80 protein-coding genes and 3 pseudogenes (1 of these 83 running past the window's edge) are annotated in these 115,343 nt (G+C 46.5%); 16 read left to right on the top strand and 67 right to left on the bottom strand.

Annotated elements, in window-relative coordinates; genetic code table 11:
- The 3 genes from JCM15548_RS07135 to JCM15548_RS07125 all read right to left on the bottom strand — a co-directional run.
- A protein-coding gene (locus JCM15548_RS07135) for a DUF2764 family protein (RefSeq protein ID WP_062123845.1) crosses the window boundary here: on the bottom strand, positions 1-579 show its 5' portion. Its footprint begins 282 nt before the window's first position; 579 of the gene's 861 nt are visible here — the first part of the coding sequence; it begins with the start codon at positions 577-579; the stop codon falls past the left edge of the window.
- On the bottom strand, positions 579-1,016 hold the full coding sequence (locus JCM15548_RS07130) for a V-type ATP synthase subunit E (protein WP_227625556.1): 438 nt from the start codon (positions 1,014-1,016) through the stop codon (positions 579-581). Before JCM15548_RS07130 ends, JCM15548_RS07135 begins: the two co-directional genes overlap by 1 nt.
- 573 nt (positions 1,017-1,589) lie before the next feature.
- Positions 1,590-2,177: a hypothetical protein gene (locus JCM15548_RS07125; protein ID WP_062123844.1), complete on the bottom strand. Its 588-nt coding sequence runs from the start codon at positions 2,175-2,177 to the stop codon at positions 1,590-1,592.
- A 192-nt stretch (positions 2,178-2,369) separates the two neighbouring features.
- On the opposite strand from JCM15548_RS07125, the gene JCM15548_RS07120 reads away from it, so the two are divergent.
- Both JCM15548_RS07120 and JCM15548_RS07115 read left to right on the top strand, forming a co-directional pair.
- The gene (locus JCM15548_RS07120; protein ID WP_062123843.1) at positions 2,370-3,011 is read left to right on the top strand and encodes a SagB/ThcOx family dehydrogenase; all 642 of its coding nucleotides are present in this window, start codon (positions 2,370-2,372) and stop codon (positions 3,009-3,011) included.
- Positions 3,012-3,119: 108 nt separating this feature from the next.
- On the top strand, positions 3,120-3,977 hold the full coding sequence (locus JCM15548_RS07115; RefSeq protein WP_157482501.1) for a hypothetical protein: 858 nt from the start codon (positions 3,120-3,122) through the stop codon (positions 3,975-3,977).
- A gap of 92 nt (positions 3,978-4,069) precedes the next feature.
- Here JCM15548_RS07115 and JCM15548_RS23285 read toward each other — a convergent pair whose 3' ends face one another.
- The 3 genes from JCM15548_RS23285 to JCM15548_RS07105 are packed head-to-tail and all read right to left on the bottom strand — an operon-like array spanning position 4,070 to position 5,824.
- Positions 4,070-4,195 carry an SOS response-associated peptidase gene (locus JCM15548_RS23285; protein ID WP_227625555.1) on the bottom strand — a complete coding sequence of 42 codons (126 nt, stop codon included), beginning with the start codon at positions 4,193-4,195 and terminating at the stop codon, positions 4,070-4,072.
- Positions 4,195-4,608: a TraB/GumN family protein gene (locus tag JCM15548_RS07110; protein ID WP_083985015.1), complete on the bottom strand. Its 414-nt coding sequence runs from the start codon at positions 4,606-4,608 to the stop codon at positions 4,195-4,197. The genes JCM15548_RS23285 and JCM15548_RS07110 overlap by 1 nt, the downstream gene beginning before the upstream one ends.
- Entirely contained in the window at positions 4,577-5,824 is a 1,248-nt protein-coding gene (locus tag JCM15548_RS07105; protein ID WP_062123836.1) for a cystathionine gamma-synthase family protein, read from the bottom strand. The genes JCM15548_RS07110 and JCM15548_RS07105 overlap by 32 nt, the downstream gene beginning before the upstream one ends.
- Before the next feature lie 165 nt (positions 5,825-5,989).
- Between JCM15548_RS07105 and JCM15548_RS07100 the strand changes: the two genes are divergently transcribed.
- Together JCM15548_RS07100 and JCM15548_RS07095 are read left to right on the top strand one after the other, a co-directional pair.
- The gene (locus tag JCM15548_RS07100) at positions 5,990-6,301 is read left to right on the top strand and encodes a DUF2752 domain-containing protein (RefSeq protein ID WP_062123834.1); all 312 of its coding nucleotides are present in this window, start codon (positions 5,990-5,992) and stop codon (positions 6,299-6,301) included.
- A gap of 8 nt (positions 6,302-6,309) precedes the next feature.
- Positions 6,310-6,654 (top strand): TM2 domain-containing protein, encoded by a 345-nt coding sequence (locus JCM15548_RS07095; RefSeq protein ID WP_173427654.1) that lies wholly within the window; start codon positions 6,310-6,312, stop codon positions 6,652-6,654.
- A 167-nt stretch (positions 6,655-6,821) separates the two neighbouring features.
- Here JCM15548_RS07095 and gcvPB read toward each other — a convergent pair whose 3' ends face one another.
- The 6 genes and pseudogenes from gcvPB to JCM15548_RS07075 form a co-directional block, all read right to left on the bottom strand.
- Positions 6,822-8,558 (bottom strand): aminomethyl-transferring glycine dehydrogenase subunit GcvPB, encoded by a 1,737-nt coding sequence (gcvPB, locus tag JCM15548_RS23280; RefSeq protein WP_262486923.1) that lies wholly within the window; start codon positions 8,556-8,558, stop codon positions 6,822-6,824.
- Positions 8,555-9,624: pseudogene (locus JCM15548_RS23275) on the bottom strand (glycine dehydrogenase). The gene gcvPB and the pseudogene JCM15548_RS23275 overlap by 4 nt, the downstream one beginning before the upstream one ends.
- Before the next feature lie 283 nt (positions 9,625-9,907).
- Positions 9,908-10,543, bottom strand: coding sequence for an MBL fold metallo-hydrolase (locus JCM15548_RS07085; protein WP_227625554.1), 636 nt, complete (start codon positions 10,541-10,543; stop codon positions 9,908-9,910).
- A gap of 76 nt (positions 10,544-10,619) precedes the next feature.
- Positions 10,620-11,267: a protein-L-isoaspartate(D-aspartate) O-methyltransferase gene (locus JCM15548_RS07080; protein WP_062123869.1), complete on the bottom strand. Its 648-nt coding sequence runs from the start codon at positions 11,265-11,267 to the stop codon at positions 10,620-10,622.
- 94 nt (positions 11,268-11,361) lie between these two features.
- Positions 11,362-11,526, bottom strand: coding sequence for a hypothetical protein (locus JCM15548_RS22245; RefSeq protein ID WP_173427653.1), 165 nt, complete (start codon positions 11,524-11,526; stop codon positions 11,362-11,364).
- A gap of 7 nt (positions 11,527-11,533) precedes the next feature.
- Complete coding sequence (locus tag JCM15548_RS07075) at positions 11,534-12,103, bottom strand: ATPase (RefSeq protein WP_062123830.1); 570 nt, start codon at positions 12,101-12,103, stop codon at positions 11,534-11,536.
- Positions 12,104-12,331: 228 nt separating this feature from the next.
- Between JCM15548_RS07075 and JCM15548_RS07070 the strand changes: the two genes are divergently transcribed.
- Positions 12,332-13,837, top strand: a complete 1,506-nt coding sequence (locus JCM15548_RS07070; protein ID WP_062123828.1) for an exopolysaccharide biosynthesis polyprenyl glycosylphosphotransferase — start codon at positions 12,332-12,334, stop codon at positions 13,835-13,837.
- A gap of 174 nt (positions 13,838-14,011) precedes the next feature.
- Here the strand turns inward: JCM15548_RS07070 and JCM15548_RS23270 are convergent, their stop codons facing one another.
- The 5 genes from JCM15548_RS23270 to JCM15548_RS07050 all read right to left on the bottom strand — a co-directional run bounded on the left by JCM15548_RS23270 (position 14,012) and on the right by JCM15548_RS07050 (position 23,196).
- Entirely contained in the window at positions 14,012-14,344 is a 333-nt protein-coding gene (locus JCM15548_RS23270; RefSeq protein ID WP_227625553.1) for a T9SS type A sorting domain-containing protein, read from the bottom strand.
- Between the two features lie 17 nt (positions 14,345-14,361).
- Positions 14,362-16,788: an alpha-amylase family glycosyl hydrolase gene (locus tag JCM15548_RS07065; RefSeq protein ID WP_227625552.1), complete on the bottom strand. Its 2,427-nt coding sequence runs from the start codon at positions 16,786-16,788 to the stop codon at positions 14,362-14,364.
- Between the two features lie 233 nt (positions 16,789-17,021).
- Entirely contained in the window at positions 17,022-18,518 is a 1,497-nt protein-coding gene (locus JCM15548_RS07060; protein WP_062123826.1) for a SusE domain-containing protein, read from the bottom strand.
- A gap of 23 nt (positions 18,519-18,541) precedes the next feature.
- Positions 18,542-20,182: a RagB/SusD family nutrient uptake outer membrane protein gene (locus JCM15548_RS07055; protein WP_062123824.1), complete on the bottom strand. Its 1,641-nt coding sequence runs from the start codon at positions 20,180-20,182 to the stop codon at positions 18,542-18,544.
- A gap of 11 nt (positions 20,183-20,193) precedes the next feature.
- Positions 20,194-23,196 (bottom strand): SusC/RagA family TonB-linked outer membrane protein, encoded by a 3,003-nt coding sequence (locus tag JCM15548_RS07050; protein WP_062123822.1) that lies wholly within the window; start codon positions 23,194-23,196, stop codon positions 20,194-20,196.
- 529 nt (positions 23,197-23,725) lie between these two features.
- Here JCM15548_RS07050 and JCM15548_RS23265 point away from each other — a divergent pair.
- The 10 genes and pseudogenes from JCM15548_RS23265 (at position 23,726) to JCM15548_RS07010 (ending at position 35,387) form a co-directional block, all read left to right on the top strand.
- Positions 23,726-24,013 carry a LacI family DNA-binding transcriptional regulator gene (locus JCM15548_RS23265; RefSeq protein ID WP_227625551.1) on the top strand — a complete coding sequence of 96 codons (288 nt, stop codon included), beginning with the start codon at positions 23,726-23,728 and terminating at the stop codon, positions 24,011-24,013.
- Positions 24,013-24,744 carry a substrate-binding domain-containing protein gene (locus JCM15548_RS07045; protein WP_227625550.1) on the top strand — a complete coding sequence of 244 codons (732 nt, stop codon included), beginning with the start codon at positions 24,013-24,015 and terminating at the stop codon, positions 24,742-24,744. The genes JCM15548_RS23265 and JCM15548_RS07045 overlap by 1 nt, the downstream gene beginning before the upstream one ends.
- Before the next feature lie 447 nt (positions 24,745-25,191).
- Positions 25,192-26,565, top strand: a complete 1,374-nt coding sequence (locus tag JCM15548_RS07040) for an MFS transporter (protein ID WP_062123867.1) — start codon at positions 25,192-25,194, stop codon at positions 26,563-26,565.
- Between the two features lie 13 nt (positions 26,566-26,578).
- Entirely contained in the window at positions 26,579-27,226 is a 648-nt protein-coding gene (gene pgmB, locus JCM15548_RS07035) for a beta-phosphoglucomutase (RefSeq protein WP_062123820.1), read from the top strand.
- A 10-nt stretch (positions 27,227-27,236) separates the two neighbouring features.
- The gene (locus JCM15548_RS26680; protein WP_262486922.1) at positions 27,237-27,884 is read left to right on the top strand and encodes a hypothetical protein; all 648 of its coding nucleotides are present in this window, start codon (positions 27,237-27,239) and stop codon (positions 27,882-27,884) included.
- Entirely contained in the window at positions 27,800-29,551 is a 1,752-nt protein-coding gene (locus tag JCM15548_RS07030) for a family 65 glycosyl hydrolase domain-containing protein (RefSeq protein WP_262486926.1), read from the top strand. The genes JCM15548_RS26680 and JCM15548_RS07030 overlap by 85 nt, the downstream gene beginning before the upstream one ends.
- Entirely contained in the window at positions 29,544-31,403 is a 1,860-nt protein-coding gene (locus JCM15548_RS07025) for a glycoside hydrolase family 13 protein (RefSeq protein WP_062123818.1), read from the top strand. Before JCM15548_RS07030 ends, JCM15548_RS07025 begins: the two co-directional genes overlap by 8 nt.
- Positions 31,404-31,572: 169 nt before the next feature.
- Positions 31,573-33,248 (top strand): annotated as a pseudogene (locus JCM15548_RS07020) (TIM-barrel domain-containing protein); the annotation flags it as partial.
- A 39-nt stretch (positions 33,249-33,287) separates the two neighbouring features.
- Positions 33,288-33,983, top strand: coding sequence for a glycoside hydrolase family 31 family protein (locus tag JCM15548_RS25150; protein ID WP_062123814.1), 696 nt, complete (start codon positions 33,288-33,290; stop codon positions 33,981-33,983).
- Between the two features lie 24 nt (positions 33,984-34,007).
- On the top strand, positions 34,008-35,387 hold the full coding sequence (locus JCM15548_RS07010; RefSeq protein WP_062123812.1) for an alpha-amylase family glycosyl hydrolase: 1,380 nt from the start codon (positions 34,008-34,010) through the stop codon (positions 35,385-35,387).
- Between the two features lie 139 nt (positions 35,388-35,526).
- On the opposite strand, the gene JCM15548_RS07005 is transcribed toward JCM15548_RS07010, so the two are convergent.
- Positions 35,527-37,698 carry a glycoside hydrolase family 2 TIM barrel-domain containing protein gene (locus JCM15548_RS07005; RefSeq protein ID WP_227625549.1) on the bottom strand — a complete coding sequence of 724 codons (2,172 nt, stop codon included), beginning with the start codon at positions 37,696-37,698 and terminating at the stop codon, positions 35,527-35,529.
- On the bottom strand, positions 37,674-37,961 hold the full coding sequence (locus JCM15548_RS23260) for a hypothetical protein (protein WP_227625548.1): 288 nt from the start codon (positions 37,959-37,961) through the stop codon (positions 37,674-37,676). The genes JCM15548_RS07005 and JCM15548_RS23260 overlap by 25 nt, the downstream gene beginning before the upstream one ends.
- Before the next feature lie 269 nt (positions 37,962-38,230).
- Between JCM15548_RS23260 and JCM15548_RS06995 the strand changes: the two genes are divergently transcribed.
- Positions 38,231-39,118, top strand: a complete 888-nt coding sequence (locus JCM15548_RS06995; RefSeq protein ID WP_062123808.1) for an AraC family transcriptional regulator — start codon at positions 38,231-38,233, stop codon at positions 39,116-39,118.
- A gap of 17 nt (positions 39,119-39,135) precedes the next feature.
- Here the strand turns inward: JCM15548_RS06995 and JCM15548_RS23255 are convergent, their stop codons facing one another.
- The 48 genes and pseudogenes from JCM15548_RS23255 to JCM15548_RS06770 form a co-directional block, all read right to left on the bottom strand.
- Positions 39,136-40,062 (bottom strand): DUF8487 domain-containing protein, encoded by a 927-nt coding sequence (locus JCM15548_RS23255; protein ID WP_227625547.1) that lies wholly within the window; start codon positions 40,060-40,062, stop codon positions 39,136-39,138.
- A complete protein-coding gene (locus JCM15548_RS06990) occupies positions 40,005-42,002 on the bottom strand; it encodes a glycoside hydrolase family 2 protein (RefSeq protein ID WP_227625546.1) in 1,998 nt (665 codons plus the stop codon). The genes JCM15548_RS23255 and JCM15548_RS06990 overlap by 58 nt, the downstream gene beginning before the upstream one ends.
- Before the next feature lie 53 nt (positions 42,003-42,055).
- Positions 42,056-45,343 (bottom strand): tetratricopeptide repeat protein, encoded by a 3,288-nt coding sequence (locus JCM15548_RS06985; protein WP_062123806.1) that lies wholly within the window; start codon positions 45,341-45,343, stop codon positions 42,056-42,058.
- Between the two features lie 51 nt (positions 45,344-45,394).
- On the bottom strand, positions 45,395-46,666 hold the full coding sequence (locus JCM15548_RS06980) for a sugar porter family MFS transporter (RefSeq protein ID WP_369403680.1): 1,272 nt from the start codon (positions 46,664-46,666) through the stop codon (positions 45,395-45,397).
- Positions 46,630-46,791, bottom strand: coding sequence for a hypothetical protein (locus JCM15548_RS26210; protein WP_369403679.1), 162 nt, complete (start codon positions 46,789-46,791; stop codon positions 46,630-46,632). The genes JCM15548_RS06980 and JCM15548_RS26210 overlap by 37 nt, the downstream gene beginning before the upstream one ends.
- 93 nt (positions 46,792-46,884) lie before the next feature.
- A complete protein-coding gene (locus tag JCM15548_RS06975; protein ID WP_062123804.1) occupies positions 46,885-47,439 on the bottom strand; it encodes a hypothetical protein in 555 nt (184 codons plus the stop codon).
- Positions 47,414-49,303, bottom strand: a complete 1,890-nt coding sequence (locus JCM15548_RS06970; RefSeq protein WP_062123802.1) for a beta-galactosidase — start codon at positions 49,301-49,303, stop codon at positions 47,414-47,416. Before JCM15548_RS06970 ends, JCM15548_RS06975 begins: the two co-directional genes overlap by 26 nt.
- Before the next feature lie 163 nt (positions 49,304-49,466).
- Complete coding sequence (locus JCM15548_RS06965) at positions 49,467-50,366, bottom strand: AraC family transcriptional regulator (protein ID WP_062123800.1); 900 nt, start codon at positions 50,364-50,366, stop codon at positions 49,467-49,469.
- Between the two features lie 122 nt (positions 50,367-50,488).
- On the bottom strand, positions 50,489-52,057 hold the full coding sequence (locus JCM15548_RS06960) for a RagB/SusD family nutrient uptake outer membrane protein (protein ID WP_227625558.1): 1,569 nt from the start codon (positions 52,055-52,057) through the stop codon (positions 50,489-50,491).
- 2 nt (positions 52,058-52,059) lie between these two features.
- Positions 52,060-52,440, bottom strand: a complete 381-nt coding sequence (locus tag JCM15548_RS23250) for a hypothetical protein (RefSeq protein ID WP_227625545.1) — start codon at positions 52,438-52,440, stop codon at positions 52,060-52,062.
- Positions 52,441-52,477: 37 nt separating this feature from the next.
- A complete protein-coding gene (locus JCM15548_RS06950) occupies positions 52,478-54,793 on the bottom strand; it encodes a SusC/RagA family TonB-linked outer membrane protein (protein WP_227625544.1) in 2,316 nt (771 codons plus the stop codon).
- On the bottom strand, positions 54,736-55,674 hold the full coding sequence (locus JCM15548_RS23245) for a TonB-dependent receptor plug domain-containing protein (protein ID WP_227625543.1): 939 nt from the start codon (positions 55,672-55,674) through the stop codon (positions 54,736-54,738). The genes JCM15548_RS06950 and JCM15548_RS23245 overlap by 58 nt, the downstream gene beginning before the upstream one ends.
- A gap of 563 nt (positions 55,675-56,237) precedes the next feature.
- Entirely contained in the window at positions 56,238-57,491 is a 1,254-nt protein-coding gene (locus JCM15548_RS06940; RefSeq protein ID WP_062123794.1) for a glycoside hydrolase family 88/105 protein, read from the bottom strand.
- 45 nt (positions 57,492-57,536) lie between these two features.
- Positions 57,537-61,607: a glycosyl hydrolase gene (locus tag JCM15548_RS06935; RefSeq protein ID WP_162198189.1), complete on the bottom strand. Its 4,071-nt coding sequence runs from the start codon at positions 61,605-61,607 to the stop codon at positions 57,537-57,539.
- Positions 61,608-61,705: 98 nt separating this feature from the next.
- A complete protein-coding gene (rhaM, locus tag JCM15548_RS06930; protein WP_227625542.1) occupies positions 61,706-62,023 on the bottom strand; it encodes an L-rhamnose mutarotase in 318 nt (105 codons plus the stop codon).
- 694 nt (positions 62,024-62,717) lie between these two features.
- On the bottom strand, positions 62,718-63,215 hold the full coding sequence (locus tag JCM15548_RS23240; protein WP_062123788.1) for an SGNH/GDSL hydrolase family protein: 498 nt from the start codon (positions 63,213-63,215) through the stop codon (positions 62,718-62,720).
- Between the two features lie 64 nt (positions 63,216-63,279).
- A complete protein-coding gene (locus JCM15548_RS06915; RefSeq protein WP_062123786.1) occupies positions 63,280-65,619 on the bottom strand; it encodes a glycoside hydrolase family 2 TIM barrel-domain containing protein in 2,340 nt (779 codons plus the stop codon).
- A 77-nt stretch (positions 65,620-65,696) separates the two neighbouring features.
- Positions 65,697-67,556 carry a rhamnogalacturonan lyase gene (locus JCM15548_RS06910; protein ID WP_083985013.1) on the bottom strand — a complete coding sequence of 620 codons (1,860 nt, stop codon included), beginning with the start codon at positions 67,554-67,556 and terminating at the stop codon, positions 65,697-65,699.
- Positions 67,557-67,873: 317 nt separating this feature from the next.
- Positions 67,874-69,235 (bottom strand): rhamnogalacturonidase, encoded by a 1,362-nt coding sequence (locus tag JCM15548_RS06905; protein WP_062123782.1) that lies wholly within the window; start codon positions 69,233-69,235, stop codon positions 67,874-67,876.
- Positions 69,236-69,413: 178 nt separating this feature from the next.
- Positions 69,414-69,644 (bottom strand): T9SS type A sorting domain-containing protein, encoded by a 231-nt coding sequence (locus JCM15548_RS06900; protein ID WP_062123780.1) that lies wholly within the window; start codon positions 69,642-69,644, stop codon positions 69,414-69,416.
- Positions 69,644-71,524, bottom strand: coding sequence for a rhamnogalacturonan lyase family protein (locus tag JCM15548_RS06895; protein WP_062123778.1), 1,881 nt, complete (start codon positions 71,522-71,524; stop codon positions 69,644-69,646). The genes JCM15548_RS06900 and JCM15548_RS06895 overlap by 1 nt, the downstream gene beginning before the upstream one ends.
- A gap of 315 nt (positions 71,525-71,839) precedes the next feature.
- Entirely contained in the window at positions 71,840-74,446 is a 2,607-nt protein-coding gene (locus JCM15548_RS06890) for a rhamnogalacturonan lyase family protein (RefSeq protein WP_162198188.1), read from the bottom strand.
- 45 nt (positions 74,447-74,491) lie between these two features.
- Entirely contained in the window at positions 74,492-75,091 is a 600-nt protein-coding gene (locus tag JCM15548_RS06885) for a T9SS type A sorting domain-containing protein (protein ID WP_062123776.1), read from the bottom strand.
- A 126-nt stretch (positions 75,092-75,217) separates the two neighbouring features.
- Positions 75,218-75,310, bottom strand: a pseudogene (locus JCM15548_RS26205) (autotransporter-associated beta strand repeat-containing protein); the annotation flags it as partial.
- Positions 75,311-75,369: 59 nt separating this feature from the next.
- On the bottom strand, positions 75,370-78,747 hold the full coding sequence (locus tag JCM15548_RS06880) for a rhamnogalacturonan lyase family protein (protein WP_157482494.1): 3,378 nt from the start codon (positions 78,745-78,747) through the stop codon (positions 75,370-75,372).
- On the bottom strand, positions 78,741-78,968 hold the full coding sequence (locus tag JCM15548_RS06875) for a rhamnogalacturonan endolyase family protein (protein WP_062123772.1): 228 nt from the start codon (positions 78,966-78,968) through the stop codon (positions 78,741-78,743). The genes JCM15548_RS06880 and JCM15548_RS06875 overlap by 7 nt, the downstream gene beginning before the upstream one ends.
- A 99-nt stretch (positions 78,969-79,067) precedes the next feature.
- Positions 79,068-82,070, bottom strand: coding sequence for a T9SS type A sorting domain-containing protein (locus JCM15548_RS06870; RefSeq protein ID WP_062123770.1), 3,003 nt, complete (start codon positions 82,068-82,070; stop codon positions 79,068-79,070).
- A 190-nt stretch (positions 82,071-82,260) separates the two neighbouring features.
- Entirely contained in the window at positions 82,261-84,123 is a 1,863-nt protein-coding gene (locus tag JCM15548_RS06865; RefSeq protein WP_062123769.1) for a RagB/SusD family nutrient uptake outer membrane protein, read from the bottom strand.
- Positions 84,124-84,163: 40 nt separating this feature from the next.
- Positions 84,164-87,319: a SusC/RagA family TonB-linked outer membrane protein gene (locus JCM15548_RS06860; protein ID WP_162198187.1), complete on the bottom strand. Its 3,156-nt coding sequence runs from the start codon at positions 87,317-87,319 to the stop codon at positions 84,164-84,166.
- 19 nt (positions 87,320-87,338) lie between these two features.
- Positions 87,339-88,883 (bottom strand): fasciclin domain-containing protein, encoded by a 1,545-nt coding sequence (locus JCM15548_RS06855; protein ID WP_062123767.1) that lies wholly within the window; start codon positions 88,881-88,883, stop codon positions 87,339-87,341.
- Between the two features lie 85 nt (positions 88,884-88,968).
- Positions 88,969-90,492 carry a fasciclin domain-containing protein gene (locus JCM15548_RS06850; RefSeq protein ID WP_062123763.1) on the bottom strand — a complete coding sequence of 508 codons (1,524 nt, stop codon included), beginning with the start codon at positions 90,490-90,492 and terminating at the stop codon, positions 88,969-88,971.
- Positions 90,480-90,761 (bottom strand): fasciclin domain-containing protein, encoded by a 282-nt coding sequence (locus JCM15548_RS06845; RefSeq protein WP_157482492.1) that lies wholly within the window; start codon positions 90,759-90,761, stop codon positions 90,480-90,482. Before JCM15548_RS06845 ends, JCM15548_RS06850 begins: the two co-directional genes overlap by 13 nt.
- Before the next feature lie 31 nt (positions 90,762-90,792).
- A complete protein-coding gene (locus JCM15548_RS06840) occupies positions 90,793-92,292 on the bottom strand; it encodes a RagB/SusD family nutrient uptake outer membrane protein (protein ID WP_083985011.1) in 1,500 nt (499 codons plus the stop codon).
- 21 nt (positions 92,293-92,313) lie between these two features.
- Entirely contained in the window at positions 92,314-93,708 is a 1,395-nt protein-coding gene (locus JCM15548_RS06835) for a SusC/RagA family TonB-linked outer membrane protein (RefSeq protein ID WP_062123759.1), read from the bottom strand.
- A 23-nt stretch (positions 93,709-93,731) separates the two neighbouring features.
- A complete protein-coding gene (locus JCM15548_RS06830) occupies positions 93,732-94,118 on the bottom strand; it encodes a hypothetical protein (protein WP_162198186.1) in 387 nt (128 codons plus the stop codon).
- Between the two features lie 26 nt (positions 94,119-94,144).
- A complete protein-coding gene (locus JCM15548_RS06825) occupies positions 94,145-95,581 on the bottom strand; it encodes a TonB-dependent receptor plug domain-containing protein (RefSeq protein WP_062123755.1) in 1,437 nt (478 codons plus the stop codon).
- Between the two features lie 73 nt (positions 95,582-95,654).
- Positions 95,655-97,943 (bottom strand): fasciclin domain-containing protein, encoded by a 2,289-nt coding sequence (locus JCM15548_RS06820; RefSeq protein ID WP_062123753.1) that lies wholly within the window; start codon positions 97,941-97,943, stop codon positions 95,655-95,657.
- A 360-nt stretch (positions 97,944-98,303) separates the two neighbouring features.
- On the bottom strand, positions 98,304-101,276 hold the full coding sequence (locus tag JCM15548_RS06815) for a glycoside hydrolase family 2 protein (protein ID WP_062123751.1): 2,973 nt from the start codon (positions 101,274-101,276) through the stop codon (positions 98,304-98,306).
- Positions 101,277-101,506: 230 nt separating this feature from the next.
- Positions 101,507-103,774 (bottom strand): hybrid sensor histidine kinase/response regulator transcription factor, encoded by a 2,268-nt coding sequence (locus tag JCM15548_RS06810; protein WP_157482488.1) that lies wholly within the window; start codon positions 103,772-103,774, stop codon positions 101,507-101,509.
- Positions 103,775-103,797: 23 nt separating this feature from the next.
- Positions 103,798-105,219, bottom strand: coding sequence for a ligand-binding sensor domain-containing protein (locus JCM15548_RS06805; RefSeq protein ID WP_062123747.1), 1,422 nt, complete (start codon positions 105,217-105,219; stop codon positions 103,798-103,800).
- A 7-nt stretch (positions 105,220-105,226) separates the two neighbouring features.
- Entirely contained in the window at positions 105,227-105,604 is a 378-nt protein-coding gene (locus JCM15548_RS23230) for a glycoside hydrolase family protein (protein ID WP_227625541.1), read from the bottom strand.
- Positions 105,601-106,305, bottom strand: a complete 705-nt coding sequence (locus JCM15548_RS06800; RefSeq protein WP_227625540.1) for a family 43 glycosylhydrolase — start codon at positions 106,303-106,305, stop codon at positions 105,601-105,603. Before JCM15548_RS06800 ends, JCM15548_RS23230 begins: the two co-directional genes overlap by 4 nt.
- 152 nt (positions 106,306-106,457) lie before the next feature.
- The gene (locus tag JCM15548_RS06795; protein ID WP_083985016.1) at positions 106,458-107,828 is read right to left on the bottom strand and encodes a glycoside hydrolase family 28 protein; all 1,371 of its coding nucleotides are present in this window, start codon (positions 107,826-107,828) and stop codon (positions 106,458-106,460) included.
- 42 nt (positions 107,829-107,870) lie between these two features.
- Positions 107,871-109,253: an FGGY-family carbohydrate kinase gene (locus tag JCM15548_RS06790; RefSeq protein WP_062123743.1), complete on the bottom strand. Its 1,383-nt coding sequence runs from the start codon at positions 109,251-109,253 to the stop codon at positions 107,871-107,873.
- A gap of 72 nt (positions 109,254-109,325) precedes the next feature.
- The gene (locus tag JCM15548_RS06785) at positions 109,326-110,594 is read right to left on the bottom strand and encodes an L-rhamnose isomerase (protein ID WP_062123741.1); all 1,269 of its coding nucleotides are present in this window, start codon (positions 110,592-110,594) and stop codon (positions 109,326-109,328) included.
- A 25-nt stretch (positions 110,595-110,619) separates the two neighbouring features.
- The gene (rhaT, locus tag JCM15548_RS06780) at positions 110,620-111,708 is read right to left on the bottom strand and encodes an L-rhamnose/proton symporter RhaT (protein WP_062123739.1); all 1,089 of its coding nucleotides are present in this window, start codon (positions 111,706-111,708) and stop codon (positions 110,620-110,622) included.
- Between the two features lie 280 nt (positions 111,709-111,988).
- Positions 111,989-113,239 carry a zinc-binding dehydrogenase gene (locus JCM15548_RS06775; protein WP_227625539.1) on the bottom strand — a complete coding sequence of 417 codons (1,251 nt, stop codon included), beginning with the start codon at positions 113,237-113,239 and terminating at the stop codon, positions 111,989-111,991.
- 7 nt (positions 113,240-113,246) lie between these two features.
- A complete protein-coding gene (locus JCM15548_RS06770; protein WP_062123737.1) occupies positions 113,247-115,202 on the bottom strand; it encodes an SDR family NAD(P)-dependent oxidoreductase in 1,956 nt (651 codons plus the stop codon).
- Positions 115,203-115,343: the final 141 nt, after the last annotated feature.

Genomic DNA, 115,343 nt, shown 5'->3' with positions numbered 1-115,343 from the left:
CACTTCATTGGATAATCCAAAATCTCTGGTCCGGCTCTTCTTCAAAGCAGCGGTAATCTCATCATCCCCTACCAGATTATTGTCATAAGGAACTTCGTGCTTCCGGCCATTGAGGGCCACCATAACATTACCAAGAACACTTTGGTAGCGTGCCACCTCCTGAATAAATGCGTTGGGCCTCTCGGCCAGAAACCTGTAATAGGCATGGGTCAACTCCTGCTCGGCCGCGTAGTAGTTTTCAAAAGATTCTTCTCCATGGAACGCTTCCAGAAAATCAGCAAAATAAACCGGCAAATTCTCCGTGTCTGCCACTTCATAGTTTTTACGGTCCTGAAACTGCTCCATGTGATCTCTGGAAAAATTCCCCCGCGGTTCCCACTCCTCCTCTTTTTTAAACAGAAGGTTCAACAGGTTTTGATGGTCAAAGGGCATATACAAGAGTTCAACCAACTTAAAATCTGCCGGCTGAACTTCCTCACGCAAACTTTCCCTCAATTCGGCCGAAGAATGTACGATCTTTTTATCTTCCAGAAGAATATCGGGTAAACCTGCCACTAATGCATAGTAGTTATTTCCCATTATTTATCTTGTTCAAAAAGCAGTTCGCTGGTCCTGGGGCGCAAATAAGTTTTGAAGAAAGAAATAAAATCCTGATCGGTAAAGCTGATCAGGTATCCGCCGGCAGCGGGACCAACTTTAAAACCAGACTTTACACCATCCGAAAAGGACAGTTCAAGCCCTTTGTTCAACTCATCGGCCAACTGATTTTTAAAGAAAGTTTCCAGTTCTTTGCGGTCTTTCTCTGCCATCACCACCTTCATGTCCAAGGTGTCTTTTTCGGCCCAGGCACTGACGACCTTTTGGACCACTGTTTTCAAAAACTCCACATTGGAGAAAACTTCTTTCACTCCCGGCTGAACGGCTTTCATGGTTACCTGATTGGCCAGCTCCTGTTTCAGGGCTGAAATGGACTGGCTAATCGACATTTTTAGCTCAGAGTCCACATGCTGCTTCAAAGTTTCTGCCTTTTCCTCAGCATCCTTTACAATGCTTTCAGCAGTCTTTTGTGCCTCCTTTTCAATGGCGGCTGCTTTTTCCCTGGCTTCATTCAGGATGGCGTCCGCTCCTGGCGTGCTTTTTCAACGCCTTCATTATAAATCTTTTCAGTTAACTCCTGAAGTTTTGTTTGCATAACCATTTTATTTTGTATCTATTGCTATTATCTATATTTTAAGCTCCGTATTTTTTTGCCACGCTAAAATAATTTATTCATCCGAACCTACAAAAAAGAATCTAACATACACTAACACAATTTAATCGATTTTTAAATAAAAGAACAGCGGTCTCACCTAATTTTAGAGGTGCTGCCTGCGAAACTATTAAAGTTTTGAAAAATTCGTATTAAAAAAATCCTTCAAACGTTTGCATTGTGCACTGAAAGGTCAATTTCAACAACCATTTAATCGGTATTAAGTTCAATCATTTGTTACAAGGATAGCATAAAAAACGGTTGCTGCAGCAAACAACCGCAACAACCGTTAAAACATCCCCCAAATATGGGTGAAAATTCACACTTTTAGGAAAGAGCTTTATCTCATTGTTACATCCGGACCTTCCTCATGGCTGCTATCCAAAGAGTTCTTGATTTCAGCCATCCGCCGTTCTACTTCCCGAAGCCCTCTTTCAGCTTCTTTTCTGAATTCCAAGCCCTTGTCATAGCTCGACAAACCTTTTTCTGATTCACGAATGACCTGGCGCATAAAATCGTCATATGCTTTAAGCGCGTCTCTGTAATCCATGTCCATTTGACGAATGGTTGCCCTTAAATCATTGGCCTCCTGTCGCGGAAGCTCTAACATGGTTTTCTCCAGGTCGCGCTTTTGGTCACTATAGGTCTTGGCTTTGTGTTTCATTTCAATGGTGGCCTGATAAATCTCTTCGGTCGTCCTGCTCAGAAGCGTATCACCAACCACAATCAAAGAATCAGCTTCTTGCAACTTGCACTTGTAATCGGCCTGCAATTTTTCAATTTGCTCCAATTGGCGTATGACCCGGTTATCACTATCCTTATTAAGTTCAGCAAAAACAGGGTTCAAAAGAAAAGTAAAAAAAAGAAAAAGCAGGCTGCTGCGGCCAATAAGACTACAATCGGCCTTGAATGAAGAATTGTTTTTCATGGTTAAAGGTTTTATGAGTTTGGATGGCTAAAATATAAAATAGTCGCCTAACAACTACTACGACAACACTTTAAATGACCAAATTCCGGGAATCCCTGATGAAGACCTGCTTTTTTATGATGAAATAACCCGACAATATATACATTTGTAATCATCTGAAACAACCATTAAAAACCATATAAAATTTTAGCTATGAAACAACTCACAACCACGATGTTCTTAACCCTTTTTCTTTTGGCCCACAGTGCCTACAGTCAAAACATTGAACTACCGGCACCTGACAACTCAGGGGGTATACCTTTAATGGAAGCACTTAACAAACGCCAGTCGAACCGGGCGTTCTCCAGCCAGGCGCTGTCATTACAGGATGTCTCAGATCTTTGCTGGGCCGCCTGGGGATTCAACCGGGATGACAAAAGGACAGCCCCCTCCTCTCAAAACAAGCAGGAAATGGAACTCTATGTCTTTCTCGAAAAGGGCATTTACAAGTACAATGCCGAACAACATATGTTAGAACTGCTTAAAAAAGGGGACTTCAGGAAGCATGCGGGCCTACAGGATTTTGTAGCCACGGCGCCACTCAACTTTGTATACGTCAGTGATCTGTCCAAGGCGGGTGTGGAAAGGCCGGAGGACATAACAACGGAATCATTGATTCCCTCCCATGCCAATTCAGGCTTTATGGCACAAAATGTCTACCTGACAGCTGCCAGCAAAAATTTAGGTTGCGTTATCCGTGCCTGGGTGGATGCGGACGACCTCCACAAAACACTCAACTTAAACCCCATGCAAAAAGCCCTCTATGGGCAGACGGTTGGATACCGGGAGCAATAAGTGATTGTACTCCTTTTTTGGAACAAAATTTGATTAGTCTCGTTAGAACGTTTAGAGAAAACTTAAAACTAAGAACCATTATTAAACAATTAAAATAAAATGAGAATTATGAAGAAAATGAGACTATTTGGCCTGCTAATGGCTATGATTATGGGATTAGGATTCACATCCTGTGAAGAAGATGAGGTCAGCATTTCAATTCTAATTGACGGCACCGTTCCGGAAGAAGTGGCTGTCGGCGAAACATTGGCCTTCAATTATTCAGTAACCATTGATAATAACAAACTGGAGTCGGTCGAAATTCTGCAGAACTATGAGTTGTATGATTTTATCAACGAGTTCTCAAGTGATCTGACGTATAACGGCACATTCAGCTTCACGGCCTATGAAGACAATATAGGCACTCAGAATTTTGCCTTCGAGGTAACTGACAACAAAGGCAATACAGAAACAAGAGCCTTTACTTTTGAAGTGGTATCTGCCGCTGGTGAGATCAATAGCTATGAGGCTAAGTTATTGGGAAGCTATACCGCCTCTGCCGGAAGTTTTTACTCCAGCACCAACAATACCGTTTATTCTCAGGCAGATGCCAAAGCCAATTACGAATTAATTGACTTTGTTTATTTCTATGGTAACACTGGTTTTGCAACCATTGCAGCACCTAATCATGACGGAGCCATTTCAGTGTACAACAATGCGACTAATGGTCTGGCTACCTGGACCGCAAGAAATGCGACCAAGTTTAAAATTACTTTACTGGGACAGACGGAATTTGATGGCATCGAAGATGATGCGCTTATTGTAGCTGAAGAAAACATCAGCAACTCCTCAGCCAGCCAACTGGCAGAAGGCGATGTGGTCGCCTTCACAACTGTAGATGACAAACAAGGACTGTTTCTGGTTAAAGAAGTGACAGGAACCGGAGGCGCCAGCACCATCACCATTCAAGTAAAAGTACAGCAGTAGTTTTTTAGAACAATAGAGAACCAAAATGGGGTTGTCCGCATGGGCAACCCCTTTTTTGATTGCGGGGAAAGACCATGGGGCTACCTTCCCGGTCACACCACCACCGCCTGCAGACGGTCATTTTGCATCAGCAGGTCGCCTCCTTGCAGCCAGTCCTTTTCGGAAAGGGAGCTCAAAATAACGGGCATCCGCTTTTTAGTATTGTGAATTTCGCTCATCAGGGCATTCGCTGCTTCGGCATTGCCAAAACTGGCCTTAAAGCGGGCTGAGAGCTGCGCCTTACTCTTCCCAATTTGCGTGCTGTAACACATAAAAACTTAAATGAGACTGTTAAAAAAACCGGCTCTCCAGTATATCCCGCCTCTGTGAGCAGATTAAGCAGTCCGTCCTTACCGGGTAGGTGACGGGCTCCAACGGCTACCAGACTGGTTTGCTTTTGGAAGATTTCGGGCAGGACTTCTAACCATGCCTTGTTCCGTTTTCCCAGCAAAATGTACCCATACTCACTCATCAATTCATTTTCGTCCATTAAAGCCTGCATGGCAAAAATATCCTCTGCCAGATAAGCCTTTTTTAAAGCTTCGAACTCCGACTTACCATCATGCCGCCAGGGCCTGATCAATGTCCTCAATCAGATCTTCAGGTTCCTCTACGCCGATACTTAAGCGGACCAGACCATCGGTAATCCCAAACAATTGACGGTCACTGGCCATTACATCGACATGCGTCATGGTTGCCGGATGTTCAGCCAGGCTCTCTGTCGACCCCAGACTTACGGCCAACTTAAAGTGATGGAGGTGATTCAGGAAGGCAAAGGCAGCCTGTTCACCCCCGTTCACTTCAAAGGCAATCATGGATCCGGCCGACAGACATTGTTTGTCGAAAATCACTTTTTGCGGATCGTCATCCGCCAAAAAGCCCAAATAATGCACCTTCTCAACCAATGGATGGTCTTTCAGATGCCCGGCGACTTTTTGGGCAGATGCAGCCTGACGCTCCATCCTTATTTTCAGGGTTTCCAGACTTCTTAATATGAGCCAGCAGGAATGCGGATCCAGCATGGACCCCAAAAAAGTTCGCATGCCTTTGATCTTCGTGATTAAGTCGCCCCGGCCAACACAGGCCCCGGCCAATAAATCACTGTGCCCACCAATAAACTTGGTAGCTGAATAAACCGAAATATCTGCCCCCCACTTCAAGGGATGCTGAAACAAGGGGCCCAAAAAGGTATTGTCCACCGCCAGCAAAGGCCTTTTCCCATCCCTGCTAAGATCAGTAGCCAGACGGTTGCACATTTCAATATCAATCAAAGCGTTGGTCGGGTTGCCCGGAATCTCCGTAAAAATAAAGGCCGGATATCGATGGGGATAATCTTTCTCGAGTCGATTTTTAATCCCATTAAAGTCATCTTTAGCTGTAAACTGAAACACATCCACGCCGAAATCCGGTAGCACATGATTGATAAAATGATCGGTTCCGCCGTAAACCGGAGCGCCATAGATCAACAAGTCGCCCGGCTTTAAAAAAGTCAACAACATCGTAGAAATGGCCGCCATCCCGCTTGAAAAAAAGGCAGCATCCTCACCCCCATCCCACACAGCCAAACGTTGCTCAGCCAAGTGCAAATTCGGATTATCCACCCGGCTATAAATCATCCCCATTTCTTCACCCTTCGCTTTTTCCCGCAACCCATACGCCAGTTCAAAAAAAGCCTTTCCCTCCTCTGCGGTTTTAAAAGCGAAAGTAGAAGTCAAAAAAAGCGGGCATTTTACAGCTCCCAGATGTTTGTCGGCTTGATAACCCAGGGAAAGCATCTGACTCTCGGGATGTTTTTCATTTCTTCGCATATCCGGTGTTTTGACTAAAGTTAAAAATCCCGGAAGGCGTATACTATGAAATAACTCATATTCTCATGACAAATATTCCCATTGCCAAAAGAAAACTCTATATTTGAATGACTTTCAATTGAAAGTTGAAAAACGGACAGCTCACATTTTTTTTATTCCAGAAGGATGCAAGTTTCTCTTCCCAAATATCAATTTAAAACAGCTCATTTGGAAGGCTTTTTCTGGATGGCCGCTTTACTCGCATTGGCACTTCATTCACCTTTGGATGAGGGACATGCCTCTTTGTGTCTGGCTAAAAATCTGAACATCGGTTTTTGTCCCGGATGTGGATTGGGCACCTCTGTTTCGTGGCTGTTCAGAGGCCATTTGTCACAGTCTTTCCTAAGCCACCCCTTGGGAATTCCGGCTGTAGTCATTTTAATCCATCGCATATGGACCATTTTTAAATCACCCAAAGCAACACACACTAAAAACTAACACCCACTATGGAAAACATTTTGCAACAAATGCCCGAGGCTGAATTGGAAGAAGCCCAATTTCTTCATTCGCTATTAAAGGACAAGTCAGAATCTGACGTCAGAAACTTTCTCAACATCTACCGTACCAGAAGGCGGGATCCCCAACTTATTTTGCTGACGGCGCTTCTGGGATTCATCGGACTTGCAGGCATTCACAGATTCCTCATCAACCACATAGGCATGGGAATTCTCTATTTTTTCACGGCCGGACTTTGTTTCATCGGAACCATTGTCGATTTGGTCAACCACAAAAGCCTGGCTTTTGAGTACAATCAGCGCGTGGCTATGCAGGTGGCAGGCCTTTTCAGGTAGTCTTTATAAAAAAGCGCCAAAGACTGTCCCGAAAAATCAGGATAGACTGTTACTCTCGTTTTTGAAACAGTCATTTACGAAATGTAAATTCCGAAACAAATAAGTTTTAGGCATCGGAACTACGCTACGCTTCGACTCCTTGGTTTCAAAAACTTCGAAAGCCTTAATCATTGATAGGATTCTATTGGATCACAGGTACATACCAGGTTACGGTCACCATAGGCATCGTCTACACGACCAACGGTGAGCCAAAACTTATTTTCACGCACCCAGGGTAAGGGAAAAGCAGCCTTTTCGCGACCATATAAATGGTTCCAGATATCGGCCGACACCACCTGCTCGGGGTGCGGTGCATTTTTTAGTACATTATCAGTTTTATCGGCCGCTCCGCTTTCCACCTCTGCAATTTCCCGGCGAATACTGCGCATGGCTTCCACAAAGCGGTCCAATTCTGACAGCGACTCACTCTCGGTGGGCTCCACCATTAAAGTACCATGAACCGGAAAGGAGAGTGTTGGTGCATGAAAGCCGTAATCCATTAATCGCTTGGCAATATCCAGCTCCGAAATGCCGGATGACGTTTTCAAATGGCGACAATCCAGAATAAGCTCATGGGCAACACGACCGCGTTCGCCGTCATAGAGCACACCATAATCTGCCTTCAGTTCTGAAGCCAGATAGTTGGCATTTAATATCGCCATTTTTGTGGCATAGGTAAGTCCTTCACCGCCCATCATCTTTATATAGCCATACGTGATGGGCAATACCCCGGCACTGCCCCATGGAGCAGCCGAGACTGTGAACATGGCTGGTCGCTTATTATCGATCACCGGATGGCCCGGTAAAAAATCGACCAAATGGGCTGCCACTGCTATGGGTCCTACGCCGGGACCGCCACCCCCATGTGGAATGGCGAATGTTTTATGCAGGTTCAGATGGCAAACATCTGCACCAATAATACCCGGACTGGTCAGGCCGACCTGGGCGTTCATATTGGCGCCGTCCATATAAACCTGACCGCCATTGTCGTGAATCACCTGACAAAGCTCCTGAATGGAAGCTTCAAATACGCCATGGGTGGATGGATAGGTTACCATGATACAGGCCAGATGATCCTTGTGGGCCTCCGCCTTTTCACGCATATCCACCAGGTCGATATTGCCCCGGGCATCGCACTTGACCACCACCACTTTTAATCCCGCCATAACGGCACTCGCCGGGTTGGTCCCATGTGCCGAGGCCGGAATCAGGGCAATATCCCGATGGCCTTCTCCCCGGCTTTCGTGCCAGGCCCTGATGACCATCAATCCGGAATACTCGCCCGACGCGCCGGAATTGGGCTGAAGGCTGACATCGGCCAGACCGGTAATTTCTGCCAGATCAGCCCGCAGCTCAACCATCATTTCATGGTAGCCACGCGCCTGATCCAAGGGTGCAAAAGGATGCAAGCCGGCAAACTCGGGCCAGCTAATGGCAAACATTTCAGAGGCCGCATTCAGTTTCATGGTGCACGAACCTAAGGAAATCATCGAATGAGCCAAAGACATATCCTTGCGCTCCAGTCGCTTAACATAGCGCATCATTTCCGTTTCCGACCGGTATTTATGAAACACCTCCTGCTTCATAAAGCCCGAAGTACGCTTCAGTTGCTCAGGCAACTGACAAGGCGCCTGAAGATTCAATTCAGGGACATCAGCACCAATACATTCCGCTACCAATAACAGCAAGTCGGTCAAATCCGCCTCGCTGGTGGTTTCATCCAGACTAATTCCAAATTCACTCACACCTGAATAAAGCAGGTTAATGTCGCGGGCCAGAGCCATACTTCTGAGTTTCTCGGTAGAAGGTCCCTTGGGCAGGCGGTAATGCAGGGTATCAAAAAAGGTAGAATTGAGGCGCTTCAAGCCAGTTGTTCAAGTCCCACAGACAAAACGCAAGTATAGTTATGGACGCGGGTAGCTATGTCGGATAAGCCCCCGGGACCATGATATACGGCATAAAAACCGGCCATTGTGGCCAGCAGTGCCTGAGCCGTACAGATATTGGAAGTGGCTTTTTCCCGTTTGATGTGCTGTTCGCGTGTCTGCAAAGCCATGCGCAATGCCCGGTTCCCATTCACGTCCTTGGTAATACCAATAATTCTGCCCGGAATAAAGCGCTTCAGTTCCTCCCGGGTAGCAAAAACGCCGCATGCGGTCCGCCATAAGCCATGGGCACTCCCATTCGCTGTGAACTACCCACTACGATATCCGCCCCCCATTCTCCGGGAGGCGTCAGAATGGTCAAAGCCAGCAAGTCGGTGGCTACAGCGACCTTTCCTTCAGCTTCATGTACTTGTTTAACCAGAACGGCATAATCAGACACCCTACCGGCACCATCGGGGTACTGCAAAATCAACCCGAAGTGCCTGTCCCTATCAAAAACCATTTGATCCGAAGCCACAAATTCCAAATCAATGCCCAGTCCCAATGCACGCGTCTCAATAACAGCACGGGTCTGCGGCCAAATGGCTTCGTCTGCCAGACAGGTATTAATATTGGCTTTAACCTGAGACCGACTGCGGGTATTGTACATCATAATCATGGCCTCAGCCATTGCAGTGGCCTCGTCGAGCAGACTGGCGTTGGCGATATCCATGGCCGTCAACTCGGTGATCATGGTCTGGAAATTGAGTAAGGCCTCCAGACGCCCTTGCGAAATCTCTGCCTGATACGGTGTATAGGAAGTGTACCAAACCGGATTTTCCAACACATTACGAATAATGACCGAAGGCGTTAAGGTACCATAATAGCCCATTCCAATATAGGTCTTGAGCACCTTGTTTTTGGAGGCCAGTTTCCAAATATGTTTAAGAAAAACATCCTCTGTCATGCCATCCGTCAAATTCAAAGGTCTGTCCATGCGAATTGAATCAGGCACCGCCTGAACAATTAACTCATCCAGCGAAGAAACACCTAACTTTTTCAACATGGTGTCGGCCTCCTCTTTTCGGGGACCAACGTGGCGATTAACGAACTGAAATTGGGACATAATAAACGATCTAAGATGAAACGAACGGCCTGCTCAAAACAACTCTCCACAAAAACACCAATTTAAAACCTAATAATCAGCATTTTATACGCTTCAAGCTGACTAAACAATGACGGCAAAAATATTGTTTGAATATAGCAGAATAAAATGAAATAAAGCGCGATTTCCCCATGGCAAATAGGTGATTTTTGGCAGCACCCCATCTGCCTGATCGAACCCTTGGCTATAAATAAGGATTGCTGGTCCGTTCTTGTCCGATAGACGTTTTTGGTCCGTGCCCGGGATATACCACCACCTCATCGGGCAGGGACATCAATTTAGCATGGATCGAAGAGATCAAATCCTCATGATTACCACCGGGCAAGTCACTTCGTCCCACACTTCCACTGAACAAAGCATCTCCCGCAATAACAATTCCTGCCTTTTCATTATAGAAAACAATTCCACCGGGCGAATGACCGGGGATGTGTCTCACCTGAAGAGTTGTATCACCAAACTTCACCTCATCCCCCTCCTTCAAAAAAATCCTGGGTTTAGGCGGATTGGAAGCCACCTCAACGCCAAAAGTGCGGGCATACTCTTTGTGCTGGTCAATAAAAGGAAGGTCCGCTTCGTGCGCCTCTGGTTCCAGTCCATAATGGTCGGTCACAAAAGCAGTCCCAAACACATGGTCGAGGTGCAAATGGGTCTGTAAAAGCTTAACCGGTTTCAATCCCAACTCCTGAATGGTGGTGGTCAACAAGCCCTCTTCTTCAGAAGTTAACATACCGGGGTCCACAATGGCACACTCTTTCGTTCCATCGTACAATATCAAGGTGTTTTCCTGAAATGGATTAAAAATCAATGATTTAACCTGCATAATATTTCAATTAGTTGTTTATTTAAAGATATAACCAATAGCAGTGGTATTAAGTTTACCCAAAAAAAGAACAATGCTATTGATTGATGCCATTCAACATGGGCACAAAAGCACATTCTCCGAATTCCTCCTGCTCAAACTCCTCCTCGTTTAGTCGTCTGATGCGGGTCATGATCTGGATTTTACTTCCGACCGGCACCACCATAACACCACCGACTTTTAATTGCAGTAACAGCTTAGCAGGAATTTCCTCAGCACCGGCAGTCACTAAAATCGCATCGAAGGGAGCGATATCGGGCAGACCTTCATAGCCATCCCCCAGGAAAAGATGAATTTTTGAATAACCCAAATAGGGCAGCATTTGACAACATTTCTTGTACAGTTCCGATTGGCGCTCAATGCTGTATAATTCAATCCCCATTTCACCCAAAACAGCCGCCTGATAACCTGAACCAGTACCAACTTCCAACACTTTTTGTCCCGGTAAAACCTCTAAAAGTTGCGTTTGGCGGGCCACCGTAGATGGCTGTGAGATGGTTTGGCCGGCCCCAATAGGAAAGGCAATGTCCTTATAGGCCATTTTAACAAAAGAACTGTCGAGAAACAAATGACGCGGAACCGCATGGATGGCCCTTAAAACGGCCTCACTGCCAACCCCCTTTCCGCGCAATTCATCCACCAGACGCGATCTTAAACCCTTATGTCTGAAAGTATCATTAATCATGAAGGCAAAGATAAAAAAAAAGAGGAGGTGGGTGGGGTTGGTGGAGCGGAAAGGGTAGAATGGGTGAGTGGGGTGAGTAGGGTGGGACAACTACCTATCTTTTATATACATTGTCTTGACTATTAATCTTATTCGGATTAATCTCAACAACCCTTCCATCCTTAGAAACAATAATGGGCGTTTTCTTATATTTTTTAAACTCTACTAGTTTCTTATAAGCTTTTTCTAAACCTATAATTATTTTTTCACTATTATCCATGCCAAGACTATTTATAACTATTCAACAATTGATTCCACTTACCACTATTCTTAATGACCTCTCCAACACTATTTTTATGAGCGATTATCTCATATGGTTCTCCTGAGTTGTCAATAAACATCCACTCGTCAACCATATTATGATATTTGCCAAAGAAATTTTTTAGTCCGCTCACATAACGCCTCCGAATAACATCCTCAGGAATATTGTGCCCTCCCTCCTTTACACGAGTTTCTACTCTTTTTACCGCCAAATCAGTCGAACGCAACCAAAAAAACAACAAAGTAACATGATATCCGTTTTCTTTTGCCTTTAGAATTAAGTTACTATAACTTTTGGTTGCTAAAGTGGTTTCAAAAGCAAAATCTGATCCTTTAAAAATCAACTTATTAATCCTATCAAGCATTAATCTTCCCGCTTGAATGGCTGCTGATTCAGGATGAAATGGTGAAAGTCCTTTAGCAATTTCGTCGGCATTAACAAACTCGTCACAATTCAAAATATCAGGCAAAACCGTATAAGAGGCAGTTGTTTTCCCTGCTCCATTACAACCTGAAATAACAAATAATCTTTTCAATTTATTTCAATTTTACACAAAATTACGCCTTTCAGATGTCTGTTACTAATTTTATGTAATTTTTCGAACAAAGGGATGAGAAAAGCGACGTAGTTAAAAACTACGCAGAGCTGGGCAAGTGGGTGGGAAATATTATAAAAAAAATACTATATTCAACTTTGTGGCGTTACTATAGAGAGTTGAAACCACAAAAACAGACCATTTGATAATATTTACCCCTTACTATTAATGTTATCGACCCAGTTTTTTAAACGAAGGCTACCGGCCATTCTTGCTGCAGGCATTGACTTCATGAGTTCTGTAATATTACTTTACAGTTTTGCTTCGGTGCTTTCTATTTTACAACTGCGCGAACCACTCCAATTCTCCCCCCTCCTGCCTGCCGAGGTTGTGATGTCGGTCATTTTAGTGGTTGGTTTAATTTCTATTGGCAGTTACAAAACCGATGCCGCTTCCATCGGGAAACTTTCCATGAAAAGGCCCTCTTCCCTATTGGCCATTCTCTATATGGCATCCTTTGTATTTCTGTCATTGGAAGAGGCGTGGATAACCATGTATCCCCAGTTTTTATTAAAGCTTTTAATCATCGTCAGCTTGTACGCCCTGATGATGACCTTTGGCAGGTTTCTTATTCATTTAACACTCACCTACATCCTGCGTCTGGGCTGGATCCATCACAAAGTATTACTGGTCTTTCACAAACTGCCTGACACGCCCTATTTTAAAGAAATACTACGTTACATTGAGGTCAACAACCTCATACTAGCCGGCTATTGCAGCAGTCACAAAGCAGAAAACACAACCTATACCGAAATGCCTTATCTGGGAGAGTTTATTCAAACACCCGAGATTGTAAAAAGGGAGAACATTGATGAAGTGATTATTCTCAATCATTCTCAAAAAACAAAAAAAATTGAGCAGATTCTTTCAGAAATCAATACCGAAGAAGTGCTGGTTCGATTGGCACCCGGAACTTTAGAAAGCATTGGCGGAGGGTTCAACACATTAGACCTTACCCAAATACCTGTTTTAGCCATCCGGCCAAGAACCCCTTCCTGGTGGTTCAAGACCATCAAGAGACTGTTCGACATCTTCACCTCGCTATTGGGTTTGCTGATAGCCACCCTGCTGTTTCCGATCATTGCCTGGCGAATAAAAAGAACTTCGCCAGGTCCCGTTTTTTACCGACAAGAACGTTTGGGTAAAAACAAAAAACCTTTCATCCTCTATAAATTCAGAACCATGTTCACCAATTCTGAAGACGAGGGACCACAATTGGTGGCAAAAGGCCAGGATGACAGAATTACACCCGTTGGCCATTTTCTTCGGAAAAGCCACTTAGATGAAATCCCCCAATTCTGGAATGTTTTGAAAGGAAACATGGCCATTGTCGGGCCCCGACCGGAAAGAGCTTACTTTGCCAGGCAATTGGAAAAAACCACCCCTTATTACAGCCTGATAACGAAAACCAAACCCGGCTTAACTTCTTTAGGCATGGTTAAGTATGGTTATGCCCATGACCTGAAAGAAATGTCCGAACGAATTCTCTACGACCTGATTTACGTCAATCAACAATCGCTCATTGCTGATTTCAAAATAATTGTCGACACGGCCATCTACATCATCAAAAAGATCTTGTTCAAGACTTGTCCCATCGAAAATAAAAAGCTGGCCAACCCGCCGGCCGGCAGCACCTCCTACTCCAACAACGAAATCTTCAAAATCACCCATTAAAAAAGTGCCGAATTCCGCTGAACGGATTCCGGCACTTTTGAAAATATTCTGAAGCATGCTCGACGTAATTTTCAAACCTTGCTTGGCGTAGTTTTCAACCACGCCTCTGATCTTCATAGCATTCAACATCACACTGGGGGCTTGGCGTAGTTTTCAACTACGCCCCTACCACAACTACTTTTGCAATTTATGATATTCCACCCCTCCATCTGCCAGTTCAATCTGCATCAAATAAAAACCAGACTGCAAAGCTGACAAATTCAAAACAGAGTTAACACTTTGTTCCTCACTGCGGAGGATCAAGCGGCCGTTGATATCATAAATCTGAACCGCATTGATTTGCTGAGAGGCCTTTATATGTAATTCATCACCTACCGGATTGGGAAAGACCATCGTTTGTGTCGATTCCTCCATCTGACCTTCATCGATGGATGACACCAACCATACTTCCTCCAGTTTTTGGTCGGTAAACAGGGCAAATTCGCCCGCCGCCAGCGTAATTTCCATGTTAAGATCGGTGACATTTATACTGTCCCTTTCAAAATGATTGTACCACCAGCCGGTAGATGAAAACTGAGGGGCAACACTATGGCTACCACATCAAAGTTACCCACCAGACGTACCTGGTTATTCGTGCCATTTAAGGCCGCTTTTTTAACAGCACCATAAACATCAATCGTGTAATCGGAGGTTGAAAAAACCGGTTCCAGGGTCTTCATTTGAATAAGCTCGGCATAGACCTGCCATAACTCCCTGCGGGCAGGCACATCCATGTAGTCCCATTTGGGTGGTTTTTTCCCCAGCCGACCACCATTGTCAATGCTGATATCGTAGCCCAGTTCACCAAATTGCCAGATCATTTTTGGCCCGGGAACAACCATCAAAAAGGCGGCTGCCGCCTGATGTCGCTCCAGGGCCGTATCCAGATCCTTAACGGAATAATCGCCGGCCACTTTTCCATACGTCAGGGCTTTATAAGTCACCCGTTCTTCATCGTGGCTTTCCATGTAGGCAATCAGGTTGGGTTCATTCCAGGTACGCTGCTTATAGGACGACCAATCCAGATTGGATTTTCCGCTTTCGTTGTACCCCATCACAGCCTCTGAAAAGTTGTGGTTGATGTTACCCCACAACAGAATGCCATGCTCGGCCAGCTCTTTCTCCTCAGAGTTATCTGAGAGATGTTCAAAAATAATGATGGCATCATTTTTAACGGTCCACACCTGATCGGCCATCCGCTTAAGGATGGCAATGCGGCTCGCATCATACGCACTGGCCCAGGAGGTGGGACCGTAAACGGTATTGGTAAATCCTTTGGTGAAATCCAGACGGAAACCATCTATCTTAAATTCTTCCATCCAAAAGCTTAGAATGCTGTCGACCAGGGCCTGCGTATACAAACTTTCATGGTTAAAATCATACCCCCATTGGGCACCGGTGTTCTGCATATTGTGCGCCTGGTTGTACCAGGGATTGTCGGCCGATGGCTTACCTTCATCAAAATACATTTGAAGCAGGGGCGACTGGCTGTAGGAATGATTCAGAACCATGTCCATAATCACCGCAATACCCCTTTCGTGGCAGGCATCAATGAAGGTCTTATAATCGTTCATAGTGCCATAAGCCTTATCGGGCGCAAAGAAAAACGAGGGATTGTACCCCCAACTGTCGTTGCCCTCAAACTCATTGAAAGGCATCAGCTCAATGGCATTCACTCCCAGGCGCTGGAAATAATCCAGGGTATCGGTAATGGTTTTGATATCACCATTGGCCGTAAAATCCCGGATAAGCACTTCATAAACCACCATACGCTCTTTGGCAGGCGCCTGAAAATCATTCACCTGCCACTGGTACTGCTCGGGTGCGGTATTCAGCACCGAGACCAATCCGGTAGTAAATTCGTGCGGAAAAGGTTTTAAATCTGGATACACCCGATCCTCAATATACTTGTCATTCCATCCATCCAAAACCTTATTGGTATAGGGATCGGCCAAACGCAATTCACCATCAATATAATATTGATAGGCATACTCCTGGCCTGCTTCCAGCTGGTCGATGGTCAGCCAAAAATATTCCCCATCCTTCTTCATTTGGGATTCAGGCGTTGGTGCCCAACCATTAAAATCTCCCAGCACATACACAAATTCTTTATGCGGAGCCTGCAAAACCAGTGTCACCTTGTTGGCATCAACAACATTGGCACCAAGTCGCAGATTCGCTGGCCTGGGAGCCGTTTCAACGGCTTCCCGAATGTAAAAAGAGATGGCTTGAGTTTCTACCGCTGTACCTTTATAGGCCTCCAGGCGAAGTTCGTGACTGCCGGAGGCAGGGGCCGTGAGCGTGTGGCTCAGCGACAAATCAGTGCTTTCCTTCACGAGCGCATCGTTCAGGTAGAGTCTTAAGCCGTCGGCATTCAAACCACTGCCGGTCACCACAATTTCCTCCCCCGGAAGAAAAAGGGCATCTGCAGCAGGAGCGGATAATAAGGCCGTCAGGCCTTCTTTGTATACATCTACCAAAATATCTGTTCCACCAGTCGCCTTCCCTTCCAGCCAACTGCCATTTACCTGAGTGGCGCTTCGAAAGACAAAGGCCATTTTCAGTATGTCCTCACCTTCGGGCACCCCGTAGTAGCTCCGAATATCCGACGAAATTTCCAATTCATACAAGTCGGTAGCAATTCGGGTCAGTTTAGCCTTTGGCACATTGACCCCCCAGGCAGCTACCACATATTTCCAATCAGAATTGCCGGTACTCTCAGATGTAATAACACCGGTATGCGCATACACATCACCGGTAAAGCCCATTAAGCCTTTGGTGCCCTCATCGGCTCTGAAGGTAATGGTAACAGCCTGCCCCTCCACCGCAATAGAGGGCGTACTGGATACCACCTGGGCCTGTGACCAGGTGCTTACCAAAATCACGAGAAATAGTAATAAATATTTTTGCATAGAGAATGTTTAAATAGACGATTTCATGAAAGCCGAAGAAGACCAATGGTAGAAGGTCATTTTTAATATCAAAAACGCATCAACCCATCAAAATAAATAGCATCAGCCTCCTTGACAGAGACCGGCTTAAGGAAGAACGAACGGTAAAAATCCGGACAAAGAAATAAATTGCAAGCACAAAAAGATTAGGAAAGGGATCCCCTATGACAGGAATCCCTTTCAAAAAAATCAAATTAATACATGGTGATCCATTTTCCTTCAAGGTCAACAGTTATGGTATAAGACCCTGGAGTACCATTAAACCAAATATTCCCGTCGCCATCCTCACGATCAGGCTGCAAGGCACTTTCGAGCATACTACTTACCTCTCCGGTAAAATAAGGCCAATTGTACGACACCGGATTCCAATCTTTTTGTCCCAAAAATCTGAAACGATCATTCGCAAAAGTAGCGGTGGCACGATATACATTCGGCGCTATATTATTCATCTCTATGGCAGCCGTAGGATCCCATCCGGCATCAGGAACACCAGCTCCAACAATGTAAAGCTTAGTGCCATCATCCGAAAAAGGTGCATCCATTACAATGGTTTTCTTGTCCAAATCCACGGTGATCACATACTCGCCTGGCTCCCCTTTAAACCAAATATTTCCGTCACCATCCTCACGATCTGGTTGGAGTGCACTTTCCAGCATACCACTCACATAACCGGTAAAGAAAGGCCAGTTATAGGCTACCGGATTCCAGTCCATTTGCCCTAGGAATCGGAAGCGATCATTGGCAAAAGTGGCTGTTGTTCTGTAAACATTAGGGGCAATATTAATCATTTCAATTGCAGCGCCAGGATCCCATCCGGCATCAGGAACACCAGCTCCAACAATATAAATCCGACTGCCATCATCTACAGTTCCATCAGAAGTGGCTGGCTCCATTGTAATGGTTTTTGTGGCCAGGTCCACCGTGATCACATATTCGCCTGGTTCTCCTTTAAACCAAAGGTTCTCATCGCCATCCTCACGGTCATCCTGACGGGCATTTTCCAACAATTCCTCAGGAACAGTCTCAAAATAGGGGAAATTATAGCCATCGCCCCAGTCCAATTGTGACAAAAAGCGGAAACGCTCTACCGTGAAAGTCGTGGTGGCCCGATAAGTATCGGGAGCAATATTTACCATTTCTACTGCATCACCGGGATTCCATCCGGCAGGAACGGCTGCTCCAACAATGTATATTCTGGAACCATCATCGGTTGATCCATCCGAGGCAATTTTGTAGGGCGTTACATTAACATCCAACACATTGGAATAGCTGTACACCTCTGAATCAAGAATTCTGGTAACCAGTCTAAAATAAACAGGCGCTTCAACCATTGGCTCATATTCCTCAGCCAATAAAGCTTTATTCCAATTTACCACACTAAAAGAAGCCATTCCGTCCGTCACATCCATGGTCCCCTCTAAAACAATAGGCTCAGTGAATTCAGAGCTGGCAGCCATCTCCAAAACATATTCTGTGGCCACATCCACTTCAAAGAGGGCCGGATCAAATTCCAGCACGACCAACTCATCGGCATTTTCAGCCAGCAATTCAAAGGCTGCACCAGAAGCCGGACTGGTAATGGTTGCCGGTGTGGATTGATTCAAATCCAACACGGCCTTATTCTCATCCTCACAGCCCGCAAGAAATGGGAGCAAGAACAACAACATCCAATATATATGATTTTTTTTCATGGTGTAATTTTTAAAATGTTTGCTTATTCCTCTTCAATATTTACAAAGTATCCGTCGTTTTGAACCAATCCCGGATTGGCTCCAATGTCATCAGAAGGAATCGGATAAATATTTAAATAGGTCTCAACGGCTTTTCCTTCTTCAACGCCACCTTTCCAGGGCCAGTTATAGGCAGATCCGGCAAACCTTCCAAAACGAACCATGTCGGTACGACGCTGCGCCTCAAAAAAGAACTCACGACCTCTTTCATCGAATAAGAAATCAAGCGTTAATTCACTCTGAGCAATAGCAGAAGTGGTTTCATTTCCATAAGCACGGGCGCGCAATTCATTAATCAGATCCAAGGCTTCCTGGGTAGTACCACCAGCACCACCCCGTAAAACGGCCTCAGCAAAATTCAGATAAATCTCACCTAAACGAAACAAAGGAAAATCATTGTAAACAATGTTGCTTGGGGGATTTGTTCCGTCGTTGTAAACATTGTAGTACTTAACAATTGGAATACCATTGTTTCTGTATAATGTGCGACTTTCAATCTCCACACTCTCGGTTTTATCAACACGAACCATGGCAAATCGACTGTCCTGCTCAAAATCGTCCTGAGCCTGGAAATAATCCAGCAAGGAAGATCTGGCCCGGTTACCTTGCCATGCACCAACTGAATTCACCTCAGACTGCAAATCAGAAGGCACGGTACTTGCAATAAGAAATGTCATGCCACCCCATGTTTGGGTTTCCGTTCCCTCGTAACGAATGGGAAAAATCATTTCTGTTGAAAGATGGTTGTCAGCCGTGAAATTGTGCTTATAATTTCCTTCCAGCTCATAAGCCACCTCCATCACTTTTTTACTGTAGGTAATGCTTTCAGTGTACTTGTCCACACCAATGTATGCTTCGGCATTCAAATACAAGCGGGACAACAAGGCCCAGGCAGCCGCTTTGTGCGCCCGTCCGTAATCCTGATTGTCGTATCCGACAAATGGCTCCAGCATATCAGCTTCACAGCTTAAAAGTTCGGATTCAATGTACTCAAAAATGACACTGGCCTCCATTTGTGGGGGTGCATCCTTTCCAAGTGGACTGTCCTCAGTAACAAAAGGAACATTTCGGAACATGTCTAACAGATAATAATAAGCCAAAGCTCTCTGAAAGCGTGCTTCCGCACGATACTCATTGATGACGCTTCTATTGGCATCACTAACGCCGCGTTCTGACAATTTACCTTCTGTTGTTTCTCTCAAAAAGGCATTCGCCAGATTAATCTGATAATACAGGCGGTAATAAAAACCTTTAATAAAAACGTTATCAGGGCTCCATGTCATTTCGTTGAGGTCAGGAATCCCCACATCGCCCCATGCACAGTGAGCTTCATCCGTTGGTAGTTGTTGTAGATTCCATAACCCTCTTAAAAAAGAGGCCTGACTTCCACCATCCACACCAGCCACATCCGGGTCACCGTCTCCACCGCTGTTACCACTGATAGCAAGTCCCGCGTATATTTTAGCAAGACTTTGTTGGTAAGCATCTATCGTGTTGTCATAAACAACTTCAGAAACCAACTCATCCTCATCCAGCGGTATGGTATTCAGGTCATCAGTACAGGCGCCTAATCCAAGAACCATGCCTGCTGCCCATAATAATGTTAAATATTTATATGCCTTCATAATCTATCGAATTAAAAATTTAAACTTAAGCCCAGAATGAATACACGGGGATGGGGATAGATATTGTTATCAATCCCATCGTTGCTAAATTCAGGATCAATTCCCTTATAATCGGTAATGACCAAAGGATTCTGAACGGTAAATGAAATTCTGCCTCTCTGGCCTTCACGCCAGATACCCAGATCGTCAAAGGTGTATCCCAAAGAAACGTTATCCATTCTCAGGAAAGAAGCCTCCTGTATGTAATAGCTGGATAAATACTGAGGATCAGAAAAATTGGTATAAGGCGCACTGTTTACAACATTCTTCAGGAAACCGGATGGATCAAACATCGCATTCTGCGCTTCCCGGTTCGACTGGATATTATTGTAAGCATAATTCCCTAAGTTAGCGCGCAAGGAGAAATTGAAATCCCAGCTCCTGTAGTTGAGCTGTGAAGAAAAGCCCATGGTAATATCGGGAGAGGATTTCTTATAAATGATCAAATCCTCCTCATTAATGGCGCCATCCTGATTTTGATCCACATAGGCCCCTTCAATGGGCTTACCGGTTTCGTCATAAATTTGCTCATAAACATAAAATGAACCAGCAGGATTATTCAGACTGTGAATCTTAATGTTGGCGCCTGTTCCTCCATCAATTCCACCATGGATAACACCTGAATAATTGGGATCATCATTGATGGTTAATTTGGTGATTTCATTTTCGTTATAGGCGATGTTATAATTCAGGGTCCAGTTGAAATTTTCCCCAACAACAGGTCGTCCTGTCAAAGAAAACTCAAATCCCTTGTTGGTCAACTCACCCACGTTGGTCAGTAACTGGTTACTAAAATTGGTTCCGGCGGCTATGGCTACGGTGTTTAACAAATCAACCGTTTCACGCTGATAAACATCCAATGCCCCTGTAACCCGATTGTTCAAGATTCCAAAATCCATTCCAACGTTATAGGTGGTCGTTTCTTCCCACTTCAGATTTTCATCATAAGCGACCGGACGAATTAAAGGAATTTTTGAATCTCCAAAGAAATAGTTGGCACCTGCCTGACTGTAGCTGTATCTGGCCATCCAGGGGTAATCTCCCTGCCCAAGACTTTGCTGACCGGTCACACCGTATCCTAAACGAAGTTTTAAGTCCGAAAACAATTCTTGTCCCATCATAAAGGATTCATTGTTCAATCGCCAGGCCAAAGCCACGGAAGGGAAAAGTCCCCACTGGTTATCGGGACTAAATCGTGAAGAACCGTCGTTTCGTAGAGTAAACGTCAATAAATATTTATCCATCAGACTGTAATTCAACCGTCCAAAGAAAGAAACAATGTATGACTCGGTAGAATACTCATCCATATCCCGGTAGAATTCTTCGCCAAAACTTTCAGCCGACTCAGGAGAATATGGATATATATTATCCTCTTCTGAATAGAACCTTTGCCAGGAATATCCGCCCATAACATCAAAACGATGGGCAGCCACTTCCTTGTTGTAGTTTAAGAAGAAATCCAAAAGTGTGTTTCTTTTCAACTGACTGTAGCTTCTGTTATCGCCCCAACCAGCTTTATAGTTACCCCAGACCCAACTCATGGGGGAGTTATCGTTAACAATTACATCGCCTTCACTTTCAGAAATATCATATCCCAAGTTAAGGTTGGCCTTTAATCCAGCCAAAAAGTCAAAAGCGTAATCCAACTGAAGATTACCAATGCTTCTGTAAACATCTGCCTTGTCAGAACGCTCTTCCAATACAGCCAAAGGATTGGCCAGACCAATATCAATAGGGGTACCATCTTCTTTTAATGACATATAGTAACCATTGCCATAATTACTATCAGCGTACACCGGCTGTGTAGGGTCAAACTGGGTAGCGGATCCAATAGAGCCATGATCGGCAAAACTGCTTTTATTGTAGGATCCCTTTAGACTTAACTGAACGTTGAGCCGGTCTTCAAACAATTTCGGATTTAAATTCAATGCAGCAGTGGTCCGTTCCATGGCCGATGTTTTAAGAATACCTTCCTGATTGGTGTAACCCACTGAGAATCGGAAAGGAACTTCCTTAATGGCACCTGACAAACCCACATTGTGGTCGGAGCTGACCGATGTCCGGAATATTTCCTCCTGCCAATCAGTGGAAGCAGTCCCTAAAACGGAAGCCTGATCACTACCCTCGCCAAACACCTCTGTCACATAGGTTCTATAGGTATCCGCTTCCATCACATCAACGGTACCGGTCTTTGTGCTCACAGAAACAGTTCCATCATAGGATACTTTTATAGCACCCTTAGCACCCTTTTTGGTGGTTATAATAATGACACCATTGGAGGCACGTGAACCATAAATGGCGGTTGCAGACGCATCTTTCAATACAGTAAAAGTCTCAATGTCATTTGAATGAATAGAGGCTAAAGGGTTAGACATTCCACTAATACCTGAGGAATTGTCAACCGGCACACCATCGATCACAATTAAGGGATCATTACTGGCCGACATGGAAGAACCACCTCTGATTCTAATGGTAGCACCTGCACCTGGCGCTCCGCCATCACTGGTAACACTAACACCAGCCACTTTACCAGCTAGCATGTCAGAGGGCGACGTAGCAAGTCCTTTATTTAATTTGGTAGCATCAATAGCAGTAACTGATCCGGTTAAATCTTCTTTCTTAACCGATCCATAACCAATCACTACCACTTCGTCCATGCCGAATACACTGGGGGTCATGGCTACATTTATAGTAGATACGCCTGCTTCAACAACTCTTGCTTCGGCCTCAAAACCAATAAATGAGAATTGCAAAACATCACCCACATTGGCGTTTAAGTTATAGTCGCCGGTAGGTGTGGTAATAGTACCTGTTTGGGTTCCTTCTATAACAACCGTAACACCTGGCAGGCCAATGCCGTCACCGGCGTCGGTTACTCTACCCGATATCGTTACTTCCTGGGCATAAACTCCTAGCGGAATCAGGCATCCCAAAAGGAGCAACAGAAACTTCTGTTTGAACAACATCTTCTTCATAAAACCAAGATTTAGTTAATAGTTTTTAATAAGCTCTTTTTTATGATTCGGCCACACGTTTGTACCTAAATCACTGTAACTGGGGAATTTTTCGGTTTTCTTAACCTATGATACCAATCTGAAACCATAAATTATGGCAACAAATATACGGCATTTAGCGCCACAAATAAAACATTCTTTAACACTGACAGCCAATTTTTTACAGGATTTTTCCGCAATCGACACCAAACGTTTGCGGTGTCGATTGCATAAATTTTATATGTTGTATAACATGTTTTTTGACCAGAATTTCTGTAAAATTCGAAAAATTGAAAGCGATCTCAGATATTCCATACTATTCAAGCCTGCAAATACTTGAAAGCTATATAACAAACACTTACAAAAATTCCATTCCTTACTAATAACCACTCATATTTTATATATTTGTAGGCACAACCAATGAATTTAACGAATATTAGCATTGTTGTAACACATGAGATTGCGCAACACCAATCATCAACACCCTAAATAGAACTAAAATTGTTTTCCAATGAAGCCAACACACATCACCATAAAAGACATCGCCAAAATTTTGGGCGTATCACCCTCAACGGTATCTCGGGCGCTTAAAGACCATCCCGATATCAGTGAAGAAACGCGCAATCTGGTCAAGACCTTTGCCGAAAAGGTCAAGTACCGCCCCAATGCGCTGGCTTTGAGTCTTCGCAAACAAAAGACCAACACGCTGGGACTGGTCATTCCTGAAATTGTGCACCATTTTTTCTCATCGGTGATTAGTGGTATGGAAGACCTGGCCTATGGCGAAGGTTATACCTGATGATATGCCAGTCGAACGAAAATTTCTACCGGGAGGTCATCAATGTGCAGGCCTTAATCGATCACAGGGTAGACGGACTGCTGGTATCCATCAGCAAAACCACCCGCGAGTTTAACCATTTGCATAATGCCCTGGACAATGGCATCCCCATGGTCTTTTTCGACCGGATATGTGATGAGATTGAAACAGACCGGGTAATAACCGATGATTTTGAGGGGGCACGCGTGGCCACCACCCATTTAATTGAATGCGGCTGTAAAAAAATCATGCACCTGGCTGCTCCGCGCCATCTGCTCATTGGCAAACACCGTTACGATGGCTATTTACAAGCCCTGAAAAATCACAGCATCATGCCCGATGAAGGTCTGGTTCTCAAATGCGACACCCGCGAAGAAGTCTTTAGCATGCGCCAACATATATTGTCCATGGCACCAAAAATTGATGGCATATTCGCCGTTAACGACAGCACTGCCATAGCTACCATGCAAGTTCTTCAGGAAAACGGCTTTAAAATCCCTGAAGACATTTGCATTGTAGGGTTTGGCGACGGCCCGATAGCCACCATCGCCTCGCCACCGTTATCTACGGTGGAGCAAAAGGGATATGAAATGGGAAGAGAGGCGGTCCGACTATTGATTCAACGCCTGGAAAACCCGACAGCGCAGATTAATTACCAAACAAAAATCATTACCCCGTCATTGGTTAAGCGTAAAACCACCCAACAGCGATAATTCCGAAATCGTTTGCATAAAAAAAACTAACTTGTTTACAGGCAGACGGAAAAACTTTTTTTCATGCACCGCAAACGTTTGCAATAAGGCCTTTTAAACAACCAGCACTGGAAGTGTAAGAATAAATTCTTTTTCACGCTTTACCATCATCAATTTTTGCTCTATATTTGCCTTCGTAACTGAGAATTAAAAATTGTGTTTTCTTTCCATCGCACCTGGTCACAGGTGCAATAACTGTGTGTCAATCTCCCATCATACATTATTTACCATTCAGATCCATTTTTTCTGTTGGGTGTCATCCGACTTGAGAAAATGACCACCTTATCGTAAACCTTATCGTTTGCAATAAGTTATAGGGTAATTCTATTACACTAAATGCCGGAGCCCTGAAAATTTTCAGGAAGCATGGCCAATAAAGGAAGTGGCTTAATTCACAAACTAAACAAAATGAGAAAACTACCGCACTTGTCAGTTGGACAGATTTGGAACATGAGCATCGGATTTTTAGGTATCCAGTTCGGGTTTGCACTCCAAAATGCCAACGCCAGCCGAATTCTTCAGAATTTTGGTGCCGATGTTGAACATTTATCCTGGTTTTGGCTGGCAGCGCCCATCACCGGAATGCTCATTCAACCCATTGTAGGACATTACAGCGACCGGACCTGGACAGGTCTCGGACGCCGTCGCCCCTACTTTCTGTTTGGAGCTATCTTCGCGGCTCTGGCGCTTATTTTCATGCCCAATTCCGGCTCATTGGCGGCCTTTATTCCACCCATGTTTATTGGGGCCGGCATGTTGATGATTATGGATGCCTCCTTTAACATCTCCATGGAGCCCTTCAGAGCTTTGGTGGCGGATAAGCTTCCGGATGAACAGCGAACCAAAGGCTTTTCCGTGCAAACAACCCTTATAGGCATAGGTGCAGTGGCAGGCTCCTGGATTACCTACGTTCTGGCCGAGTGGTTGGGCGTATCCAAGGTAGCGGAAGATGGAAGTGTACCATTCAATGTGATCCTGTCATTTTATATTGGTGCAGCTGTTTTGGTCGGCGCCATTATATGGACGGTTGTCACCACCAAAGAATACTCTCCCAAACAGCTGAAGGAATTTGGGGTATCCCCGGAAAGCGATGACCTTCTGGAAAAAGATGCCGGTTTTATGCAAATCTTTAAGGATTTTGCCGCCATGCCCAAAACCATGAAACAACTGGGATTGGTGCAATTCTTCTCGTGGCTCGCTCTTTTTGGCATGTGGGTTTTTACCACGCCGGCGATTGCGCAGCACATTTATGGTCTGGCACCCAACGACACCTCCTCGGCCCTGTACAATGATGCGGCCAACTGGGTGGGCGTTCTGTTTGGCGTGTACAATGGCGTTGCCGCCATATTTGCCATTTCCCTGCCCTGGATTGCCGCTAAAATAGGCAGAAAAAACACCCATGCTTTTTCCTTAACGGTGGGGGCTGTAGGCTTAATCTCGATCTATTTCATCAGCGATCCCATGATGCTGATCCTTCCCATGCTGGCCATCGGAATTGCCTGGGCCAGCATTCTTTCCATGCCTTACGCCATATTGGCCGGAGCCCTGCCAGCAGCCAAATATGGTATTTATATGGGCCTTTTTAACTTTTTCATTACCATGCCACAGATTGTCAATGGGGTGTTCGGTGGCCCCATTATTAAACGTCTGTTTGAGTCACAAGCCGTTTTCGCCCTGATCATTGCAGGGGTCAGTCTGCTCATCGCAGCCATCTCCGTGGTTTTTGTGGAAGACAAACTGGATGTTAGAAATAAAAAGGCACCATTAGAAACGATTAACTAAACTCAACATTGAAATGATTAAAGCTTGCCTATTTGATTTAGATGGAGTGATTGTGGATACAGCCAAATATCATTTTATTGCCTGGAAGCAACTGGCGAGGGAAATGGGATTTGACTTTACAGAACAAGACAATGAGCGCTTAAAGGGTGTCAGCCGAATGGCCTCACTGGACATACTTCTGGAAATTGGTGGTGTCACCAAAACAGAACAGGAAAAGGAAGAGTTGGCACATCGCAAAAACGAACATTACGTTTCATTCATCACCCAAATGAAACCAGACGAAATACTACCGGGTGCAAGGGAATTCCTTCTGGCCTGCAAGGACGCTGGTTTAGCAACCGCTCTTGGATCTGCAAGTAAAAATGCCATGACCATTCTCAACCGACTGGAACTGAACGATTTGTTTGACGCCATTATAGATGGCACGCACACTTCCAAAGCCAAGCCGGATCCGGAAGTCTTTCTAAAAGGGGCAGAAGCTCTGGCGGCCGATCCTGAAAATTGCGTGGTATTTGAAGATGCTGAAGCAGGCGTAGAAGCCGCCTTAGCGGCTGGCATGTACTGCGTCGGAATCGGATCTTCGGAAGTGCTTAACAAAGCCCATTTAATCATTGAGGGGTTACATCAAATGACCCTCGACCAACTCGAAAATCTCCAATAAGACGACAACTATGAGACAATATTTAAAGCACGATGAGTGGCGTATCGTTGAAGAGGGCTTTAATCCCGAATTCCATCAGGCTTCTGAAAGCATTTTCAGTCTGGGAAACGGAAAAATGGGCCAACGGGCCAACTTCGAAGAGATTTACGGTGGGAAGTCCCTGCAAGGCAGCTATATTGCCGGGGTTTATTACCCCGACAAGACGCGGGTAGGCTGGTGGAAAAATGGTTATCCCGAATACTTTGCCAAGGTACTCAACTCGCCCAACTGGATAGGTATCAACATTGAGATAGAAGGGGAGCAACTGGATCTATTTTCGTGTCAAACCGAGCATTTTGAGCGGGCGCTGGACATGAAAAAAGGGATCCTTACAAGAACTTTCACAGCCACCTTTGCCAACGGAAAAAAGGTGAAGGTGGAGACCGCCCGCTTTTTAAGCATGACCGACCCCGAATGTGGACTTATACGCTATGGCATTACGCCATTGAACTTTACCGGGAAAATAGCCTTTGAACCTACCTCGACGGGGATGTGGAAAATGAGGATGCCAATTACGACGAAAAATTCTGGAACATTCTGGCAACAGACAGCAGCAATAAGGAGGCTTTTTTGTTGGCTCAGACCAAAAAACTGGATTTTCGTGTGGCTTTTGCCATGAATTGGGAGATCAACACCCAAAACACGCACATTACCTCTTCACACAACCAAACCTGGGCAGGCATCCGAATTGAAGCACAGGTATCAGAAAACGAAACCATTCAGTTCGACAAGTTTGTAGGGGTTACCAGCTCACTCAACCATCAACCCGACCAGCTTATTAAAAAGGCAGAAGAAAAGGCGCTGATGGCACGTACGGCAGGGTTCGAAAAGATGCTTGCCGCCCATACAGATCGTTGGAGCAACATTTGGCTGCACAGCGACATTAAAATTGAGGGCGACATAGCCGCCCAACAGGCCATCCGCTTCAATATTTTTCAACTGAACCAAACCTACACGGGGGATGATGAGCGCTTAAATGTTGGTCCCAAAGGCTTTACCGGCGAAAAATACGGTGGCACCACCTATTGGGACACGGAAGCTTACTGCATTCCGTTTTTCCTGGCCACCGCCCCTCCGCATGTAACCAGAAACCTGCTGATTTACCGATACAAGCATTTGGAAAAGGCCATTGAAAACGCACAAAAACTGGGCTTTACCAAGGGTGCAGCCCTCTACCCCATGGTCACCATCAACGGAGAAGAGTGCCACAACGAATGGGAGATTACCTTTGAAGAAATTCACCGAAACGGCGCCATTGCTTTTGCCATTTTCAATTACATCCGCCACACCGGTGACGAAAAATACCTGGAAGAGTATGGTCTGGAAGTGTTGATAGCCATTTCCCGATTTTGGGCGCAAAGAGCCACCTGGTCGACCGAAAAACAAAAATATGTCATTCTGGGCGTAACCGGACCCAACGAATACGAAAACAACATCAACAACAACTGGTACACCAACAAAATGGCCCAATGGTGCCTCCGGTACACCTCGGAGTCTCTTGAAAAAATCAAGACATCCAACCCCACCCGCTTCAGTGCCATCCTCGATAAAACGAACTTCGATTTTGAGGCAGAGGTGGCCCAATGGCAAGAGATCAGCGCCCAAATGCATTTCCCCTTCCATGCAGAACTGAATGTTTTTATGCAGCAGGATGGCTTTATGGATAAGGAGCAAAAAATGGCTGCCGATCTGCCCGCGCAAGAGCGTCCCATCAATCAAAACTGGTCGTGGGACCGCATTTTGCGCTCCTGTTTTATTAAACAGGCCGATACACTTCAGGGTATCTATGTTTTTGAGGAGGAATACGACACAGCAACCATACGTCGCAACTTCGAATTTTACGAACCGCGGACGGTGCACGAGTCCTCCCTGTCGCCCTGCGTCCATGCCATTCTGGCCGCGCGCATCGGCAACCTGAACAAGGCCTACGAGATGTATCTGCGGACCAGTCGACTCGACCTGGACGACTATAACAACGAGGTGCACGAAGGTCTGCACATCACCAGTATGGCCGGCACCTGGATGTCGATTGTGGAAGGTTTTGGCGGAAAACGGGTGACCAACGGGGCACTCAGAATCAACCCCATCATCCCCAATCAATGGGAAGCCTATGCCTTTCGCATCACCTTCAAGGGCAGCGACCTCGAAATAAAAGTCTCCCAAAAAGAGGTGCAGATTATCTCGCATGCTAAAAAAACGGCCACACTCTTCGTATATGATGAAAAAATTTCGGTAGAGCCGGGTGCCGCAACCAGTGTCCAACTTAAATCAGAATACAATGCTTAAGAAAACCCATACCAGTCTGGTACTTATTCTTTTCCTGATGACTTTTGGGGCCCAAACCGGGGCCCAAAAGGTAGAACGTCTGGAGCCCGCTTCCTGGTGGATCGGTTTTAACAACCCCTCCGTTCAGGTCTTGGTCTATGGTGAGAACATTGCTGCTTTGCGGCCCTCTGTCGACTACCCGGGCGTTCAGCTAGAGCGCATCATTGCCGTAGAAAATCCCAATTACCTTTTTCTGGATTTAAAAATTGCCCCTGAGGCCCGGGCGGGAAAAGTCAACGTGTCGTTTTTCCAGGGTAAGAAAGAACGAACGTCTGCCACCCTTGAACTTCTGGAACGCGAAGAAGATTCTGCCAGTCGCGAGGGATTCAACCAAAGCGATGCCATTTATCTGATAATGCCCGACCGCTTTGCCAATGGCAATCCCGACAACGACGAAATAAAGGGCATGCAGGAGAAGCCCGACCGATCAGAACCCTATGGCCGGCACGGCGGTGATCTGGAAGGCATTCAAAATCGTCTGGACTTCATTGCCGACATGGGGTTTACTTCCATCTGGCTGAACCCGGTGCTTGAAAACGACCAGCCGCAATCTTCCTACCATGGTTATGCCATAACGGATTTTTATCAGGTGGACCGCCGTCTGGGGAGCAATCAGGAATACAAAGAGCTGGTAGATGCCGGTCGACAAAAGGGCATAAAAATGATCATGGATATGGTTTTCAACCATTGCGGCAGTCAGCACTGGTGGATGAAGGATTTACCCACACACGACTGGGTGCACCAATATCCTGAATTCATCCGAAGCAACTACCGCCTGAGTACGGTATCGGATCCCTACGCCGCCAAGGCCGATTTAAGTCTGACCACCCGGGGCTGGTTCGACACCACCATGCCGGATATGAATCTGGGCAATGAGCTGGTTAAGAATTACCTCATTCAAAACAGTATTTGGTGGATTGAATTTGTGGGATTGCAGGGCATTCGTATGGATACCTATCCCTATCCCGATAAGGAGGCCATGGCCGAATGGGTTCTGCGGGTAAAGGCGGAGTATCCCGACTTTACCATTGTGGGTGAATCCTGGATTTCTGAGCCTTCTAAACTGGTATACTGGCAAAAGGATTTCCCCAACCAGGATGGCTACAACTCTCAAATGAAAAGCTTGATGGACTTCCCCATGGCCGAAGCGCTGGGAAGTGCCCTCAATGAGGAAGAAGGCTGGGGCAGTGGACTGCAAAGGCTTTACGATGTATTGGCAGACGATCATTTGTACCGCTATCCGAAAGATTTGGTGGTTTTTGCCGAGAACCACGACATGGGCAGAATGGCCCATTTCTACAACAGCGACACCCAAAAAATGAAAATGGCCATCGCCTTTTTGGGAACCGTCAGAGGTATTCCGCAATGGTATTATGGCAGCGAGCTGGTAATGACCGGAGACGGAGCCGCCTCTCATGGCGCTATTCGACAGAACTACCCGGGCGGATGGCCCGGAGATGAGACAGATGCTTTTACAGCCGAAGGAAGAACCCAGGTGCAAAACGAGGTGTTCGACTACCTGACCAAGGTGATGAATTACCGCAAAACCAGTGAGGTACTGCACCATGGCAACACCCTGCATTTTCTACCGGAAGATGAAGTGTATGTCTATTTCAGATATTTAAACGACCAGGCGGTCATGGTGATGCTGAACAACCATGCAGACAATGATACGGCAGTGGATCTGTCCAGATTCTCAGAAATACTCCGGAAATACTCGGCTGGTACCGAAGTCACTTCTGGCCGGGAATACCCATCACTGACCCACATCACAGTCCCTGCCAAATCAGCTTTAATCATTGAACTTGAATAACATACAAGCGAAAACCAGTCCCCTTTAAACAGGGTTAAGGTCACATGATCACAAGTTCGCATCCTATTAATGTGGATACCATGTGGGAAATAGCTAATTTCGGGGTTACAATAATTTCTAACGCGCAGGCCTTAGATAATTATCAAAAACCCTTTTAAATTATAGAAATATGAGCCCTTTTACCACGTGGAAATCCAGGTTTTTAATTCCCCTCCATTTGTTTTTAATTTCTCTGGTGACCCAGGCCGGGTCACCAGCAGAAATTGAAAACCCTATCTATCTCGAAAAATATTTTCAAAGTTCAGATCACCTCACGCTTAAGACCAGCGATGGCTATATCCGGCTTCAAACCATTAATGCCCAGACCATCTATGTATCCTATGCCAAAGACTCCCTGTTCCTTTCACCCAGTGACGCCGTCATTGCCCAACCACAGGTAAGCACCATCATCATACGTAATTCGGCAGAATCACTGGATGTAAGAATGGGTGAATCCTACCTCTCCATCAAAAAAAATCCGCTGGAGATAAAAATACTTACCGGCGTCAACAACCAGGAAGAGGCGGTTTTATCGGGACCCTTCAACGCCAACCAGCGCACGGGTATTAATTTCAAACTGGACAGTCGCGAAAAAATCATTGGCGGCGGTGCCAGAGCCATTGAAATGAACCGAAGCGGCAAGCGTCTTCAACTGAGCAACCAAGCCAATTGGGGTTATGAATGGGGCGCGGACCAACTCAATTATTCCCTGCCCGTTTTCTATTCCTCTAAAAAGTTCATGGTGTTTTTTGATGCGCCACAAAGGGCCATTGCAGACATCGGCCACACCGTCCGTAATCAATTCAGAATAGACTCCAAAGAGAAGGCCTTTAATGTATATGTCATGACCGGCACCGATTACCGGTCGCTTCTCTCGGCCTACATACAACTTACCGGAACACAGCCACTTCCTCCACTTTGGGCCCTGGGAAATCTCCAAAGTCGCTTCGGCTACCAGTCTCAACAGCAGGCCACCCATATCGTCGACTCCATGCTAGAGGCCAAATATCCTTTAGATGCTTTGTTTCTGGATGTATATTGGTTTGGCAAAGGGGTGGGCGACTTCAGAATGGGCAACCTGACCTGGGAAGAGGAGAACTGGCCCACCCCCAAGGCCATGGTCCAGAATCTCAAAAGCAAGGGTGTGAAAACAGTGCTCATCACAGAACCCTATTTTCTGACCACCTCGAACAATTACGCAGAGGCCGCTCAAAAGGGCTTCTTCGGGACCGACAGTCTGGGCCAACCCTATGTCATCAAGGATTTTTGGTTTGGACCAGCCTCTCTGTTGGATGTTTTCAATCCCCGGGCCGGGGAATGGTTTTGGCAAAAATACCAACCACTGATAGAACAAGGCATTGCCGGTTGGTGGAGCGACCTGGGAGAACCTGAAAAGCATCCCGGAGGGATTTTCTACCAGAAAGGGAGAGCCGATCAAATCCACAATGTTTATGGCCATTACTGGAGTAAGATGCTCAGTGACAACTACCAAAAACACTACCCCAAAAAGCGCCTCTTTAATCTGACCAGAGCCGGCTATGCCGGCAGCCAGCGTTATTCTGTTTTCCCCTGGTCGGGCACCGTCAAACGCAGCTGGAGTGGCTTAAAAGCCAGTTGCCCATCATGCTCACCATGTCGATGTCGGGCATCCCCTACATGCATTCGGATGTCGGCGGGTTTACCGAAGGTGAAAAAGATGAGGAGCTATACACAAGATGGGTGCAGCTGGCCACCTTCTCTCCCATTTTTCGTCCGCATGGCGAAAAGGAGCCCTCAGAGCCCATCTATTACAGTCCGGAAACCCAAAAGATTGTCCGGAAATTCATCGAACTCCGCTATGAACTGATGCCCTACATCTATACCATGGCCTATCAGCAGACGGCCCATGGCCGACCGCTGGTCCGACCCTTGATTTACGAACAGGAGGACGATTTCCTGGTGGATATTTACGACCTGTATTACTGGGGAGACAACATGCTGGTGGCCCCCATTTTGGAGGCCGGACAAAGCACCAGAAGAGTGGGGCTGCCCATTGGCAACTGGATCCATTTCTTCAGCAATGAAGTCTACGCAGGCGGACGCACCGTTGATGTCAGTGCCCCCATAAGTGAAATGCCCGTTTTCGTTAAAGCCGGCAGCTTCATCCCCACCGTTAAACCGGTTACGACCCTGGATCAGTTCAATACCGATAACTTAAGCATATCCTATTACCATCATCCGGAAATCACCTCTGCCACCGGTGAGCTGTACCTGGATGACGGTGAAAATGCCCAAGCCATAGAAGAGGGCGCTTATCAGCTGTTCACCTTCCAGGCTGAAAATTCGGAAAAAGAACTCAGCATTGATATTTCACATAACGATGGGGTTTATCTGCTCCGGCCCGGCCGAAGAAACATCGAATTACTCATCAAAAACAGTACGCGCCCTGAGCATGTAAAAGTGGATGGTAAGAACACGGACTTCCGCTACCACCCCAAAGATAAACACATTCAAATCCAGTTGACCATGGGAGCTGATCCCGTCCATATAAGAATCAAATAACTTTTTAAATTTAAACACGATCAAATGAGAAAATCAAAATCCCCCCTCTTGTTGCTAATGCTGGTAATGGCCCTTATGGCTTGCCAGACACAACCAAAATCCAGCGCCGAAAGCGCCGGGAGTGAAATCGTCAGTCGGGCCCCCGTCGCTGAATGGCTGCCGGACGCCGTGATTTATGAAGTCAATGTGCGGCAATACACCGATGAAGGCACTTTTGAGGCCTTTGCACAGCACTTGCCCCGCCTACAGGAACTTGGCGTGGACATTCTGTGGTTCATGCCCATTCATCCCATAGGTGAAGAAAACAGAAAAGGAACACTGGGATCCTATTACTCCATCAGAGACTACAAAGCGGTTAATCCCGAATTTGGCACCATGGAAGATTTCCAGGCAGTCGTCAGTCAGGCCCACGATTTGGGCATGACGATCATTCTCGACTGGGTGGCCAACCACACCGCCTGGGACCACCAATGGGTCACGGATCATCCCGAATGGTATGCAAAAGATTCTACCGGGAATATGTTTGGCCCCTTCGACTGGAGCGATGTGGCCCAACTCGATTACGACAACCACGAAATGCGGGCCGCCATGAAAAGCGCGCTGGAGTTCTGGGTGCGTGAGGCCAATATTGACGGCTACCGCTGTGATGTGGCAGGTATGGTTCCGGTCGATTTTTGGGAAGAGGCCTCCGATGCGCTTCAAGCCATCAAACCCGTTTTTATGCTGGCAGAGGATGAGAGCGAAACCGCTTTACTCCATCAGGCCTTCAATGCCAATTATGGCTGGGCCTTCCACCACCACTTAAACAACATCGCACAGGGCGAAGAAGATGCCACGCATGCTGTGGCCTATTTTGAGAACCTATACGACACTTATCCTGAAGGGGCGTGGCCCATGCAATTCACCACCAACCACGATGAAAACAGCTGGAACGGGACTGTTTTTGAGAGAATGGGTGCGGCCTACCCTACTATGGCGGCACTGACTTTTGTGGTTGAAGGCATGCCCCTGATTTATTCAGGACAGGAAGCAGGTTTGGACAAGATGCTGGCGTTTTTCGAGAAAGACGAAATCGATTGGAGCGATCGCTCCATGACCCATTTTTATCAGTCGCTCATTCAATTAAAGAAGTCCAACAAGGCCTTGTGGAATGGCGCCGCAGGTGCCCCCATGGAATTTATCAGCACCAATGCACCTGAACAAGTACTGCTCTTCAAACGTCAAAAGGACAACAACAGCGTGATAGCCCTTTTCAACCTTTCAGATGAAACGGTGACTGTGAGCACCGAAACCGGAATAGAAGGAGCATTTAGCGACTATTTTACCGGTGAAGATATCAGTTTTCCATTGACTGATACGGAATTACAAGCCTGGGATTACAAAATCCTTATCAGCAACCAGTAACCCTCTGGCAATTAACAATAACGCAACAGCGGCCGTCTAACTAATAGACGACCGCTGTTTGTGTTTTTAAGATATTAGGACAGCTAAGCACGGTGCTATCCTTACATTACCAAGATACCTGTCTAGGCTTACCCGATTATTATTGAGTAACCACCTCTATACCAGCTGACTTAACCCCTTTTGCCGTGGCTCTGATTTTGATGGTACCGGCCTCTCTGGTGCTGCGCACAATCAGCAAGGCTTTGCCCTGGAAGGCCTTTCTGCTATCCGCCACAAAGGGTTCATCACTGATGACATCGGCATTGCCCACTCCGGCATTGCTGCCGGCTCCGCTCACACGAAAAGAAATATCGTGATCGGCATTGGGCACAAGGATGCCGTTTTTATCGACCACTTTTACCGTAACGTACGACAAATCCAGACCATCGGCCTTGATGACCTCCCGGTCGGCCTCCAGTACAATACGGGCAGGAGCTCCGGCCGTCTCCAAACGGTGACGGGCCACTTCCTTGCCATCCACTTTGCTGACCGCTTCAATCACACCGACTTCATAAGGTATGCGCCAGGCCAGTTGCTTGTGCATGGCAGGTCCCAGATTAATCGGGTTTTCAGGATCGTACTCCTCGGCCGTATAGGCACGGATATCTTTGGTGTAGTATTCCTCAGGCACCTGTAATACACCCTGGGACCGACCGTTGACGAATAACTCCACTTCCTGTCCGTTGGTAAAGGTATAAAGATCAATCGAATCCCGGCCAGCCCAGTTCCAATGTGAATGTAGCGGCTGGTAACGCAATTGCACTTCGTTCCAGTACTGCTGACGCACATCACTGTCGTCAAAAGCGGCTATATGCACCATGGGTTCCTCACTGTAGAGACTGTTGATATAGTAGCTGAAGGACTTCCAATGGTCGTTCCAGTCAATAATACCATTGGCCCAGCCTTTGGACGGCCAGCCAAAGGACTCACCAATATAATCTGTCCCGCCCCAGTAAAACAAACCAACTGAACTGCGGTGATCAAAATTGAACCATTCGTTGCCCAAATTGCCTACCTGGGCCTCACTCAGCATGAAAATCAACTGGGGATGGTTGGCTTTATCCACCGGCCAAAATTCTTCCCGGTAATTGGTGCTGACCACGTCCATATAAAAGACCATTTCCGGTGGACCTTCCCGGTAATAATTTTCGGTGCGGTAAGCCCCGCTTCTTCTGGAGGGATGTATGCCACAGGTGACCAAACGACTGGGTTCAAAATCATGAATAAAATCGACCATCTGCTTCAGCATGGGTACGCCAAAATTGTAACGGGGACTCTTCTGCTGGTAGACTTCATTGCCCGCACTCCAGATGATGATGGACGGGTGATTTCTGTCGCGCTTAAGAAAAGCCACAAGGCTTTTTTCCCAATGGTCTTCAAAACGGTTACCCGCCCCGAAAAACTGGTCGCTCCACTTGTCAAAAGGCTCATCTACAACGAGCATTCCATTTCTATCACACCATTCTAAAACATATTTATCATGCGGATTGTGACTCAATCGGATCGCATTAACACCCAGGCGTTTCAGGCCTTCCAGACGGCGCTCGAAGCCACGTTCAAAGGCAGCGGCACCCAAGGGACCCAAATCATGGTGTATGTTAACGCCTTTGGCCAATACTTTCCGGCCATTCAGCAACAATCCCTGCTCGGGTGTAAATTCAACCGTGCGGATACCAAAAGTGGTTTTATAAGTATCTACAACCTCACCATCCACAATCACCCGCGACCGGACCTCATATAAAGCGGGATGATCAATGTCCCATCGTTGAGGTTGCTCAATGCTTTCACGCTGCCTAAAGAAAAAGACCTCACCGGGCCCTACAGGCACGGTACTGACAGCGGTCTTCTGCAGCACACCATCGGGACTGTAAATCTCAGAATTTAAGGTGATCCATGTACTGTCGGCCCGACTGTTCACCACTTCCGTCTGCAAAGCCACCTTGGCCAGATCATCGGTCACAAAAGGCGTATGCACATAGGTGCCGTGATAGTCCACATGTACCGGATCGGTGATAAGCATCCACACATCGCGGTAAATGCCTTCTCCGTTGTACCAGCGGGAGCTTTCCATGTCGGTATTGTCATAGCTCACGGCCATTACATTGGTTGCACCGGGTTGAATCACATCGGTCACATCCACCAGAAAACCCTCATAGCCATTCAGCTGGTGGGCCACTTCTTGCCCATTCAGATAAACACGGGCATCCCGGTATATACCTTCAAACTCAAAAAAGACTTTTTTCCCGCTCAAATCCACCTCGGGGGTAAACACTTTGCGGTACCAGCCTTTTGCCTGGGCAAAAAGCCGTTTTTCTGATCAGAATTGAGACTGTCCTTAACAAAGGGACCTGAAATACTGGCGTCATGCGGCAACTGGACTTGTTGCCAGTTTTTATCATCAAAATTCACCTGAGACGCATTCGCATCGGTCTGGTGAGAAAAACGCCAATCAAAATTAAACAGGACTTTTTGACGTTCAGCACTTAAGCCAAAAAACAAAAACATCCACACAAGACTTGTTACAAGAATCCTCATAGAACAGTTTTTAAATATTTTATGTACATAATAGTCAATTTATGTTTCCAAAAATACCCAATCTATGCATAAATGGCAATGCACAAATTGGCACAACATATATCTAATTTGTCACCTCTAATCCACAATAATCCACCAAAAAAAGACTTTTCGGCCTTATATTTGTACATCAACAGGCGCATCGGGCTTCTTATGGAAATTTTAACTATTTTTAGCCTGATTAATATAAACCAACAAAATCAATCCTTCGGATTTTTTATTTCACAGCTATGATCGATTTCTTTAAATATCTGACATCTAACCCGGAAGACAAACAATGGGGCATTACCCTAAATGTTGTTGGCAAAGGAAAGGTCAGTCCGGGAGCTGATTATCCGGCTTCGGATCATCCTTCCGGTTATATTTTCAACTGGAATTCGGGAAGAGTGTTGTCGGAATACCAAATCAACTACATCACCGAAGGAAGCGGGATATTTGAAACCCAATCGCATAAATACAAGATCAAGGCAGGCACGATTATGCTCATAAAGCCGGGGCTCTGGCACCGTTACCAACCGGACAAAGAGGTAGGATGGACTGAGAACTATATTGGACTGGAAGGAGATATTGTTAAAAGACTTTTTAAAAATCAGGTACTGAATTCCAAAAGCGCCATCATAGAATGCGGGCTAAAAGAATCGGTACTGGACTGCTATTACCGCATATTTGAATTGGCGCAAAAAGAAAAACCCGGTTATCAACTCATAGCTTCAGGGATTGCCATTCGTTTACTGGGGTCGCTGGTCTCGCATGTCAGAAACAGAGAATTTAAGGGTACGCCACTTGAAATCGCCATGGAAGATGCTAAATTCAAGATGCGTAACCAGCTCAACCAGGATCTGGATTTTACAGAGTTGGCGGCCTCTCTCAATTTGGGTTATTCTTATTTTCGCAAGATGTTTAAAAAGAATACAGGGGTATCGCCGGGGCAATACCACCTGCATCTTAGACTCATGCGCGCTAAAGAACTCCTGCTCGCTTCAGATATGCCCATTAAGCAAGTCGCCTTTGAAACGGGATTCGACTCTGTTCACTATTTCAGCCGGCTGTTCAAAAACAAAATTGGCGCCCCACCCTCTGAAGTGAGGAATAACAATGGTCATTCGGAACCCAAATAAAGCACAATCCTAAAGCTTTAGGGAATCAGGTCCATCGGACTTCCAGCAGTATGAACGTCATACAAATCGTAATCACCTTCCGTAAATATCTCAGTTACGATTTCTGCTGAAACGGCAAAGGCCGGATCGAATGCATCGGTTTGCATATAATTTAACAGGGAGTGGCGCATTTGACGGGCCACAATGCGCTTGTCCAGATCACTGTCCAAATCCGCACTGCACACCAGCAATCGGCCCTCGCCCACCTTTGCTTCAAAAATCAGTCCCAGTTTCCGGTTCACATACCAGGTATCAATAGGCTGTACAATGGCTTTAAAGTCCTTCGGAAAATTATCGAGGTTCATGACCTGCTGATTGTGCAGCAGTTCCCACCATTGCAAATTACTGTGAAATTCGGTCGGAAATTCCGCCAGCGCCGGGTGATCCGGCTTGGTCAAGATGCCCAGAGTATGTGGAGGGCGCATTTGGAACCACGAAGTATTCCAAAAAACCGGACGAAAATATTGTACCACATCCTTGCCTTTTTCGACTTTCCCGGCGCCCAGGAGCAATACTTTACCACCCTTCTCCAACAAAGCAATAGCCGCTTCGTCCAACGTATCCGTGACCAGGATGTCTGTCACATCCGTTTCGGGCAAATCAGCCGGATACACCCAGAAATCCCAATCATTGGTATGGGTGCCAAAGGACAATTCCAACTTGAACTGACCTGCTTCTTTAACAAAATCAAGCGGCAGGGAGATGTTACCAAGGGACCCATTCCCGAAACCAATATCGCTTTGCGGCAGCTTGTCGTTGGCCAACATTTCACCGTTTTGGTTAAAAACCTTCCACTCGGGGACCATATCCTTCAGTGGATTTTGACCAAAGTGGGCCACTTCAGCCGCTACAGACAGCACCTCATCGTTGGTAAAGACAAACTTGGGAAACCGGGCCAAGGGCACGGTTGGTGCAAAAAAGCGACTGAATTCTGTGGATGAGATATAGTCCTTCTCATCCCAAAAACATCGGTTACCCCCACCAGAGCGGTGCCCTGTCCGGGAAAGTCGTTCAATGCCAGCAACTGCGTACCTCCATTTCCAGGTGTCCTTAGCGAGGCCTCGATTTCATTTTTATAGCAAATGGCCTGAAAGGTTCCTGACGCCATGAAAAAGTCACGGGCCTGATCGCCCATATTCTTGCGCTCCAGCTCGGCCTTGAACATCTCAAAATTTTTGGCTTTATACACGCCGGTGTATTTTGGGATCTCTTCAAAATCAGGGAACACGCAGTACTGACCCATTTCATGTGCCACGTAAGGCACTTCGTAAGGAGCTATTTTTTCAGAATAGTCGAACATGCTCTCAGGCCGACTGTCCCAGGGCAAACCTCGGGATTCTGCTCTTATTATAAACTCGTTGGAGGGTGCCAGGGGCCAGCTTCCACCAATGGCCGCATGGGTGTACAGCCTTCTGTCATCTTTCTCCATCCAGTACTCTACCATTTCATTCAAAAAGGCAATCTGGTGGCGGCCGGCAGGTTCATTGCCATAAGCGAACATGACAAAGGAGGGGTGATTGCCATAGGTCTCCAGCAGACGATCGCACTCATCCTTGATGTATTGATCAACCGGAAGACCATCACCGACAGCCGTGCCATGGTTGGTCCAGAACGGTCCCTCGGGCTGAAGATAAATACCCAGCTCATCGGCCGCCTCAAAAGCCGCCCGGGGCGGGTTCCACGAATGGAATCTAAAATGATTGACGCCATAAGTCATGGCCTTTTGGTACAGACTTCTCCAATAGGCCTTGTCCATGGGCGCATAACCCGTCAAGGGATGTGCCGCGCATTCAACCGTACCCCGCAAATAAACCGGGCGTCCGTTGATTTTAAACCGCGTCCCATCAGCTTCAAAGGAGCGAAAACCAAATTGCGTTTCAAAAACATCTGAAACGCCCTTGTCGCCATGAAGGTCGACCGAAAGCTTATAAAGCGCAGGATGAAACTCATCCCACAACTGCACATCATCACCCATGTTAACAACGAGTTCGATGGTCTGATCACCTTTTTCCACTGAGACAGGGAAGCGCATTTTTTGCGCTTTCGCTTTTACATCGACATTGAACAGCTCTATATGAACTTCAATTTCTCCGGAAAAAACTTCACCAGTTTCATTCACCATATCACTTAGCAACTTAACGCGGCCGGTTTCAACATCCGGATAAACCTGAACATTCTTCACATAAACATGGGGGCGTGCTATAAGCTTCATCTCGCCCACAATACCATTCCAGTTGCCCTGCGTATGATCGGTAATACTGTGCGAATCAGGCCCCGGATTGATGTCCTTCACCCGGTTATCCACCCGCACAGAAATCGTATTACTACCAGGCTTTAGCAGCCCGGTCAGGTCAAACTCGTGGGGAACCGACAAAGAATTCTGCATTCCGGCATGGCTGCCATTGACCCACACTTGTGATTCCCAATGCGGCCGCTCTAAATGAAGAATGATTCGCCGTTCATCCCAGTTATTAGGCACCTCCACCTCTTTCTGATACCAGGCCGCACCAACGTAATAGACATCCGGCGTTAACCAAAAGGGAAACATCAGATTGCCCGGTTGCCGGTAGGGCTCGGTATGCGGATTAAAAAACCAGGAGCTGTCATAAATACTACCGGTCCATTGGGTCTCAAGGGTGATTTCATGACCTATACCAGCCTCCATTAATGAACCCGGCAAAACCATCCGTTCTCCCAGTTCACCGGCATACCAACTTTCATCCATGCCCCTATCGGCCGAATCCATTTGAAACTGCCACTCGCCTGCCAGGTCCAACACAAAATTGTCGCGTTGTCCACAGGAGGCGATTAAAACCATAAGTAATAATACTACCAGATGTCTCATAACTATTGTATTTAAATATTATCGTGTCACTAAAATACGCTATCCCAACTGCTTCAGATGGACCTGGCGCCTGAATGACCTTCATCCATATCCAGAACCTTGGTCAACATCTCCCTGGCCTCTGCTTCACGGCCAAGTCCAAACAAGCCCAAAGCATTGATGTAGATGCAATCTATCTGGTTACGACGACTCAGGTCGTCCTCCCATATGAGCAAATCGGGCAAGGAAACAGCGAAATAATCAATTTTTACCACATCGTTTAAATGGGCAGTACCATATTCAGCCAGTTTGATAAAATAGCTGTGTGCCTCATCCTCCTTTCCAAGTTTCGCCATAGCCAGGCCCTGGTAAAGAATCTTATCTGGCTGCTGGTCGTTGTAAAAAATGGCTGCGGCAGGCTCTCCACTTCCTGTTGCTGCTTCTTTCCAGCAGACCTCAGCTTCATCCTGTCTGTCCATCTTTTGCAAAACACAACCCATCCAATAATAAATATCATTTTCCCGTGCGCCCTCGAGCTTGCCCTCACCAAGATTGTGGGGATAATCCAGTGCTCTGTTCAAATAATCAAGGGACTGCGCGTATGCTTCGCTTTGAAGCGCTATTTTAGCCAATTCCGTCAAACTCAACACGTATTGTCCGATCACTTTGCCTTCACCACCTTCCCAGGGGTGAAACTTCCTTTGCATCAACAGCTCCAGCGCTTCATTATAACGCCCCAGGTGATTCAACAAAGTGATTTGCTCGAGGTATAAATCATCGCGTTGCTCAACAAGTGAAGCATGGGTATCCAATAATCTTAGGCGCGTTTCAACACCATGGTTCAGTCTTTTATACAACTGATCCAGCTCCATCAAGACCCTTGAATCTTCGGGATTCAAATCAAAAGCCCGTTTCATGCACCTCAAAGCCTTTTCCGGGTCCTTTTCCTTATTGAAATAACTCAAAGCCAGATTCCTGAAGACCGTTGGGAAGGTATCGTCCAGCTCGGCCGATTTTTTCCAACATTGCGCGGCTTCGGCATATTGTCGGGCAGCGTACCAGAAATTGCCCAGATAATAACCAGCTTTGGCATCTTCAGGGCTGATCTCCAGGACCCGTTTCAGCGCCATGACGGCTTCCAATTGGTTGGGAAAACAATAATCGGCCGGTGCAGCAGCCCCTTTTTGGAAGGCTTCAAGCGCCTTTGTCCGCTCTCCTTTTTGCTCAAAAAACCACCCCAAATAATACGACGCCATGGGGTAATCCGACGATGACGCCTCCATTCCCAGCATCAACAACTGAACAGCTTCCTGCCACAGTCCTGCACCCGTATAATCCAAAGCATACTCGAGGTAATTATGAATATTGCCACGAATGAGAGTATGAAAGGCTTTCAGGCTTTCCTCATCCTCTGAAATTAAATAACACTCATACCTCGCGCCAAAGTTAAAAGCATCCAGTTCCAAGGCTTGTTCAGCAATCTGGATGGCTTCATCAGCGCTGCCCAAATGGCGCAAAATGGCTATTTTCAAATGCAAGGCTTTATGGTCGTTGCTGTTGCGCGACAAAGACTGGTTGATGTGCTGCAAGGCGGTTCTATAATCACCCTTGACCACATCTAATTGTGCTATATGATAATATCCGGCATTTTGCCAGGCTGCATTCCAAACAGCTTTATAAAAAGATCCGTAGGCCTCCTCCGCTTTTCCCTGATATTTAAGTGACAGACCCAAATTGTAATAAGCTTCACCATCATAAGGGTTGGGATTACGTTCGGTTAAGGTTTTTACCGCCCTTTTAAAGTAACTTTCAGACGCCGAAAACTGGCCCTTGCGCAGAAGCCACAAGCCCATGGCATTGTTGCAACGCACATCCCCCGGCTCACGCTCCAGAGCTTCCTGGTAGTAGTCGGTCGCACTAAAAGTGGCATGCCGGTACTGCTCCAAATGCTGGCCGGTTAAAAAGAGCTGTTCTATACTTTTTATCTCGCCGGGCGCTTTAGCTGCCTTGGCAGCTTCGGGTATTTCTGAGTTAACAGAAGTTTCGGGTTTCCATCCCACCAATTCCTGTCCTTCCCGCGTGCAGACAGACACATAAATATCGTCCAAAACCACGCCATCCGGCAAAGCAAAATTACCTTTGTAAGATTGAGCGGGTTCTGCATCATAGCTATCCCTGAAAATGCATTCTTTACCCACAAAGGCCTGCACACTCAATTCAGGATACAAACCGGTTGCATAAACCTTTACCACCACACCGACACCATCCGCTTCCACATTGAGCATGGCATCCTTCGTCGCATTTTTAACCAGCCCCAAATCGTGGTAAGCCATGAAATATTGCACAAAGGACTTTTCCTCATTGGGTGCCAACCAGGAAAAATCCGGTTGGTTATCTGTGAAAACCCCGCACATCAATTCAATGTAAGGACCATCCTCATCGGTCAAATTCCGATCCCAGGCCTGACCAAAATCACCATTGCCCCAGGTCCACTGCTTTTTCCCAGGTGAAACATGGTGATTGGCCACATGCAGCAAACCACTTTGGGTGTCGTGCTCAAATCCCCCCACAAAATCGTACTTAGAGGTAATGGCCATGTAGGAAGTGGGCACCGGAATGTTTTTATAGCGGGAAATATCGGTTCCCGGCGAGTAATCCACCTTATAGTAAGTCCCTTTAGCAATAGGGAAAGCGGAAACATCGCGCTTACCGTGGTCAAAAACAGCATTCACATCCGGCGGAAATACCGACTGGTAATGGTCATTGACCTTCACGGCCGGATTGGCCCACCATAGAAAGGTTTGCGGCAGAGGCGTTTTGTTGTACAGCTTGACCTTGATTTCGAGGAAGGACTTGTCGGGATAAAGCGTAAAACCCGCCATGCCTTTGGTTCTGAACATTCGTTCCAACTCGCTGCACCACACCGTGGCGCTCCCATCGGCATTCTCCTCCATCGAAAAATCAACAGCCTCGTAAGTGGTCGGCCGGTGATGCTGCGGCCAGTTAAACTCTATGCCACCCGAAATCCAGGGGCCCGTCAAGCCAACCAATGCCGGCTTAATCACCTGATTGTAATAAATAAAATGTCGCTCCCGGGTTTTATCGTAAGCCATCTGAACCCGTCCACCCAACTCGGGCAGAACCATGATTTTTACAAAATCATTCTCCAGAAAAACGGCCGTCCATTCCCGGTCTGTTTTCTCATCCGACACACGCTCGGTCACCGGATAAGGATACACCACGCCGGAGCTCCCCTGATAAACCCGTTTTTCAAGAAACATGGGATTTTTTTCCGGAGCTCCTGGTTCATAAGTCGGTATGCTTACCAACTCCTGCCATATCTTAACTTTACCTGTTCTCATTTTTTCTGTCAACTAAATAGTATCAATAACAAAATTGCTGATTCCCACCACCTATTTCCCCTTCTTCTTGTCCAATTCCTTCTCAATTTCTTCGAGTGATTTGCCCTTGGTTTCAGGTAAAATCCGATAGATGAATACAAAACCGGCCAGGCAAATGACCCCATAAATCCAAAAAGTTCCGGATGCGCCAAAGGCATCATTCAGAAAGGGAAACGTAAGCACCAGTAAGGCCGAGGAAGTCCACAAAGCCAATGTGGCCACCGACATGGCAAGCCCTCTTATTCTGTTCGGGAAAATTTCAGATAAGACCACCCAGGTGACAGGAGCCAGTGACATGGCATACACGGCAATGGCCAATACCACTATCAATAAAACACCCCAACCCGTAATACCAAGGAAATAAAAGACACCCAACACCAGGTAGATCAGGGCCAAAGCACCCGAACCAAACAACATCAACTTTCTTCGCCCCCATTTATCCACAGTGCCCATGGCCACAATGGTAAAAACGAGATTAACACTTCCGGTTATGACAATATTGATAAACATGTCATTCACCGAATAGCCGGCAGCAGTAAAGACCTCCTCCGCATAATTAAAAATAACATTGATGCCACACCATTGCTGAAAGGCAGCCAGTACGATACCAATCCACAACACCAAGGCCACTTTTTTATCCATCAAAGCCTTTAAGGATACTTTAGAAGATCCCTCCTGCAAGGATTCTCTGATCTGCTTCAGGGCATCGTTGGCATATTGCGCACCACCAATTTTTAAAAGAATATGGCCTGCCTTGTCGTATTGATTGACCTTGGCCAAAAACCGAGGTGTTTCAGGTACCAAAAAAATCAAAATAAAAAACAGAACTGCCGGCACCAGTTCAGCCCAAAACATCATGCGCCATCCCCATTGAACATTCCATGATGCCAGGGTCTCCGGGACAGATAATAAATCGGGCACCGGTCGGGCAATCAACATATTGACAATCTGCGCAGCCAGAATACCAATCACAATGGTCAACTGGTTAATGGAAACAAACAAGCCCCGTTTCCCCGCTGGCGCAATTTCAGCAATGTAAATGGGCGAAATGGTGGAAGCAATCCCAATGCCCACCCCGCCAATAAGCCTGAAAAGGATAAATACATCGAAGTGATTCGAGGCACCGGTTCCAAAAGCAGAAATAATAAACAAGACCGCAGCGCCAATCAAAAGCTTTTTCCGTCCCAGCAAATCACTGGTCCGCCCTGCCACTATGGCCCCGACAATACATCCCACAAGCGCACTGCTCATGGCCCACCCCTGCCATCCCGGTGAGTGGGCAATGTCGAAAAAGCTTTCATAAAAGGCTTGGCGCCACCAATAACTACCCAGTCGTAACCGAACAGCAACCCACCCATGGCAGAAACCAGCGAAATGGCCAGCACATACCTTGTATTTATTTTTTGCATAACAATAAAATTTTAACTCTATCCAGGGTCATTAACAATGCAGTCTTTGATAAGAAGGCGTCAAAGACAAGGCTTTCGAAGTTTTCACCCTCCCTAATGGAGGACAATATCGAATTGATACTCCACCAAAATCTCCGGCTCATAAACTTCCAGAAACTCACGGGCATCACCAAAATCAGGCACCACTTCCTTATCCAACCAACTCAGATAGGGGGCATCCTTTTTCATGGGAATAAAATAAAAATACATTTCATGTTTCCTCAGCTGTGCCTCATATCTTTTTAATCCAACCAACCATGGCGCACTCGTATAAAGATGGTCGGTCACCAATTCTCCATTCATCATACACACCGCCCGGTCGCCCCTATAATCAAACTTAAGAAACACATCGTTAATGTGGTTAAAATCCAGCTCGGGTGCTCTCAGCACAAAGTGACGATCACCCGAAGCAATGAGGTCCATAACGGGCGATTGTTTGTCCACCGACAAAGTCCAACCCCTCAACGATTCAAGCTCCGTGCTCAGAGGGGTTTTCCTAACATTCTTTGCTTGCAGATCTTTGGCAGCCGGATAAACCAGCACCCCGACTTCTGTTTGATTGTCACTGATAAGCGAAAGCTTATCATCCTCTTCTAATACCAGCTTCACTGACAATCAAACGCTGATTGCCATCGGCGCCTGTCAAATAAGCATTGAGCGACATTTCATAAGGCAGCACCAGAAAGGTCACACCACCGACTTTCATTTCCGAGGGGTGATTGCCTGAAAAAGTTACCACCTGAAGTCCGTTTTCCAATTCCTTCGTAATACCTGAACCCGACACTTTCAGTCCGCCGTCCAGCACCACCTGAGGCTCAAAACCCTCCTGGGCAATCATCACGTGATAACTGTGCCCAGCATTCTTAAAGCGCATAAAAGGCTGCACTGTGGCCTGATGAAAAAACACCCCGTCAAAGTCCAGTTTAAATGGAAAGATGCCCGAGGCGCCTTCTTTTAAAGTAAAGGTTCCCGCGTGCGGAAAACGAACATTCCCCTCCTTAGTTGTGATATCGATGTGCACATCCGTATGATCCTGCATGGAAATACGGTCCTGAAAATTGTGCATAAAAACAAATCCACCTTCTCCGTTTGACCGTATGGCATACCTGAGGGTAGTTGTATCATCGGCCTTAATCGCTTCATTGGTCGCCGGTAAAACCGGGTAAAGTGGCGCCAGAATGTCGCCATATCCCTGAAGAAAATAATTAATCAATTTTAAAGGATAATAGCCGGAACTGGTCTTTCCAAACTCCCCGATGGGCGATTGATAATCGTAAGACTTATTGGCCAGTCCGAATCCTTCACTCAAAAAGAAATTGCCTATAGATGGGGTTGTTCCTCCATGGTACATATAAAATCCAAGTCCGTTGGTCCCGCTGCCCACCGTGCGTACCATCATAGGCAGAAAACTTTCACCCGGCACCCTTGGGCGACGGGAATAAGTAACCGCAATTCCGGTACCCAATTCAGCCGCCAATGACGGATACAAATCCACATCATAACTTACCGGGGAGTAATCGGGCTGCTGATGAATGTTCTTATACAGGTAAAAGGGAGAGGGTCGGTTACCAGGCACCCAAAAGGGATACGCATACCCGGCCATCACCGGTATCGACTCCTTCTCAACAATGGTCGCGTAACCCCAGCCTGTGGCGGTGTATATGGGCGCTTCCATTCCAGCCTCAATGGCCAGTTGCTTCAATGTTTTCATATGATCACGTCCGTGGCCGGCAAACGCATTGCCAAACTCGTTCACTCCCACACCGATTTGGGTAATATCCACATCACGTCGTGCCACCGTATTTTCCCTTGGAGCGCCCTGATAGGTAAAGGCCCAGGGGGCTGCGGAATGCTGGTACTCATTTTCAATCTGAAAAGCGACAATGGGACCATCCTCCTTAAACATCAACCCATCGAGTTGAGCACCTATCTGCTGGTACAATCGGTTGACATAAAAAAGGTAGGCCGGATCGTTGCTGCGTATCTCAATGGGGCGTCCATATAGCCAGTCGGGCATACCACCATTGCGCATCTCTCCATGGGCAAAAGGACCGATGCGGACAATGACATCCAAACCATTTTGTTTGCACAACTCCACAAAATGCCGCAAATCAAGATTTCCGCTCCAATCAAATTGACCCTCCTTGAATTCATGAAGGTTCCAGAACACATACGATGCTACCACAGAAACACCGCCGGCTTTCATCTTTTTAAGCTGCTCGCCCCAATATTCACGTGGATAGCGACTGTAATGAAATTCCCCGATTACGGGAATGTAAGGCGTTCCGTTTCGCTCAATATAGAAGCTGTTGACATCAAAAGAATTTCCCGAAACACTTGTACCACCCAATTTCAGATGGCCTCTTTGCACAGAAGTTGGCGCACCAGAAACATCAATATGATAGTCACCTCCGGCCAGAACTGTGACCGGACAAATAAACAAGACCCATAACAACACATTGAACACTCTCATAACAGCTGTTTTTTAAGATTAATCGTATCAGTATACAAATATCTCTATAACAATAATTACAGGAAATGGACAATATTTAAAACACATGGACAAAACTACGAAAATCACCAATCGAGTAATACTATAAATAGTTAGTATTAAACAACCTATTACATCCGGCCAATTAATCCTTGTATTTTAATCTGTATTGAGTCGGTGACAAGCCCATCACATTTTTAAACAATCTGCTGAAATAAAATGGATCATCAAAACCAGTCTGGGCGCTAATTTCTTTAACGGTCAAATCAGAAAAGCTAAGCAAATGACAACTCTTCTGGATTCTGAGCTGATTAAAATATTTCAGTGGCGAATAGCCCATCTGTTTTTTAAACAGAGCATAGAAGTGTGAGGGCGAACAATTGACCCTCGCTGCGAGTTCCGTGACAGACAGTTCAATTCCCAGGTCCCTTTTCATCCATTCAACAGCAAGGGAAACCGGATCATCCTGGGCCACTCCCCCTCCACCAAAAAGAGTCTGGTAAAGAAAGGAAGACAAGAGCTGCCAAAGATTTAAACTGACATACTCAAGGTGGTGCCTGGCAAATCCTGCTTCCAGAACATCCAGAATACCTTCAAAAAGCTCCAGTCTTTTTTGATCAAAGAGCACATCCGACAAAACAGCCTCTCCGTCGTGCGAAAAACGTTCAAAAAAAGCCGCAGCCATGCCGCCCTTAAAATGCAACCAATAAATACTCCAGGGATCCGTTACCGATGTTTGATACTTATGGGGCGTACCGGGTGGAATAATGCAGAAAGAATTGGGGTAAAGCGCCATCTGTTTGGTGGGGACCTCTATGATCCCCCTCCCATCCACACAATAAATTAATATAAACTCATCACTGCCGTAGATGCGCTCTCTGTAATGGTACTTTGCACGCGGGTAGTAGCCAATATCGGTCAGGACCAGGCCAGATACGATAGGCGTCGCAGACAACTCATCAATGAGTTTATCCGGAAGCGTCACCATTCTTTGACCGGGAAACCCCTCCTGAAGCCGATTCATGCTATTTTCAAAATCCGACATAACTTACACCATCCTTATAGATCAATGTCCACCAAAACCCCAATTAATAAAACTCAAAGACAAGGTAAGCAAAAAAAGGGATGACCAACGGCCATCCCTTTTACTATCTAAAACATTTTTTCTTAATATCCTGGATTCTGCAAAGCATCCGCCTGCTCTTCACTCAGGTTGGAGCCATTCTCATTCAATACACCGTCAATAAATGACTGAGGGATTGGACGCAGCGCATGGTGCTCCTTAACACCATTGGCCTCAGCATTAAAAGCTTTTGCGCGAAGCACTAAGGTTTCAGTACGAGCCAAATCTTCCCATCTGAGGAATTCACCATATAACTCTCTGGAACGCTCATTTAAGATGAAATGTAACATCCTTTCATACTCTCCTGTAACCCCCATTTCGTCAAGAATGGCCTCATCAACTGCAGGCAGATTGGTATAAGAGCCTATTTGAAGACTTGAGGCAGCCGTTGTTTCAGGAATATTCAAAGACTCGTAATAAGAATTACGGTTGGTATAAGCATCGTAAGGCTCATCAAGACCTCCATTCGCGGCTTGACTACCATCGGTATGCCAGGCACGATCATCACCAGCGGAATATTCTGAACGGATTCTCAGCTCGTTTATCACATCAATGGCCTCCTGGTAGTTACCCTGACGCACCAAGGCTTCAGCTTTAATCAGGTAGGTCTCTCCAGTTCTGGCCAAAACACCGTCACGCTGTCCATCTGCTTTCACTGCAGTACGCGAGCCATCTTCGTACTTTGACAAGGTGACATAGCGGTTGTTGCCCCAATTTTGACCTACCCATTCGCCATTTGAATAGGAGATATACACATTGGGTACCACTTTCCCGGTTGCCGGATCAACATAAGTATAAGATCCAGTTCCCAACACAGAAGCATCAAAACGTGTGTCATCTTCATTATTTACGATGTAAATAATCCCCAAATCACCATTCTCAATGCCATGCTCATTATTGGCGGTCGCCCTATTTACACGGTACTTGGTCTTGAATGATTTCCAAAAGCGGGAATCATTTTCCTTGTCAAATACATTCAGCCCGTATTCAGTAGTTCTTAAGCGCTGAAAATCGAGCCCACCTGCTACCGTGCGGGTCATCATAGGCAAATTGGAATACTGAGCAGGGAAATAGCAATAAGTCCGATTTCTAAAACGACCTGCCGTAGAAGCGTCGTCATTAAACTGGGCGGCCATAAGAATTTCCGGCAACATTTCAGCGTCACTATCCACGCCAGTCCAGTTCCACAGATCACGGTAATCCGTTGCAAGCGGACGTTCATTGATGACATAGTCGGCCAGCGTAATAATCCTGCTTAAATCTGCATTCTTAAAAGATGTATTCCATTCAGAATTGCGCTCTGAATTTCTAAATAAAAGCGCTTTAGCCAGCATATGCGCCGCCAAAGGCTTGGTGAATGTCCCTTTACCTCTGAACTCTTCTTCCGGAAGAAGTTCATAGGCCATTTCTAGGTCACTTACCAGACTGGCCACACAATCCGCCTCGGAGCTTCTTGCAAAATTGCGCTCAACTGAATTAGAAGGAGTTAGCTTTAACACCACACTTCCATACTGCTGAACCAGTCTCAGGTAATTGTAACCTCTTAGAAAATAAGCCTCACCCACACACTTATTCTTCAACTCTTCGTCGGTAAAAACATCCTCACTATTGATGATTATATTGCTGAATTAATGCCAAAATACATCTGATCCCAAAGGTGATCGGGAGAGGGATAGTTTTTATTGGCTGCTCCGCTAACATAGGGTGCCAGCCGAGAGTCATAGGTATTCCACATCTCACTCGTCAAATCCGTTCCACTGGAAAATTCATCTGTTCCATAATTGGTAAATCCATAGGCCCACTCATAGGCAAAATGGTAACGAATGTTCCCATACAAACTAACGGCCAGATCGTTCAGACCTTCCTCTGTTTCAAAATGCTGTAAACTATAGGATGTAGTTATTTCTTCTTTCAGAAAGTCATCACTACAGGAGCCAATACCCACTGAAGAAACAGCGGCAAGCATTCCTATAAATATTCTTTTATATCTTTTCATAATTATCATTCATTAAACAAATTAATCCAAATACAAACTAGAAGCCAATATTTAAACCAAATACAAAACCTCTGTTATAGGTGGAACCGCCCAAATCCATATCCAACCATTCGATGTCAGAATAAATGGTTCCAGGATTCTTTGCCTGAACATAGACCTTCATATTCTGTATCCCAAGATTCTCAAGGGTTCTGAAAGGCAAGTTGTAACCCAACGATATGGTTCGGATTTTAAAGAACGATCCCGAACGATATCCCAAAATAGAAGAATAGGCATCACCTCCAGCCTCGTTATAGATAGGCTTTTGAAATTCAGCATCCGTGTTATCAGGAGTCCAGTAATCAATTTCCCTTTGATTGTAACGACCAATTTGGCCTTCACCACCGGTGGCCACCTGGTAACCAAAACGTCCGTAGGTAATCAGATCCAATTCAAAACCTTTGTATGAAAAGGTATTGTTAAAACCTAGCGTCCATCTTGGATTTCTGTTACCAATAATAACCCGGTCTTCCGAATTAATCTCATAATTACCATCCTGATCTACCGGCTTAGACATACCAACTTCAAAATCATGACCATTCGCATTGAACTGATCCATTTCTGCAGCATCCTCGGCAGTCCATAATCCATCTCCCTCAATACCGTATATGACGCTGATCGATTCCCCAATGAACCAGGTATTGTCCACCATGTCATTTTTTCCATAAGCCAGAATATCTATCTGATCCTTCTGCCAGGCAGCGTTAATATTACTGGTCCATCTGAAATCACCACTTTCAATATTCACAGTGTTCAAGGTGATATCAACACCCTTGTTAGAAGTTTCCCCTACATTGGCATAGGTCGTCCTTGAACCTGTTAGCGTAGGAATGGCCATATTCATTAATAAATCCTTGGTGCTCGATTGGTAAATATCAATTGTACCGCCCACACGACCTAAAAACAATGAAAAATCGAGCCCCAGGTTATACTGGGTAGTGGTTTCCCAAGTCAATTCCTTATTGGCCATGGGAATCAAAGTAGATGTGTAGTTGGGCTCATTGATGGAATAAGCCTGCTGATTATCAGCCCCGCCAAAAGGCACAAAGAATGACTGAATACGGCCAAGTGTCTGATAAGGATCAACGGCAGCATTCCCTGTGGAACCAAAACCCAATCGGGCTTTTAACTGACTAATCCAGGGTAATCCCTGCATAAAATCTTCCTGCTCAATTCGCCAACCCAAAGCGGCAGAGGGAAAGAAAGCCCATTTATGCCCTTCTGCCAACTGCGAAGCACCGTCCCAACGACCAGAAACCGTTAACAGATAACGATCGCTAAGAGAGTAATTCAAACGCCCCATATAAGATGTCAGTTGACGCTCAGTCAGGCCTGAACCAATTCCCACTTTAGCTTCAGGGGAGGTCACATCTAAAGATCCAAAAGCATTCCAAAGGAAGTTAGGATTTGGAACATTCTGACCATTCATAGAACTGCTCTCAACATTCCAGTTTGATGCAGTCTGCAGCAAAGTAATACCAAAGGTATGCTCACCTGCCGACTTGTCGTAAAGGAGCAAATTATCCAGGGTCCATGAAAAATCACGCTGATTTCTTAATCGGGCATAGGAGGTTCCTCCCAAACGGTTGACAGAATTGGCGTCAATATACACCCCTTCGCGCCAGTTACGGTAATCAGGACCAAAGTTTACGCGATATTTTAAACCCTGCAAGGGTACAAAAATTTCGCCCAGGTCCAGCTGAGAATAAAAACTTGCCAGTGCTCTGAAAGTCTGACGCTGCTGAGTCGATTGGTTCCACTCATCAATAATCGTATAAACATTACCGTCACCACCCGGTGTCAAAATACGCTCTCCATTTTCATCATAAGGTACAGCATAAGAAAAAACACGCTTGGCAGCACCATAAATACTGTTTGGCCAAGTGCTGGAAGAAGCGCCCAAAGTTGACATACCATAATCCTGTTCACTCCATGAGGCGTTTAGAGAAGCGCCCATACTGAACCAGTCTTTCGGTTGCATATCCACACTGACTTTAGTGGTATAGCGGTCATAAGCCTGTCCTATCTGGGTTCCCTCCTGATCAAGATAACCAAAAGAACCATAGGCCTGCACCTTTTCTGTTCCGCCACTCACACTCAATGAATGCTCCTGCGTGATGGCAGTCTGAGTTACAAAATCGGTCCAATCGGTAGATTTCAGTTTTGAGCCATCCCAACTTCCTCCGGACCAGCCTTGCATGATATTGTCCCAGGCATAAGGATCTGAACCCGACTGGAAAATATCCTCATCTGCATCTATTGAAGCTGATCGCCACGAGGATAGGCCTCCGGATCCATGTTGTGATAAGCCCAACGACGCCAGGTGATGTAATCACTGGCATTCATCATGGGCGCTTTATCCTGAATGGTTTCGGTGGTAAGCGTTCCTGCATAGTTAATATTTAACTGCCCCGCTTTACCCTTCTTAGTAGTCACCAATACCACCCCGTTAGCTCCACGTGATCCATAAATTGCAGTCGCAGATGCATCTTTAAGGATGTCGATGGACTCAATGTCGCGAGGATTCAAAGTCTCTATAGCGCTGGAAGACATCAAAGGAATACCATCCACTACGTATAAAGGGGTATTACCAATATAATCTCCACTGGAATTCTGAACCATCGAACGCATTCCGCGAATGGTAATATTTCCGATTTCACCGGGTCGCTCATTCGATGTGATATCAACCCCTGCTGCTCGTCCCTGAAGAGCCTCCAGTGCATTGGAAACCGGACGCACATTCAATTCTTCTTCTCCGACACTAACCATGGAACCGGTAACATCGCTTCTCTTTTGAACACCATATCCAACAACTACAACTTCATCCAATCCCATCATATCTTCCCGCATGGTTACATCAATCACGCTACGTCCACTTACTGGAATTTCTTCTACCTGAAAACCAATAAAAGAAAAAACCAAGACTGTGTTCTCATCTGGTACCGAAATTTGATACTGCCCATCCATGTCAGAAATAACTCCCACACTGGGGCTTGCTTTAATGACAATATTAACGCCAGGTACGGGCACTCCCTGACTATCGATAACCGTACCCGAAACTTCCCGTTCCTGTGCATACAGAGAACCCACAGCTCCCCATAGAAACACCATTCCTAAAAGGATCAGCCGATAAAATCGGCTGCTTAAAGAGCTCCTCTTTTTTACTTGAAGCACTTCCAGATGTCTTTTGTTCATAATGAAATAAATTTGGGATTATTAAAACTACATCACATTTTGTAATGAAACCCAAACTTACTTGTATTAACATCTTGCATCAATACACTTTTTGACACTTTTTTTAAACTTTTTGGCATTCACCTGAAAAAATAACACATATACTACTGCAGATCAACCAATTAACCGTTGATCTGATTTGGCCAAAATGTCTAATAGCAACAATCGTTAACAACCCGATACGATTAAACCATCAACTTTTGTTTACAACTAAGATATCTATTTTACACAAGATACCATGCCGGAACGTTGAAACAAAACCGAAACTATCAACCTCCTTATAAATCGAAACCTAGAAAAGAAAATCGCTTACACCGCTATTTTGGCAGTCATTTTTGAGAGAAGGGCAATTCATGCCGGCCCACAAATACATCAGCGATGCTGAGCGTTACCGAACGGACAATTTGGAAAATTTGCAGAAGGAGTTGCAAAAACACCATCTTTAAAACCAAAAAGGGTTAACAGTCCAATACTAATGGACTATTAACCCTTGGTTACAATTAAGTTGATGTCAGCTTATCGCCTTATTTGGCATTCATTTTCATGATTTCCAGGCCGGCATTCAGAATGAGCCCCAAGCCGTGTTTTTCATTGTCACCGACGGGACGGTTATAGTAAAACACGAGGTCATCAGAGATGCCTGTGCCTACGCAAACATTGATAAATTTACCTTCCGGGGTAATATGGTCCCTTTTCATAGCATTCCATCCTCTTTGGGCAATACTCTTATAACCACTATCAATCCAGCCCTGATTCACAGCCTTGGCAACGCCATAAGTGAATAAGGCGGTTACAGAAGCTTCCTGATAAGAATCGGGTTTATCCAGCAACTGCTTCCACATGCCATCTTCATCCTGATAACGAGAGAATCCAACAATTTGCTTTTCCAGAATGGCAATCATCTCATCACGTTTTGGGTAATCGGCTGGCAACACGTCCAACAAATCAGCAATGGCAAAGGTAATCCAGCCATTGGCGCGTCCCCAATAGGCCACACCATTGCGGTCCAGGTCAGAGTAATAACAGTGGTAATAGAGTTGTTTGGTCGGATCCCACAAGTATTCATCCATTTTTATTATCTGATGAATGGCATCGTCCCAATACTTGTTTTCACCAGAGTGAGCGCCCATGCGGGACAAAAAGGATACCGACATGTACAAATCATCTGCCCACACGGTCATTTCCCGTGGGAAAGTTCTGCATAAGGTACCATCCTCCAGCCTGTGCTGACCATTCAGGATATGTTCGGCCGAATTTTTAATGTATTCCTGATACTCTTTTTGAGGATTTATATTGTGGACATCAATGACGCTGGCACCCATGGCGCCGCAGTCGTCCAGTTCCTTAAAATTCCATAGTTGCCCCATTGGCCAGTGCCAGTGATTGCGGTCGTCCCTGAAAGTCTTTTTAAAGTACTCATAATTATCAAATCCAAAAGCCACATGATTCAAGGCGTAATCCACATACTTTTTTTCATCCAAATAATTGCCCAATTTAATGATGGCCATATTGGTAACGCCCGAAGAGTAATGCCACTCCATCAGGGGACTGCGAAAACGAACATCCTCACCTTTGGGTATCTCCTTAGTGGAGTTATAAATTTTCCCGTCGCTAACGCCTACAAACTGCGTCACCGGCTGCTCCAGGATATGGTCAGCCACCAGACGAATCACCTCCTCATCGGAAGCTTTGTAAACCTCTTCCTGAGTTTTTGGTTGTGCATGCGCCTGGGCCATAAACACACCCGCTAATCCAAACATCAACAATGTCTTCTTCATTCGAAAAAATATTAAATTACAATTACCAATAAAAATTTTAAAAGACTAATTGCCATCGGGCTTTTCAGCATCTGCCATCAGACTATAAGGAAAGCGCCATTGGCTATAAGGCAAGGGTTTATCCAAATCAATCACTGGCACATCCTTACTCAAATTCCGGTCCAAACGCGTAGCCGACCCCTGCAAGCCTTTTATAACACACAAAGCAATATGATAAGCGCCATAGTTATTAAAGTGCGTATTATCACTTAGGTCACTATTCTGACGAGGGAAAGTACCTGCCGGATAATGCACAAAGGCGTTTTTTGAGGCTTCAGGGCCCCAGGCTTCAAACAGCCTAGTACTCATCGCAGTCAGATCAATCAAATGCACCTGCTCCTTTTTGGCCACCTTTCTCACCGCGTCGGGGTAGTCACCATGCGTTTCCACTTGTTGGCCGGCCTCATCAAAGCGTCGACGCTGAATGGGCGTAAGCACAATGGGAACACCACCTCGTTCCTTCACATCGTTCACAAACCCCGTCATTAAATCAGTAAAGGAGGTATAGGGGCCAATCCCCTCTCCTTTGCGCTTTTGGTCGTTGTGACCGAACTCAATCATCACAAAATCGCCCTTCTTCAATTCACTCAAAATTTTGCGCCATCGTCCCGAAGCCTTGGTCGATGCCAGTGATTCGCCCGATTCGGCAAAATTGGCCACCACAACCTCGTCATTAAAATAGCGGGTGATCATTTGTCCCCATGAAGCATAGGGCTCATTTTCCTGATCCACTACGGTAGAATTACCGGCTAAAAAAACCGTTTTAACATCAGCTCCGGCAGACTCCACCTTTACGGAATGTATCGCTGGATTCTTACCGTTGAACTCGAGGGTGAGTTTCTCATCCCAATTCATATAAGCATACTCTCGGGGTTTTCGATGTATGGAATCCGTATCTGAAATGCGCGCAGATCTGCGATTCACCACAAAGGAAAAAGTGCGGGTCTCCCCTGCAGGGATATTCTCGACACCGGTCATCCACCGGCGCGATTCCGCCTTAATGGTGAGCTCCGAAGCTTTATCGGGATGTCCGGCGACCACGGTCACCTTATAATTACCTTCCGGCACCCTTACAGAGAAATAGAAAGAAGAGGCGGTTTCACTGGCAACAACCGCGTTTCCATCCGACTGGCCGATGGTGGCCACCCGACTGTTCAGGTCAAAGCCATAACCCCGCTCGGGGGTATAGTTAAACCCGGGGGCGACTTTATAGCGACCTGCTTCCTTACCAGCAGAAGAACCAAAATCAAACACCAAGGGCGTATTCAAGGTACTACCCTCTAATTCATAAGGTAAAATAACCTGTGGAATCAGTCGCACCGGCCCCTTTAATCCCGAAGGCATCACCGGCCATTCCGCGGCATCAAAACCACGGTAATTGATATCCACAAAATTAATCTCGTGGAACAATTGCCATTCTATCCCTTTCCGGTCCATATCCCGAATGCGGTTGGCCATAAGATTGGCAACTTCCACTGTCAATTCATTCTGGCCTTCCTGCAGATAATCACCGACTTCCAGCACGAAGGGCGGACTCCACACAAGACCCAAATCAGTTCCATTGAGCACCACACGTGCACTGTGCATGACCTCTCCCAAATCGAGCAGGTAGCTGTCAGAAGTCACTTTTTCCACCTCAAAAGTGGTAGAATAATGCGCCGTTCCTGAGAAGCGGTTGGCCAGCGAATCATTCAGTTCTGTCCATGGCTTAACCTCATTTAGTCTTTGCTGTTCAGGCAGCTCTATGCCGCCCTCTACAAAATCGACGGTCCATTGTCCGTCCACCAATATTACGCCGTCATCGGACATCCGGTAACTCCATCGTGAAACGTTGGACACTTTTTTATTGGTAAACAAGACAAAGCGAGATTCCCCCGAGCGGATTTGGAGGCGCAACTCAGTTCCCGTTCCCTTCGGTGTTCCGGGTATCAGTCCGGACGCTCCGGTTTGCGGATCAAGCAATACTATGCTTTCAGATTGCTGATTCAATACAACTTTGGCATCCAAATCATCCGCCGTATGGTTAACCACGTAGTAATAGATGCCTTGCGGACTGTAACGTCGGATATACTTTAAGCCCAAATCGGTAAGCGTTTCACGCTCAACCCCCACATGGTTAACGCCCTTTTCCAATTCCGGCGCTACCACCAATCTGGTTTCGCCGCGTTTTTGTAATTGGACGTCCCCACCTTCTGCATCTGGCACAAAATCGCTCAGAAGCGTATTCATGGCATTGCGTCGCTCTTCTACCTCAAAGTAACCGGGCACATCGGTGGGGAGGGACTGGAAGACCACCGGCACTCCGGCTTCGGCCAGAGAAACCAAAAGCTGCAGTGTTTCAAGCGGCATGCGCTCACATTCGGGAATGACCACAGCCTGATAGCTGTTTTGGCCATCTTCTGTCACCAATTGACCATTGTCGACTTGCAAGGTGGCCAATAAAGCATCTGATACAAAATCGAAGGAATAGCCTCGGGCCAGCAGACTTTTGACCTGTTCAGAAGCCAGCCATTCTTTAGATCCATGAACAGACATCATCATATCCATGCCTTCGGCCTTGTGCCAGGTGTCGTATATGGGCCAGTAGACCAATAAGTCGTTGGCAGCCGTACCACCTTGCAAAATACTTTGACAACGGGTGATGTACTCATTCAAGCCACTGATGTGCGGCCAAAAGCTGTTAGAAGGGGCAAAATGAACCGAGGCGTAAAACAACCATCCCGGCCAGGGGGCATCCTGCGAGGAATAGGTCGTTCCATGATAGAAAATATGGTTGACACCCGACAAAAAGACTTGCTCTGCTTCAGGCTTGGCCTGCGACAATGGCACGCGAAAATGCTCACCCAGCCAGGTGAAGGTCTCGCAAGAGACGAGCTTTTTCCCGCTGATATTAGCAGCAGAGGCCGCCATTTTTAAAAACAACTCGTTGTGATCCGCTTCCTTGACATAGCCTTCATCCCAAAAAAATCCTTTAATGGGAAAATGGGTACCGCCAAAGGTTTCTATTTCAGGAATATCAACGGTCGCATAAACATCGAGCAAATTGGCCGGTGAACCGTGCGATTGGTTCCTGGACTTGGCGCCTTTGCTGTTGGCCCATTGGGTCCATCCGGTAGAAAAGTTCTGAATCAACAATTCCGACATGGTCTCCCGGTAATCGGACTTAATGCGGGCTGTTACCTCTTCATCGCCTTCGCCGGCCAAAATATCCAAATGGGGTTTAAGACTGTAACCGCGTCTTTGCTCAAATTCCTCAAAAAAGTTTTCGCCCCAACTGGCTCCAAACAATTCATAGCTGTCATTGAAAAAACTCCGAACGCCCGGATTTTCATCGCCAAACACCTCATCGAAGCGCGACAGGTACTGTTCCAGTGCTTTGGGTGAAAAGTGATCAAAGGTAAAACCTTCACCACCGGGAGCTGCCCGCTTAACTTGTTGGCGGGTACGACCATGAAAGGCCGCTTTCACATCCCAAACACCAGATTCAGGCTTCCAGTTAAATCGCTTGTCAACATCCAGATGCGCCAAAAGATCGAGCACCTCGCCCTCCGGTCCGTACCCGGTAATGGCAATCACGTCAACGCCTAAGGCTTTTTGACGCTCATCGTCGATGATCATCAGCGGCGCTTCGCTGCTTCCGGCAGCTATTTCATAGGATTGGATAAACAGGCGACCGGCAGCCACATCAGGTGTGATGTGCGGACCGCCAAAGGGCCATCCGGTGCCATTGGTCATGTCAACCCCCAAACCCAGTGAATCGGATTGCTCAATCAAATAATCCAACATCTCCATCCATTTGGGCGACAAGTAAGAAATATACTCATCCTCAAAGCCTTTAGCACCATAAATGGGGGCAATTTCAACACCGCCAAATCCTTGCTGCTCGAAGTGCTTCAGATGCCATTGCAGATCCCGCTCGTTGACCGCACTTCCCATCCACCACCAACGCGTCCATGGCTTCATCTCTTTTTCTATGGTGGGCCAGACAACGACCTCTTGCTCCATCTTGCTTTCGTCGCACCCACTCACCAAAAGTGAGCAGGCCAAAAGGGCAGCCACGGGAAGATACTTTTGCAATCTCGTTATATTTATATGCATGGGAAATAATTTTTAATACCACAACTTACCAATAGTCCTGGTCGCACTTAAACTAAAGCGAACAGGTAATCACCAACCTACTCCATATAAAAAACTTCTTCCAAGGGAATGGTTATCGGCGAATTGTCAGCATTCACTTCCATAATGTCGGCCATGTAATCCCACCATTTTTGAACAATGGGATTGTCGCCCATGTCCTGAGAGGAAGCAGCCCCTTTCTGCTTTTGAACACCAAACAAGGTATTGGTATCCTCATCCAGAAAGATGGAATAATCGTACACGCCGCTGGCACGTATCATCTCGGTCAGTTCCGGCCAAATGGCATCGTGACGCTTTTTATACTCCGATTTTAATCCGGGCTTCAGGTACATTTTGAAAGCAAATCTCTTAATCATAACTAGCGTTTTAACAGGTTAAATCCACTCTCTGACAACATAATCATCAGAAACGCAGAGCGTTTTTAGAGGACCGTTTGGGCACTTCTTAAAACCATCTTATCTACAAAAACTTAACACAATTTACCAAATTCAAATTTATAAACACCGCGGATTAACATCAATACACAAACTGGGATTTCTTTTTAACTTTTTGATACACTGCCATTCCAAAACCCCTCGTTCAGGCGAACTGATTGTCAGCAATATATAGCGATGGTCCATTTTCAAATAAAAACGGCCACAATGCCTCAAATATAAACCTGGGGCATTGTGGCCTTAAAGCTTGTTAAACCATTTATTTATTTCACTTCCCTGGCAGCTTCCACAAAGAGATCTATTGCCTGCGAAGGATAGGCCTCAAGCAGGTAGTTGTTGAGTGCACTCTCAGGATTTTCCCTAATGCCTTCAACCACCAGAGATGCTGACAATACAGCGCCTTCAGCCGTGGTGTGGGTATGGTCCCGTTCCCAAAAAATCACATCCCTTACATTCTCCTCTCCCATTTCTGTCATGGCATCGGCCATTTTATGGTTGAGGTTGATAAACATCACCGAATGCTTTTCGGCAATCTGTTGGGCCCATCCGCCATAAGAGGCATCATTGTAAGGAACGCGTCCCTCTTCATTCCACGAATTACGTGGAATGGGGGCGATCAGGACGGGAATGGCTCCTTTTTCCTTGATTTCATTGACATACATGGATAAATAGGCTCCGTAAGAATGGACCGTTTCCATCTCCCCTGTGAGAATATTGTCGATGACCTCAGACTCATCGCCGACTCCCCGGATCGGTGCCCCGCGCACGTAGAATCGTTCAAGGCACCTGCATCGTTGTGTCCAAACTGAATGAATACAAAATCACCAGCTTTAAGACTGTCCAGAGTGGGTTGCCACAAGCCAAGGGTGCGATAGGTGCGACTGCTGGTGCCGCCCCGTGCCACATTTACCAAATTCACCTGAGTGGTATCAAAGAAAAACTGAAAGGGCTCACCCCATCCCCATAAACCGCCACCACCTTTGCCTTGACCGCATTTAACGGTTGAATCACCAATGGTGTAAATCGTGGGCTTTGCGGTTTCTTCTTGCTGACTACAACTCAGAACGGCCCAAACAAAGGCCAGCACCATGAGGGACTTAAATAATTCTTTCATTTCTTTTTTTATATTTTATTTCTATTCCAAGTTTCTTAAGTGTTCATTTTATCAACGGGACAGACTACTGCCCAATGGTAATTTCAACCGAAGCGGGCGTTAAACCCTCACCGGTTACATTCACCTGAAATGAGCCTTCATCAGCAGTTGCCCTGACAATGGCAATGGCTTGCCCGCGCGCTGTACGTCTCTCATTGGTCACAAAGGACTCATGACTATCGCGTGCCCCATTATCAACAGCCACCAGTTCACCGTTACCGGTCACCTCAAAGGTCAGTTTCTTAGCCAGATTGGGAGAAAGGATGCCCTCTTCATCGACCAGTTTCACACGGACAATGCTTACATCATCCCAGTTATTCACGAGAGAGGTTTTTGTTGGAGAAAGTACGATCTGTGAAGGCCCCTTGGCTGTTTTCAATTCATGAACGGCCACTTCCTCACCATTGGTACGGGCCACAGCCTCAATGCTTCCAGGCTGGAAGGTCAGGCGGAAACGAATCGGAGAAGCATCTTCCGGACGCTTTTTGGTACCCAGAGACTCGCCGTTGTGAAAGACCTCCACCTCGTCGGCATTGGTATATATTTCGAGGTGCGCTTCATCGTAAGTGTCAAAATCAGTCGGCGTCCAGTCGTCCACCAGTCCGCCCTGTCCCAAATGGTGCTCTCTTCTATAAATGCGAACCATAGGAGTTTCCGACCACCAGCTCATGCGCTCCCAGGTTCTGGGCTTGGTAAATCCTGCCCGGTCGAACAAGCCATAATCATGCGACACCTCGGGCCAGTCGGCCTCCCCTAAATAATCGATTCCGGTCCACAAAAAATGCCCGGCAATGGATGGATTGTCGCGCCAAACGAGGAAGGCCTGACGGGTATGACCGTTTTCAGTGCCCATCACTTTCCAGTCGGGGTTATCAATAGAGGCCTGCGCCAATTCATTTTCGCGATAATTCTGCCCCACCACATCCATCAGTTCAGCAAAACCATTCTGATAAACATGGGCCTGATTGGGTCTGAACAGTGCCAAAGTAACCGGTCGGGTACCATCCAAACGGTGAATGAGGTTGTGCTGCATTTTATAGGTTTCAAAACCTTGCTCATTGTTCAGGTTATCGCGAATCTCATTGCCCACACTGATAATGAAAATAGAAGGGTGGTTGCGATCGCGCAAGACAATGGCACGTGTATCTTCCTCCCACCAATCGTCGAAATGGTGCTGATAACCATGGTCCGCATTATTTTTGCTGGCCCGCCAGGTATCAAAAGTTTCATTCATGACGAAAAAGCCCATCTGGTCGCACAGGTCCAAAAACTCAGTAGCGAATGGATTGTGGGCGGTACGGATGGCATTGATGCCGATTTCTTTTAATTGCTTAAAGCGTTCCTCCCAGATGGCCAGCGGAACGGCGGCGCCAACAGCGCCACCATCGTGGTGCAAACAAACGCCTTTGAGACGAATATTTTCACCATTGAGGTGAAAACCGGTAGCGGCATCAAAATGAAAGCTCCGGATTCCAAAAGGGGTGCTCAAATGGTCTTTCTTCTCACCATTGACCCACACTTCTGTTTCATTGACATACATTTCGGGCGAGTCGAGCGACCATAACCTGGGCGACTCAACCTGCAGGGACTGATCAAAAGTGTATTTCTCATTCTGCTCCAATTGCCGGCTCACCGAATCGGCCAAGACCAATTGCCCGTCGGCATTTTTCACAAGCGATTTAACCATCACTTCTGAAGCAACACCCGTGTTAACCACGTCGGTTTTCACATTTACCACAGCGCTTTCTTCACTTACCTGCGGGGTGGTGACAAACACGCCGTTGTTATCAACATAGGTATCTTCCTTAACAATCAACTTCACGTTGCGGTAAATCCCGGCCCCTGTGTACCAACGCGAAGCCGGTTGCTTACTGTTATCCAGTCGCACCGCCATCACATTCTCTTTTCCAAATTGAAGATGCTCTGTTAACTCATAGGTAATGTCCACATAGCCATAGGGACGATGGCCCAAATGGTGGCCATTGATATAGACATCGCTATTGGCCATTAAGCCATCAAAATTAATCCAGACCTTGCGCCCTTCTGCCGATTTTGGCAGCGTAAAGCTTTTGCGGTACCAGCCAATACCTGCAGGCAAATAGCCACCTCCACGGGCGGTCGGGTTGTCCCGGTTAAACTCCCCCTCTATGCTCCAATCGTGCGGCACATCCAGCATCCGCCAATCGCTATCGCTAAACCGGGCGCCTTCAGCACCCTCCGGATCATCCTGCACAAATCTCCAGTCCTTGTTGAAGGACTGGACAACCCGTGAATCGGCCAAATCTTCCACTTTCGTCTCACATGACCAAAAAGATAAGACCATTAGCCATAAGGCCGTAAATGCAAACCCTTTAAAATACTTCATCTTGTTATATAATTTATTGTGTAATTCCCCCTCAAATGTGCATAACTATCACCTACACGCGTTTCGTCTAATTCTTGCTACTCTTTACCGGACAACACCTTAACCCTTGGGGTTGGCGGTGGAAAATCCATATCCGTGGCGATGTAATAGCCCGGATGTGGCGGCTGATTATAAGAAGAATTTTGCCACGACACGGCCACCCGGTAAACGGGATCGTGCATCAAAGTGTATAAACGATGGGCCGTTGGCATGGTCGTCGTGTAAACCCGTAAAGCCTCATTGTCCTCCCTGCGTAGCACCACCTCCTCGCGCCAGTCGCCCAACAAATCGGCCTGCAACACAGGCGTGGCCTTTGTGCCATTGATGGAACGTGCCCCTTCAGCGTTGAGCAAAGGCTTTGCAGAATTGTTGGCAATGCTCCATTTGTCAATGCGGTTGCCCGAAAGCAACTCGCGACTCAAATCACCATCCCACCAAACCACAAAATTCATCGATCTGGGTACATCCCCCACCTTTTCACCAGTCATATTATACAGGCCCATGCCATGGGTGCCCCAAAAATGGAAGCCGGGCACCTCCGGATCAATTTCAGCCCCCACACCTCTGCCCACATCGTTGGGATTTCGGTGATTGAATAGTATTTCGCCGTTGTGCGCATGCCGCAGGGAAAATCCATGACCGCCACTTTCGTGCGGCATGGCAATCTGCGGATAAGGGAAATCTTTAAGCATATAGGTCACATGCGTGGCATCACCATGGCCCATGCCGGTGGTATGCATGCCGGTGCCATCCGACGCAATGATGGCCGGACCGGTTACGATGTCGTGCCTGCCATCATTGTTGGCATCTATCACATGAATGGAGTGGTTGCCCTGACCGGCATAGGCCTCATTGCCCCTGGTGTCCGAATCAAAGGTCCACCTTTGGGTCAGTTCGCCATCGCGCCAATCCCAGGCAGCCATTGTTAAGCGCGTGTAATATCCCCGCTGAAAAATAGCAGAAGGACGCTCCCCGTCCACATAAGCCACAGTGGCATTAAAGCGATCCATCCGGTTACCATAGGAATCGCCCCAGTTGCGCACACGGCCACGCTGTGGCCAGTAGTCGGCCGTGGCCAGCTCCTTACCGGTGGCACCATCAAAAACCGTTACATATTCAGGTCCTTCAATGATATAACCGGTTGAATTGGTATAATTCACCGAATGATCCGCAGTCGCTGCTGGTCCTTTGGATAACAAAGCACCAGTGCCATACCGGGTTCCGGGAGCGGTCTTCACCATCATCTCCGACTTTCCGTCGCCGTTAAAATCGTACACCAAAAATTGGGTATAGTGGGCGCCCGACCGGATATTTGGTCCCAGCTCAATGCGCCACAAATGTTCGCCATCCAAGGTGTAAGCATCCAGAATGACCTGGTCAGAAACACCTCTGTGTGAATTGTCTTTAGCATTATTGGGGCTCCACATCAACACCAGTTCATAGGTGCCATCCCCATTTAAATCACCGGCACTGCCATCGTTGGGAGAATATTCTCCACCATTCACGCCTTTTGCCGGACGCTTTAGCGGAATATCGAAATAACCGGCATGAGCGCCTTCTGTCTGCTCAATGTATTTGAAAGAAGCCTCGGCTTCTTTCAACTCCCGGCCATTAATTACCTTTTTCAAAGCGTAAGTACTGCCGACACGGCCATCCGCATCCAGATAATTTGTGGTCGCTGTTAAGGGTTCATCGTTGAGCAGTTGGCCATCCCTGTAAATATTAAACCCCGTATCGTAAGGCTCGTCGGCCAAAAGTCGCCAGGACAAAAAGCAGCCCTCCTGTTGAAAAACAGCAATACCACCTCTATTTAAATGCTCAACCTGCATCTGAGCGGACGAATCACTCGAAAGTCCCCAACAGGTCAAAAACAACATCATTATCAGTCCCCTCATCATCCTATATTTTTTAAACTGTATATAAAATACCTCCTAATCAAAAGTACAACTCCCCGCTTCATTCATCAATACACATTTTGATAAAACTTTTTAACTTTTTGATACAATTTGCAGCACTTATTCCTTTGTCAGGAATACCCCTTTAAGGTGTCATTTATCATCGGCACTTCCTCTATACAAAATTGCAAAAAGCACCTGAATTCAATGCTATCATTTTGTATCAACAGCTATCATTTTGTAACCCTACAAAAAAAAGTACCCAGGCTTTGAATATCAAAACCTGAGTACCTTTTATAAACTATTTGAATGATGGCAAGCTATTTCTTCACCTTCTCTCCATTTACCACCACGTTCTTCATTATAAAGCCATCTACGAGGTGCTCATTAATCTGGGGATCTTTGGCCTTTAGATCAAGGTTTTCAAAGGTGAAATTCGACAAACGGAAATCGAAGGCATCAATGGCACCCCTCGGATCCTGCGTATCTACCCGGAAAACAGTATTGCACTCCAGATTGATGTTGCGCATGGTAATATTGCTGGCGTAGGACATGATTACATCGCGACCTTCACCAAGGTCAAAGAACTGGGTCCATGGACGAATGTACAGGAAGTTACCAACGTGACTGCCTTCAATATCCTCAATCAATACGTGCTCATAGTTTTGTGGGGTATCGGGACGCATCTTCAACCAAAACAAGCGCTGGGCATGATTGATCTGGATACGGCGCATAATGATGTTTTTATTGTGAACCGACTCGCTACCAAAAGTCAATGCACCGTGGCAAAATCCAAAAGTACAGTCTTCAATCAGAATATGGTAATTGCCACCATTATCAGGATCCGTATCGGCATCAACACCCTTTCCGCCTTTCAGAGCAACGGCATCGTCGTTCACCGACATGTAGCAATCCTTTATCAGGAAATTACGGCAGGCATCAATATCCACTGCGTCCGAACTCGGCGCCTTCACCGGCGCGGCCGGAGACGTGATGGTCAGTCCCAGTAGTTTCACATTTTCACACTTATAGTAATGCGTGGTCCAGAAGGGTGAATTCATCAGATGCACCCCCGAGAGCTGCACATTTTTACTATTCGAGATGTAAACCAGACGCGGACGCATTTCATCTACATTCGTACATTGCGGGTTGAATGCCCGACGAAGCCAAAAAGCCTTCCAGTAGCGCAAACCATTGCCATCAATAGCACCCTTCCCTGAAATGGTGAAGCCATCCAGACCGTCGGCGTTGACCAAAGCTGCAAAATATTTTCGCGTCTGCCCCTCAATGCGGGTCATCAAAAGCTCGAAATGGCTAATATCATCACTGCCCTTTAGTTTTCCTCCTTCTACAACGTGAAGGTGCGTTCCCTGCTTAAAAAACAAAGACCCACTCAGATAAACTCCCTCAGGAATAATAATTACACCACCGCCGGCCTCATGTGCCTTGTCAATGATGGCCTGAATTTTTTCGGTCTGCAAAACGGTACTGTCCTGCACCACCCCGTGGTCGGTTATCCGGTAATGTTTTCCCAACTTGTTAATATCAGTCGGTTCAATGTCATGAAACCAGGCATCCATAGGCGTACCATCCGGCCACACATCCTTTGCCTTGTCTTTTTTATTAATACCTGATGCAAAAGCAGGCAAAAGACACAATACTGCAAATAAAATCTTCTTCATCTTACATTTTTTTCAAGTACACATTACACCGCCCTTACAGCGATTTCCATTTTAAGGCAGTTAAGATACAAATATCTTGTTTATACAACAAATAGGCAAGACAATCCTTTTGCTTTGACAAATATTTCTTGAATGACATTGAAGAAAGCCATAGGTGTACATCGGTGTTAAGATGATTCTATTTCTTGAAAAACCGAGTAGAATTAGTAGCTCCGGATGGATGCACCACCCGCACCAGAAAAAGGCCTGAGCCAAAAGAACTTGCATCCACGCTTACTTCTCCGTTGGTTAACAGGCCTTGATAAACCCTAACTCCTAACACATTATAAACTTCTGCCCGGGTTCCCGCAGCCATATCTCCCCGCCACAAAATGCGCGCATAATCCGCCACAGGATTAGGCAAAACCATCAGCCTCCTGGCTTTTGACCATCGGCATTGGCAAAACCGGTTCCTGAACCGGCATACTTAACAATTTCAATATCGGGAACTGGTGCTCCATCCGGAAAGTAATAACCCACGTGGGCCGGTTGATTGTAACCCACGTTCTGCACGGCCACCGTCATTCGATACACAGGGTCATGCATCAGGGTATAGTTCTTTCGTTCGGTTGGAAACCAACTTGAGAAAATCAAAAAAGCCTCATTGCTGTTTTCCCTGAAAATCACCTCTTCGCGCCAGTCGCCTATAATATCGGCCACCAGATTGGCATCACTCTTCGTACTGTGAATGGTAGAAGCACCATAATACCAGGAGGTCAGGTGACGCCCGCCACTATATCCACCATTAATATTCCCGCCATTCCGCAAGTCCTTTTGAATATCACCATCGAAATACAGGGGCTGATCATAGGCATTGTAGTCGGTACTCATCACAAAACCTGATTTATTGAAGTTCCCCAATCCAATGCCCACGGCTTCTGAACCCGGATAACGCGGATCGACATCTGCAGCCCATCCGCGCCCAATATCACCTGGATTATCTACCTGCCAAAGAATTTCTCCGGTTCCCGCCTTACGCATGGAAATTCCATAAACATTATTTTCATGTGTTTGGAAATACTCCAGGCCATCCACATAAGGGTCATGGTCGGCCAGGGCATGTGAATCACCATGACCAAAGCCGGTGCTGTACAAACCGCTTCCATCGTGATTGATGGCGGCTGCCCCATAAATGTATTCATCGTTGCCATCACCATCCAAATCACCAACTACCACACTGTGGTTCCCCTGGGCAGAATAAGCGCTGTTTCCGGCCGCATAGCTATCAAAACTCCAGACCATCTCCAGTCCGTCTTCAACATCCCACTTATGGGCAGCCAGTCCAACCCGCGTATAAACCCCTCTTTGATACACCAGCAAGGGGCCATGCTCCAGAGTGTAAATAACCCCGCCTTTCAGCGAACTGGCCCTATGTCCGTAGTTGTCGCCCCAGGTGGCGTCATGCTGACTCACGGGCCCTAAAGGCGGCCAGTGTTCAGTGGTTGCCATTTCTTCTCCGGTCAATCCGTCGAACACGGTAATAAACTGGGGATCCTCCATTAATCGACCGCTGGGTCGAGGAATCACCATTTCCGGATCATAATCCGCTGCCACCCCTTTACTGAGGTAGTTGCCCTTTCCGTCAATGGTGCCTGGTCCGGAAAGAATGGCCACTTCCGCCCTTCCATCCATATTCAGATCGTACACCAAAATATTGAGTTTGGCCGTACTTACATTTGGTCCGCCCTGAACACGCCAAAGATGATTTCCATCCAGATCAATGGCATCCATACAAGAATGGGTGCCGCTGTTGGATTCCCACTCAAAAACCAGTTCATATCGTCCATCCCCCGTCAAATCACCCACACTCATGTCGCCGGGCGTATACGCTACCCCGTCCCTGACTGGTGCAGGGGGCAAAGGAATTCTTTTTAAAGGCACATAGTCTTTCCCCGGATTGGCAACGGGCGGATACAAGGGCCATACCTCTGACTCGGCCGACCATTCATTGTCGCCATTTTCCACAATGGTTTCCACTGTGTACATGGATGCCACACTGCCTGCCGCATCCCGGTAATTCGTTTTGGACGTAATGGGGCTTGAATTAATCTTTTCCCCATCCCGATACAGGTTGAAGCCCACATCTGCCGGGTCCGTTCCCACCATTCGCCAGGTCAGGAATATGCCATTATTGGTTTCCATGGCGACCAATCCCCTGTCCAGGAACTCCATCGGACGTTGAGCCATTACGGGTACCACCAGCATCCATTGCAGCAGTAATGTCAATATAAGTGTAGATAATTTTTTCATAGAACACCATTTTGATAAGATTTAACGCTACAAGTTTAAGTCCATACGCCACTAATCCACCCATCATTATGTTGCAAAAACCTATCATTTTTGCGTTATTGGCTACAATCCCAGCAAAAAGGCCTCAGCTTTGTTCATGAACAAATCGTGTCCGGCAGCATTCAAATGGGCAGTATCACTGGCACCCTGGAAATACATGTTCCCAAACCCCAAGCCATAGTAAGTTTTTCATTAGACGATTGATATTTATAGTTATAAAAAAGCCCCGGAAAACCGGGGCTTAATAACCTATTTCTATTTCAAAGAGGCTCCGTACTATTGAATGAGCACCTTTTGTTGCTTTACTCCAGCTTCAGTGACCATTTGAAGAATATAAACACCAGGAGCAAATGAAGTTGCATTCAGATTCACAGAATGAGCACCCGAGCTTCTCCACCCCTGATCAATGACCTTCATCAGTCGACCATTCAAATCATACAAGGATAAAGTGACTTGCTGATCAACAGCCAATCGGATATGAACCAAAGCATTTCCATTCAAGGGATTGGGTGAGACTATCAGCTCATAGCCTGCTATGCTACCTTGTGTATTAATGCTATTGATCACGCCAGCATCGGCTACCACGAAATACATCAGGTTGCCAGAAGCACCAGTGATGGTGTTTCCTCCAAGCACTACATTTTCACCCGCAAGAACTTGTTTACGAAATAAATTCATGGGGACCTTGGAACCTGCTGCGCTGGCAACACTAACGGGTTCATCCACCAATTCCCAATCATTTAACCACGAAGGCAATTCACTAATCGCCTTTTGGTGCAGCACGTAGACATCGGCATCTTTCTGGGCTACAAAAGTGGCCAGAGTTAGATCTGCGGGCAATTTACGTGATTCCATACTGGTTCGAATCCATTCCTTTTGATTCAGGTACTCCGGACCCTCTGAAAAATAAAAATTCAGATCACCAAAAATCGATGTTTCCCCATTCAAAGAAGGCATCACCTCCCATAGTGGCCCCCCGTTAAAATCAAAGAGCATCAGATCTGACACAGTTTGTCCCGAGCCACGAGCAATACTTTCCAACACATCCACATGCGGAGCCGCCATCGGGAAATCCATATCAGTGGCCAGATAAAACCCCGGGTGTGGTGGTTGATTGTAAGAACTATTTTGCCAGGATATGGCTGCCCGGTAAACCGGATCGTGCATCAGCGTGTACAATTTGTGATCGGTTTGGATGGCTGTCGTATAAACACGTAAAGCTTCACTGTCACTTCGGCGAAAAATAACTTCCTCCCGCCAGTCACCGAACAAATCGGCAGATAAGGTAGGCGTTGACTTGCTGCCATTGTTGGAGTAAGTCCCGTTACCGGTAAGCAAATTGGTTCCACTGCTACTACCAATATTCCATCGGTCAATACGGTTGCTGTTCAACAACTCCCGACTCAGGTTCCCATCCCACCAGATTAAGAAGTTGGTGGAAGAAGGATTGTTCCCTACGCGCACTCCTTTGATATCAAAGAGACCATGTCCCGAAGCCCAAAAATGAAAACCGGGACGCTGGGGATCCAGTTCAGCAGCAGCTGCGCGACCAATGTCTCCCGGTGCCGGATAATGAAAAACAACTTCGCCGTTATCGGCATAGCGCAATAAAACCCCATTGCTTCCGCTTTCGTGAGGCATCCAAATCATCGGTCTTGTGTCCCCTTTTTTCATGTAGGTGATGTGGGTGGCATCGGCATGTCCAAATCCGGTGGTATGCATGCCCGTACCATCACCTGAAATGACCGCAGCACCTGTCACCAAGTCATGAAGCCCATCACCATTGGCGTCAATCACATGCAGAGAATGATTTCCCTGACTGTAATAAGCGCCATTTCCATTGGTATTTGAATCGAAGGTCCACTTGCGGGTTAGTTCCCCATCCCGCCAGTCCCAGGCAGCAAAAGTCATGCGGGTATAATACCCTCTTTGAAAAACGCCTGTTGGTCGCTCTCCATCCACATAAGCCACCGCCGCATTAAAACGGTCCACCCGGTTGCCATAATTGTCGCCCCAGGAGCTGACTGCCCCCCTTAGAGGCCAATAATCAGCCGTAGCCAGTTCTTCACCAGTGGCTCCATCAAAAACAGTGATATACTCAGGTCCTGATAATATGTAGCCCCAATCATTCCGGTAGATTTGATTGTGATTGGCAGATGCAGCAGGACCTTTACTTAGAAAGTTACCTGTACCGTCTTTAGTGCCGGGCGCCGTTTTCACCATGATCTCGGCTTTGCCGTTTCCGTCAAAATCGTAGACCAAAAACTGGGTATAGTGGGCGCCTGCCCGTATATTCGGACCCAAATCAATCCGCCACAAATGTTTTCCATCCATGGTATATCCATCCAGAAACACATTGTCGGTAATTCCACCTTGCGAATTATCCTTGGCATTATCTGGATCCCATTTCAGCACTATCTCATATTCTCCATTGCCCAATAAATCTCCCACACTGGCATCATTAGAATGGTAATACCCACCTTCAGGACCTTGTGCAGGCCGCTTTAAGGGAATATCAAACCACCCTCCGGTACCTTCCCGATTGTCGATTACACGGGCCGGATAAACCTCCGCTTGTTCCACACCATCTATCACAGCTTTTACGATGTACTGACTACCCAACGGGGCATCAGCATCCATATAAGCCGTCACATCGGCAATGACTTCCTCGTTGAGCTTTGTGCCATCGCGATAAATGTTAAAGGCTGTCGCGTAAGGCTCATCACCCAGTAACCGCCAGTTGATCCAATATCCACTCCCCTCACGTATGGCAATCGCTCCACGACCCAACTTCTCCACTTGTTTCTGCCCCAAGGCCTGCGGGGCCCAAAGCCCAAGCAGAACCACCAGACTTGCAAGCACTTTAATCCAACTTCGCATCATAACTTATTTCCTTAAATATTACAAAATCAATCAATTTATTAAATCTCAACGGATCATCACCTTTTGGGTAAAAACCCCGTCAAATCCCATTAACTGCAACAAATAGAGTCCTGCAGGAAGCGCCGAAACATCTACCGCGGAAGGACTTTCCTGCAGTGAGCAAGTAAGCACTTGCTCACCAACCAGATTGTAGAGTGTGAGCTGTATGGCCTCTCCTTCAGTCGGATAAGCCGACCAGTCCACATTCAACACGCCCATCACCGGGTTTGGATAAATTGTCACCAATCCACCGGCATTCCACTCTCTCAATGAGGTGGCCTGATCACTGACTTTCACAACCCCATCGGTGTACAATTCAGAAGTATCCCAATATAAACCATCAGCTGGTGTTTCAGGCAAAATATTGTCAAACTTACCTGAAATACTGCCAGCATCAAGAATATGGTATTGCTGCCCAGCGGCATAGCTCCCACCGGAACCTGCCAAAATCAAAGTCCCTGCTGCGGAAAAGCTTCCGTTTACCACCAGGCGATCACTCACACCTGTTGTCCGGTCTAACCGGACAAACAAATCAGAACCTACATCCATCAACACATTCTGCTGAACTTTTAAAGAGCTGCCCATAACGGTATAGCCGGCAAACAAGCGTCCACCTTCTTTTATACGAACGGATCCCGAAATGGTTCCTGTACCGTTTAAACTGCCACTGCTTTCGACAGAAACCGTTCCGGTACCAGTGCCACTACCGCTGGTATTCAGAATCGATAAACGCCCCTGCGCAATGATCGTACCTCCTGTATAGGGGTTGGCGGCTGTTAAAGACAGGGTTCCGGTGCCCGTTTTATAAACGTTTCCGGCAGTAATAACTCCATCAAAAGTGGTAGTTGTGTTGCGTGCACCAATTTCCCAACGATGGTTCCCCGTTAACGAGCCGGCGCCCTTAAGGCTCCTAATTTCACGGTACCGGATGATACATGGTAAGCATTCACCCCTTCACCAAGATCAACCAAGGCATTGGGATAGCCAAAATTATTGTCCACACGGAAATCCCCGCCACTACCGGACTTAACAAAACGAAGGGTGCCGGAAAAAGCCGACCAATTACCTCTGAAATCGGTACGTACAAAAGGAATATAAACACTCAAAGCACCGCTACCGGTAAGTGCTCCTGTATAATCACCACGACCATCCATATAAACGTGCCCAATTTTCCCATCCGGAACTTCCATGTTCCAGGTCCAGGTACTATAGCTGTATGAATTATCGTAGCTCTCTAAAACGCCACCTTCAAACACCACTTTTTTACCCGGATTGGTCTCTTCGTTGAGCAATCGGACCGTCCCCTCTTTAATAATCAATTCATTGTGCGTATTATGACCCGCCAGAATCAATTTCCCCGGGCCTATTTTGGTGAGATTACCGCCTACAACAGCTTCATTCCAAAACAATTCACCGGAATTCTGAAGTGTTCCTCCAGCGGCTCCGATGGTCATGGCCCGGTCGGCCGTCCCTCCTTGAGTGATGTCCAGAGTACCACCATTCAGGAGCAACAACCCGGCGTTATTACTGGCTTTTCCTAAGGCACCGTCACCTATATTATTGGGCATCGAAGCAACCTCTATCGTCCCTTCCTGTATATCTACAGCACCCGTAAAAGCATTGGTATTTTCAATTTTAAGCCTGCCTGTTCCGGTCTTCACCAAACCGGTCGTCCCCTCAATGGCGCCTGGCCCGGTAAAACGATAAGTGCCCGCAGTATTCACCAGGATGGAAGCAGGTGTCACACTTTGTGTCAAGTTAACTTCCGTAGCCGGTGCCGTGTCATCAAACACTACAGCATCCTCTCCCACAAAGTAAGTGGGGGCATTTTCCAAAGTCCTGAAGTTTTCAGCATCTGCGAGATTCCAATCTCCACCTGCCACGCCATTCCAATAAACCGTCTGTGCCGATCTGACTTCCCGAATGACCAGTTGAAGCTGGGTTTCCTCTTGCTTCAACTCATAAGGAACTCCAGTAAGACCGGCTACTTCATAATGTTCAGGTAAAAAGGTAACACCTTCATTCAACTGCGCCAACACATAAGTCCCTGCTAGAGGCATGCCTTCACCAAGAGACATCTCAATTACGGCGCCATCAGCCAACTGGATATCTCCATTAACCACTAACACATCGTTGGTCTCAGCAGTCACATCAAATTTCAGTCTGGCCCCTTCTTCCAAAATCAAATCACCTGTAATTTCAGAGGTTCCGGAAGTAGACACACCACCGACAAACAATTCGGCACCGTAGCGCAATTGCAGCCCATGGCCGAGTTTCCCATCAAGCCCCAATTGACCAAAAAATTCTACCAGCACTTTGCTGTTGATTAATTCACCTTCCAATTCCAGTAATCCGCCCCACACCTCGGTGTCGCCGCTAAAATCATGGATGCCATTCAAAGCAAAAGAACCGGAGCCGGACTTGATCAATTGCATGCTACCGCCCAATTTCCCATCAATCGCATTTAGCACCATGTTATTCGGCGAATTAACCGTCATCACTGCTGGAGCCACCTCGTGATTCAATGAAAACGAAAGATTTACTCCGGCTGATGCATCTAACAAAATAGATTCACCATCGGCAAAAGCCACATTGATCCCTTCCTTGCTCCAAATCGTAGCACCGTTACTCCAGTCACCACCCCGATAGACCAATCGCCGGTTACTGGTAGAAGGCGGCGGAGGAACTGTTTTTCCTTCCCGCTCTCCCAAAAAGAAGCTCACATGAGGAGGCTGGTTGTAACCACACATCTGCCAGGCTATGGCCTGACGGTATTGATGATCGTGCATTAAAGAATAAACCCGGTGTTCAGTCGGGTCCACAGTGGTATAAATCCGTACGGCAGTATTGTCCTCTGTTCTCCAGACCACTTCCTCGCGCCAATCGCCAAACAAATCGGCCTGCAATGAAGGCGTTCCTTTGGTATAATTATTGGAAATAGCACCTGAAGCCAACAATATGGGTTGAGTTTGACCATATTTATAAATAGCCCCGGTTCCATAACCTTTTGTGGTAGTAAAACCCGTATGATTCAACAATTCTTCCAATAAGTCACCATCCCAGTAAATACGAAAATTTTCAGAACCTCCGCTGCCTGGAATCACATTACGCGAGGTAGCCCCGTACATCGTACCACCACCCCACATAGCCTTACCGGTAATATTGTCGGAGATATTGGCCGCTATGGCCCTTCCGGTATCGAAACCAGTCCGGTTATGAATTAAAATCTCCCCGGTTCCAGCATCATGGAATACCGTCCCCCAATGGGGCGAATTCTCCAAACAGCGCCAGGCTTCTGCCCCTTTTCTAAAAGGATCCAAATCGCCCACATGCATGGCATCACCATGTCCGAGACCAGTAGAATACAAACCTGTACCATCATCATCGACAGCCATCGAACCCCACACAATCTCATCACGACCATCCCCATCTACATCGGCGATGGTATAGTTGTGGTTGCCTTGCCCGTAATACGGACCACTGTTACCGGAACTGAAGGACCAGCGGGGCACCAGTTGCTTGTTCACCACATCGTAGGTACGCATTTCTGTTTTGGTGTAAATCCCCCTACCAATAAACAGACTGGGCTTTATCCCATCCAGATAGGGTGCGCCAAAAAAGAATTTACTGGCCCGGTGCCCATAGTTGTCACCCCAATCGGACGACTGTCCCCGGGGAATAAAATTCACCCGATCGAGCTCCGCTCCGGTTTCTCCGTCGATCAACGACAGAAACTCAGGCCCCTCATTCATGTATTGCATATTGGCGGTGGTTCCCACAGAATAACGATAGTTAGTTTTTCCATCTCCGTTGGTATCCCCAATCTGTGTTCCATCTCCAAAAATGGTGCCCTCCGAGCTTCGCATAAAAACCTCGGCCTTGCCATCTTCGTCGAAGTCAAAAGCAGCAATATTAATTTCTACATCGGGTAATATATTGGGCCCAACGTTGATCTCCCACAAGAAAGTTCCGTCGAGCTTATAAGCTTCAAAATAAGAATAATTGGTATTGTCCTCATTCCAACCTTTGGCAATACGCTTTACAATCAATTCATAACTGCCATCTCCATCCAGATCGGCCGTCGTAATGTCATTAATCTCATAAATCGAAGTATTTCTGGTTTTCAAAGGAAACTCCAGATACTGTTGTGACCATACCTGAGCAACGGCCGACTTGTTACCGGCCACCCCATTCAATAAAGGTTCAATTTGATACACCGAGGCACTACCCCCCGAGGCATCCATAAAATTACTAACTACCAAGGTTCAGTATTAATCTTAACCCCGTCGCGATACACATTATAAGTATATCCATACCATTCATATCCCTGCAAGCGCCACGACAGAAAGACACCATCGCCGGATTCCACAGCAATCAATCCACGGTCCAGCGTTTCCATATGCCTTTGGGCATGCAGACCGTTAAGGCTTAAAACCATTAAAAAGGCTATAACAAGCCTTGATACTACGGTAAAAAATTTCATTTGCGTGTGTATTAAAAAAAACCATCTACCCAAGACAAAATGGAGGGAGATGGTTAAGAAAGAGCAACCCGGCTCTAAAGCCGGGTTGCCATTATAAATTTATTTAACAACTACACGTTCAACACCAACACCATCAGCCGAAATAACTCTCAGGATATAAATCCCCTTATTGTTAATCGTTACAGTGTTGCTACTGCCTGTCAGTTGCATGCGGTCCACCACAGCACCGGTAAAGTCTATTACTTCTACCACATACTGATCGGCATCCACATTCAAAGTAAAGCTTCCCTTACTTGGGTTCGGGAAGGCGCCAACGGGCAGAACCTTAACATCATCCACCGAAGTTACAACGCCACCCTCTACAGAGGCAACCGTTCCATCTGTAATGGTTACCTTAGCAGGAACAGCAAGAATGTTAACATCCTGATCATTGTCATCCTTCATAATGCCTGCGAATGATATCAAATACTCACCATCGCCCTCAAAATGCCAGTCTTCAATGGTATAGGTGAGACTTCCAATACCATAGTCATAAGTTTTGTAAGCCTCGTCTGCTGGTCCATTCACCCTCCAACCATTGGCTTCTGCTCCTTCAGGAAGCACCACAGAAAGGGTATAAACACCTGCTTCTTCTGTAACACCAACCTCAAATTCAAAAACGATCACCTTCACAAAGTTAGCAGAGCGGGTTCCGTCACCGGCCACAGCAGCCACATAAAAAGTACCAGGCTCTGAAAAGCTAACAATGCCGGTTTCCCCGGTAACAGGTGTTCCAAATGACAACCAGTCACTCAAAGGATCCTGATTGTACTTCCACTCAAAGTCGGATAACCCACCTACATTAATTAAGCCTAAGGCGTCACTATTGGTACCAACCGGCAGGTAAAGCGCAGCTTCCTGATCAATGCTCATGGCATTTAAATCGCGTACATATACAGGCGTGGTATTCTCTGAGGGACTATAAAAATAATCAACAGCAAATCCATCATCTGTAATGAAACGGTTATTGGCCACATAGGTATTCACGTTATCATAAAAATCATCCATAAAGATAAACTGTCCATTACCGGAAAGCTTCACTCGAGAAAATTCAGCGTCCTTATTGCTGGAAATACGGGCAAAACCACCTCGGAACAACACTTTACCATTTTCAGAAACATGCACTTCTCCTCCTGAACTTACACTACTGTTGTTGGCCAACATCAGCAATCCGCCGCCCCATGAATCGACAATATCAAAAAGAGCCACACCTGTTCCTTTTACGATGAGACGCCCCTGGTTTTGTTGCATTTCCAACCAACCATTGGAACCAATCTTACTCATGGTACCAGACTCAATAATGAGTTTACCAGGGCTGAATCCACCCATACGACCGTCAATATAAAGGATGTCGCCCTCACCTGCACGGACAATCAATTCAGCCTGAACAGCTTCTTCTACCACTGTTTCCACTTCATCAATAATTTCAGTAACGGCAGCTTTGTAATGCAATTGAGAACCATTTTTAATGGTCACTTCACCGGCACCCGGATACATCACCGGCCAGTTAGGAGCATCCACGGGAACAATGACATTATTGTTGTGGGGATGAGCAGCTGGATCCCAATTATAAGCATGGCTAAAATCATCACTGTCAGCACCGGTCCATACCAGAGCCAGGGCTGGGTCGCCTTCTGCCTGAGCACTAACAACCAATTCAGGACTCATAGCAGTTTCTCCGTCAACAACAGCCTCGTATACCACGTAATAGGTACCGGGTGTTTCAAAGTGAGGCGCATAAGACATAGCTGTTTCTGGTGTTGAGAATGACTCATAAGGTCCTCCGGACACAGTCGCAAACTTCCATTCGCCGGGTTGAGCAGTCATACCGTCTTTAATGATGGCTGTAACAGCAGCTCCAACGCGATCACCACGGACATATTGCATTTGCAAATGATCTAAAAGAATAATGCTGGGGGCCACGATGTACTCAATTTCATTGGAGGTTACTACCTCTCCGCCTGCCAGTGTTACCTCGCAAACCATAAAATAGCTGCCAGGCGTATCAAAAACAGGTGAAAGCACATTAGCATCGGTCACCGTCGCCAGTGTATTGTCATAAGGACCTCCGGCTTGAGTGCCATACTTCCATACGAACTGCTGGGCACCTTCAAGAGCTGTGTGCATTTCAATAGCCATTTCCGCCCCTGGTAATCCTTCCACAGCGCGCTCAACGCGGGGAGCCAGGCGATCGGACACATAAAGATAAGGTTCTCCCTCAACTTTGGGATGAACATAAGTAAAATCCTCACTCATGTCGTAAAAAATGGTTGGGTAAAAACCCGCACCACCCCTTAATTGAGCTCTGTCAAGGGCCGTCACCAAACTTCCGCGATGGTCACCTTTAATTTTTATGGATGCATTGTCCTGAATGGTCAAAATACTTCTTTCCACATTGGGCGACCAACGGGCAATACCATTGGTCGTAGAAAAATGCAACAAAGCATCATCCCTTACAAATATTTTACCACCGGTTTCATTGTTCTCTTTACTGAACAGAAAGTAAGTATCAAAACGAGCTTCTGCAGTACCTTCTACAATTAAAACACTATTAGGGTTCTCCAAATAGAAGTTTTTATTGGTTGAAAAGATACCGGATGTAACACTCACCTGTCCACCCAAATAGGTGGATGAACCATTGACACGGGCCTGAATCCCCTCATCCATGGCAAAGGTGATTTCACCTCCGGGATGTTCAATCACATTAAAGGTAGGATTTCCATCTCCATCCAAAACAGGATTTCCATCTCCATCTACAATGGGCTCTTCAAAATAATAAGGCGCAGCCACATCAAGTTTTGGGAAAAGTAGCTCCGTATCCCGACTAACAACCGGATGGTTGGGAGCTTCAGGCGTTGCATAATCTCCCACATGAGGAACCGACAAATTATTTCCATCCATACCACCCTGGGGATCCCAGTTAACAGGGTTGGTGGCATCCGTACTGACACTTCCTCGCCAATTCAATGTAACCGGGTCCTGTGCCTGAAGAAAACTTCCTCCGATTAGGCCTACTGCTGCTAACAACAGTAACTTCTTTGATTTTGAATAAAACTTTTTCATACAATAGATTTTAAGGTTCTACAAATTGCTTTTACCTTTTTAATTTGGTTGTTTACACTTCAGTGCTTATCCGGTTCAAGAAAACACTGAAAAAATACACCTTTCGGTCAGATCCCTACGCTTATTTTTTCAATCTTATTAATACAAGTTAACAAACTCACACCACTCTTAGTTCACTTTTCTTAGCCTCCTATCGCTGAAGGGGCAGAAACCAGTTGTCACGATTCATCAAACGTGACCGCACTTCTTCCGCATTTCCGGGCTCACCAGCTTCTATGAACTTTTCAGCGATGCGGTCGGCCAGGAAGGCATTATCGCCCCGACGAATGGCAATACGCACCAAATCCGCCCAGCGCTGTCCCTCAAAGGCCAGTTCCCGGCCACTTTCTTCAATAATTTGCTCTTCTAAGAACAGCATCGGATCTTCATCCGTTGGTAATTGAATGGGGGCCATGCGAACGCGCCCGCGAACCCCTATTCCTCTGTGCCATTCACCTCTGTATATAGATGGAATGTCACCATCAGAAGTCTGACGGGCATCAAAATCAAAGGGAGAAGGCAATAAATTCATGGTACTATCTACCACGACATCGTCCTCCAGGATGTATTCATAAACAATATTGCCGTAAACATCCGTCTCATAAGAGATATTGCGATAGGTATAATCATTGCCTGCATACATATCCGATCCGGGATAGGCGGCACGTACACCATTGTTCAGGAAAGCGGATGCCAGGTAGGTCTGCCCCGCCCGGTTGGCGGCCTCTGCATAACGCAGGTGCAGTCCGGCGGCACGTAGCAAGGGTAAGCGACCCGGACGTTCCAGCGGATTCAACTCATCAAACTCAGCCGTAAACTTGGTGATGACAGGATCATTGCCCACCATTTGGTAGGACCCGGTATTGCCAAAAACATCCTCCATATACCCCCTAAAATCCCCTAAGAACCCGTTGGCTTGCGTTTGACTGTTCCAATCCTTAATAATATTTTCGGAGGGCTTTAACTTATAATCTCCATGCAAATGAGAAAACAAATCATAAAAGGGACTGGGTTCATAATGACGGTGATAGTTTAAAATCCAGATCCATTCGCCATAGTAATTGGCATCTCCATAATCTTCAAACATCAAAGGCCAGAAATTCACCACACTACTAAGGTCACTGTCAAAATATCTAAGATAGCCACTGTTGTACTTACTGCTACCGGGATTATCGGAAGCGGCAGCATTCCAAAAGGGTAATTTATATTGGTCAAACTCATTGTAGCCGCCATAGCCACCATGGTGGCGCTCCATGATCATCTTATAAATCAGTGCTGATTGCTGATATTCACCCATCCAAAGTAGAAGATCGGCATAAAAAAACATGCGATCGATAAACATAGTTCGGGTATGAAAACCATCAATAACCCGATACATGGATTCATCGGTATAAGTCCCCATACTGGGAACATTTTGACCAATATCCGACATAAGCTGCGCCATCATGGCTTCAACCCCCAAGACGGGTGCATTTCCGGCATTGATATCTTCCAAATCCTCAAAAGTCTCTACCGGTTCAGTGATATAGGGGACCTCTCCATAGTGCAACACCAATTGATAATACAACCAACTGCGTAAAACGTAAACGTCAGAAATCCGTGCATTATAGGCCTCCTCGTCTAACTTCAACTCGACCAGCATGCGATCTAAATTCTCAATCACGTTGTTGCAATTGTTAATGAGGGAATAAAATGGCTTGGGATCTACCCATGGATTATCGGCACTCACCTCTTCATGATTACTGATCTCACGTAAATGGTGATCGGCATTGACGGTTACATCCATCAGGTCGGCCCGCAATTCATTCAGCACCACGAACTGTGGTCCCAAATCGAACAATTTCCCGTATAAACCCCGGATGGCGGCATCCGCATCAAATTTGTCCCGGTAAAACTCGTCTTCGGTCAGGACATCTGCAGGATCCACCTCCAGCATGTCACTGCAGGCAGAAAAACCGGCAACTGCCAACAGTGAAAGAAGCACCCCCGTTGCAATTGATTTTATATTCTTCATATCCAATATATTTTATTCTAAATCTAAAAAAGTAAGGTGACTACAATCCTATTTTCACACCCAGCATCAGGGTCCTGGTCTGGGGAACCATCCCCAGGTCCATTCCCTGTACCAGCGAATACCCACCGGCACTAAACTCAGGATCCAGTCCCTTATAATCGGTAAACGTCAAAAGATTATTGGCCGCCGCAAAGACTTCAATACTTTGAATACCAAGCGGTTTATATGGAAGCAAATAACCCAGTGTCACGTTTTTTAAGCGGACAAAGGATCCATCCTCTATCCAACGATCGGAAAAACGACTGTTGCCATTTTCGTCACCATATACCGCACGCGGAACATCGGTCACCTGTCCATCATACCTCCACCTGTTTAAGGTAGCAGTAGTCTGATTACCCAAAGCGTTCATGCTTTCCAACTGACGGCGCTGATAATTGTATACATCCCCACCTACCGAGAAGGAAACCAATGCATCTAGAGAAATCCCTTTCCACCGCATTCTGGAAGTCACACTTCCAAAGAAATCTGGATTCGGATTGCCAATCACCACCCTATCCTGTTCATCTATCACATTATCCGTTTCCGGGTTGGTGTTAACGAAGTGTACATCTCCTGCCTCAAAAGGGGCTAGTGAGGTATTGGGTAAAAGGGCATACAAATCTGCTGCATCCGCAGCCGCCTGGGTGGCAAAAACACCATTGGTCTCATAACCATAGAACACGCCGAGCGGACTACCCACTTCGGTCAAAACATAGGCGCCAAACAACTCGGTTACTTTCCTGTCGCCATTGATACTTTTGACTTCTGTTGTGTAGCTCGACATATTGAGCCCTAAATCCCATTTCAGGGGTTGATTTAAAACCTGAACATTCACGCCCAAATCAACACCTTGCGTCAAAATCTCCCCATCATTGACCAACACATCATCAAAACCACTCAATCTGGAAGCCGGAATATAGTCCAGCATATCCGTGGTCGTATTTTGATAAACATCTGCGGTCAAGGACAGGCGCTCATTAAAGAGGGCCATGTCTAACCCGGCATTGATCTTGGTATTGGTTTCCCACTTTAAAGAAGGGTTATACAAGTTCCCCTGAACAATACCCTGATAACTCCAAAGATTCTGGCTGGTGTAATATTTCAAAGCGGAAAAGTTGCCTATATCATCATTACCTGTTACGCCGTAGCCCACTCTTAATTTTAAGAGATCCAAGGCCGCCACATTTTGCATAAAAGGTTCTGAGGTCAACAACCACCCGGCTGAAACTGAAGGAAAGAAACCAAAAACAGAATTCATCATGGCCAGACCATCCGCTTCTTTCCCAAATCGACTGCTGCCGTCAACGGACATGCTGACATGCAGAAAATAACGTTTCAGGTAATCGTAATCTCCGCTCAAATAAGTGGTTAAACTATTCCACTGACCCAAATAGCCGCCTTTTTGACGAAGGATGGCCAATCCATTACCCAGTGTTCGTATCATATCATTGGCTGAGGTATAGTCTTGGCCCCAGTCCTCTTCGTTATCGTTCAAATTGATGCGTACACCACCCAAAACATTTAAGCCATGTTCATAGCCAAAGCGTCTGGTATATTGCATGCGAAAATCATTGTTCAAAGCCATATGCCTCGCTACACGGGCCTTCATTTGGTTGGTTATTTCTCCACGGGGGGTTTCTTGAGGACGAACGCCATAAGAAGGGATGAAAATGGATTCCCTGTCCTTGTCGAACGACAGCCCTACCAGATTACTAAACTGAAAATAATCATTCAGCTGAAAATTGAAATTGAAAGATCCGAAAAACCGGTAATTCACATCCCTTAACTGCTGATTGTCCAGAATAGCTACCGGGTTACTGACACCCAGTGAATCATAATCCGCCAAAACGGAACTGACATACCCCTCTTCATTGCGGATATTGGGATACAAAAAGGGTGCTTTGATACGGGCCTGAGTCACCACATCGTCCACCGACTGAGCGCCTGTTCCTCCAATGTGCTTATCGTGATAAGCAAAGGCAATATTAGAATTGAGGGTGAGTACCTCAGAGAATTTAATATCCGAGTTAAAGCGCAAATTAAACCTGGAGTATTTAGATTCATTCACCACTCCCTCATTCTGCATGAAACCAACCGACAAGGCATACAATGCCACATCATCACCACCCTTAATCCCCAAACGATAGGCCGAAGTATTGCTTTGGTCAAACACCTCCTTCTGCCAGTCGGTATTATTGTTGTAGACATAATACTGGGGATGCCCCTCCACATTGGAAGCACGTATAAGATGGCTGAGTTCGCTATAGTCCGGACCAGCTGACGACAACATATCCAGCAAATGGGTTTTATACTGAGGACCATCCAGCAACGGATAGGTTTCCGGCATAAGATTTACCCCACCATACATTTTAAAATCAATGGTAGTGGCCTGTTGACGGGCCCGAATGGTATTGATTAGTATAACGCCATTGGCCGCCTTGGCGCCATATATAGCCGCCGCATCTTTTAATACCGTAAAACTTTCGATGTCATCCACTTCAATACCGGCAAAAGAATTAACCGTATATCCTTCAATCATGGAATTACCATAGGCATTGATATCATAGATCATTCCGTCCACAATTATCAATGGCGCATTACTGGTATTCAGGGAAGATCGTCCCCTGATAAACAGGTCGGCGCCAACCCCGGGAATCCCTGAACGGGGATTCACCTTCAAACCCGGCACAGAACTTCCTAAAACACTTTCAGGAGAATCCTTCCCGGCCAAATCACCAACAAAAGGCATGTTGACGGAAGTAACAGCCCGCGGGGTGTAGGCTTTTTTCTGCGCAAAGTCCCCAAAGTTCACTTCCTGCTGAAAAGAGGGTCGCACCCCTTCCTGCATGTAAACGGCTACCTCCGAACGACCGGCCAACACCACTTCCTGTGTGTGGTAGCCCGACGAACTGATGATAATGAAATCATTGAGGGATCGAACCGGAATGGAAAACACACCATCGATATCCGAAAATGCCGATGAAAATGTAGGACAGCTGATATCGGCAAAAGCCAGAGGCTGGCCTGAAACGGCATCGTAAACCACACCGGTAACAATTATTTCTGCTGTATCGCCTGCCTGTTCCTGAGCTGCGCTGAAGGACAACAGCGTACTTAACAGAACAAACGAAACAAAAAAACGCTTTAAAAATCTCATAATCATTGCCATTTATACATTAGTTGAATTGGGGAACCAGTTTAATATAATCCAGCGTTGCTGCCATTCTAATGGTAGACTCCCCTTCCGGTACAAGCTGAAAAAACACTTCCTCGAAAGTCATATTGTTGAATACGCCGATATAAGTTTCATCATCCGTTTCATTATCAGAATAAGCAGTAAGTTCTACATCGTAGAAATTGGTACTGATACTTCCGGTAATCGGAGGTCCAAACTCTACAGGCTCACCCTCAATATCTCTTTCAGCCACTTTGACGGTACCCAAACGCTGGCGCAAAACATTATCATTGGGATAGCGTGGGGAAGTCCGGAAGTTATTAACCGCCCGCCAGTATACCTGATAACGAACAGTAGGCAATTTTCCGCCACTGATCACCAGCCCATTCACAAGCTTTCTATTGCCATGATTGTCCAGCACAAAATCCATCCCTCCGGAGGCCTTAGGGTTGCTCCTCAGATAACCCTGGGCTGAACCTGCGTCAACACCAATCCCAAAGTAGCGCTTCAGCGTTTCTGCTTCCACTTTTACCACCGGAATTTTATCTTCCAGGGAAACGGGACTGGATTCCATAATATATACATAACCATTACTGGCCTGGAAAGAACTCACTATCTGAGAAGGATCCACATCTACACGCACCCCGTCAGGAGTAACTAATTCAGCAGGTAATTCATTCGGTGCATAAGCTTCCGTAAAAACATAGTTACGGGCTATCTCCATTTGGATAAGTGCTGAATCCCGGCTGTCAGGTTCTTGAGTTTTATCGGTATAGGCTCTGAAATAGGGCTTGAACTTTTGAAATTCCGCATCAAAAGCAGCATCTCCAATTAAGAAAAGGGTGAAAGTAGAATCTTCTGACCTCAGGTCGGCCACCTCCATATTAAAAAGGTTACGCGAAACAAACACTGAATCGTAAGTGGGCAAGCCTTCGGCATTGTAACCAATTTGCTCGGAAAGCTCCGGATCAAAATACAAACCGGTCAGTGAATTCAAATAGTCCACATACTTTCCGGAGGGTGCTATTTCACTCACATACGTCCAGACCGAAGCACGCGGCTCCAAAGCTTCTTCCAGTGAATAAACCACCCCGTTATTAAGCACACTATACGTTTCGGACATCACCACATTATCCAAACTTCCAGCCTCTGCATCCAACTCGAGGACCTTTTCATTGAGCATTTTCAAATGCCCTGAACCCTCATAAGATGGCAGATACATTCTTCCCTCATAAATATGGTGTTCCACAAATAAGCGTTTCGCCTCATCCGTATCCAACTCACTGAGCACCGCACCCATGGCGTCATTGTCGGGGACAAAAACCGTATACAGCAGACTGGAAGCCAAATCGGCATCCAACCCGGTCTCTCTGGCCAAGGAGACAAACTCAGAAAACTGTGCCTGTTCATCCAGAAATTGCATCACGGTAACATTCTTCACATCCTTATTGAGCGCTGTGTGATCCTCCCAGCTGTCCTTACAACTGCTGAAAACTACAGCAATCAGGGTGAGACTGCATATCGTTAATAAAAACTTATTCTTCATAGAGCTTATATTTGATTTTAGAAACTGCGACCCGCAACTGCCCGGGAAGGCAGCATCCAAGTCAACCGTTGCATAATCCTGTTAATTATTCCTGATTACTGATGTATTCCTCGTAGGCCGCATTGATTTCCTCTTTGGAAACCAACTCACCGGTCTTTGTATTGACCCTGGGCCAAAGTTGATCTTCTTCTACCGGGATAAAATGGATCATATCGAACCAGGCGCCATTTGTACCGGTAATCCCTACAAATTTAACCCGATGAGAACCAGTTGTCTCAACTTTTATAACTCCGGCCAACTGTCCAGTCATACGGCTGGCACCGGAATTGTGCATGTAATTCAATTGTGTAATATTTCTTATTTCACCGTCTACTTCCCGGGTAACCCCTAAATCATTGGGGTTCCAACCATAGAGTTTGAAGCCTTCCATTTCCAACTGCTCTTCAGGTGTCGTATTATTCAGGGTTCTTCGATTATTAATGATGTTGGGCATGATCTCATCATTGAAATAAGCATAGTAGATGGCCTTCCGATTGTTATCTCCATATACGTTACGGGTACATACCCACATTTTATATTCACCTGCCACCAAAATGGGGGTTTTAAACTCCACCCACTGAATAACCTCAGGACGCAAATTCACATTAATGCGGTCGTCATAAACATGCCAGCCCTCCGCACCACTTAAACCGGCCGTATAAAATATTTCATTGTTTTCACCGTACCAGGTAATATTCTCCAATTGACCATTGGCAAGCGACACTGTTCCAGGGCGACGAAAAACGCCAGGCATCTTCATGATTTCCAACTGTTCAGCGACATCCCAATAAACCGCAAAAGGAAAACGCTCCTTAATTCTGAAATCCTCCTTCATTTCATGAATAACGCCATTCAGAACGGTCCGATCCGAAACAGGGCGATCAATCTCAAACCCGGGCTCATGAATGCCGGCAAAGATGTCATCATTGACCAAAACCCGGGTGCCTTCCATACGAAAGGTTAGCACTTCATTGAAGGTACGACTTAATCCAACTCTGTCATTGAGCAAGTCCGTAATGTAACGTATATTGTGATCCAAGATATGGTAGGTCACATAACGGTTCATCTCATTCAGTGTGTCTGTCAGATTGGTCGTTTCGGGAGCAATGTCTTCCAACAACTCCTCAAAAGAGCTGAAACCTTCTTCTGCATACACCAAATCCGGAACCGCGAAAACCGTATGAGGTCCTTCCGTCACCATCAGGGTATCATACCAACCGGTTTGCTTGAGGGCCTCCACAAAAATGGTGTAACTACCGTCATTTTCCAAAGCTTCTGCCGCACTCTCCATTTCCGGTCGAATCACGGAGGAAACCCTGTGTACAATGCCGTTGGCCATCCGTATATCCTGCTCTGTCAATTCGGCATACTTATTAAATTTAATAACCGCTTCATTGTCCTCGTAAAAGGTGCCGGTGGTAATGTAGTGACCAAACATATTGGTCGAATTCATGCGACCATCCACAAATTCAAGGGTACTGATGGTATCCTTAATAACGTGATAACGCACCAATTCCTTCAAGTCCGCTACAGGCACGTCATCAACAGAAGCGGCTCCTATTTCCGACAAATAGCACTCAAGGCATCATTATCGGGGGCCAACAAGGTGTAACCCCCATAGGCCTTCAAAAAGGACATACTCTCCGCGCGATACAGCAAATCTACCAACATGGAATAATCCTCCTTGTTGTTCTCCAAATACTCCCCGATCAATTCCTGAAAATTGGTTCGCTCCTGCAAATCGGGTTCTTCGCAGGACTGCAACACAGGAATGAAGACGATGGCTATTAAAAGCCAGGCGCCCATCCATTTCATCTGTATATATTTCATTGTCTTCATGGCTCTTACTTTTAAGAAATTCTATCTGTTCCTATTCCTCTGTTACGTAAAAAGAGTTTTGTTCCAACAAAGGAAAACTGGCTTCTATCTCATCGCTATGGATTGGGAAATAGTGAAAGCGTGGATCCTGGTATTTACTTAGAGCGGACTCCACTTTTTGAGGCGGCGTGGTTCGTAAAACCATATCCGTGATTAAATCCTGACGCCGGTAATTATCTCTTCTGGCATTGCGCAAAAGGTCGAACCAGCGCTTTCCCTCAAAAGCAAACTCACGCGCACGTTCATCCACAATGTAAGTGGTCAAACTGTACTGATCCGTTGCCTCCACTTCCGTATCATCCGGAGCGTTGGCCCTTTCGCGTACCTGATTAATCAAAATCTGAGCATCTGCCCCGCCGCCTTCCGTATTCGCCAAGGCCTCAGCTTTCATCAACAACACATCGGCATATCGATATACAATCCAGTTGGAAGTGGCCTCATTGCTGGGTTTGGCGGTAAACCGATCCGCTCCCAGATACTTCCAAAGGCTATATGAATCGGTAGAACGGTAAGATGCGCCATCACTTCTGATATCTGCATCCTCAGGAAGGGCCATTATGTTAAAGGGAAACAAATATTCGATGGTTTCCACATTGGCCCGATAGCGGGCGCCCTGGTTACTGCTAAACCAGTCATAATACGGATTCAATTTTTCCTGCGAAAATTGCAGTTCAAAAATGGCTTCGGGACTATTCCCCTCAACAAACAGTTCGGTAAACCAGTATTCGTCGCCTCTTACCAGACTGAACTGACCAGAGTTGATCACCGCATCACAAGCCTCAATCGCCAGACCAAAATCATCCTCCCATAAATGAACATCGGCCTGAATGGTCTTCAAAGTATACCAGGTCAAACGCCCCTTATTCTCATCCACACTTCCATGATCCTTAGGTATCAATGGTTCAGCCTCCAGTAAATCTTTTTTAATCTGTGTGTAAATTTCTTCCCGACTGGCCTTACTGTGACGCTCTACCCGTGCATCAGAAGTGGTGGCTTCCAATATCAGGGGCACCTCATTAAACACCCGCACCAGATAAAAATACATCAGGGCCCGCAAGGTTAAAACCTCGCCCCGGTATCGTTGCAATTCTTCATTGGTAAAAGCACCATCAATATCCAAAACAGGGGGTGCTTTCTCCAAAACCGTATTACAAAGGTTAATGGTAAAATAGGCACCATTCCAGCGGACATATTGATTATCCGGGGTAATTTCACTCTGATTGATCTGGAAATAACCACCATCTATCGACCGAAAAGGAGCGACCATATCGGCCCGCAACTCTCCCCAGTTAAAAACAGCTTCGGCAAAGGGATGGTCGCTTCCGCCTAAAAGGGAAGCATAGCAGCCCATAACGCCAGCGTGCACATCCTGCTCCGATTGCCAGAACTCATCCACAGTAATGCCGTTTTCGGGTTCCAGGTAGAGCCAGTCGGAACAAGCCCCCATTACCATGGCTATAGAGATTAGTACGTAATATTTAAAACGCTTCATATATAACTCTCCTTTAATACGTTAAAATGTAACAGACAAATTCAGGGTAAACTGCCTGGCCACAGGCGTGCTGGAATTGTCGTAGCCCACAGTATAAATGGTTCCATCGTTCGACTTAATGTTGATTTCAGGATCTTGTCCCGTATAATTGGTATAGGTAAGCAGGTTATTCATGGTAGTGGATAACCTCATCGAAGAAATGCCCATTCGCTGAGAAAAGGATTTGGGTACATTATAAGTAAGGGTAATGTACTTCAATCTCAGGAAGGAACCATCTTCTACAAAGCGATCAGATCCCAGCCAGTTATACCCGCTGCCCAGCATCGCTCTGGGAATATCGGTTTCGTCACCGGGATTCCGCCAACGCTTCAATGTCGATGCCAACTGGTTGTCAAAATTATGCATTTTTTCACCCTGCATCCGGGTCATGTTTATAATGTCATTACCGTAACGGAAGTAGAAGAAATAATTGAAAGAAAAATTCTTATACTTCATCAAAGAACCAAAACCACCGGTAAAGTCCGGATTGGCATCTCCCAAATAAACGATGTCCTGCGCGCTGATATTTCCGTCATTATTGACATCTTCATACATGGCGTCTCCTAACTGAAAAGGATAACGAACATTATCGAAATCATACACCATGGTCACCGGATCTCCATTGGGATCAGCGATGATATTTCCGTTGACATCACGGGCCAACAACTGCTCTTCTTCGGTATAAACCCCGTTATAGCGGTAACCATAAAAAGAACCAATGGGGTTGTCAATCTGAATAATGTTTTTGTACTGACCATTACCCAAAGTAAGGTTACGTTCCAGTGGATAGCCATCGGCCACCTCACGAAGAATGTTGTAATTCTTGGCGATATTGAAATCAAAAGTCATTGAATAATCCGCTTTCTTGATGGGCAGCGTCCGAATGGAAAAATCCCAGCCAACATTGTCCATCACCCCAATGTTCATGATATTAATTTCTGAAATACCGGTGGAGGATGGAATATTCACATCATAACCGAACATATCTTCCGTACGGTTCTGATAGTAATCCGCTTCAATTAACAAACGACTGTCAAAGGCGTCGAATGAAATACCATAGTTGTAACTCGTATAGGATTCCCACTTAAGATTTTCCAATTGCATATTGGTGGGATATACCGCATTGTATCCCAAATAATTCCAACCGAAAGTGGCATAATTATTAAAGAACATTCCTTCCTTTCTTGGTTTATTCCCGTTCTCACCATAGCTGAAACGCAATCTCATATCATTCAGCCAGTCGGCAAACTCCAAAAAGTTTTCACCAGAAACCCTCCAGGCACCCGATAATCCTTTAAATAAGCCAAAACGATTGGAAGCATCAAACTTGGAGTTGCCTTCATAACGCAAACTTCCGGAAAGAATATACTTATCCATATATTTATAATGAACCACCCCTGTCAGACCCAGATCTCGTCCCCGCCAGGACCAGAGTTAAAGCCCATACCGCCTTCACGGTATTTATTGGCCAATGATGGATCCTGCAACAAGGAAGAAGCAGAATTGGAAGTCTCCAGATCATAAAAGTTACCGATGTACTCATTGGTCATGAAATTGACCGCTGTGGTCAAGTCGTGCACATTGTAAAAGTTCTTGGTATAATTTAACTGATTATTGGTGTAGATGTAGTATGAATCATCATCTTTATCAAAGGCGCGATTCACCCAACTATCGGTCCAGGTTTTTCCTGTGGCCGTTTGTGGCAAAAAACGGTTCACCTTATTGGTATTCACATCAAAGGATAAATTCATGGTGTATCTCATACCAGGCATAATATCGTAGTACAAGGAGAATTTATTGGTAATACGATCGTTCAATGTCCTGGAGAAGCTTCATTGGCCAAAGCAACGGGATTATAAGTATCCGGTGCTGTTCCCTGAGAGTTACTCTCGGGGGAAAAATAATTGGGGGTCAAATTTCCCTCGGCATCATACTCATACAAGGACATAATCGGCATTTTTCGGTAACCTACACTGCGCACGGAACGGCTGTTCTTAATGGTTTCGTCTGAATAATTCCCATAGGTATCACTATGGGTAAAGGCGAAGTCGGCGCGCAAGCGCAGTTTATCCGAAATATCATAATCGAGATTCAAACGTGTGGAAAGACGATCAAGACTGGTACCGACAGTGGTACCTTCCTGCCCCTGGTAGTTCACTGAAAAGCGGTAAAAAGCTTTGGTTCCACCACCAGTAATGGAAAAGTCATGGTTCTGAATGTAGCCATTCTGCGTCAGGTGATCCATCCACTTGGTATTGGCGCCATAATTATAGAAATAATAGGGGTCATCGGGACTTTGCAGAAACTCCCGATAAGTATCAAAAGGCATGGGCGTATTGTTGCTGTTGTAATAAGCTTCCTGCATCAGGGTGTTGTACTGATCACCATTGAGTAAAGGAATGGTGGGAGGAGTGGGCGTGTAGGTTCCGCGGAAGGTATATTGAACCATGGGTTTCCGTCCTTTGCTTCCCCGCTTGGTGGTAATAAGTAACACGCCGTTGGCGGCGCGTGTTCCCCACATGGCAGTGGCGGCCGCATCCTTCAAAACCGATATTTCAGAAATATCGTCCACCGGAATATTCAACATTTGAGAGTAGCCCTCCTCATTGGCCGTAGCAAAGTTAAAGTCGGACGATACATTGACCTCATAGGGGATGTTATCCACCACAATCAGCGGACTGGCATCCACAGACAGGGTATTGACACCCCGGATACGAATACTCATTCCGGCGCCCGGATCCCCACTGTTGGCAGTAATATCCACACCAGACATGCGTCCCTGAAGGGCCTCGTCAATGGAGGAGGCCTGAACACCTTCAAATTCCTCGGTCGAAATTTTGGAAACAGGAATGGCCAAATCCCGGTCGGCCACATTCAAAGCCCCGGTATTGGTCCGGCGATATCCGACAATTTCTGCACCTTCCAGCTCGGTTATAGCGTCTGCCAAATTCACATTAATACGCGTACGACCTGCTATTTCCACGGTTTGGTTTTGATACCCCACACTGGTAAATTGTAGTCGATTGGTATTGTCACGCACTTCAATGATATAATCCCCGTCCAGATTGGTCACGGTACCATTGATCAAACGATTGTTCTGATCCAATTCGGCCACTGTCACACCAATAACTCCCTGGGGCTCAAAATCACTGGTGACCTTTCCCCGAACAATGCCTCTTTGTTGGGCCGACAGCGGAAAAAGCAGAAAAAGTGCCTGTACAAACAGTATTGCTTTAACTATTTTAAACATAGATTCTATCTATTAAAATTATTCAAATTAACGCAGGCATAGAGCCTGTCTTCACCAAGCCTTTGGTAGCGACCTATTCTTCGACCACCTCCGCGCGGTAATCCAGATAATTGTCCATCAAATGAATGATGGCACGATTGGCCAGCACGTTGGTATGAGCAGAAGTCCCTGTAGCAGTAACCACCGACTCCCGGCCTTTTCGGTCATATATTTTCAGTTGATCGGGCGTGTTGCTGTCCACCGACACAAAAGTATCTCCCTCATTATCCCGGTAATTGGTATAGGCTATATTGCTGTACCCACCATTGGGATAAATAATTTGACGCTGCAGAATATGGAAATGCACAAAACGTTTGACCATCTCATGCTCTTCCTGGGTAAAGTCAGCAGCAGTTATCTCAGGCAATAAGCCGTCCACAACAGCCTGATCAATAGCCGCATTATTGGGAATCAAAAAGGTCTGGTCATCCGCAATAGATACATCTGTAATCCGTTTGGTATCCGGGTCATAAACCAAACGACTCTTTTCATTGGGATCTTCAGCCCCCGGTGCAGTCGAATTGGCCGACTTCTCCAAATACCGGTAGAAATTCCGGTAATTAGGATTGGCTTCCAAAAAGGCCCCGATGTGTTGTGTGGTGAACATGAGTGGCCGACTGATCTCATAGCTTAAACCATTGCGCATGGTATCATTAACAGCCTGAAGAACAGAAGCCGTAGAGATGGTCTGACCGGAGGCCCAGATGCGGCCTCTGAAATAACGGATATACTCCCCGTTATTGGTTTCCACCAGACCGAAACCGGTAGACATGTCCTTATAGGATTCCTCCGGGTCAGCAATAAAAATCATATGCAGGTTCAGCAAGCGGTTCAATGCATTGGTAATACTGATGTCTTCCCATTCCGGAATATTGTGTTCCCAGAGATTCTCTGTGGCACTGTAGGTAATCCCCAAATCCTCAAACTGCTGATTGGATACCAACAAAATTTGCTGACGGGAAATAGGATTACGCAACTGAAACTGGTTTTCGGTAGCCACCAGTGCCCGATAAAACATGGTATAACGGGGGTCGAGTAAAACGTCCCGCATAACCGTAGAAAAGGAATTGGTCTCCTGAACTTTATTAACGGTATAATAAAACCCGTTACTACCTATCTCACTGTCGACCACATCCACATCCTTGTCGAAACGCGCCGGCTCCCCAAAATAGTTTTGGGTGGTTTCAAAGCGGCTAGGCCATACAGCGGTTCTGAAGAAATGCGCGTTAATCAACTCTTCAATGACAAATTGAGGCATTTGTTCCAGCGTTTCATACCCGTAGGCCAAAAACACATTGGAAAAATACGTCTGCAAGGCTTCATTGGTAGGCGCAAACAATGTCCAACCGTTGGTTTGGTATTGGGTACTTCCCTGCTCACGCAAAAAATTCTCACTATTGAGCGGAAAATGCAGCGCGGGATAATCTTTGATATAAATATTCTTATAAACGCCGGTGTTTCTTTCTTCCTGCAATAAAAAATCCCGTGGAGCCGGTCGCAGTTCCACCATGAAACGATCTATTACATCTTTAAAATCTGACGATTCCTCAGCATTGTAAAGGATTTCCTCGAGATTAGGCAAAGGAAGAATCACCTTGTCCACCACATGCACAACGCCATTTTCACTTCGCAGGTCTTTCCGAATCACCCGGGCATCTGCAGCGTTAAAGCCGGAAAACTCAGCATCGGGATAAAAGAAATTATAATCCGCAACTGGTAAGCCTTTGGTCTGGAAAAAAGCGTCTGTAAAAAAGGGAATACTCTTGTTGTTTTTATCTTCCAAATAAAACAAGCCACTCTGCCCGGGAAAAGGAGAAGCCCCGTTGACATCGACCACATCCACCGCACTTCCTTCGTAAGGCTGATAACTGTAAACCCCCTTTGTTTTCATGGTGTTTCTGCGATAGGCGATATTCAGATTCTCCTCCCTGTCCTCATAAGCCACAGCCCGTTGAAAATCATCGATTTTATCGGAAGTCGAGGCCACAGTTACCAAGGAATAGGCAACGATATCATTGGCCATCTCTTCAGAGATTTCACCTATGGAACCAATCCCATTCTCCTGCATGAACTTTTCAAACGCCGCATCATTAGGGACAAAAGCCGTATAAAAGCCACTGGCCTTTAACAGTCGTGCATATCCGGTTTTATCAACGCAAGCCAGATAGTGCGAAAAATCCCCTTCTGCTTCCAGCATCTGATAGATGGGCTCACCTACCCATGAAGGTTTTTCATAATAATTGTCGTCTTCGCAAGCCGTCATAAAAAACAACGACAGGCCAAAAACAACAACCATTAGAGACTTAGAAAAAACATTCTTCATAATTTGTACATTATTTAATCATTCTTTTACACCAATATTTGATTGACTCAACACCACTTGTTAACTGAAAAAAACGCTTTTTTAAAATCCTTTCTTAAAAAAATAAAAGGAAAACAAAAGCCAGTTTCACCATCTAACCGGTAAAACTCACCACTACGGACGCTATCACAAAAAAAAGGATTAAGGCTGGGTCAAAAACTCTTTAAGAATATCACAAATATAAAACACAATTTAACAGTCATCAATACACAAATTGACACTTCAATTGTATAATTTGGCACCAGAACGGACAATACCAATTAACATTTACATACATCTGTGAACAACAATTAATAATTGTATTTGTTTAAAACTCAGTATTTACTCCGCTTTTTCATAGAATTCAATTTCCACAATATTCAGACTGCCCTCACGATTTTCCTCTTGGTCGGCCAGCACAGCTTCATCCTTCTGTCCGGTAATCTCCACAATGCCGTACTCATCTTCATAACTGGTGGCACCAATCAACTGAACCATTACCTCCTTGCCTCTAATTGTTTCAAAATCAATACTGACATACCCTAAGTTACGGGGCGTACTACCCTTAAAAACTTCCCGACCTTCAACCGTAACGCGAATAGGGTAGCTGCGGGTTCTGTGACCACTGAGTTTTATGTTGATCTGACTCAATTCAGCTTCACGTTCTAATTGATAACGCACCCAGCCCTTGTCCAGATGATTGTCATTGGTCCAACTGGTTTCTTCGTTGTCATCAAAACTTTGTTTGACATCCTCACTATTGATGCCGGCATCCGCTGCCACAGGCTGGACAGCTATTCGGGTTTTTCGGTACGAAGGGGTCATGGGCGTAGGTCCTTTACCTATGAAAGAAGGTAATCCATCTGCCGGAAGCACTGTGCTTAAACCGTTTTGAGTAACAAATGGCAGGGTTGTTAACTCAAGTTTGGCCGTTTCAAGTCCCCTTGCCTTTGCGGTCAGTTGAATGGTTCCGGCTTCAGTAGTGGAGCGTACCAAAACACGGTTGACGCCCCCTTCTACTGGCAATTGCTTCGATAAAATATAATTATCCGGTCCCTGGGCAATGCCACCGAGCCACTCCGCAGGCCCCTGTAGCTCAAAGTTGACCATATTAAGGGCGGTGGGACAGCGACGCCCCTTGGCATCCACCACTTCCACCTGGACGAGGGCCACATCGGCTCCATCGGCTCTAAAGCCGGCAGGTGAAACCATGGGCGTCAATTGAAGCGCGTGGGGCTTCCCGGCTGATTGGCGAACCGCCTCAGTTACTTTCAGTCCTTCCTGATTGTACCCTACGGCTTTGATTTCGCCTTCTGCAAAACAGACATCTTCAAAAGTAAAGAGAAAGCGATGACTTTGCCGTCCCTTGCCCAGTAATTGACCATTCACGAACAATTCCACCTCCTCAGCACCGGAAACCACATATATATCCTTGACCGTGCCCTTTTTATAATTCCAGTGCCCCAGAATATGGGTCAGCGTGTCTTCCAGTTCCACCCATCCGGCCCACATAACCTGGTGGGCCCAGAAACCGTCTTTGGGAATGCGCATGGGATCGACTTCTCCGCTTCTGCGGTAATTCTCCTCTCCTCTATGGTGGGTGTTGGTATCACTGAAAATAATATTGGCACCGCCACTGTTCACCCGCTTACCGGTCCCCGGACGCTCGCGCCAGTATTCATTCCAGCGAATCACATTTTCAATGGCATGGGAATCCTGATTGCGGTTGTAAACACTGGCATCATCACCTTTGTAGAGCGGGCCATCGCCATCTTTGTGATAGGGAGGGGTAAACTCGTCCCAATACTTACGCAGGCCTTCATCCCGTGAATATTCATTGGCAAACAAAGGCTTGCGGGCACTCTTATTGATGTACAGCATTTCTCCTCCCCACTCTGCCGTTTTACTGGCCAGCATTTCCCGACTGCCCATGGCGCGACCACCATGGGGATCGTACTTGTCGCGCACAGCCAACAACTCCAACATGTGCGATTCACGTATGCCTTTATTGCCACCTTCGTAAAAAAGAATACTTGGATTGTTACGGTTATAAATAATGGCATCCCGCATCAACTCCACGCGTTGGTCCCAGCGTCGACCGGTGACATCATGTTCCGCATCTCCGGCAGGCATCACCTGAATCAAGCCCACCCGGTCGCTGCTTTCCACATCCTGTTTCCATGGGGTGATGTGCATCCAACGGACAAAATTCCCGTTACTTTCTATCATCAACTGATTGGAATAATCACTCAGCCAGGCAGGTACCGACATGCCCATAGCCGGCCATTCGTTGCTGGTACGCTGGGCATATCCTTTGAGCATGATCACGCGACCGTTTAAATAGATCATCCCATCCTTGTACTCCGTTTTCCGAAAACCGGTACGAATGGGAACTTCATCCACAATGGCACCGTCCATTTCCAAACGGGCACGCACCTTATATAAATAACCATAACCCCAGCTCCAGAATTCCAAATTGTCCATGTCGGCAGAAGCAGTTAAAACACTTAATCCGTCCGGAGAAATCATACGGGGTGAGCCTTTAAAGCGCTGGACTTCCTTTCCGTCCAAATCTTCCACCACCACATCCAGATTAACAACCCGGGCACGATCGGTCTCGTTGCGTACTTCAGACTCGACATGCACAGTGGCCTTTTTGGCCGGGATGTCAAAATCACTGGCATATACGTACACCCCGGTTGTTCCCAAATTAGAATACAAAGGAAGGGTCTGGTATACCTTATTGGTGATATGAAGAAAAACATTCTTGGTCAGCCCTCCATAATTGGCATTAAAATTTCGATCGGCCCACTGGTAACGCTGATTAAAAAACCGTTCGCGGTAGTTCCAGTCGTTATCTGTCCTTACAGCTATCACATTCTCCTGTGGGTAAGGCTTGAGCAGAGAAGTCAGGTTCAATCCTACAGCCATTACGCCATTCTCATGCAACCCCACCAAAGTACCATTGACATAAAATTCACCGGCTTGCCGGAGACCTTCAAATTCAACAAATACGTTTTTGTCATCACTTCCCTCAGGCAAAACAAAGGTCTTTCGGTACCAGGCAATACCGGTTGAAAGGTCTTTAATATCCAGTTTGAAGGCCTCATCCTCATTCCAGGCATGCGGCAAAGTAACAACCTCCCATTGCTGATCATTGAAGGATGTATGAGCTGCCCCTTCCGGATCACCTACATAGACTTTCCAGTCGGAATTAAAATTATACGCCCCGCGGTGCGGATTATTGGCGGTTGCCTTCGACTGAAGCAAGAAGGTCATAACAATTAACGACACAAAAAAAGATCTCAAGCTCATACTAACCGTTTTTCAAGATTGTTTACAATTTTATACAAACAAAAATAGCCGAAGCCCCACACCCCCTGCCTATCATTTCGGGTCAAAAACCAATCATTTTGTTTCACCAGGGATCAACAGGGCCTTTAACGAAGTCGTATAGGCGTATTTTTAAAATTTAGAGAAAGAAACAGGCAGGAAAGGAGCAACGCGAAATTCACGATTGACAGCCGACAAAAAACAAACCACGCTTAACGGTTTTGCATAAAAGACCGTGGCGTTTGACCGTAGTATTTCTGAAAAGCCCTTGAAAAATTCCCCGGCTCAGAATATCCGAGGCGGTCGGCCACTTCATTGACATTGTTTTCACCCGAACGCAACAAATCGGTCGCAAATTTCATGCGTATTCCGGTTACCAGTTCGGAGACCGATTGCCCACTTGTGGCCTTCACCTTGCGGTAGAGTTGGGTCCGACTTAAATGCAGACATTCGGCCAATTCTTGTACGTCAAAAACGCCTTCCTCAACGTGTTGCCGGACGCGTGAAAGAAATTCATCGACAGGGGCTTCCTCAACGGATGCTGGCGATGGTTCGCTGCTCCCCTTCTCTGCAATAGCAATGAGGCGTTCACGGATTTGATCCCGGGATGCCAGCAAACGTCGGATTTGTGCCAACAGGAGGGTCGACTGAAAAGGCTTGGTGAGATACACATCGGCTCCAGATTCCACCCCCTCTACATGGGCCTCGGAATCGCTTAAGGAGGTGAGCATAATGACGGGAATAAAACAGGTTCTCATGTCGTTGCGCAACTTCTCACAAAGTTCCAATCCCGATAATTCCGGCATCACCACATCGGTGATGACCAGGTCGGGATGGTTTTTCAGTGCCCGCTCAAAACCCATCTGACCATTGGAGGCCTGCAAAACCTGATAGAAGGGCTGAAGCGTTTCTGCCATATAATTTCTGATATCGTGGTCGTCTTCCACCAATAAAATGGTGGAAATCTCCACATCCACCCCGGCTTCCAATGAAGCGGAAGGATCCCCATCGTCAACTGAAGTGAGAAAGGAGGCGGGCAAATCCGCAGTGATTGACTGGTCGTTCACCACCGTCAGGGGCAATACCACCTTAAAGCAGGCCCCCTTTCCGACCTGGCTTTCTACTGAAATCTCTCCCTTATGCAACAATACCAATTCCCGGATATAGGCCAGACCCACTCCGTTGCTATTTTGGTCAGCCAGCTCATTCGCCTTATAAAACAGTTCAAAAATCTGATTCTGGATCTCAGGCGCAATGCCCTCGCCGGAATCACGCACGATGATCTGCACGTAAACGGGCCCATCAGGCTCCCGCTTACGACCGGCAACCTCTGAAACTTCCATGGAAATCCGTCCACCCTGCGGGGTATACTTGAAGGCATTGCCCAACAGATTATAGAAAACCTTCTCCATCTTATCCACATCTGCCCAAACAAGCAGCTGGGGAAGTTCGCTTTCAAAACGATAATCAATGCCCCGGGTAGCAGCCTTTACCTCAAAGGAAGCATAAATGGCATACAATAATTTTTGAAGAGCAGCCGGCTGCCAGTTAAAACTTTCGTGTCCCGACTCAATGCGCTTAAAGGCCAAAAGCTGATTGAGTAAGCGCAGCAAACGCTGCGCGTTCTTTTGAATCAGCGATAGATATCTCCCTTTGTCCTCAGGAGTAATCTCTGTATTGATCATGCGTTCCACCGGGTCGAGGATCAGGGTCAGCGGCGTCCGTAATTCATGAGAAATACTTGTAAAAAAGCGGGAACGCAGACTTTGCATTTCCTTGAGTTTATCAATCTCAAAGCGTTCGAGCTCAATTTGATGTTTCAATCGCCACTTGACGAGAAAAACATAATAAACCCCCATGACGATGAGCAGCAAAACCAAAAAATAGCCGATGTAGGCCAGAGGTCCGCGCCACCATGGCGGCAAAATCCGAATAGCCAGGCTTGTTTCCTGAGAATGCCATACCCCATTACTATTGGCCGCTTTCAACCTGAAAACATAATCCCCGGGTGGCAGACCGTTGTAAACAGCCCGCCGGAACCGGCCGTCCCCCTCTACCCAGTCACTGTCGAACCCCTCCAGGTAGTAGGCATAACGATTGTGGGCAGGATTGGCATAATGCATGGCCGAAAACTCCAGCGCAAAATTTCGTTGGTCATAGTCCAGCACCAAAGAAGACGTCAAATAGACGGGCTTTTTCAGTAACACTTTGCCACCCACTTCCCTGCCGGGAAGCACCCTTTCGTTATTCAAGTACAAATGGGTAATTCTCGCCTCAGGCGGATATTGGTTGCCCTGCATCTTATCCGGTAAGAAACTGACATACCCGTCAAGCCCCCCAAAATACAGGCGACCCGTTATCGAATCCCGATAGCCGGCCCCATCCATAAATTCATAGCCCCGATTGGCCACTCTGACCGTAAAATTGGTAATCGTCTCATCATCTATATCCACACGTGAAATGCCCCGTTTGTGACTCACCCACAAATGCCCTGCTTCATCCTTTAATATCCTGCGATGTAAGCATCTGCCAGTCCGTCGGCTTTATTAAAGACCTTGACCGCACCTGTATGGACATCAATTTGACAGAGGCCGTTACCGGTCCCTACCCACATATGTCCCAGTCCATCTTCCAAAAGAGAATAAACCCGGTTATCCGGCAATTGTCTGCCAGGGGCTGAAGCCCTGGCATAGACCAGCGTATCGGTCCAGTCTCCAGTCACCGGGTCCCGCGAAATCCGGAAGAGTCCGGACAACTCCGTCCCTGCCCAAATACTGCCATCCCGGCCAAATTCCAAAGCCATGACACTGGAAGGCGTCTCCATAAAAGGCAGGTCGTAGGTCTCGAACTCATCCGCCGCACGGTTGTAACGCAGCAAGTTATTAAATCCGCCCACCCACAGGGTTCCGGACCGGTCTTCTGAAACGACGTAATAAGGGGTATTGGCCACCTTGTCGGGATGATATCTTTGAATGTGTTCCGTGTCCCGGTGATACCGGTACAACCCCATCCGGTACCCCATCCAAACATCACCGACTTTGTCAAGGTACATGGCACGAATGTTATCAGAGCTAAAGGCCGGATGGCGAACAGGCTTCAAAACCTCGGCACGTCCAGTTGTTTTATCCGTCAAGGCCCAACCGTTGGCACTCGATCCCAGCCAAAGCTGGTCGGCATCCACCAGAATGGTGCGTACCGGCGCCTTAATCAAATGCTCATCCACTTCTAAGACAAAAGGGGTATAAGTGAAGTGGTCGGATTCAACATCGACATAATTAACGCCTCCCATGGCCGTACCCACCCACAATATGCCGGTTTCATCCAGATAAATACTGTACACAATATCGTTACTCAGCCCGGGCTCAGAAAAAATACCGGAATGGTATTCCATGGAAGCCCCGCTTTTCTGGTCGGTCTGCCATAGGCGGTGTTCCCGAATCTCCCATCGAAAGGCCTCATTTTCTGCTTCGTAATAATAATGGGCATTGTGTCGGTAGGTAGAATCCTGCAAGCCTTCAGGCAATTCATTCGGGTTAAAGCGGGTAAAATCATTCGTTTCGTAGTTGTAACGGCAGACAATGGTATCAAAGGTGGATACCCAAATATCGCCTGCGCCGTCTTTATAAAGCAGGTGCACCCGATTGTTAACCAGCGATGTACTGTCGTCCGGATCAAAATGGTAATTGGTAAATTGATAACCATCATAGCGACTCAGTCCGTTCCAGGTGCCAAACCACATAAAACCGTACTTGTCGCGCACAATAGAATGCACCGTATTCTGAGGCAGTCCATCCTCCACCGTCAAATGGGCAAATTGCAGATGCTTCTGCCCGGTGCTGCTGGTCGCTCCTAAAAATAGCAACAAAAATCCCAACACCAGCGCCGTTGACCATTGTATCGATAGAAAATTAACTTTTTGACTCATGGATGTATCAAACCTTTAACTGTTGCCATCTTATCGCCTCTAAGAAATTGATCCCGGGTCTACTCGGCTGATGCAGCCGCATCCACAGCGGTTGATCACGGTCACAGACCAAACGTCCGTCCTCGAAAAACAACTCGACCACCTGAAGGGAACTGCGTCGTTGCTCGAATAAATCATGCGGATCGGTACCGTCGCGTCTGCCCGGATGCGTGAAATAATACAGAAAGGCGCGATCGTTGTTGATCACCACATCGGCATGTCCGCCCATCACTTGATCGTCCTCCCCTGTTCCTGGAGCCTCCAGCAGATTGCCGGGCAGGTGCTTCCAATCCAGCAGATCGTCACTTTTATAAACGGCCAGACCACTCCAGACATCCGTGATCATCCAGTATTGACCTTTCCACTCGAACACTTTTGGTCCCTCGCCCCCACGGCTCTGTCGATGGACACCCTTCCCTTGTCGGTCCATTGGAACAAATCCGGACTATCGGCATAAAACATGGCCTTACCGGCTCTTTCATTGTTGTACCACAAACGCCAGGAACCATCGGGCAACTGAAAAACGCAGGCATCGATAACACGGTCAGAGGCCAGTTCCAATTTGGACTGAAATTCCCAATTAATCAGATTGGTACTGGTCAGGTGCAGGATATCCCTGGGGTGACGCCAATCCTGAAAGATACCGGGCACATAAGTCAGATACATGTGGTACAGACCTTCGTGCTCAATGACCTCGGGGGCCCAGTGCGTATAATCTTTCAAGCGGTAATCGATATCGGCCGTATCCCGGTAGGTCCAGTTGACCCCGTCTTTGGAGGCGGCAATACCAATCCGGGTACCGTGCACCCACTCAAAACCATTCAGGGTGGTGTCCTTGGCCCGGCGGTTGGTATAAAACATAAACCACTCTTCTGCTTCCCTGTTAAAGACAACCACCGGATCGGCCGTGCCGTCATATACCGGGTCCCGAAACAGTGGCTTGGGGACCAGCACATCTTCCTGAGAAGCCGAAAAGTCACAGGCGCCCAAAACCAACACCATCAGAATCAACATGATTCTTCCGAAGAAATATTTAAAGTCTGTCATAATTATCAATGGTTCGTAAAACAAAAATAAAGATACACACAATTTAACACATATCCATTCTAACAAAACAACTGCTTTGGCCATGGGGTCAAAGCAGTTACAACTCATTTATAATTCAAACACACTAAAAAGCGTTTTGGCAACGGCCGCCACTAAAGCGCCTCAAAGCCCTCAACATTTTTGTGTATGTGCGCTTCCTGTGAAAGCGCACCATAAGTAACATTTTCCAGACGAATATCCTTCACCGGCATTTCTTCCTCCCCCAAAATGCGCGAAACAAATTGGACATCCCCTATCTGGATATTGGTCAACACCACATCCGAAATAGTGGTCAGTCGTCGCTCATAAGTCGGCACCAAATCCCGCCACTGATACAACACATCCGTCTCAATACCCAGAACTCCATCCCGAATATCACCGGCTTTCACATTGTGGACAAAAATATTTTTCACATAACCGCCCCTGCGTTCATTGGTTTTGATAAAAACCAGGTGAAACATTTTGGCTCCCTCTTCCACGATGCAATTATCCATGAACACATTCTCCACGCCACCCGATAATTCACTGCCAATGGCCAAAAGCTGGTGACCGTTTTTTATGAGACAGTTACGAACCACCAGATTTTTGGTGGGGGTATTCAGGCGCCAGGCATCCTGGTTGCGACCCGATTTCACGGCAATGGCATCATCACCCTGATCAAATACACAGTCCTCGATGAGCATATTCTGGCTCATCTCCGGATCTACCCCGTCGTTGTTGTGGCCATGCGCCAAAACATGGACGCCCCTGATCACCACATCGCTGCTGAGGTAAGGGTGAATGACCCAAAAGGGACTGTTTTCAATGGAGACATCTTCGAGAAGCACATTTTTACAACGGTTGAATTGTATGAAATGGGGGCGCAAATTGGCATCGTTGCCCACCATTTGGCGCTCTTCCACAGGCACCCCCTGAGCGGCCATGTGGTACAACTCCTTCAGAGCCGCCATATGAGGCTCGGGACGGGGAAACCACTGTTCCCAGACGGCCATTTCGGCCTTCAATTTACCGGAGCCAGTTATGGCCACATTTTCACACTCGTAAGCATAGATGAGGGGCGAATAATTGTAGCATTCCATACCCTCCCAGGTGGTATGCACCGAGGGCAGATAGTGCTCCGGTTGACCGGAGAAAAGAAGAACGGCATCCGCTTCCAGATGTAAATTGACATGACTGCGGAAATGAATGGCCTTGGTGGGCCATTCTCCGGCGGGCACCACAACCACACCGCCTCCAGCAGCAGAGGCTTGCTCCATGGCCTGGGCTATGGCAGCGGTGGTCGCCTCCAAATCATTTGCCCGGGCGCCAAACTCGGTGATATCCAAACGGACGCAAGCCGAAAAATCAGGCACGGTGATCTCGGGCATATCAAAAGGTGCTTCAACAGCAATGGATTGGTGGGTAACGGGACTCGTTTTTGGCCCACAGGCCGAAAACAAACCGGTCATCACCATCAGCAAAATCAAAAAACTAAAATTATTCATGGTCAAAAATTTTAAGGCCATTTCCAACAAACGGCTATTCCATTACACCAGTTCTTTAAAAGATTTCCAGCGCTTCAGATCCAGGTCAATTTCGGGTTGGGCATATTTTAACACACCATTCATAATAACCAATGCAGCGCCCAGGGCACTGGAATTGTCCACACGTGAAGTCAGCACTTCATACGAAGGGAAGAAGTCGCCCATGAGGCGAACAAAAATCTCATTGCGGGCAAACCCACCGGAGACAAACATTTTATGAACCTGTCTTTGGTCACTGATGACCAGACGAATGGACTGTGCGGTCAGGCGCGACAAATCAAACATTAATTGGTGGTAAGCCGTATTAAAATCGGCAAAGGCACTCAGGTCAATGGCCTCGTCCACATAAGCTTCCGGCACGCCGGAAGCGAAGAAGCCAGGCAAGGGACAAGTGCCATCCACCATTTGACCGACCAGCTCGCGATCGACCACAATATCTTTATAAGCCTGTGGCGACACGTCAAACCACTTGGTCAGGCGTTCCACATTCACATCGTGAATGTGGCCCAGAAAGAAGCGGGAAGATTTAACACTGTTTTGGTTGACACTGATATAACACAGGGAATCCTGCTTTAATTCTTCCGCCGTTAAAGGCTCATGGTTAAAGGGGTTCATATTGATGCACCAGGTACCGGTACTGATAAGCAAAAAGGGTTCCGATTCGGCCATCAGATAGGGTACCAGAGAGGCAGAACTGTCATGAATACCCACACCACATTTCACTTCACTATCGCCCACAGTTACTTTGTAAAGCGTATTATTTTTAACCGGATCGGGCAAGGAAACGCCTGCCTCCCTGAGCCAGGGGTGATATTCCTGGTGGTCAAAGTCCCACATAAAGGTATGGCAGCCAATGGAGGTCAACTCTGACACATACTTCCTTGTTAGCAGAGATGATAAATACTGGGGAAAATGCAGGATGTGCCGCGCTTTTGAGAAAACATCCGGTCGCTCCGACTGCATCCAACTGATTTGAACACCGGAATTGAGCATCATGCCCAGGGCCGGACTCGCTGTGTTGCGGCAAAATTCCACCTCACCGCCATTCTGATCAAACAAGGCTTGCTGAAATTGTGCATCAATGGGTTTTAAATAATTGTAAACGGGGGTCAATCGCTTGCCCTCCCCATCCAACCACACCAAAGTGGCGCCATAGGTCGAGAAATTAACACCTGCCAATTCGTAATGCTTGTTGCACACCAGATTCTCCAAAAAAGAAAACATCCATGATTCTATCCGTTCAATGTCATCACACTCTACGCCATCCTCATCCACTGTGGTTGAGAACTTCTCCTCTGTCTCATAGACAACTTTCAGAGATTTATTAATGAGTAAGACCTTTTTATTGGTCTTGCCAATATCGAATATGGCCACAACTTTTTCCATGCCAGCTAACTTTCTACGTTACAAAAAAAGCCCACGAAATGCAGGTGCATTTGGTGGGCCTTTATCATTCATCTATCTCTTCACCAAAACCGCTTGCTCATATTTTTGAACATCGGCTATAAAACCATCTCCTGAAGGTACATTATTGACCTGGCAGTAATAATCCCACACGGCGCCAAACGATCGGGTTTTAAGTACTTCCAACAAAGCCAGTCGCTCAAAATACTGTCCTTTTTCTTCGTATTCCCGTAAGGTCTTGGTCGGTTCCAGCATGGCCACCATAAAGGCTTGTTGGGCCGCACGGGTACCTACAACGTAAGCGCCGACCCGATTGATGGAACCATCAAAAAAGTCGAGGCCGATTTTCACCCGGTCCAGATAATTGTTGCGTACAATTTCACTGGCAATCAGGCGCACCTCATCGTTGAAAGTTACCACGTGGTCGGAGTCCCAGCGAATGGGTCGACTGATGTGCAGCAATACATCATCCACGAACTGCAGGCAGGAAGAAATCTTATCGCCCACCGACTCAGTCAGGTGAAAGTGTCCGCTGTCCAGACAAATGGCCTTGCTATTGGCAATGGCATACCCAAGGTAAAAGTCGTGCGAACCCACTGTCATTGATTCGGCACCAATACCAAAGAGCTTACTTTCCACGGCGTCAATCATGTGTTCTTTGGAATAGGGAGTGGACAAGGCCTCATCCAAAGAGGCTTTCAAAAGGGCGCGGTGACCGTTTCGATCGATGGGCTCATCTTTGGAACCATCCGGAATCCAGGTATTCATGACACAGGGTGTTCCCAGTTGCTTACCCATTTCAGCAGAAATGGCCCGGCAGCGCTTCACATGTTCAATCCAGAATTTCCGCACACTTTCGTCTTTACTCGACAGAGTAAAACCGGTGTCGGCCATGGGATGAGAAAAACAGGTCGGGTTAAAATCCAGTCCCATGCCGCGCTCCTTGGCCCAATCAATCCAGCCCTGGAAATGCTTCACTTCAATCTGGTCCCGATCGACCAACTCGCCACCAAACTCGCCATAGATGGCGTGCAGGTTGAGTCGTTGTTTACCGGGCAATAGTGCCAGCACCTTATCCAGGTCGGTCCGCATCTCCTCAATACTGGTCGCTTTTCCAGGGTAATTACCGGTCACCTGAATGCCACCGCCACCCAGCTCGGCATCGGGCTTCTCAAATCCACCCACATCATCGGTCTGCCAGCAGTGCAGACTAATTTGCACTTTATCCATTTGTTTCAGAACGGCATCGGTATCCACACCCAGAGCTTTATACTGCTCTTTCGCCAGTTCATAAGCCTTTTTCACACTCTCTTTACTATCCATAATATAACTGTCTTAAAAAATTAAATCAATTGGTGGCGGTTATCCCCATGGCATTGCCAATACCTACAATGATAACGGCTAATAAAATAACGGCGATACCCATCGAAATGGTCAAAATGGTTTTGCGTGAAGTCCCTTTCCATTCCTTGTTATAAATACCCCACATATTGGCGGTAAGGATGATGGTGGACATGTGCAAAATCCAGGAGCTCGCGCCACTGCCAATCTTGCTTTCTCCCATTCCATAAAAGAAGAACTGCAAAAACCAGGTGGTTCCGGCCAGAGCGGCAAACATATAATTATTGAACAAGGGCTTCTTCTTATTCACATAATCGGGATATGTCCTGTTTCTGATACTCAGAATAACACACCAGATTAAGTTGGTGGTTAAGCCCCCCCATAAAATAACGACAAAGGTGACGTTGTTGGCAAACAGCAAGCTTGATCCGGTAAAGAACCTGTCGGGCACCATGGCTGCCTCTTCTGCAATCACCTTTCCGGCTTCTATTCCAAAACTGAAGAACGAACTCAAAACCCCTGAAATAATCGCAATTACCAAACCTTTCACGAGGGCAAATTCCTTAACACTGGCTTGCTTTTGCTCAGAAGAAAGTTCTCCCTCCTTCATCACACCGGCCTTACCGGTAATGGCGATACCAATCAAGGAGACCACCACGCCAAAAAGTACGACCAAGCCGCCGGGTGAGTTAAACATGTCGGAGATGGTAATTTTCCCTGGAACGGCCATAATGTTGTAATAAATGGGCGGCACCAGAGAACCAAAAGCGGCACTCACACCTAAAATAACAGAGTTACCCAAAGACATTCCAAGGTAACGAACACCCAGACCATAAGTCAATCCTCCAATACCCCACATCACTCCCAAAAAGTAGGTCAGATAAATAATCTGGGTAGAAGCGCCCATGATGATGTCAAAGAAACCCGGTATGGTCAGATAGGCAGCCAGCGGCGGCACAATCAACCATGAAAACAGTCCCCCGACCAACCAATACGTCTCCCAGGCCCAGCCTTTCACCTTATTAAAAGGCATATAAAAACTACCCGACGCGAACCCTCCAATGGAGTGAAAAAGAATCCCTAATAATGCTTGCATATAAATTAAATTTAATGGCGGATTAAACTATTTTTAATATTTTACCAAAAATAGAGCTTAAAAAATGCTCTGACAATACACAAATTGACACTAATTTTATATTTTTTGACATCTTAAAAACCTTTAAAACAGCACGAAAAAGCGCCCCTGTTGGGCTGTAAACAGCTCAACAGGGGCGCATCACACCTAAATAATTGTTACTTCTTAAGCCAATAAAATGGTGGATTTTACCGGCGCGTATCCATCCCTTGCCTCTATTTTAACAAATGGCCTTTTTCCATCATAATCTCTTCGGCTTCCAGGTTCCACAAACCTTGTGTTTTTGACAGGAGGCATGCAGCTCAGCAAACACAGTATTGGTCTTTCCTTTCTCTTCAAAATCAGAAATAGCGGTCAAAGGCAGCTCCACATGGGTGTAAATCAACTTTTTACCACCGGGAATTTCCGGCAGGCGCAAGGTCGTATCGATAACCGCATCCAGGCCTCCGATGTGCGTGACCAGTCCGGCCGGATCCAGTCCCTTGCCCATCAGTTGCAAGGCTTCTTTCATGTCGTCCGTATTCCCGCCACTGGTGCCCACAATGTGGGTAAATTCATAGTGGATCTTATAAAAATTAAGCGGTGCCGTAAAGTCAGGATTACTTGGACCCGCAAAAAAGTTGAGACAGCCATCAAAGGCTAAGATGGCATCTGCCTGCTCAATTATAGGTACAACCGGGGCAAACACAAACACATCATCATAACCATAGCCGCCAGTCAAGTCCTTCAGTTCCTCAGCCGGAGAAGCCATTTCCTTGGTATTAACATAGCGCAAATCAATCCCTTTCGCCCTGGCCGATTCCACAGAATACAGACTCTCGGCCCTATCCAGACGGGCTTGATCAATATCCGTCACCACCATCAGCGATGGTTTGCGGTCTTCCCGCTGCAACACGTAATTGATAGCCGCCAGTCCCATAGGGCCAACTCCTGCCAAAATGGCCATTTTGCCACCATCGACAATTTCCATTTTATGCACATAGGAGCCCGGCGTTGTATGATAATTGGCATGCATGGCACCTATCACACAGGATAAGGGCTCGGAAAGCGAGGCCGGATAATAGCCCTGTCCTTTGTATGGCAACAGGCATCCCAGTTCCATCACCTCATTGGGAACGATGACATAGGTCGCATCTCCGCCAATATGCTGATAAGAATATCCCGGTGCACTCAAAATGCCTACGGGTCCGTTCTCATAGTTTAAGGCAGGCTGAATGGAGAATTTATCCCCCACTTTAAATTGAGAGGACCACTTTGAACCTACCTGGACCAGTTCCCCGGCAAACTCATGACCGATCATGATGGGGTTTTCAGCCACATCATCCGGAATTCTCTTGTGGTCGGTGCCCTGGCTGGCGGCTTTGTAGGACGACATGCATATGCTGTCGCAAACCACCTTGGCCAGTATCTCATCGTCCTTTATTTCGGGCAACTCAAATTCCTCCATCCGAAGGTCTTTTTTGCCATATAATCTAATTGCTTTTGTCTTCATAGTTTATTTATTTCAACATAATTTGACCACCGGTAACAGGCAAGGCCTGACCCGTTTCATAAGCCTGATCAATCAGGTATATCACTCCTTTTACCACATCCTTAACCGTGCAACCACGCTGAATGGGTGTCTGGTTCAGGTAAAACTGTTTAACGTCCTCAATTGTTTGGGCACCGGGCACTTTTCCGGCCTCTAAATACTGCACAAACAATCCCCTTTCAGGATCGCTCCAGAGGGGGCCATCGTAAAAGTTTCCGGGACAAACACTGTTGACTTTGATGCGATCGGGCGCCAATTCAAGGGCGAAGGATTGTGTGAGACCAATACCACCAAATTTACCGCCGGCATAGGCAAAGTTCTTCTTGCTGCCACTGAGTCCACTCTTGCTGTTGATTTGAATGATGTCGGCCATATAATCCGCTTTGTATTGCGTCTGCAATTTCATCACTTTTGAAACCACTTTGGTGCAATAGAAGTAGGCATTGTAATTGATTTTTGTCACGAGGTCAAAGTTCTCCGGCGTCATCTCATCCAGACCGCCAGCCCTTAAAATACCGGCATTACTGATGAATACATCTACCCCGCCAAAGTGCTTGACGGTCTCGGCCACCAAATGCTCAATTTCTTCGGTTTTGCTGATGTCTGTTTTGACAAACAAGGCTTTGTTGCCACCTTTGATGGCATTCAACTCTGCTGCCGCAGCCCTGCCTTTTTCTACATTCAAATCAGCCACAACAATATTCGCTCCCTGCTCTTTCAACTCGCGGGCAATGCCTTCGCCAAATCCTTGCGCTGCACCGGTAACAATGACGGTGCGGTTCTCGACCCGACCTTTAGAAGCCACGACCGCCATGCTTCTGCGGTAGTTCTCTACCTCCCAGGTATCTATAAACCCGATTTGCGCATCGGTCATGAAGTGCTGGCCACCAAAGGACTCCGACAACCAGGAAATCTTCAACATGTCTTCAAATACATCCAGTATGATGTCGGTCTGCGCACTGTTTTCGCCAATGGCCACCATGCCAATGCCTTTGATCAGGACTACCTTAGGCGGATAGCCATTCGTTGCCACAAAATCCGTATAAGCGGTCTTGAAGCGTTCAATCACCACCGCGGGATTGGACTCATCAATGTAAAGGTATTTTGATTTGCAATAGACGATGATGTCCGGTGTGAAAGGTTTGCTCACCTTGTCAAAGGCCGCCGCACTGTCCGAGAAATGTTGCACCAGCGCATTGTTGCGTACTTTCAAAGTCTTCAGTTCCTCCGTACTGGCCAACATGCGCAGGGCGGGAATGATCTCTGTCACCACACCGGGCACCTCTACTTCCTGGGTGGGCAAGGGCTGCTTGAGGTGGCTGTCGATGCTTTTTAACAGACGGTCGTATATGTCACGGACCTCATCCACAGAATCGGACGACACAAAAATACCATGGTTCTGTAGCAAGATGACTTTTGGATCAAATCCATGGGCAGCCCGATACAATTTGATCTGCTTCTCTACCTCTTTAAACAGAATGTATCCCGGGTCGATATAGGGAATGTACAAGGCATCTTCCCCAAAAATGGATGGCAACACCTTTTCCACATCATTGGCGCACATCACACCATTAACCGCTGTGGGGTGCAGGTGAATCACATAGCTGTAGTCAATGACATCGTGCATGGAAGTCTCCACCGAGGGACGACGCTCAGAGGTCAAATTGGCGGCTGCCAAATCATCCTTCACCTGCCGTTCACGCTCAAAATTATCATCACTGTATGATTTACTGGCCACCAGGGCCAACTTTTTCCGGTCGAGTTGTGCAAAGCCCTCTTCGCCAATGGTGGCCAAAGCATGTCCACTGGCTTTCACCCATAGATGGTCGGCCGTTTTGTAAGAGGTATTGCCTCCCCCGGCGATCACAAATTCTTTGTGACGGCCGTATTCACGGGATATTTCTATTAATTTAGATAGCGTCATTTTTTTTTCAATTATAATGTTTTGAAAAAATATATTTTCTTTTTGGCTGTGCTGGAGCCGCACCGGGTTTGCTCAAGCCGCAAGGGCTTTTCCTTTTTGGCTGCAGCCCCAAAAAGGAAACAAAAGGGCCGCCGCTGCAAG

The sequence above is a fragment of the Geofilum rubicundum JCM 15548 genome (genome assembly GCF_000974365.1).
Classification (GTDB): Bacteria; Bacteroidota; Bacteroidia; order Bacteroidales; family Marinilabiliaceae; genus Geofilum; species Geofilum rubicundum.
The sequence above is the reverse complement of the archived record's forward strand: the minus strand, read 5'-3'. Positions and strand labels throughout refer to the sequence as shown.

Excerpts from the sequence above, each read along its gene's own strand:
- pgmB (WP_062123820.1), top strand. The coding sequence starts at position 26,579 with ATGATTAAAGCTTGCCTATTTGATTTAGATGGAGTGATTGTGGATACA.
- JCM15548_RS06795 (WP_083985016.1), bottom strand. The coding sequence starts at position 107,828 with ATGAATAATTTTAGTTTTTTGATTTTGCTGATGGTGATGACCGGTTTG.
- JCM15548_RS07045 (WP_227625550.1), top strand. The coding sequence starts at position 24,013 with ATGATATGCCAGTCGAACGAAAATTTCTACCGGGAGGTCATCAATGTG.
- JCM15548_RS06915 (WP_062123786.1), bottom strand. The coding sequence starts at position 65,619 with ATGAAGTATTTTAAAGGGTTTGCATTTACGGCCTTATGGCTAATGGTC.
- JCM15548_RS26210 (WP_369403679.1), bottom strand. The coding sequence starts at position 46,791 with ATGCAAAAAATAAATACAAGGTATGTGCTGGCCATTTCGCTGGTTTCT.
- JCM15548_RS06860 (WP_162198187.1), bottom strand. The coding sequence starts at position 87,319 with ATGAGATTTTTAAAGCGTTTTTTTGTTTCGTTTGTTCTGTTAAGTACG.
- JCM15548_RS06875 (WP_062123772.1), bottom strand. The coding sequence starts at position 78,968 with ATGAAATTTTTTACCGTAGTATCAAGGCTTGTTATAGCCTTTTTAATG.
- JCM15548_RS06790 (WP_062123743.1), bottom strand. The coding sequence starts at position 109,253 with ATGGAAAAAGTTGTGGCCATATTCGATATTGGCAAGACCAATAAAAAG.
- JCM15548_RS06815 (WP_062123751.1), bottom strand. The coding sequence starts at position 101,276 with ATGAGCTTGAGATCTTTTTTTGTGTCGTTAATTGTTATGACCTTCTTG.
- JCM15548_RS06785 (WP_062123741.1), bottom strand. The coding sequence starts at position 110,594 with ATGGATAGTAAAGAGAGTGTGAAAAAGGCTTATGAACTGGCGAAAGAG.
- JCM15548_RS07060 (WP_062123826.1), bottom strand. The coding sequence starts at position 18,518 with ATGAAAAAAAATCATATATATTGGATGTTGTTGTTCTTGCTCCCATTT.
- JCM15548_RS06940 (WP_062123794.1), bottom strand. The coding sequence starts at position 57,491 with ATGAAGAAGACATTGTTGATGTTTGGATTAGCGGGTGTGTTTATGGCC.
- JCM15548_RS06895 (WP_062123778.1), bottom strand. The coding sequence starts at position 71,524 with ATGAAAAAATTATCTACACTTATATTGACATTACTGCTGCAATGGATG.
- JCM15548_RS23240 (WP_062123788.1), bottom strand. The coding sequence starts at position 63,215 with ATGAAAGAATTATTTAAGTCCCTCATGGTGCTGGCCTTTGTTTGGGCC.
- JCM15548_RS07010 (WP_062123812.1), top strand. The coding sequence starts at position 34,008 with ATGAGAAAATCAAAATCCCCCCTCTTGTTGCTAATGCTGGTAATGGCC.
- JCM15548_RS07025 (WP_062123818.1), top strand. The coding sequence starts at position 29,544 with ATGCTTAAGAAAACCCATACCAGTCTGGTACTTATTCTTTTCCTGATG.
- JCM15548_RS06845 (WP_157482492.1), bottom strand. The coding sequence starts at position 90,761 with ATGAAGACAATGAAATATATACAGATGAAATGGATGGGCGCCTGGCTT.
- JCM15548_RS22245 (WP_173427653.1), bottom strand. The coding sequence starts at position 11,526 with ATGGATAATAGTGAAAAAATAATTATAGGTTTAGAAAAAGCTTATAAG.
- JCM15548_RS23260 (WP_227625548.1), bottom strand. The coding sequence starts at position 37,961 with ATGAGGATTCTTGTAACAAGTCTTGTGTGGATGTTTTTGTTTTTTGGC.
- JCM15548_RS06970 (WP_062123802.1), bottom strand. The coding sequence starts at position 49,303 with ATGAGAGTGTTCAATGTGTTGTTATGGGTCTTGTTTATTTGTCCGGTC.
- JCM15548_RS06965 (WP_062123800.1), bottom strand. The coding sequence starts at position 50,366 with ATGTCGGATTTTGAAAATAGCATGAATCGGCTTCAGGAGGGGTTTCCC.
- JCM15548_RS06910 (WP_083985013.1), bottom strand. The coding sequence starts at position 67,556 with ATGATGAGGGGACTGATAATGATGTTGTTTTTGACCTGTTGGGGACTT.
- JCM15548_RS23265 (WP_227625551.1), top strand. The coding sequence starts at position 23,726 with ATGAAGCCAACACACATCACCATAAAAGACATCGCCAAAATTTTGGGC.
- JCM15548_RS06855 (WP_062123767.1), bottom strand. The coding sequence starts at position 88,883 with ATGAAGAATAAGTTTTTATTAACGATATGCAGTCTCACCCTGATTGCT.
- JCM15548_RS23285 (WP_227625555.1), bottom strand. The coding sequence starts at position 4,195 with ATGAGCGAAATTCACAATACTAAAAAGCGGATGCCCGTTATTTTGAGC.
- JCM15548_RS07050 (WP_062123822.1), bottom strand. The coding sequence starts at position 23,196 with ATGAAGAAGATGTTGTTCAAACAGAAGTTTCTGTTGCTCCTTTTGGGA.
- JCM15548_RS06995 (WP_062123808.1), top strand. The coding sequence starts at position 38,231 with ATGATCGATTTCTTTAAATATCTGACATCTAACCCGGAAGACAAACAA.
- JCM15548_RS23230 (WP_227625541.1), bottom strand. The coding sequence starts at position 105,604 with ATGATCACGGATGTCTGGAGTGGTCTGGCCGTTTATAAAAGTGACGAT.
- JCM15548_RS06770 (WP_062123737.1), bottom strand. The coding sequence starts at position 115,202 with ATGACGCTATCTAAATTAATAGAAATATCCCGTGAATACGGCCGTCAC.
- JCM15548_RS06905 (WP_062123782.1), bottom strand. The coding sequence starts at position 69,235 with ATGAAGAAGATTTTATTTGCAGTATTGTGTCTTTTGCCTGCTTTTGCA.
- JCM15548_RS06865 (WP_062123769.1), bottom strand. The coding sequence starts at position 84,123 with ATGAAGAATATAAAATCAATTGCAACGGGGGTGCTTCTTTCACTGTTG.
- JCM15548_RS07080 (WP_062123869.1), bottom strand. The coding sequence starts at position 11,267 with ATGATTAATGATACTTTCAGACATAAGGGTTTAAGATCGCGTCTGGTG.
- JCM15548_RS06900 (WP_062123780.1), bottom strand. The coding sequence starts at position 69,644 with ATGGTTTTGCCTAATCCTGTGGCGGATTATGCGCGCATTTTGTGGCGG.
- JCM15548_RS26680 (WP_262486922.1), top strand. The coding sequence starts at position 27,237 with ATGAGACAATATTTAAAGCACGATGAGTGGCGTATCGTTGAAGAGGGC.
- JCM15548_RS07095 (WP_173427654.1), top strand. The coding sequence starts at position 6,310 with ATGGAAAACATTTTGCAACAAATGCCCGAGGCTGAATTGGAAGAAGCC.
- JCM15548_RS06805 (WP_062123747.1), bottom strand. The coding sequence starts at position 105,219 with ATGAGTCAAAAAGTTAATTTTCTATCGATACAATGGTCAACGGCGCTG.
- JCM15548_RS07105 (WP_062123836.1), bottom strand. The coding sequence starts at position 5,824 with ATGCGAAGAAATGAAAAACATCCCGAGAGTCAGATGCTTTCCCTGGGT.
- JCM15548_RS07115 (WP_157482501.1), top strand. The coding sequence starts at position 3,120 with ATGAAGAAAATGAGACTATTTGGCCTGCTAATGGCTATGATTATGGGA.
- JCM15548_RS23250 (WP_227625545.1), bottom strand. The coding sequence starts at position 52,440 with ATGAAAAGATATAAAAGAATATTTATAGGAATGCTTGCCGCTGTTTCT.
- JCM15548_RS06825 (WP_062123755.1), bottom strand. The coding sequence starts at position 95,581 with ATGTTTAAAATAGTTAAAGCAATACTGTTTGTACAGGCACTTTTTCTG.
- rhaT (WP_062123739.1), bottom strand. The coding sequence starts at position 111,708 with ATGCAAGCATTATTAGGGATTCTTTTTCACTCCATTGGAGGGTTCGCG.
- JCM15548_RS06840 (WP_083985011.1), bottom strand. The coding sequence starts at position 92,292 with ATGAAGCGTTTTAAATATTACGTACTAATCTCTATAGCCATGGTAATG.
- JCM15548_RS06870 (WP_062123770.1), bottom strand. The coding sequence starts at position 82,070 with ATGAAAAAGTTTTATTCAAAATCAAAGAAGTTACTGTTGTTAGCAGCA.
- JCM15548_RS07065 (WP_227625552.1), bottom strand. The coding sequence starts at position 16,788 with ATGCAAAAATATTTATTACTATTTCTCGTGATTTTGGTAAGCACCTGG.
- JCM15548_RS06990 (WP_227625546.1), bottom strand. The coding sequence starts at position 42,002 with ATGAGACATCTGGTAGTATTATTACTTATGGTTTTAATCGCCTCCTGT.
- JCM15548_RS07055 (WP_062123824.1), bottom strand. The coding sequence starts at position 20,182 with ATGAAGGCATATAAATATTTAACATTATTATGGGCAGCAGGCATGGTT.
- JCM15548_RS06985 (WP_062123806.1), bottom strand. The coding sequence starts at position 45,343 with ATGAGAACAGGTAAAGTTAAGATATGGCAGGAGTTGGTAAGCATACCG.
- JCM15548_RS25150 (WP_062123814.1), top strand. The coding sequence starts at position 33,288 with ATGCCCTACATCTATACCATGGCCTATCAGCAGACGGCCCATGGCCGA.
- JCM15548_RS07085 (WP_227625554.1), bottom strand. The coding sequence starts at position 10,543 with ATGCAGGTTAAATCATTGATTTTTAATCCATTTCAGGAAAACACCTTG.
- JCM15548_RS06890 (WP_162198188.1), bottom strand. The coding sequence starts at position 74,446 with ATGATGCGAAGTTGGATTAAAGTGCTTGCAAGTCTGGTGGTTCTGCTT.
- JCM15548_RS07125 (WP_062123844.1), bottom strand. The coding sequence starts at position 2,177 with ATGAAAAACAATTCTTCATTCAAGGCCGATTGTAGTCTTATTGGCCGC.
- JCM15548_RS07100 (WP_062123834.1), top strand. The coding sequence starts at position 5,990 with ATGCAAGTTTCTCTTCCCAAATATCAATTTAAAACAGCTCATTTGGAA.
- JCM15548_RS23270 (WP_227625553.1), bottom strand. The coding sequence starts at position 14,344 with ATGGAAATTACGCTGGCGGCGGGCGAATTTGCCCTGTTTACCGACCAA.
- JCM15548_RS06800 (WP_227625540.1), bottom strand. The coding sequence starts at position 106,305 with ATGACAGACTTTAAATATTTCTTCGGAAGAATCATGTTGATTCTGATG.
- JCM15548_RS07070 (WP_062123828.1), top strand. The coding sequence starts at position 12,332 with ATGTTATCGACCCAGTTTTTTAAACGAAGGCTACCGGCCATTCTTGCT.
- JCM15548_RS23245 (WP_227625543.1), bottom strand. The coding sequence starts at position 55,674 with ATGAACAAAAGACATCTGGAAGTGCTTCAAGTAAAAAAGAGGAGCTCT.
- JCM15548_RS07040 (WP_062123867.1), top strand. The coding sequence starts at position 25,192 with ATGAGAAAACTACCGCACTTGTCAGTTGGACAGATTTGGAACATGAGC.
- JCM15548_RS06820 (WP_062123753.1), bottom strand. The coding sequence starts at position 97,943 with ATGAAGAATGTTTTTTCTAAGTCTCTAATGGTTGTTGTTTTTGGCCTG.
- JCM15548_RS07120 (WP_062123843.1), top strand. The coding sequence starts at position 2,370 with ATGAAACAACTCACAACCACGATGTTCTTAACCCTTTTTCTTTTGGCC.
- JCM15548_RS06775 (WP_227625539.1), bottom strand. The coding sequence starts at position 113,239 with ATGAAGACAAAAGCAATTAGATTATATGGCAAAAAAGACCTTCGGATG.
- JCM15548_RS06835 (WP_062123759.1), bottom strand. The coding sequence starts at position 93,708 with ATGGATAAGTATATTCTTTCCGGAAGTTTGCGTTATGAAGGCAACTCC.
- rhaM (WP_227625542.1), bottom strand. The coding sequence starts at position 62,023 with ATGATTAAGAGATTTGCTTTCAAAATGTACCTGAAGCCCGGATTAAAA.